General features: G+C 36.6%; 135 protein-coding genes and 3 tRNA genes (1 of these 138 only partly in view). 84 read left to right on the forward strand and 54 right to left on the reverse strand.

Annotation, left to right across the window (positions count from 1 at the left end; translation table 11 throughout):
• Positions 1-29 precede the first annotated feature (29 nt).
• Entirely contained in the window at positions 30-1118 is a 1089-nt protein-coding gene (locus tag fad_RS00005; RefSeq protein ID WP_081143129.1) for a Cdc6/Cdc18 family protein, read from the forward strand.
• On the opposite strand, the gene fad_RS00010 is transcribed toward fad_RS00005, so the two are convergent.
• From fad_RS00010 to fad_RS00025, 4 genes are all read right to left on the reverse strand, one after another.
• Positions 1083-2996, reverse strand: coding sequence for a type B DNA-directed DNA polymerase (locus fad_RS00010; RefSeq protein ID WP_196795600.1), 1914 nt, complete (start codon positions 2994-2996; stop codon positions 1083-1085). The genes fad_RS00005 and fad_RS00010 overlap by 36 nt on opposite strands.
• Positions 2965-3201 carry a hypothetical protein gene (locus tag fad_RS09365; protein ID WP_196795601.1) on the reverse strand — a complete coding sequence of 79 codons (237 nt, stop codon included), beginning with the start codon at positions 3199-3201 and terminating at the stop codon, positions 2965-2967. The genes fad_RS00010 and fad_RS09365 overlap by 32 nt, the downstream gene beginning before the upstream one ends.
• 1 nt (position 3202) lies before the next feature.
• Entirely contained in the window at positions 3203-3553 is a 351-nt protein-coding gene (locus fad_RS00020; RefSeq protein ID WP_081141230.1) for a hypothetical protein, read from the reverse strand.
• A gap of 73 nt (positions 3554-3626) precedes the next feature.
• Entirely contained in the window at positions 3627-4082 is a 456-nt protein-coding gene (locus fad_RS00025; RefSeq protein WP_009887017.1) for a peptidylprolyl isomerase, read from the reverse strand.
• Between the two features lie 241 nt (positions 4083-4323).
• On the opposite strand from fad_RS00025, the gene fad_RS00030 reads away from it, so the two are divergent.
• The 4 genes from fad_RS00030 to fad_RS00045 all read left to right on the forward strand — a co-directional run bounded on the left by fad_RS00030 (position 4324) and on the right by fad_RS00045 (position 8301).
• Positions 4324-5736, forward strand: a complete 1413-nt coding sequence (locus fad_RS00030; RefSeq protein WP_081141232.1) for an MFS transporter — start codon at positions 4324-4326, stop codon at positions 5734-5736.
• A 45-nt stretch (positions 5737-5781) separates the two neighbouring features.
• A complete protein-coding gene (locus fad_RS00035; RefSeq protein ID WP_081141233.1) occupies positions 5782-6792 on the forward strand; it encodes a zinc-binding dehydrogenase in 1011 nt (336 codons plus the stop codon).
• Positions 6793-6868: 76 nt separating this feature from the next.
• Positions 6869-7732 (forward strand): ribose-phosphate diphosphokinase, encoded by an 864-nt coding sequence (locus fad_RS00040; RefSeq protein ID WP_081141235.1) that lies wholly within the window; start codon positions 6869-6871, stop codon positions 7730-7732.
• The gene (locus tag fad_RS00045) at positions 7729-8301 is read left to right on the forward strand and encodes an endonuclease dU (RefSeq protein WP_081141236.1); all 573 of its coding nucleotides are present in this window, start codon (positions 7729-7731) and stop codon (positions 8299-8301) included. The genes fad_RS00040 and fad_RS00045 overlap by 4 nt, the downstream gene beginning before the upstream one ends.
• Before the next feature lie 146 nt (positions 8302-8447).
• Here fad_RS00045 and fad_RS00050 read toward each other — a convergent pair whose 3' ends face one another.
• The gene (locus fad_RS00050; RefSeq protein ID WP_081141238.1) at positions 8448-9275 is read right to left on the reverse strand and encodes an SMP-30/gluconolactonase/LRE family protein; all 828 of its coding nucleotides are present in this window, start codon (positions 9273-9275) and stop codon (positions 8448-8450) included.
• Between the two features lie 164 nt (positions 9276-9439).
• Between fad_RS00050 and fad_RS00055 the strand changes: the two genes are divergently transcribed.
• From fad_RS00055 to fad_RS00065, 3 genes are all read left to right on the forward strand, one after another.
• Positions 9440-9757 (forward strand): Rieske (2Fe-2S) protein, encoded by a 318-nt coding sequence (locus tag fad_RS00055; protein ID WP_009887023.1) that lies wholly within the window; start codon positions 9440-9442, stop codon positions 9755-9757.
• Positions 9757-11430: an FAD-binding protein gene (locus fad_RS00060; RefSeq protein ID WP_009887024.1), complete on the forward strand. Its 1674-nt coding sequence runs from the start codon at positions 9757-9759 to the stop codon at positions 11428-11430. The genes fad_RS00055 and fad_RS00060 overlap by 1 nt, the downstream gene beginning before the upstream one ends.
• Before the next feature lie 347 nt (positions 11431-11777).
• On the forward strand, positions 11778-12359 hold the full coding sequence (locus tag fad_RS00065; RefSeq protein ID WP_009887025.1) for a hypothetical protein: 582 nt from the start codon (positions 11778-11780) through the stop codon (positions 12357-12359).
• A 2-nt stretch (positions 12360-12361) separates the two neighbouring features.
• On the opposite strand, the gene fad_RS00070 is transcribed toward fad_RS00065, so the two are convergent.
• Entirely contained in the window at positions 12362-12835 is a 474-nt protein-coding gene (locus tag fad_RS00070) for an NOB1 family endonuclease (protein ID WP_009887026.1), read from the reverse strand.
• A gap of 122 nt (positions 12836-12957) precedes the next feature.
• On the opposite strand from fad_RS00070, the gene fad_RS00075 reads away from it, so the two are divergent.
• Positions 12958-13707 (forward strand): sulfite exporter TauE/SafE family protein, encoded by a 750-nt coding sequence (locus tag fad_RS00075; protein ID WP_009887027.1) that lies wholly within the window; start codon positions 12958-12960, stop codon positions 13705-13707.
• On the opposite strand, the gene fad_RS00080 is transcribed toward fad_RS00075, so the two are convergent.
• Positions 13702-14475, reverse strand: a complete 774-nt coding sequence (locus fad_RS00080) for a HesA/MoeB/ThiF family protein (RefSeq protein WP_009887028.1) — start codon at positions 14473-14475, stop codon at positions 13702-13704. The two genes, fad_RS00075 and fad_RS00080, sit on opposite strands and share 6 nt — an antisense overlap.
• A 144-nt stretch (positions 14476-14619) precedes the next feature.
• Here fad_RS00080 and fad_RS00085 point away from each other — a divergent pair, with 144 nt between their 5' ends.
• Positions 14620-15150, forward strand: coding sequence for a DUF6789 family protein (locus fad_RS00085; protein WP_009887029.1), 531 nt, complete (start codon positions 14620-14622; stop codon positions 15148-15150).
• 52 nt (positions 15151-15202) lie between these two features.
• A complete protein-coding gene (gene map / locus fad_RS00090; RefSeq protein WP_009887030.1) occupies positions 15203-16078 on the forward strand; it encodes a type II methionyl aminopeptidase in 876 nt (291 codons plus the stop codon).
• On the opposite strand, the gene tmk is transcribed toward map, so the two are convergent.
• Positions 16079-16699, reverse strand: coding sequence for a dTMP kinase (tmk, locus tag fad_RS00095; RefSeq protein WP_081141240.1), 621 nt, complete (start codon positions 16697-16699; stop codon positions 16079-16081).
• 96 nt (positions 16700-16795) lie between these two features.
• Between tmk and fad_RS00100 the strand changes: the two genes are divergently transcribed.
• The 9 genes from fad_RS00100 (at position 16796) to fad_RS00140 (ending at position 26116) form a co-directional block, all read left to right on the forward strand.
• A complete protein-coding gene (locus tag fad_RS00100) occupies positions 16796-17374 on the forward strand; it encodes a CBS domain-containing protein (protein WP_009887032.1) in 579 nt (192 codons plus the stop codon).
• Entirely contained in the window at positions 17367-17924 is a 558-nt protein-coding gene (locus fad_RS00105) for a CDP-2,3-bis-(O-geranylgeranyl)-sn-glycerol synthase (protein ID WP_081141241.1), read from the forward strand. Before fad_RS00100 ends, fad_RS00105 begins: the two co-directional genes overlap by 8 nt.
• Positions 17918-18268, forward strand: coding sequence for a peptidyl-tRNA hydrolase Pth2 (gene pth2, locus fad_RS00110; protein WP_009887034.1), 351 nt, complete (start codon positions 17918-17920; stop codon positions 18266-18268). Before fad_RS00105 ends, pth2 begins: the two co-directional genes overlap by 7 nt.
• Before the next feature lie 108 nt (positions 18269-18376).
• Complete coding sequence (locus tag fad_RS00115) at positions 18377-19435, forward strand: DUF763 domain-containing protein (protein ID WP_081141243.1); 1059 nt, start codon at positions 18377-18379, stop codon at positions 19433-19435.
• 402 nt (positions 19436-19837) lie between these two features.
• On the forward strand, positions 19838-20311 hold the full coding sequence (locus fad_RS00120) for a hypothetical protein (RefSeq protein WP_081141244.1): 474 nt from the start codon (positions 19838-19840) through the stop codon (positions 20309-20311).
• A gap of 111 nt (positions 20312-20422) precedes the next feature.
• Entirely contained in the window at positions 20423-21331 is a 909-nt protein-coding gene (locus fad_RS00125; protein ID WP_196795602.1) for a M48 family metallopeptidase, read from the forward strand.
• The gene (locus tag fad_RS00130; RefSeq protein WP_171481848.1) at positions 21306-22328 is read left to right on the forward strand and encodes an RDD family protein; all 1023 of its coding nucleotides are present in this window, start codon (positions 21306-21308) and stop codon (positions 22326-22328) included. The genes fad_RS00125 and fad_RS00130 overlap by 26 nt, the downstream gene beginning before the upstream one ends.
• A gap of 303 nt (positions 22329-22631) precedes the next feature.
• Complete coding sequence (locus fad_RS00135) at positions 22632-24587, forward strand: hydantoinase/oxoprolinase family protein (RefSeq protein ID WP_081141249.1); 1956 nt, start codon at positions 22632-22634, stop codon at positions 24585-24587.
• Complete coding sequence (locus fad_RS00140; protein ID WP_081141250.1) at positions 24584-26116, forward strand: hydantoinase B/oxoprolinase family protein; 1533 nt, start codon at positions 24584-24586, stop codon at positions 26114-26116. Before fad_RS00135 ends, fad_RS00140 begins: the two co-directional genes overlap by 4 nt.
• 113 nt (positions 26117-26229) lie before the next feature.
• Here the strand turns inward: fad_RS00140 and fad_RS00145 are convergent, their stop codons facing one another.
• Together fad_RS00145 and fad_RS00150 are read right to left on the reverse strand one after the other, a co-directional pair.
• Positions 26230-26814 (reverse strand): hypothetical protein, encoded by a 585-nt coding sequence (locus fad_RS00145; RefSeq protein ID WP_148285729.1) that lies wholly within the window; start codon positions 26812-26814, stop codon positions 26230-26232.
• A 66-nt stretch (positions 26815-26880) separates the two neighbouring features.
• Positions 26881-27408: a winged helix-turn-helix domain-containing protein gene (locus tag fad_RS00150; protein ID WP_009887042.1), complete on the reverse strand. Its 528-nt coding sequence runs from the start codon at positions 27406-27408 to the stop codon at positions 26881-26883.
• Between the two features lie 174 nt (positions 27409-27582).
• Between fad_RS00150 and fad_RS00155 the strand changes: the two genes are divergently transcribed.
• Entirely contained in the window at positions 27583-28509 is a 927-nt protein-coding gene (locus fad_RS00155; protein ID WP_081141252.1) for an IS5 family transposase, read from the forward strand.
• A 195-nt stretch (positions 28510-28704) separates the two neighbouring features.
• Positions 28705-29463, forward strand: a complete 759-nt coding sequence (locus tag fad_RS00160; protein WP_009887044.1) for an exodeoxyribonuclease III — start codon at positions 28705-28707, stop codon at positions 29461-29463.
• Positions 29464-29545: 82 nt separating this feature from the next.
• Here fad_RS00160 and fad_RS00165 read toward each other — a convergent pair whose 3' ends face one another.
• On the reverse strand, positions 29546-30154 hold the full coding sequence (locus tag fad_RS00165; protein ID WP_009887045.1) for a sulfite oxidase-like oxidoreductase: 609 nt from the start codon (positions 30152-30154) through the stop codon (positions 29546-29548).
• A 115-nt stretch (positions 30155-30269) separates the two neighbouring features.
• Here fad_RS00165 and fad_RS00170 point away from each other — a divergent pair, with 115 nt between their 5' ends.
• From fad_RS00170 to rsmA, 14 genes are all read left to right on the forward strand, one after another.
• On the forward strand, positions 30270-30872 hold the full coding sequence (locus tag fad_RS00170) for a hypothetical protein (protein ID WP_236940576.1): 603 nt from the start codon (positions 30270-30272) through the stop codon (positions 30870-30872).
• Positions 30873-30909: 37 nt separating this feature from the next.
• Positions 30910-31152, forward strand: coding sequence for a hypothetical protein (locus fad_RS00175; RefSeq protein ID WP_081141255.1), 243 nt, complete (start codon positions 30910-30912; stop codon positions 31150-31152).
• Positions 31153-31185: 33 nt separating this feature from the next.
• The gene (locus fad_RS00180) at positions 31186-32298 is read left to right on the forward strand and encodes an OFA family MFS transporter (RefSeq protein WP_081141256.1); all 1113 of its coding nucleotides are present in this window, start codon (positions 31186-31188) and stop codon (positions 32296-32298) included.
• Between the two features lie 29 nt (positions 32299-32327).
• On the forward strand, positions 32328-33020 hold the full coding sequence (locus fad_RS00185; RefSeq protein ID WP_081141258.1) for a ribosome assembly factor SBDS: 693 nt from the start codon (positions 32328-32330) through the stop codon (positions 33018-33020).
• 107 nt (positions 33021-33127) lie between these two features.
• Positions 33128-33796, forward strand: coding sequence for an exosome complex RNA-binding protein Rrp4 (gene rrp4, locus fad_RS00190; protein ID WP_081141259.1), 669 nt, complete (start codon positions 33128-33130; stop codon positions 33794-33796).
• Positions 33797-34519, forward strand: a complete 723-nt coding sequence (rrp41, locus tag fad_RS00195) for an exosome complex exonuclease Rrp41 (RefSeq protein WP_081141261.1) — start codon at positions 33797-33799, stop codon at positions 34517-34519.
• A gap of 2 nt (positions 34520-34521) precedes the next feature.
• A complete protein-coding gene (rrp42, locus tag fad_RS00200; RefSeq protein ID WP_009887052.1) occupies positions 34522-35304 on the forward strand; it encodes an exosome complex protein Rrp42 in 783 nt (260 codons plus the stop codon).
• 4 nt (positions 35305-35308) lie between these two features.
• Complete coding sequence (locus fad_RS00205; RefSeq protein WP_009887053.1) at positions 35309-35566, forward strand: 50S ribosomal protein L37ae; 258 nt, start codon at positions 35309-35311, stop codon at positions 35564-35566.
• Positions 35559-35690, forward strand: coding sequence for a DNA-directed RNA polymerase subunit P (locus fad_RS00210; RefSeq protein WP_009887054.1), 132 nt, complete (start codon positions 35559-35561; stop codon positions 35688-35690). Before fad_RS00205 ends, fad_RS00210 begins: the two co-directional genes overlap by 8 nt.
• 7 nt (positions 35691-35697) lie before the next feature.
• Complete coding sequence (locus tag fad_RS00215; protein ID WP_081141262.1) at positions 35698-36840, forward strand: tRNA pseudouridine(54/55) synthase Pus10; 1143 nt, start codon at positions 35698-35700, stop codon at positions 36838-36840.
• Positions 36841-36846: 6 nt separating this feature from the next.
• Positions 36847-37143: a 50S ribosomal protein L21e gene (locus fad_RS00220; RefSeq protein ID WP_019841567.1), complete on the forward strand. Its 297-nt coding sequence runs from the start codon at positions 36847-36849 to the stop codon at positions 37141-37143.
• Between the two features lie 35 nt (positions 37144-37178).
• Complete coding sequence (locus tag fad_RS00225) at positions 37179-37448, forward strand: Rpb4 family DNA-directed RNA polymerase subunit (protein WP_335589199.1); 270 nt, start codon at positions 37179-37181, stop codon at positions 37446-37448.
• The gene (locus tag fad_RS00230; protein WP_009887058.1) at positions 37449-37997 is read left to right on the forward strand and encodes a DUF655 domain-containing protein; all 549 of its coding nucleotides are present in this window, start codon (positions 37449-37451) and stop codon (positions 37995-37997) included. It begins immediately after the preceding gene.
• Positions 37994-38713: a 16S rRNA (adenine(1518)-N(6)/adenine(1519)-N(6))-dimethyltransferase RsmA gene (gene rsmA, locus fad_RS00235; protein WP_081141265.1), complete on the forward strand. Its 720-nt coding sequence runs from the start codon at positions 37994-37996 to the stop codon at positions 38711-38713. The genes fad_RS00230 and rsmA overlap by 4 nt, the downstream gene beginning before the upstream one ends.
• On the opposite strand, the gene fad_RS00240 is transcribed toward rsmA, so the two are convergent.
• On the reverse strand, positions 38691-39536 hold the full coding sequence (locus tag fad_RS00240) for an SPFH domain-containing protein (protein ID WP_009887060.1): 846 nt from the start codon (positions 39534-39536) through the stop codon (positions 38691-38693). The two genes, rsmA and fad_RS00240, sit on opposite strands and share 23 nt — an antisense overlap.
• A gap of 286 nt (positions 39537-39822) precedes the next feature.
• Between fad_RS00240 and fad_RS00245 the strand changes: the two genes are divergently transcribed.
• From fad_RS00245 to fad_RS00275, 7 genes are all read left to right on the forward strand, one after another.
• Positions 39823-40878, forward strand: coding sequence for a hydroxymethylglutaryl-CoA synthase (locus tag fad_RS00245; RefSeq protein ID WP_009887061.1), 1056 nt, complete (start codon positions 39823-39825; stop codon positions 40876-40878).
• Complete coding sequence (locus fad_RS00250) at positions 40862-42034, forward strand: thiolase domain-containing protein (RefSeq protein WP_236940577.1); 1173 nt, start codon at positions 40862-40864, stop codon at positions 42032-42034. Before fad_RS00245 ends, fad_RS00250 begins: the two co-directional genes overlap by 17 nt.
• Before the next feature lies 1 nt (position 42035).
• The gene (locus tag fad_RS00255; RefSeq protein WP_081141268.1) at positions 42036-42440 is read left to right on the forward strand and encodes a Zn-ribbon domain-containing OB-fold protein; all 405 of its coding nucleotides are present in this window, start codon (positions 42036-42038) and stop codon (positions 42438-42440) included.
• A gap of 184 nt (positions 42441-42624) precedes the next feature.
• The gene (locus tag fad_RS00260; protein WP_048074177.1) at positions 42625-43440 is read left to right on the forward strand and encodes a menaquinone biosynthesis family protein; all 816 of its coding nucleotides are present in this window, start codon (positions 42625-42627) and stop codon (positions 43438-43440) included.
• Positions 43441-43584: 144 nt separating this feature from the next.
• A complete protein-coding gene (locus tag fad_RS00265) occupies positions 43585-45090 on the forward strand; it encodes a cytochrome ubiquinol oxidase subunit I (RefSeq protein ID WP_236940578.1) in 1506 nt (501 codons plus the stop codon).
• Positions 45091-45095: 5 nt separating this feature from the next.
• A complete protein-coding gene (locus fad_RS00270) occupies positions 45096-46169 on the forward strand; it encodes a hypothetical protein (protein ID WP_081141271.1) in 1074 nt (357 codons plus the stop codon).
• 38 nt (positions 46170-46207) lie between these two features.
• A tRNA-Pro gene (locus fad_RS00275) sits at positions 46208-46280 on the forward strand.
• Between the two features lie 127 nt (positions 46281-46407).
• Here fad_RS00275 and fad_RS00280 read toward each other — a convergent pair.
• Together fad_RS00280 and fad_RS00285 are read right to left on the reverse strand one after the other, a co-directional pair.
• Complete coding sequence (locus fad_RS00280; protein ID WP_081141273.1) at positions 46408-46818, reverse strand: hypothetical protein; 411 nt, start codon at positions 46816-46818, stop codon at positions 46408-46410.
• 316 nt (positions 46819-47134) lie between these two features.
• Positions 47135-47344 carry a CDGSH iron-sulfur domain-containing protein gene (locus tag fad_RS00285; RefSeq protein ID WP_009887068.1) on the reverse strand — a complete coding sequence of 70 codons (210 nt, stop codon included), beginning with the start codon at positions 47342-47344 and terminating at the stop codon, positions 47135-47137.
• 84 nt (positions 47345-47428) lie between these two features.
• On the opposite strand from fad_RS00285, the gene fad_RS00290 reads away from it, so the two are divergent.
• Together fad_RS00290 and fad_RS00295 are read left to right on the forward strand one after the other, a co-directional pair.
• The gene (locus fad_RS00290) at positions 47429-48802 is read left to right on the forward strand and encodes an NAD(P)H-hydrate dehydratase (RefSeq protein ID WP_081141274.1); all 1374 of its coding nucleotides are present in this window, start codon (positions 47429-47431) and stop codon (positions 48800-48802) included.
• Between the two features lie 25 nt (positions 48803-48827).
• On the forward strand, positions 48828-50000 hold the full coding sequence (locus fad_RS00295; RefSeq protein WP_081141276.1) for an AMP-binding protein: 1173 nt from the start codon (positions 48828-48830) through the stop codon (positions 49998-50000).
• Here the strand turns inward: fad_RS00295 and fad_RS00300 are convergent.
• The 4 genes from fad_RS00300 to fad_RS00315 all read right to left on the reverse strand — a co-directional run bounded on the left by fad_RS00300 (position 49988) and on the right by fad_RS00315 (position 51539).
• Positions 49988-50464 carry a hypothetical protein gene (locus fad_RS00300; RefSeq protein ID WP_081141277.1) on the reverse strand — a complete coding sequence of 159 codons (477 nt, stop codon included), beginning with the start codon at positions 50462-50464 and terminating at the stop codon, positions 49988-49990. The two genes, fad_RS00295 and fad_RS00300, sit on opposite strands and share 13 nt — an antisense overlap.
• 52 nt (positions 50465-50516) lie before the next feature.
• Positions 50517-50873, reverse strand: coding sequence for an ArsR family transcriptional regulator (locus fad_RS00305; RefSeq protein ID WP_009887072.1), 357 nt, complete (start codon positions 50871-50873; stop codon positions 50517-50519).
• 104 nt (positions 50874-50977) lie between these two features.
• Positions 50978-51235, reverse strand: a complete 258-nt coding sequence (locus fad_RS00310) for a UPF0147 family protein (protein WP_081141279.1) — start codon at positions 51233-51235, stop codon at positions 50978-50980.
• Between the two features lie 4 nt (positions 51236-51239).
• Complete coding sequence (locus fad_RS00315) at positions 51240-51539, reverse strand: Lrp/AsnC family transcriptional regulator (RefSeq protein WP_148285731.1); 300 nt, start codon at positions 51537-51539, stop codon at positions 51240-51242.
• 141 nt (positions 51540-51680) lie between these two features.
• Between fad_RS00315 and fad_RS00320 the strand changes: the two genes are divergently transcribed.
• Positions 51681-52289: a thymidine kinase gene (locus fad_RS00320; RefSeq protein ID WP_048074056.1), complete on the forward strand. Its 609-nt coding sequence runs from the start codon at positions 51681-51683 to the stop codon at positions 52287-52289.
• A gap of 45 nt (positions 52290-52334) precedes the next feature.
• Here the strand turns inward: fad_RS00320 and fad_RS00325 are convergent, their stop codons facing one another.
• Positions 52335-53096 carry an amino acid kinase family protein gene (locus tag fad_RS00325; protein WP_081141280.1) on the reverse strand — a complete coding sequence of 254 codons (762 nt, stop codon included), beginning with the start codon at positions 53094-53096 and terminating at the stop codon, positions 52335-52337.
• Between the two features lie 62 nt (positions 53097-53158).
• On the opposite strand from fad_RS00325, the gene fad_RS00330 reads away from it, so the two are divergent.
• On the forward strand, positions 53159-53641 hold the full coding sequence (locus tag fad_RS00330; RefSeq protein ID WP_081141287.1) for an acyl-CoA thioesterase: 483 nt from the start codon (positions 53159-53161) through the stop codon (positions 53639-53641).
• Positions 53642-53650: 9 nt separating this feature from the next.
• Positions 53651-54166, forward strand: a complete 516-nt coding sequence (locus fad_RS00335) for a PDDEXK family nuclease (RefSeq protein WP_148285732.1) — start codon at positions 53651-53653, stop codon at positions 54164-54166.
• On the opposite strand, the gene fad_RS00340 is transcribed toward fad_RS00335, so the two are convergent.
• Positions 54161-55513, reverse strand: coding sequence for an acetyl ornithine aminotransferase family protein (locus tag fad_RS00340; RefSeq protein ID WP_081141289.1), 1353 nt, complete (start codon positions 55511-55513; stop codon positions 54161-54163). The two genes, fad_RS00335 and fad_RS00340, sit on opposite strands and share 6 nt — an antisense overlap.
• A 204-nt stretch (positions 55514-55717) precedes the next feature.
• Between fad_RS00340 and fad_RS00345 the strand changes: the two genes are divergently transcribed.
• The 8 genes from fad_RS00345 to fad_RS00380 all read left to right on the forward strand — a co-directional run bounded on the left by fad_RS00345 (position 55718) and on the right by fad_RS00380 (position 61118).
• Positions 55718-56707 carry a VIT1/CCC1 transporter family protein gene (locus fad_RS00345; protein WP_081141290.1) on the forward strand — a complete coding sequence of 330 codons (990 nt, stop codon included), beginning with the start codon at positions 55718-55720 and terminating at the stop codon, positions 56705-56707.
• 83 nt (positions 56708-56790) lie between these two features.
• The gene (locus fad_RS00350; protein ID WP_081141292.1) at positions 56791-57564 is read left to right on the forward strand and encodes an ABC transporter ATP-binding protein; all 774 of its coding nucleotides are present in this window, start codon (positions 56791-56793) and stop codon (positions 57562-57564) included.
• Positions 57561-59153, forward strand: coding sequence for a hypothetical protein (locus fad_RS00355; protein ID WP_081141293.1), 1593 nt, complete (start codon positions 57561-57563; stop codon positions 59151-59153). The genes fad_RS00350 and fad_RS00355 overlap by 4 nt, the downstream gene beginning before the upstream one ends.
• A 21-nt stretch (positions 59154-59174) precedes the next feature.
• Positions 59175-59627: a 30S ribosomal protein S19e gene (locus fad_RS00360; RefSeq protein WP_009887083.1), complete on the forward strand. Its 453-nt coding sequence runs from the start codon at positions 59175-59177 to the stop codon at positions 59625-59627.
• Between the two features lie 48 nt (positions 59628-59675).
• Positions 59676-60017, forward strand: coding sequence for a DNA-binding protein (locus fad_RS00365; protein WP_009887084.1), 342 nt, complete (start codon positions 59676-59678; stop codon positions 60015-60017).
• Positions 60018-60019: 2 nt separating this feature from the next.
• A complete protein-coding gene (locus fad_RS00370; RefSeq protein ID WP_009887085.1) occupies positions 60020-60175 on the forward strand; it encodes a 50S ribosomal protein L39e in 156 nt (51 codons plus the stop codon).
• 9 nt (positions 60176-60184) lie between these two features.
• Positions 60185-60457 (forward strand): 50S ribosomal protein L31e, encoded by a 273-nt coding sequence (locus tag fad_RS00375; RefSeq protein ID WP_081141295.1) that lies wholly within the window; start codon positions 60185-60187, stop codon positions 60455-60457.
• Between the two features lie 4 nt (positions 60458-60461).
• Positions 60462-61118 carry a translation initiation factor IF-6 gene (locus fad_RS00380; protein ID WP_081141296.1) on the forward strand — a complete coding sequence of 219 codons (657 nt, stop codon included), beginning with the start codon at positions 60462-60464 and terminating at the stop codon, positions 61116-61118.
• On the opposite strand, the gene pyrE is transcribed toward fad_RS00380, so the two are convergent.
• Positions 61113-61613, reverse strand: a complete 501-nt coding sequence (pyrE, locus tag fad_RS00385) for an orotate phosphoribosyltransferase (RefSeq protein ID WP_081141298.1) — start codon at positions 61611-61613, stop codon at positions 61113-61115. The two genes, fad_RS00380 and pyrE, sit on opposite strands and share 6 nt — an antisense overlap.
• 79 nt (positions 61614-61692) lie before the next feature.
• On the opposite strand from pyrE, the gene pyrF reads away from it, so the two are divergent.
• On the forward strand, positions 61693-62328 hold the full coding sequence (pyrF, locus tag fad_RS00390) for an orotidine-5'-phosphate decarboxylase (RefSeq protein ID WP_236940579.1): 636 nt from the start codon (positions 61693-61695) through the stop codon (positions 62326-62328).
• 16 nt (positions 62329-62344) lie between these two features.
• The gene (gene sppA / locus fad_RS00395) at positions 62345-63064 is read left to right on the forward strand and encodes a signal peptide peptidase SppA (RefSeq protein ID WP_081141301.1); all 720 of its coding nucleotides are present in this window, start codon (positions 62345-62347) and stop codon (positions 63062-63064) included.
• A 41-nt stretch (positions 63065-63105) separates the two neighbouring features.
• Here the strand turns inward: sppA and fad_RS00400 are convergent, their stop codons facing one another.
• From fad_RS00400 to fad_RS00415, 4 genes are all read right to left on the reverse strand, one after another.
• Positions 63106-64116 carry a nicotinate-nucleotide--dimethylbenzimidazole phosphoribosyltransferase gene (locus fad_RS00400; protein ID WP_081141302.1) on the reverse strand — a complete coding sequence of 337 codons (1011 nt, stop codon included), beginning with the start codon at positions 64114-64116 and terminating at the stop codon, positions 63106-63108.
• A gap of 71 nt (positions 64117-64187) precedes the next feature.
• Positions 64188-65144, reverse strand: coding sequence for a cobalamin biosynthesis protein (locus tag fad_RS00405; protein ID WP_081141304.1), 957 nt, complete (start codon positions 65142-65144; stop codon positions 64188-64190).
• On the reverse strand, positions 65141-66562 hold the full coding sequence (locus fad_RS00410; RefSeq protein ID WP_081141305.1) for a cobyric acid synthase: 1422 nt from the start codon (positions 66560-66562) through the stop codon (positions 65141-65143). Before fad_RS00410 ends, fad_RS00405 begins: the two co-directional genes overlap by 4 nt.
• Positions 66555-67583, reverse strand: coding sequence for an aminotransferase class I/II-fold pyridoxal phosphate-dependent enzyme (locus fad_RS00415; RefSeq protein WP_081141307.1), 1029 nt, complete (start codon positions 67581-67583; stop codon positions 66555-66557). The genes fad_RS00410 and fad_RS00415 overlap by 8 nt, the downstream gene beginning before the upstream one ends.
• A gap of 189 nt (positions 67584-67772) precedes the next feature.
• Here fad_RS00415 and fad_RS00420 point away from each other — a divergent pair, with 189 nt between their 5' ends.
• Positions 67773-68657, forward strand: coding sequence for a coiled-coil protein (locus tag fad_RS00420; protein ID WP_081141309.1), 885 nt, complete (start codon positions 67773-67775; stop codon positions 68655-68657).
• Positions 68658-68836: 179 nt separating this feature from the next.
• Here fad_RS00420 and fad_RS00425 read toward each other — a convergent pair whose 3' ends face one another.
• Positions 68837-69082, reverse strand: a complete 246-nt coding sequence (locus tag fad_RS00425) for a hypothetical protein (protein WP_081141310.1) — start codon at positions 69080-69082, stop codon at positions 68837-68839.
• 181 nt (positions 69083-69263) lie between these two features.
• On the opposite strand from fad_RS00425, the gene fad_RS00430 reads away from it, so the two are divergent.
• Positions 69264-70187: an IS5-like element ISFac2 family transposase gene (locus tag fad_RS00430; protein WP_009887387.1), complete on the forward strand. Its 924-nt coding sequence runs from the start codon at positions 69264-69266 to the stop codon at positions 70185-70187.
• Between the two features lie 2 nt (positions 70188-70189).
• Positions 70190-70366 (forward strand): TIGR00304 family membrane protein, encoded by a 177-nt coding sequence (locus tag fad_RS00435; protein ID WP_081141312.1) that lies wholly within the window; start codon positions 70190-70192, stop codon positions 70364-70366.
• Here the strand turns inward: fad_RS00435 and fad_RS00440 are convergent.
• Positions 70347-71429, reverse strand: coding sequence for a sugar phosphate nucleotidyltransferase (locus fad_RS00440; protein WP_081143130.1), 1083 nt, complete (start codon positions 71427-71429; stop codon positions 70347-70349). The genes fad_RS00435 and fad_RS00440 overlap by 20 nt on opposite strands.
• A gap of 384 nt (positions 71430-71813) precedes the next feature.
• On the opposite strand from fad_RS00440, the gene fad_RS00445 reads away from it, so the two are divergent.
• The gene (locus fad_RS00445; RefSeq protein ID WP_196795603.1) at positions 71814-74165 is read left to right on the forward strand and encodes an ABC transporter substrate-binding protein; all 2352 of its coding nucleotides are present in this window, start codon (positions 71814-71816) and stop codon (positions 74163-74165) included.
• A gap of 2 nt (positions 74166-74167) precedes the next feature.
• On the opposite strand, the gene fad_RS00450 is transcribed toward fad_RS00445, so the two are convergent.
• Genes fad_RS00450 through fad_RS00475 form a run of 6 tightly spaced genes read right to left on the reverse strand, consistent with a single transcriptional unit; the run spans position 74168 to position 78336 of the window.
• Positions 74168-75325, reverse strand: a complete 1158-nt coding sequence (locus tag fad_RS00450; protein ID WP_081141315.1) for a hypothetical protein — start codon at positions 75323-75325, stop codon at positions 74168-74170.
• A complete protein-coding gene (locus fad_RS00455; protein WP_081141316.1) occupies positions 75312-76133 on the reverse strand; it encodes a hypothetical protein in 822 nt (273 codons plus the stop codon). The genes fad_RS00450 and fad_RS00455 overlap by 14 nt, the downstream gene beginning before the upstream one ends.
• A complete protein-coding gene (locus fad_RS00460) occupies positions 76123-77139 on the reverse strand; it encodes an ABC transporter permease family protein (protein ID WP_081141318.1) in 1017 nt (338 codons plus the stop codon). The genes fad_RS00455 and fad_RS00460 overlap by 11 nt, the downstream gene beginning before the upstream one ends.
• A gap of 55 nt (positions 77140-77194) precedes the next feature.
• Positions 77195-77725 (reverse strand): GNAT family N-acetyltransferase, encoded by a 531-nt coding sequence (locus tag fad_RS00465; protein WP_081141326.1) that lies wholly within the window; start codon positions 77723-77725, stop codon positions 77195-77197.
• A complete protein-coding gene (locus fad_RS00470) occupies positions 77722-78045 on the reverse strand; it encodes a transcriptional regulator (RefSeq protein WP_081141327.1) in 324 nt (107 codons plus the stop codon). The genes fad_RS00465 and fad_RS00470 overlap by 4 nt, the downstream gene beginning before the upstream one ends.
• Positions 78046-78093: 48 nt before the next feature.
• Positions 78094-78336 (reverse strand): hypothetical protein, encoded by a 243-nt coding sequence (locus fad_RS00475; RefSeq protein WP_081141329.1) that lies wholly within the window; start codon positions 78334-78336, stop codon positions 78094-78096.
• Positions 78337-78431: 95 nt separating this feature from the next.
• Between fad_RS00475 and fad_RS00480 the strand changes: the two genes are divergently transcribed.
• The gene (locus tag fad_RS00480) at positions 78432-79859 is read left to right on the forward strand and encodes an RtcB family protein (RefSeq protein ID WP_081141330.1); all 1428 of its coding nucleotides are present in this window, start codon (positions 78432-78434) and stop codon (positions 79857-79859) included.
• A 28-nt stretch (positions 79860-79887) separates the two neighbouring features.
• Here the strand turns inward: fad_RS00480 and aroF are convergent, their stop codons facing one another.
• The 8 genes from aroF to fad_RS00520 are packed head-to-tail and all read right to left on the reverse strand — an operon-like array spanning position 79888 to position 86596.
• On the reverse strand, positions 79888-80670 hold the full coding sequence (aroF, locus tag fad_RS00485; RefSeq protein ID WP_009887107.1) for a 3-deoxy-7-phosphoheptulonate synthase: 783 nt from the start codon (positions 80668-80670) through the stop codon (positions 79888-79890).
• Between the two features lies 1 nt (position 80671).
• Positions 80672-81385 carry an indole-3-glycerol-phosphate synthase gene (locus tag fad_RS00490; RefSeq protein WP_081141332.1) on the reverse strand — a complete coding sequence of 238 codons (714 nt, stop codon included), beginning with the start codon at positions 81383-81385 and terminating at the stop codon, positions 80672-80674.
• Positions 81382-81942, reverse strand: a complete 561-nt coding sequence (locus fad_RS00495; RefSeq protein WP_081141333.1) for an anthranilate synthase component II — start codon at positions 81940-81942, stop codon at positions 81382-81384. Before fad_RS00495 ends, fad_RS00490 begins: the two co-directional genes overlap by 4 nt.
• Positions 81920-83071: a chorismate-binding protein gene (locus fad_RS00500; RefSeq protein WP_196795604.1), complete on the reverse strand. Its 1152-nt coding sequence runs from the start codon at positions 83069-83071 to the stop codon at positions 81920-81922. Before fad_RS00500 ends, fad_RS00495 begins: the two co-directional genes overlap by 23 nt.
• Positions 83049-83648, reverse strand: a complete 600-nt coding sequence (locus fad_RS00505) for a phosphoribosylanthranilate isomerase (RefSeq protein ID WP_196795605.1) — start codon at positions 83646-83648, stop codon at positions 83049-83051. The genes fad_RS00500 and fad_RS00505 overlap by 23 nt, the downstream gene beginning before the upstream one ends.
• Positions 83645-84619 carry an anthranilate phosphoribosyltransferase gene (gene trpD / locus fad_RS00510; RefSeq protein WP_081141338.1) on the reverse strand — a complete coding sequence of 325 codons (975 nt, stop codon included), beginning with the start codon at positions 84617-84619 and terminating at the stop codon, positions 83645-83647. The genes fad_RS00505 and trpD overlap by 4 nt, the downstream gene beginning before the upstream one ends.
• Positions 84612-85346: a tryptophan synthase subunit alpha gene (locus fad_RS00515; RefSeq protein WP_081141340.1), complete on the reverse strand. Its 735-nt coding sequence runs from the start codon at positions 85344-85346 to the stop codon at positions 84612-84614. Before fad_RS00515 ends, trpD begins: the two co-directional genes overlap by 8 nt.
• Positions 85343-86596, reverse strand: a complete 1254-nt coding sequence (locus tag fad_RS00520) for a TrpB-like pyridoxal phosphate-dependent enzyme (protein WP_081141341.1) — start codon at positions 86594-86596, stop codon at positions 85343-85345. Before fad_RS00520 ends, fad_RS00515 begins: the two co-directional genes overlap by 4 nt.
• 194 nt (positions 86597-86790) lie before the next feature.
• On the opposite strand from fad_RS00520, the gene tpiA reads away from it, so the two are divergent.
• The 3 genes from tpiA (at position 86791) to fad_RS00535 (ending at position 88258) form a co-directional block, all read left to right on the forward strand.
• Entirely contained in the window at positions 86791-87441 is a 651-nt protein-coding gene (tpiA, locus tag fad_RS00525; RefSeq protein WP_081141343.1) for a triose-phosphate isomerase, read from the forward strand.
• A gap of 4 nt (positions 87442-87445) precedes the next feature.
• Entirely contained in the window at positions 87446-88126 is a 681-nt protein-coding gene (locus fad_RS00530; protein ID WP_081141344.1) for a hypothetical protein, read from the forward strand.
• Positions 88127-88185: 59 nt separating this feature from the next.
• Positions 88186-88258: transfer RNA gene (locus fad_RS00535), tRNA-Gly, on the forward strand.
• Positions 88259-88310: 52 nt separating this feature from the next.
• Here fad_RS00535 and fad_RS00540 read toward each other — a convergent pair.
• Positions 88311-88646, reverse strand: coding sequence for a DsrE family protein (locus fad_RS00540; RefSeq protein WP_081141346.1), 336 nt, complete (start codon positions 88644-88646; stop codon positions 88311-88313).
• Between the two features lie 92 nt (positions 88647-88738).
• Between fad_RS00540 and fad_RS00545 the strand changes: the two genes are divergently transcribed.
• The 3 genes from fad_RS00545 to fad_RS00555 are packed head-to-tail and all read left to right on the forward strand — an operon-like array spanning position 88739 to position 91761.
• Positions 88739-90745: a threonine--tRNA ligase gene (locus fad_RS00545; protein WP_081141347.1), complete on the forward strand. Its 2007-nt coding sequence runs from the start codon at positions 88739-88741 to the stop codon at positions 90743-90745.
• A 48-nt stretch (positions 90746-90793) separates the two neighbouring features.
• Complete coding sequence (gene gcvH / locus fad_RS00550) at positions 90794-91168, forward strand: glycine cleavage system protein GcvH (protein ID WP_081141349.1); 375 nt, start codon at positions 90794-90796, stop codon at positions 91166-91168.
• An 8-nt stretch (positions 91169-91176) separates the two neighbouring features.
• Complete coding sequence (locus tag fad_RS00555; RefSeq protein ID WP_081141350.1) at positions 91177-91761, forward strand: SAM-dependent methyltransferase; 585 nt, start codon at positions 91177-91179, stop codon at positions 91759-91761.
• Here the strand turns inward: fad_RS00555 and fad_RS00560 are convergent.
• Genes fad_RS00560 through fad_RS00570 form a run of 3 tightly spaced genes read right to left on the reverse strand, consistent with a single transcriptional unit; the run spans position 91758 to position 93948 of the window.
• On the reverse strand, positions 91758-92375 hold the full coding sequence (locus tag fad_RS00560; protein WP_081141352.1) for a hypothetical protein: 618 nt from the start codon (positions 92373-92375) through the stop codon (positions 91758-91760). The two genes, fad_RS00555 and fad_RS00560, sit on opposite strands and share 4 nt — an antisense overlap.
• Before the next feature lie 2 nt (positions 92376-92377).
• Positions 92378-93298 (reverse strand): transcriptional regulator, encoded by a 921-nt coding sequence (locus tag fad_RS00565; protein ID WP_081141353.1) that lies wholly within the window; start codon positions 93296-93298, stop codon positions 92378-92380.
• Between the two features lie 56 nt (positions 93299-93354).
• Positions 93355-93948 carry a hypothetical protein gene (locus tag fad_RS00570; RefSeq protein ID WP_081141355.1) on the reverse strand — a complete coding sequence of 198 codons (594 nt, stop codon included), beginning with the start codon at positions 93946-93948 and terminating at the stop codon, positions 93355-93357.
• 248 nt (positions 93949-94196) lie between these two features.
• Here fad_RS00570 and fad_RS00575 point away from each other — a divergent pair, with 248 nt between their 5' ends.
• Entirely contained in the window at positions 94197-95099 is a 903-nt protein-coding gene (locus fad_RS00575) for an NAD(P)-dependent oxidoreductase (RefSeq protein ID WP_081143131.1), read from the forward strand.
• Positions 95100-95101: 2 nt separating this feature from the next.
• The gene (locus fad_RS00580) at positions 95102-96217 is read left to right on the forward strand and encodes a pyridoxal-phosphate-dependent aminotransferase family protein (protein WP_081143132.1); all 1116 of its coding nucleotides are present in this window, start codon (positions 95102-95104) and stop codon (positions 96215-96217) included.
• Here the strand turns inward: fad_RS00580 and alaXM are convergent.
• Positions 96204-96920 (reverse strand): alanyl-tRNA editing protein AlaXM, encoded by a 717-nt coding sequence (gene alaXM, locus fad_RS00585; protein ID WP_081141356.1) that lies wholly within the window; start codon positions 96918-96920, stop codon positions 96204-96206. The two genes, fad_RS00580 and alaXM, sit on opposite strands and share 14 nt — an antisense overlap.
• A gap of 341 nt (positions 96921-97261) precedes the next feature.
• Between alaXM and pdo the strand changes: the two genes are divergently transcribed.
• Positions 97262-97924 (forward strand): protein disulfide oxidoreductase, encoded by a 663-nt coding sequence (gene pdo, locus fad_RS00590; RefSeq protein WP_081141358.1) that lies wholly within the window; start codon positions 97262-97264, stop codon positions 97922-97924.
• Between the two features lie 64 nt (positions 97925-97988).
• Positions 97989-98062: transfer RNA gene (locus tag fad_RS00595), tRNA-Thr, on the forward strand.
• Between the two features lie 41 nt (positions 98063-98103).
• On the opposite strand, the gene fad_RS00600 is transcribed toward fad_RS00595, so the two are convergent.
• Entirely contained in the window at positions 98104-99312 is a 1209-nt protein-coding gene (locus tag fad_RS00600) for an NAD(P)/FAD-dependent oxidoreductase (RefSeq protein WP_081141359.1), read from the reverse strand.
• Between the two features lie 195 nt (positions 99313-99507).
• On the reverse strand, positions 99508-99774 hold the full coding sequence (locus fad_RS00605; protein WP_009887130.1) for a hypothetical protein: 267 nt from the start codon (positions 99772-99774) through the stop codon (positions 99508-99510).
• A 135-nt stretch (positions 99775-99909) separates the two neighbouring features.
• Here fad_RS00605 and fad_RS00610 point away from each other — a divergent pair, with 135 nt between their 5' ends.
• Positions 99910-101070, forward strand: coding sequence for an IS256 family transposase (locus fad_RS00610; protein WP_081141361.1), 1161 nt, complete (start codon positions 99910-99912; stop codon positions 101068-101070).
• 86 nt (positions 101071-101156) lie between these two features.
• Positions 101157-101825 (forward strand): type I 3-dehydroquinate dehydratase, encoded by a 669-nt coding sequence (locus tag fad_RS00615; protein WP_196795607.1) that lies wholly within the window; start codon positions 101157-101159, stop codon positions 101823-101825.
• Positions 101826-101985: 160 nt separating this feature from the next.
• Here fad_RS00615 and fad_RS00620 read toward each other — a convergent pair whose 3' ends face one another.
• The 3 genes from fad_RS00620 to dnaG form a co-directional block, all read right to left on the reverse strand.
• Positions 101986-102615 (reverse strand): MarC family protein, encoded by a 630-nt coding sequence (locus tag fad_RS00620; RefSeq protein WP_081141364.1) that lies wholly within the window; start codon positions 102613-102615, stop codon positions 101986-101988.
• 438 nt (positions 102616-103053) lie between these two features.
• Entirely contained in the window at positions 103054-104535 is a 1482-nt protein-coding gene (locus fad_RS00625; protein ID WP_081141365.1) for an ATP-binding protein, read from the reverse strand.
• On the reverse strand, positions 104520-105806 hold the full coding sequence (gene dnaG, locus fad_RS00630) for a DNA primase DnaG (protein WP_009887134.1): 1287 nt from the start codon (positions 105804-105806) through the stop codon (positions 104520-104522). The genes fad_RS00625 and dnaG overlap by 16 nt, the downstream gene beginning before the upstream one ends.
• Before the next feature lie 324 nt (positions 105807-106130).
• Between dnaG and fad_RS00635 the strand changes: the two genes are divergently transcribed.
• From fad_RS00635 to fad_RS00645, 3 genes are read left to right on the forward strand one after another with little or no spacing between them, the layout of a single operon-like run.
• Entirely contained in the window at positions 106131-107144 is a 1014-nt protein-coding gene (locus fad_RS00635) for a TIM barrel protein (protein WP_009887135.1), read from the forward strand.
• An 8-nt stretch (positions 107145-107152) separates the two neighbouring features.
• Entirely contained in the window at positions 107153-107440 is a 288-nt protein-coding gene (locus fad_RS00640) for a DUF5611 family protein (protein ID WP_081141367.1), read from the forward strand.
• Between the two features lie 22 nt (positions 107441-107462).
• Positions 107463-107828: a DUF3198 domain-containing protein gene (locus fad_RS00645; protein WP_081141368.1), complete on the forward strand. Its 366-nt coding sequence runs from the start codon at positions 107463-107465 to the stop codon at positions 107826-107828.
• Here fad_RS00645 and speE read toward each other — a convergent pair whose 3' ends face one another.
• Entirely contained in the window at positions 107829-108650 is an 822-nt protein-coding gene (gene speE, locus fad_RS00650; RefSeq protein WP_009887138.1) for a polyamine aminopropyltransferase, read from the reverse strand.
• A gap of 283 nt (positions 108651-108933) precedes the next feature.
• Here speE and fad_RS00655 point away from each other — a divergent pair, with 283 nt between their 5' ends.
• From fad_RS00655 to fad_RS00680, 6 genes are all read left to right on the forward strand, one after another.
• A complete protein-coding gene (locus tag fad_RS00655; RefSeq protein WP_009887139.1) occupies positions 108934-109206 on the forward strand; it encodes an HU family DNA-binding protein in 273 nt (90 codons plus the stop codon).
• Between the two features lie 90 nt (positions 109207-109296).
• Entirely contained in the window at positions 109297-110892 is a 1596-nt protein-coding gene (locus fad_RS00660; protein ID WP_009887140.1) for a bifunctional N(6)-L-threonylcarbamoyladenine synthase/serine/threonine protein kinase, read from the forward strand.
• A 154-nt stretch (positions 110893-111046) separates the two neighbouring features.
• Positions 111047-111595, forward strand: coding sequence for an XTP/dITP diphosphatase (locus tag fad_RS00665; protein WP_009887141.1), 549 nt, complete (start codon positions 111047-111049; stop codon positions 111593-111595).
• An 80-nt stretch (positions 111596-111675) separates the two neighbouring features.
• Positions 111676-112065, forward strand: a complete 390-nt coding sequence (locus fad_RS00670; RefSeq protein ID WP_009887142.1) for a 30S ribosomal protein S6e — start codon at positions 111676-111678, stop codon at positions 112063-112065.
• Positions 112065-113285: a translation initiation factor IF-2 subunit gamma gene (gene eif2g, locus fad_RS00675; protein ID WP_009887143.1), complete on the forward strand. Its 1221-nt coding sequence runs from the start codon at positions 112065-112067 to the stop codon at positions 113283-113285. Before fad_RS00670 ends, eif2g begins: the two co-directional genes overlap by 1 nt.
• A 51-nt stretch (positions 113286-113336) precedes the next feature.
• Positions 113337-113621, forward strand: a complete 285-nt coding sequence (locus tag fad_RS00680) for a DUF357 domain-containing protein (RefSeq protein WP_009887144.1) — start codon at positions 113337-113339, stop codon at positions 113619-113621.
• Here the strand turns inward: fad_RS00680 and fad_RS00685 are convergent.
• Entirely contained in the window at positions 113609-114763 is a 1155-nt protein-coding gene (locus fad_RS00685) for a DNA recombination protein RmuC (protein ID WP_009887145.1), read from the reverse strand. The two genes, fad_RS00680 and fad_RS00685, sit on opposite strands and share 13 nt — an antisense overlap.
• 49 nt (positions 114764-114812) lie before the next feature.
• A protein-coding gene (locus fad_RS00690; RefSeq protein ID WP_009887146.1) for a hypothetical protein crosses the window boundary here: on the reverse strand, positions 114813-114981 show its 3' end. It continues 227 nt past the right edge of the window; only the last 169 of its 396 coding nucleotides appear in the window; the start codon falls outside the window, past its right edge; the stop codon is at positions 114813-114815.

Consider the following 114981-nt stretch of genomic DNA (forward strand, 5'->3'; position numbering starts at 1 on the left):
TTTATTACCGGAATGGGACTTCATATAAAATGATAGTCGCAAATCCAGCACCGCTTGACACTTCTTATGTTCCGGAAAAATTATTTTTTAGAGATGATAAGATAGCAGCTATCAGATCTGCAGTCCTGGCGCCAGCAGGAAATGGCATATCAAATAATATAATAATTCACGGGGACTCAGGCACAGGCAAAACTTCAACAGTAAAATTCCTTATGAGGGAGAATAAATCTATAATTTATGAAAATGCATTATCATTCAGGAATGTAAAAAATCTGCTTGAACATGTTATTTCGAGGCTTGGAAAGCCAGTCTCCTATCACGGTCTTTCATATTCTGAAATCTTTTCTATGCTCAATTCTATAATATCATTCCGTGGCGACATAGTTCTTGTAATAGATGAAGCTACCGGCTTTTTAAAGGGCGATACCGCAGGATTGTACAATCTGTTCAGGGCATCTGAAATCTACGGGGCCGGATTAAGTACTATACTTATTTCCATAGAAAGCCCATTCATGTATATGGAAAGAAAATACGGGACAATTGTGGAACTCAAATTCAATAAATATAGCAGCGATGAGATCCAACGGATTATAACAGATCGGGCATCTATGGCACTGGAGCCCGGAACATGCACAGATTCTATACTTGGATACATATCAGAAATTTCAGGGAAGTTCGGGAGTGCACGGTTTGCCATAGAACTCCTGCAAAAAGCTGCATATATGGCAGAATACCGCCTTTCAAAAACAATTGAGAACGATGATGTCCGGTCAGCTGTTTCACTCATAAATCCATATATAACGGAAAGCAAACTTTCACTGCTAGATAGAAGGGAACTTGTAATACTCCTTGCAATATGCATTCTGCTTCCCGATACACTTTATGTGGACGTACCATCAATAGAAAAAGAGGTTCAATTGCAGGGAGAAGAATATGGCATTCAATACAAAAAAACCGAAATATACCGGGTAATACGCAAACTTGAAAGCCTTGACATTATTTCATCATCCCTGAAGAGCAGCGGAAACCGGTCAAGTGTATCAAAGCTGGTATCTATAAACGATGTACCTGTTTCTATACTTTCAATAAAGATCAGGGATCTTATTAGCAGACTCTGAAATAATAAAATCAAATGGCTTAAACGATCTCTTCAAAAGATTTTCATAATATTTCCTGTCGAAAAATTCGGAGTGGCTTTTTATAATGTTATGTTTTTTATCAACTACGATTCCGGAAATAACCATACCAGGATATATCATTTTTTCCCTGCCAAGGCTTTTCATCAGATAATACGTACTATTTCTGGTTTTATAATCATCAATGTGCCTGTTTATACCGAATTCTATCCTGAAATCTTCAATAGGGAAGTTTTCAAGTTTCATATACCTGTTTTTCAGGTCATCCAGCTTTTCTTTTTTTAATGGTAATTCATCAAAACTGCAGTTTAACGCATCAAGTGCCTGCTCCTGGAACTTCCTGACCAGTGGTGGTGAATCCCTTCTCCTGAGTTCTATGCCTCTTACCTTAAACGTTCCATCTTTCCTTAATCCTATATATCTGTTTGCGGAACCTATGCCATTGGCCTGGGGCATAAAAGCAATCCATCTATAATTTGAATCCAGAACTATAGGTATGCCTGTTTTATCATATATCTCTTTAAGTGTTTTATCTATATCACCGTTTCCTGATAGCCAGAGTGAATCAACAACACCATGTAAAACGGTGAAACCATTTTCTTCTGAAATTCTCATGGAATCTGCTATTATTTTTCTCCCTATGCCTGTTATTTTTTCATGCACATCTATCCTTCCAAATTTTGCATTTTTATAACCGGTATACCCGAAGGAATTGAGAAGGAGGATTTTCAATGCCTTATTTCTGCTTGCATAGATATCCGACCTGCCGTTGACATATTTATACAGTAGCCTCCTGTCCAGCAATCCTCTGAGGAACTGTGATAAATAGGCAGTATTTCCTCCAGAAATGCTCTCCGGTGATATGCCATATTCAACTATTATTCCAGGATACATGGATGAAAAATCAATTTCATATACATCCGAATAAATTCCCGGCTCCGGATTAAAAACTATTCCACCTGCGTCTGCACTGAATAATTCAGCAGGATTTTTTGCAATCTCATAATCATCTTTTCTAAATGGCACAAGTATTTTTCTTTTTAATGCTTCTTTTTCCTCAATAGAAGAAACAACGGTGCCAGGAGTTATACTGGAAACTATTTCAACAGGAAGGGATGAAACCCTTGATAGCTCAAACAGCCCTGAGATTCCAGATTCCCTGTATACAAAGGAATCATAATCTATGCATATTCTATCCCTTATTTTTACAGCCCCGGGCATATACGAATGCCTGCCATAGGATTCAAAGGTTCTTTCCCTGTAAAATCTGGCATTAATATAATATCCATGTTTTTTCATCTGGTCAAGCAAAATGCTGAATTCATTTTGATAGTTTCTATATATTATAATGATGTTTTCCTCTATAGCCCTTTTTGTTTCTTCATAGATATTGCTGGAATATATATTGCCATTTATGGCAACATATTTTATCCTGCCACGTGTGGATACAGGTTCTATTACTGCTGCAGGCAAACTTATATCCTCCTCATATGGGTTTTCCAGGCTATAGAATTCCATTCCCCTGCTTACCATAAACCGTAAAATATTATTTATGTCAGCATTATAAATTTTCAACCGGGAACCAAATGATTCCTCTATCCTGGATCCCATATCACTTGATTTAGATGGGCTAAGATATATCTGTATTCCATTTTGCAATCCATAAATATCGTTCATTGTAGTATAACGGTAGATATAATTTGTCGCGTCCAGGCTCTTCTCAAGCATGGTTAAATAGTATGGTTCGCCTGAAACAAATATCCATGTCCTGTTATTGAAGTATTTTTTAATGATCTTTCCGTTCCGGTATATCCACAGTTCTATTACATCAGAACCAGTGGCGTTTATTATCTTCTCCATATCCATCCAGCTTTTTATATAATTCCAGAATAATAGCAGCAAAAAACTGGTTAAAATTTGAAATCTCATTTGAATGTTTCTCTGCCATGGATATAATAACTTTCAGAATTTCAATATCTTCTTTTTTCATATATGTGCGCATGGATAAAATTTCTTCTTCCATAGATTTCACATATTCCCTTGACGACTGTGTGTTCCTTCCCATTTTACCATCCCATAAATTCTTCATTCACTGTTTTTGAACCCACAATATCAAATATTACCGCACTGCCATTATATACTGATTGTTCCATCACATAATTTATCTCACCAATAACAGAAAGGCCCCATGAATCAAGCACAAACGATGAGATCAATATAAGGTATTTTTCAATGCCGCTCTCTATAACTATTCTATTCAGCTGATATGGAGTCATAATTCTCTGGATTTTTACATTAAAATTTAAAATATTCTTTTCAAGCATAATTCCATCAGATATCAATAGTTTTGTGGGCATGTAATGTGTTATTTCCCGTAAAATATCAAAACTTCCGCTTCTAATGCTGAACTCTCCCATAAAAATTAAAATAGCAATTTTAAGAAATAGTTTCTGCAATGGTTAAAAAAATGAGAAAATGAGATGTATAATTTTATTTTATAAATGCTTTTTTTATTACAATTTTTTCAAGGGGCTTATCGTTCCTGTCTCTCTTTGCCTTGCTTATTTTATCTGCAACATCGAGACCCTTTACAACTTTGCCGAATACGGGGTGCATTTTATCAAGATAGTTGTTATTCACCACATTTATAAAGAACTGGGATCCGCCAGTATTAGGCCCGGCATTTGCCATTGCTATGGTTCCCCTATCATTTCTATTGTTTTTTGTAAATTCATCTTTTATTTTGTATCCAGGGCCACCCATTCCTGTTCCTGTCGGGTCTCCACCCTGTATCATGAAATCGGGTATAACCCTGTGAAATATTGTGTTATTGTAGAATCCCTGCTCAACAAGCTTTCTGAAATTGCCCGCTGTAACAGGCATATCTTTCTCAAACAATTCTATTTCTATATCTCCCATGCTGGTTTCAAGTACTGCTGTTGCCATATCATCGGATAATATCTACAATTATATACTTTTCCAGATAACACAGTCTGTAAATATTAATTTCCAATAGCTAAATATTATAATAGATTAAATATAACACAGAGAAAAAATTAAAAAATTACCATACTTATTATTATATTACAGAATTATTTTTTAATAATATGCTTAATTATTCTTCATTATATTAAAGAATATGTAAAAAAATAAGTTATCTTTAAATATAATGACGTAATATAATTTTATGGTCGAAAATGATGCTTATTCTGTACTTGATAATGCAAAAGTAGGAAAGTTCCAGAGAAGGCTGGCTGTAACGGCCGCACTTGGCCCATTTACAGACGCTTTCAATGAATTTGGTGCATCAATATCGCTTATAGCTGTTGGGATACTTTTCCACCTGCCTCCAGTACTGGTTGCAGCAGCAACAGCAGCTTACTGGGTAGGTGTGGCGGCGGGTGCAATATTAGGCGGTATAGCATCAGATGCAATAGGAAGAAAGCAGATATTTTTATACGATACAATAGGCATGGCTGTGTTTGCAGTTATCAGTGCCATCGCCACTGGATATATCTCATATTTCCTGGCACGGCTTGCACTGGGTATATTCATAGGGATGGATTATGCAGCCGCAGTCCCACTGCTTTCAGAATATTCTCCATCAAAGAAAAGAGGCGGGCTCCTTTCCACTGAAAAACTGTTTTTTATGTTCGGCACAATTGCCACAGTTGTCATAGGCATGGCTTTCACATATTATGTGGGCGTGCTTCTGGCATGGAGATATGATTTCCTGATAGCAGCAATACCGGCAATAATACTATTCGGATTAAGGTTTGATATGCCCGCATCGCTCAGATGGGCAAAAGCTTCCGGAAGAAAAGATCTGATACCAAAAATATTAAAGAAACTCCACAAGGAAGGGATAGATATAGATCCTGAAACAGTAAAAGTGGATAAACCCCAGTCTATAAAGGAAAACATACACGAATTCTTTAACTCAAAGAATAAAAAAACAGTTGCATACATATTCTGGATTGGCGCAGCATATGCATTGACAGTAAACCTTGTAAGTGTGTATGCCAGCACTGTTCTGGAAAACCTTGGAGCAACATCATTTTTTGCAGAGGAAGGAACATTGATAATTGATATAGTGGGGACATTTGGCGTTATACTGACACTGATTGTTGTTGACAGGATAGGAAGGAGGCTTATGGGGCTCTTCGGCTTTGTCCTTGGTGCCATACCACTTACCGTCCTTATAGTGGCAGATGTATACCACGCAATGACAATACCGCTTGTAATATCCATGTTCGGGCTATTCTTCTTCATAAACGTTGGCCTGGTCGGCACACTTCAATACCTCCCGGCCGCAGAAGTTTCAACTACAAAATCCAGGGGACTTGCTGTAGGTTGGGAGAAACTTTTTGAGTTCGGACTCGCATTACCGGCGCTCACATTGTACGCATATATAGGGCTGTTCTACTCCTTCATATACGATGCTATAATGGTAATAATTGGCGGTATAGTTCTTTATTTCCTGTCATTTGAAACAAAAAACCGGTCTCTGGAGAGAAATGCAATGGAAGCAGAGAAAAAGCATACAAAATCCAGGGAGGGCAAATCAAAGACAGTACAGGAAACAAAACGTATTGATTGAATGGAACATTAACAATTTTTAAATATTTATTTAATATTTTAATTGATGCAAGCTGGATTTCTTAATAAATTAAATTCTGAAATAATTTTAGAAGATTATGAGCCACCGGAACCGAGGGATAATGAGGTAACAATAGAACAGAAATATACCGGGGTATGTTTCAGGGATATACTCACACAGCAGGGATTCTTTCCCAGGGTTTCACTTCCAGTAATACCCGGCCATGAAATAGGGGGCATTATAATAAAAAAAGGCAAAAATATCACAAATTTCAATATAGGAGATAGGGTTTCAAGCCTTATCTACGTGCCATGTGGAAAATGTGAATTCTGTTTATCAGGAAATGAAAATCTATGCCCTAATAAAGTTGCGTATGGCGAGGGAAGAAATGGCGGTTATTCCAGATATGTAAACGCAGATGAGAGGTCTCTGGTTAAAGTTCCCCCTGAAGTTCCGGAGGAAACAGTCCCTATTGCAGCATGTGTCATAGCAATGCTTTATCATGCGATAGGGAGGGTAGGAAAAATAAAAAAGGGTGATTATGTTTTAATCACCGGTGCAGGCGGTGGCGTTGGTGTACATGCAGTGCAGATGGTAAAGGCACTTGGAGGCCATCCCATAGCCGAAACCGGATCTAAATGGAAAGAAGAGGAATTGTATAAACTCGGTGCGGAATATGTTGTATCCCCGGAAAGGGAATATAATAAGGACGTTAAGGAAATTACAGGCCAGGGGGCAGATATTGTACTTGAAGATGTGGGAATTGCAACATTTTCGAAAAGCCTGAGAAGCCTTAAAACAGGGGGCAGGCTGGTAGTTATAGGGAATTTGAAGCCAGAGCCTGTTGAACTACCTCTCGGGCTTATTATCCTCAAGGGCAATAGCATAAAAGGGAGCATAAGTTCCACAAGAGAGGATTTGAAAAAAGCCCTGGAACTGTCAAAATCGCAGATATCTCCTGTAATAGGCAATAAAATAGAACTTCAGGATATAAATAATGGTTATGCAAACATGCTTGATAGGAAAGTACTGGGCAGGCTGCTGATAAAATTTTAGCATCATTTGTTCCATGTTAAAATTTAATTTAACAAAAACCTTTTTTAAAAGTTAATAATGGAGTATAGATAATAAAATGTATATTGTGCCCTCATCTACCGCTTATAATGTATCCAGGAAACTGGCAAGTATTTTTTCATGCAACGTTTCCGGGGTTGTCAGGAAAAGATTTCCGGACAATGAAATGTATTTGAAGATTATTGACGATGTTAAAGGAGAGGATGTACTTCTTGTGGGAAACACAAGGAGTGATCAGGATATAATTGAATACCTCCTGCTTCTGGATGCTATAAAGGAGGAAGAGCCGAAAAGTATAACTGCAGTGGTGCCGTTTTTCGGGTATGCAAGGCAGCATATGAGATATAATAACGGTGAACCGGTGTCTTCAAAGGTTTTTACACAGGCAATAAATCAGTATGCTGACAGGATTATAACTGTTGAACTTCACGATGAGCAGACACTGAATTATTCTAAAGTTCCATTTACCGATATTAAAATTATAAATCCAATATATAAATATTTTATGGATAAAAACATAGATTTTGTTATATCCCCTGACGATGGCGGATATGAACGCGTTAAACTGATGGGTTCAAAACTGGGCATTCCTGCATATTATATTGATAAAAAAAGGATTGATTCAACCACGGTAAAAATGACCCTTCCGGAAGAAGACTATAAAGATAAGAACATTCTTATTCTGGATGATATAATTTCAACAGGGGGCACAATAATCAAAGCCTCCAGGATGTTAAAGGACAAAGGTGTCAGAAACATATACGCCTGCGCAATACATGGTGTATTTGCAAATAACAGCAATGAGAAAATAGAGAGATATGTAAATGAACTCACTGTAACAGATACCATAGAAACAAAATATAGCAATATAACAATTTCAGGGGAAATCGCAGAATCCCTGAAAGACAAGATAAGCATATGAAAAGTGGTCTCAGGGTTCTCGGGCTAGATGATGGCCCGTTTAACCGGAATTCCGATACAAAAACTGTTATGGTAGGAGTTTTAATGAGGTTAAACTCCTATGTTGAGGGAATCTCAACAGGAACTATAAAGGTTGATGGCATGGATTCCACGGAAACTATAATGTCTATGCTAAATGGGAGATTCAGCAAAGATATAGATTTTATAATGTCAAATGGGATAACATTTGGCGGTTTCAATATTATGGATATCAGGATGATAAACCGGTTAACAGGAATCCCCATAATCTCAATAACAAGAAAAAAACCGGATATGGATTCTATGTTTTCCGCACTTAAATTGCATTTTTCAGATTATATGCAAAGAATAGAACTTTTAAAAAACAGTTCAATAAATAAAATTGAGTACTCTGGAAAGGCACTGTATGTAAACTGTTGCGGGATATCTGTGAATGATGCCCTTTATCTTATAAAGAAAACCACTATAATGGGTAATATACCTGAACCTGTGAGAATGGCGCATCTCATAGCAACAGCTATTGTAAGTGGAGAAAGCTATGGAAAAACATAAAACATCTGAAAAATAAAAAATTTAATTTATTTGCTGCTAGAAATACAACCAGTATGCACTTTACGTTATCCACAGTTTCCCACATTAATCATTAATATCCTAATTCATAGCATAACATTTAAGATCAAAATAAATGGCAATATGAATCAGGTGAATTTATATTTCTCTGACGGAATCCCGGAAATTTCATTTTTAATTTTATAAAGATTTCCACCATCTCCATTTTCATCTATAGCTGTTGTAATATAGAGCGTTTTTAAATCATCCCCTCCAAACACGCAGGAATCAACATTTTTTGCACTCACATAAATTTTTTTTATAACCTTTCCATTGCTGTCAAAAGCTATTACGGACGAACCACCATGGAAGGCTACGTATAAATTGCCCATTGAATCTATTGTCATTCCATCCGGTACACCAGGAAATACTGAAACATCTATACTTTCCATTTCATCAAGAATAGCCGAATTTCTATTATCATAATTGAAAACTCTTATTTTTCTTGTTGGGGAGTCTATATAATACATAATTTTTTTATCGTAATTCCATATTGTTCCATTTGATATGGTGATCCTGTCAAGTACTTTACTCTCTTTACTGTCAAATCTATATAGTGCACCAAGTGGGTCTTTTTCATTCATATCCATAGTCCCGGCGAAAAGAACTCCATTCATATCGCATTTGCCATCATTTAATCTAATATTCTCATCTAATTTCATCTTGAAAATAGTTTCAACTTTTCCACTCTTTAAAATTAAATGTTTTATAGATTCCTTTGTGGCAAAAATCAGCCCATCATCGCATGGGACTATGAAAGGTATAATACTGTCAGTATGCAGCTGAGTTATATTCTCACCGTAAGAGTATATTTTTCCGTTTAATATATCAACATAATATAGCAACCCATCTCTCCATATTGGGGATTCCCCCAGTTTTAACTGTGGCGACTCATGTATTAATTTAGCTTTTAACATGTAAACATTATTACATTAATGCTATATATTCTTAGCAGATAATTTTTATCCCGGTAATTATTATTCACGATCAGGTGGCAAGGAAGCCCACGTGCTCTAGCCACGGGTAGTTGACCTGCAATATCCCAGAAAAGTTATAATACCTATAATCATTCATAAATATTATGTGGGAAACTCTGTTTAAAATGGATAAAATTGAGGACAATGCCTTGAAGGATATTACAGTAAAAGGGGTTCCTTTGCTTGTATCAAGGATAGATGGGAAAATATATGTCACAGATCTGTACTGCACACACGAGCAAACCTCCCTTTCTGAAGGATTCATAGAAGGTTGCAGTGTTGTATGTTCCGCCCATTTTGCTTCGTTTAACCTGAAAGATGGGAAGGTTATTTCAGGGCCTGAAGGTGAGACCGGAACAATTAAAGATTTGAAGTCATACAATACAAAGATAGAGAATGGGATGATAATGGCGGATATATAATGAAAATCATAGTTCTGGTTAAACAGGTACCTGATGTCAATGCAATACGATTTGACGAAAAGACTAAAAGGATAATAAGGGCAGGGGTAAAATTATCATTTAACTCCTATGATAAAAAGGCAGTTGAAGCAGCAGTAAGGCTGTCAGAAAAATATAAATGTGAAACATACGTTGTTTCTATGGGCCCCGGGGATGCCAGAGATGTACTGAACGATTCAATGAAAATGGGAATTAACCATGCTATACTGTTAAACGATCCAAATTTTGCAGGTTCAGATACCTATGTAACATCCAGGATTCTATCCTCATTAATAATGCACATTAGCCCGGACATAGTTTTATCCGGCAAATCTTCACTGGATGGCGAAACATCCCAGGTTCCTCCGGAAACAGCAGAGATGGCAGGATACAACTTTGTTTCAAACGTATCATCAATAGAAATAGCCGAAAATAGGGTAATAGTGGCCAGGGATGAAGATAATGGCATAAGGAAACTGGAAGTTTCATTTCCGGTATTCCTCTCAGTCAGCGAGAAAATTAACAGGGCAAGGCAAATAGACCCATCTGCAAAGGTTGAAAATATTGATATATATGACTCCAGATTTACCGCATGGAAGGGAAGTGATTCGCCCACAAGTGTGGTTGATACATTTTCAATGGCCAATACAAGGAATAATAAATTTATTACTTTTCAGGAATTTCTGGGAATACTTAACTCCTCGGGAGAAGTAAAACAGGATCCAGACTATAAGATTCTGGATGACCCGGCAACAGAGGAAATTTTTCTGGGGTTAGCAGTGGACGATCCAGGGACATCCCTTGAAATTTCTTCTAAAATAGCAGAGATTGGAGGCCATAGAATAGTTGTAATAGGGAATATAAACCCATCCAGGCTGAATGGCATGGCATGCCACAAATACATATATCTTGATAACTCAGACTATGTTTCATTTTCTGAATATGTTGCGGAATTTATAAGGAAAAATAAAGTGCGCCACGTTCTCGCACCCTCAAATCTTAACGGAAGGGACATATCATCACACATAGCTGCATCTATTGGCCTTGGCCTCACTGCAGATTGTGTGGATATAAAATTTGAATCAGGAAAAATGGTCCAGTATAAACCCTCTTTTGGAGGTGGCATAATAGCAGTCATTAAATCAAAAACTGAACCTGATATGGCAACTGTGAGAAAAGGCATGTTTCCTATTAAATTCAGGAGCAAATCATATGATGTGCAGACCGTAAATCTGGAAAAAAATGAAAATTTCCACGAAATTGATAACACACCCATTGACAGCAATCTACATCCCCTTGATACCCCTGTGATATTTGGAATCGGCACAGGCGTGCATGCTGAAGATATCCCGCACATTCTGGAAATAGCGGAAAAAATAAACGCTTCTGTTGGTGCAACAAGAAGGGTGGTAGATATGGGAAGAATTCCCAGGCAATTCCAGATTGGCCTTACCGGAATGTCAATATCACCTTCCTTATATGTTGCTCTGGGCATATCGGGATCTGATAACCATATAGTTGGCATCCGATACGCAGGCAAGGTAATGGCTGTTAACAACAATCCTGATGCAGATATATTTAAACATTCAGATTTTGGCATGATTATGGATACGCATGAATTTATTGAAAACCTCTATACGTTTGTTAATAAATAATAGGGGAACTTTTAGATTCTTACAGATAATTTATTTTTCAATACGTCTGTCATTTTGATCAGAAATACTTACCGATGATATAACGGTAAAGAAGCAATAAAAAACTCTTATGTAATCATCATTTCGCAAATTTGTCCGGTTGTTTTCGAGCTCGGTCCTCATATAATCAAATGGCTATGCACCTTTCTGATTGTACATTAAATAAATATTTTCTGGATTGCCAGCAATATTTAGCATCATTGTAACTATGGAAACATGGGAATAATAAAGAGTAGAATGTATGTTCCCTGTAAATTTGTGGAGTTGAGGTTTAGAAATAATAATTTACTACCCCGGTATTAACTATAATGGATATGCATAATGTCACCATAAATTTTCCAAAAAATATAGTTCTTGAAAATGGGGAAAGTATACATATTGAAAGGGATAAAATTACTGACGAGTCATTGTTTTCAATGCTATTTCCGGAGAAATCTACCGATCGTATTGCAATAAATCTCATAAAAAATGGATTCCACGACGCAACTCCGAGTTTTTTCAAAGGCGAGAAATACAGTATGGCTAAAGAAATAGCGTTTCCATGGGAACTGCACATCAGGCTCTTTAATTATGGTAAGCAATATGGAAAAATGTTTGCGCACGTTGAAATATCAAGAAAATACTTTGAACATCTTTTTATAATACAACCCTCCGTGTTTGAGCCCTTTGAATTTTATAAGAGTATATACCGTGAATTCAACGTTATGTATGAACCATCCGGAAAAAAAGTTAAAGAATTCAAGAATTATTATAAAGTTAAGCTCATACCACCGGAAAATCTTATAGAGTGGATGCCACTTGTTTTAAATTTATATAGCAATTTCTCCCAGTACAAGGAAAAAATCAGGGAAATTATTGATGTAATAGATTTTGAATTGCACCGTAAATAAATCTATTTTTTTGAATAGCGCTTCACATCATGCCCGCATATGGGGCATGTTTTAATATATTCATCATATATTTTATGGCAGCCGGTACACCTGTATTTCCATATTATGCCCTTTTTTATGCCAGATATCCCGCCTCCTGAATAGGCAATCCCACAATATTTTGCAACATTCTGTATGGCATAATCGTCTGTGATTATTATCCCATTTAATTCAATTGCAAGTGCGAGCACATCAATATCAGTGGCACTTAGCGCATTGTAATCCCCGGTACTTAAAGCTGCTTCACGGGCTTTTGCAATATACTCCTTTCCAGGGCTGCGTGTCGTTATATTCGCTACTTCAAGGATCTTTTCAAGTGACCCTTTTTTTATTTCATTGATAACAGACTCAGGGTAAACATAACCATCCTCTGAAATATTGAGATTCCCAGATAACATTGCTGAGGTATCTATAATATATTTTTTCTTCCCTTCCACATGGCAAAATATTATTATTAGTAATAAATCTACCTTAAACAATACATAAATGATTTTCCATTTTTAATAGCATATTTTAACTTCTGTGTAATTTCGATCCCATGTTACTGGTATACATTATTATGCTCATTATAGGAATAGCCGTTGGCGCCCTGACAGGAATTACCGGTAGCAGTGGCGTGCTTGTTGTTGTTCCTGTCCTTTCATATATGGGAATCAATTTTAAAACATCTGTAGGTACAAGCCTGCTGGTAGACGTGGTAACTACAACAATTGTGATATATGTATATCTCAGGAAAAAAACCCTTAATCCCGGAATAGGTATAGTACTTGGAATCGGTGCAATAATTGGTGCACAGCTTGGCTCCCTTATTGCAGGAATATTGCCTGTGCTTCCACTGGAAATCATTTTTACTGCCATGGCAGCATATATGAGCTATTATGTGATTAAAAAATCGTACAACATCGATAGCCATGGGGTCAGAAAGATGGAATTAAGCCGTAATTTAGCGTTGATAATCGGTTTTGCCCTGAGCATCCCGGTTGGCATTCTCACAGGGGTTATAGGAACCAGTGGTGGAATTATGTTTGTTTTAATTATCATGGTATTTTTCTCAATGAAGGCACAGAATATGGTAGGTACCGCAACACTTGCAATGTTTCTGTCCGCAGCAAGTGGTTCTATAGGTTATTATGACATAGGGCATATTGACTTCCTGGCAGCAATACTTATAGGTGTTGTGGCACTGGTTTCCGGCTATTATTTCTCAATATTTGCACATAAAATTAAGCAGAAATATATATACCGGTTTATAGGCGTTGTCTTCATAATTGTGGTCATAAGTGAAATTGTGAAGATTGTTGTCCTATAGAAGAATTGATTTTCCTATGCCCGAATATTCTTTACCGAGGTACTTATAATCCTTATCATGGCAACACCTGCATTTACTGTTTCTCTCAACATTTATTTTATTAATTTCAAAATTGAAGGCATCTATAAAATAAATGCTGCCATCTATTCCATAATCCAGTAAAATTTTCACGGCAAGGTTGACACCATATGATGCGATTAGGGCCGGCACAGTATTCAATACACCGGTTACTTCACATGATGGCAATTCAGCAGGTTCACTGTTAAAGCAGGCATAGCATGACGTTTTTCCCGGTATTATAGCTTTAAATTCACCATACATTTCTATAGCGGATGTAAACACCCATGGTATTCCGTATTTGTCACAGGCATCATTTATTATAAATCTGGTGGTCATATTGTCTGTTCCATCAAAAACCAGGTCTGCTGAATTTACCATATAAGCCAGAGAGGAATCAAAAGCACTATTATGGAACTCAACCTCCACATCAGGATTAATTTTCTGCAATTTTTTTGCTGCTGTTTCCGCTTTGTACTCTTTCAAATCATCCATATCATAAAGTATCTGCCTGTGAAGGTTTGTAATCTCTATCCTGTCCCTGTCCACAAGTATTAACTTCTTAACTCCTAATCGTGAAAACATCTCTGCCGCAGCACTCCCGGTGCCACCAAGGCCAATTATGAGAATAGTTTTTTCGAGAAGCTTTTTCTGGTTAGCTTCTCCAATTTGCTTTAAAACAATTTGCCGCGAATACCTTTTCATGTCCATTGGTACTTATTATAACAATAACTTAAATATTTTCAGGTTCAATAAATCGATGCCACTCATAGTTTATAATATTAATCTATAATTAATATATGTGTTCTATAATATATAGAGCAAAATTTAAATATGTAACTATTATAGTCTAATATGGGAAAGGCAGGTTTGGGGGCAAAGGCCGGCGTTGTTGCAGGCCTTGTATATGGTATTTTAGATGGCATATTTGCATATGTAGTGCTGGTAATATTTAAAACGGACGTAATGAAAGTTATGTCTACCTTAGCAGCAAAGGAAACTTCACTGGGCATAAAAGTCACAGGTGCACAACTATATTCTACAGACCTTACACTTGCACCTGTAGAGGGTATAGTAGGAGGCCTTATTATCGGTATCATCCTTGGCATAATATTTGCTTATACACATAATAAAATACCGGGCAAGAATATGATTATAAAAGGTGAGATTTTTGGTCTTATTTTATGGATTATATTTGATGTGCTTATCGGCGCAGTAGATATCAGTACATACGGACTTACATATTATATTGCATCCATTGCATTTGATATTATTCCTCTGGTGGTATTTGGATTTATCCTGGGCACACTATATAATAAATGGGAAGTTAAAGATACACCGGTGACAGATGAGGAATTTAATAAAATGAATTCAGGAAATCTTTAATATTTTCCTAAGATAACTTAATGCCGGATAAAGAAATAAATGTAAGATATTTATGGATGCCGATGTAAAAAATAAATATATTCTCGCCGGCAAAATAGGCAGAGATGCACTGGAATACGCTCAAACACTCATAGAGCCAGGCGCATTATTCTATGATGTTGCAGAAAAAGCAGAGCAATTTATCCGGGATAAGGGTGCTGTACCATCATTTCCGGTCAATTTATCCATTAACAATGAAGCCGCACATTATACACCATATGAGGGGGACAAAAAGAAATTCAAGACCGGTGACCTTGTTAAAGTCGACCTCGGAGCTATGGTAGATGGCTATATGTCGGATAACGCCGCTACTATTGAAGTTGGAAACACCGGGAATTACAGCGATCTGATAGATGCAACAAGGGATGCCTTAAACTCCGCCATAAAAATACTGCGCCCACTTATTAATATATATAGAATCGGAGAAGAAATAGGGAATGTCATAACATCCCGTGGATTCAACCCCATAAAAAACCTCGGTGGACATGGAATTAACCGCTATGATCTGCACTCTGAAATTTTTATACCAAATTATGATGATGGGAACGATGAAACAATAAAAACGGACAAGGTTATTGCAATTGAACCATTTGCCAGCACAGGCATAGGAATGATACATAGCGGGCAGATGGGGAATATTTACATTATTGACAAGCCGGGAGTAAGGGACAGGGATGAGATTTTATATAAAAATTTCAATACGGCTCCATTCGCCGAAAGATGGGTTTCCAGGCTGATGAAAAATGATCAGGAGTACATAAGGAAGAAAATGTCAACAAAATATGTTTCAGGATTCCCTGTATTGAAAGAACACAGCAAGTCGATGATAGCCCAGTCAGAACATACTATAATGGTACTGGGAGACGAAATAATTGTTACAACAAAATAATTATTTTTCAATAGTTTTATTTATTATATTTTCGGCCTTATAAAGGACATCTTCCATTGAACTGTTTGCATCTATTTTTTCAATTTTTATCTGTTTTTGAGTAAACATTTTCATGTTACCCAGGAAGTATTCATAGTAATCCTGTATCGCTTTCAACCCTTCCCTCTCCTCCAGAATTGATAATTGCTTTCCCCTGAAATTCAAATTTTTCCTGCTATTCCTTATTCTTTCCAGGGCAACATCCAGATTGGCATCAAGATAAATTATCATATCTGGCAATTTTAGCATTTTTGATACTTCCATCATCCAGAGTACCGTTTCCTTCCTATCCCCAAAAAGTCCCTCAATCATGGGCCCTTCATAGGCAATGGACGATGCAAGATACCTGTCGCATATAACATTTTTATATCCATTTATTTCTTCCTGGTGCTCCAGCCTGTCATATGTGAACAGGAAAAAATTATAAAATGAATTGGAAGGGGTACTGAGGGTTTTCAGGTTTGCCAGCTGGAATTTATCAGTCGGCTCCCTGGTGAAGTGAATGTTATTAAATATTTTCCTGAGTGAATTTACAAGTGTTGTTTTTCCTGACCCGTCAATGCCTTCTATAGTGATAAACATTAAATGGTTATAATTAACGGTTATAAATTATTATTTATGTACCATGTCCATGGAAATTTAAAATAATTATTAATAGTAATTAATTATAACATATAAATGCTTCCTAGTATTGAAGAATTAAGAAAAATGCGAAAATCACTGGGTATAAGCCAGAAAGAACTGGCCCGTATCAGTGGGGTCAGCCAATCTTATATCGCAAGGCTGGAGAAGGGTGAAATCAATCCTGCATACGATAAGGTAAGAAAAATTTTTGAGTATCTCAACAATTCTGGAAACCGTGCCAAGGATATAGACATAAAGGCTGAACTTATAATGACAAAAGACGTTGACACATGCGAGATGAACGATTCCATAATATCAGCACTTAACAGGATGAGAGAAAAAGGATATTCACAGCTTCCTGTCGTAACATCGGATAAGAGGATTATAGGAACTATTACAGAATCCAATATTAATGACATGTTAATAAAAGGGACAAGCATAGAATCGCTGAAACATCTCATAATAAAGAAAGTTATGGGCAGTGTTCTACCGCAACTTGACAAGAATAGCCCTATATCCATGATATACCCCCTTTTAAAATACTCCAATGCAGTTTTAATAGTTGATGGGACAGAACTTAAAGGAATAATAACCAAAGCAGATGTGCTTAAAGCGGTTGAAACATATGGGTAATATAGTACTTTTTACATTATATGCAATAATTCTATTTGCTCCTGCGTTCATAGCCAATCCCGGTGCTGTAATAACCGGCGGGCACTGGGTAATAGACCGGGGAAAAACATACAAAGGCAAACGTATACTCGGAGATGGGAAATCATGGTCCGGATTTATAGGAGGATCTCTTATAGGAATATTATCAGGAATAATAATTTACTATATTGTTATAGTGCTGAGAATTCCATATCCTGATTACGGAAAAAACATTATAGACGCTATACTTGTCCTCATACCAATGAGTTTTGGCTCACTTCTGGGGGATATGTCCGGGTCCTTCATAAAGAGAAGAATAGGGATGAAGCGTGGAGCCCGCGGCTCAATACTGGACCAGTGGCCATTTGTTATAGTATCTTTCCTGCTGGTATTCATATTTGCAAGGGGATTCTTTATGCAGCTCTATGGAGACCTTATACCTGTTGCTGTAATATTGATTATAACGCCGCCAATACACAGGGGCGTAAATATACTGGCATACAAATTTAAAATGAAGGATGTTCCATGGTAAAAATGGTGATTGCTGTAAGAAAAGACCTCGCAATGGGGAAAGGGAAGATAGCTGCCCAGGTGGCACACGCAGCGGTAGCATGCACACTTATATCTATGAAAAAGAATAAAAAAACTTTTAATGAGTGGTATGAAACCGGACAGAAGAAAGTAGTTGTAAAGGTAGATAACCTGCAGGAAATTTATAAAATCAAGGAAGAGTGCAAAATTCTTGGAGTTATAAGTGAAACAATAACCGATGCAGGATTTACGCAGATTATCCCCGGCACAGTAACATGCATAGGCTTAGGCCCTGATGAAGACGACCTTCTCGATCAGATTACAGGGAGTTATGGATTGCTTTAGCCATGCATTCTGTTCATGCAATTTCAAATACCATGCTAAATTTCTCAGTTATATAAAATAATCTCAGGAAATAAAAAACTAAATACATTTTATGCTTGATGCTATATTATGCAAAATCATGGTTCTTCAATAATGCCATTGCATTACGGGCATCCCCCGGAATACCTCTATAAAAGAATGGTAAAACTTGGTGGGATTATTTCAGATCTTATGATTCAGAATTACAGTGAAAACTTCTTCCTGGAAAAAATTGCAGATCCGTTCTGGTTCCATTCATTATCATTAGCTATTGGATTTGACTGGAATTCCAGCGGAACAACAACTGCCACACTGAGTGCATTAAAAGACCATATCAATAGGGGTGACAGCTTAAGAATTATCGGAGGAAAAGGGAAGCACATGGGAAATATAGGGCAGGAGATCGCCATGATAGAATCTGAAGGAAATATTGAGGATAAATATCTCTACCGGATAAAGAAGGATGCGAAATCAATAGCAAAGGTGGATGAAAAGCTGCTCCAGGACGGATTTAACCTTTATATGCAATTTATTCTGATGGATTATAAAGGAAATTATACAATAGTCAACCAGGGCATGAATACTGTTTCAAGCCTTGCCAGGCGGTACCACTGGAAAAATAATGATATTTCTTTATATGATGATAAAAGGAATGGCATTTCCGGCTACGAAGAAAATATTGCACTTGACCTTTCAACCAGAAAAAGTGAAAAAAATAGGGAAGGAATAATAAATATAATACAGGACAACCCTATAAAATACAGCAAACAACGTTCACTGGACAATTTTATGGAATCGGCCCCTGTTCTTGACCTGAATTATAAGATCAACTGGCAGAAAATGAAAGAACTTTATGAGTATAATCCCGGCAAGTTCGATGAATTGATGGACATGCCTGGAATTTCAAAATCAACAATAAGGGCACTTTCATATCTTGCTGAAATTGTTTATGGGGATAAGCCATCATTTGCAGACCCGGTTAAATATTCTTTTTGCCTTGGTGGGAAGGACGGCGTTCCAAAGCCGGTAAATGTAAACGATTATGATGAAGCTATAAAATTTTATAAGGAAATACTGAATGGAAACAGCAACTATGCAGAAATATCAAAACGCCTGGCCAGAATGAGTTATAGAATTTCCAGCAGATAGAAAATCAATTTTCTTTCTGGGTGTTATTTATATAATATATTATAAATATTATTATAAACATTGTTGAAACTAAATGATCCTGTCCATAATTTGGGGTAAATATAGGCCAACACTCTCAATGAAGTTAATAATTAAATGGAAGGGAATATTTTCCCTTTTGAAATTTATTTAAATAGTAAATAATATATCGCCCCGTAAATATTCCCTATATATACCATCTAAAAATACAATAAAAGAATATAAGCCCAGAATGAAGTTAAATAAGAATAAGTTTATTCACGAATTAATTTCTATATATTACTACTATATAGTATAACGAAGAAAGTAAATTATATAGTAAGGCAATCTTGATGTATGTATTTATAGAAATATTTAAATAAATGTTATGTATCTATATATATTATGTTTGAAATAAACATAGTTGAGAGCAGTGTTCTCTACCGTAAAAGAAAGGGGTTATCTTCGAACATGGCAATTGGCTCCATGCAAAAAGATAACAGGGAGCACTACAAGAGAGTTGCAAAAGCTATTGTGATGGTATCACTCTTCTGTATGATATCGGGAGCAGGATACTTAAGTATTGCAGGAGTTCCTATTATTGAAGACGCAAGTCATATGCTTCCCGGGGCGCTAATTAATACTGGCACATCACATGGAAATTTTCTATACTACTACTTCACACATGGCCATTTCCCGACAGCGTCTACTTGGTTTAATTGGCTAACTGTCACTATGGGACTGGAACCCAGCGTAGCCATTCTTGTCGCTGACGCATTAGGGGCTGCTGGATGGATTACAGAAGCGACCGCAGATGCAATTTTAGCAGCAAGTGGATATGTTGGAGCGGCCATTGGCGCTGCAATAGCTGCATATTGATTCCATAGGTGCGATATGGATAATTTTCAAAAACGCATAATAATCGGTACTTTGTATCCGATATCTATATTTTTATTTATACCTTCAATTATTATTTATCACTTTACACTGTTGATATGGTTAATAACTCTTACGGGTTCAGAATTTGTAGCATTTATTCTTGTTTTTTTAGGATACCTTATTGACAGGAAAGATAAAGGTATAACAGCAACATTTGCTGAATATCTAAAATTCAATAGTTATGGTCCACTAATAGTGCTTATATTATTTTTTATGTTTGTTTCTGGATATTATATTATGACTCACACATATATTGATACTTTAATATACATAAATATAGTATTAATTATATTCATACTCCTGGTTCTATTACAGCCAATCTCTAATATAAAATATAATAGAATTCCATCAATAGAAAACAATGAAGACACAAAAATACAGTCAATACTTAAGGTTTTTCGGGATTATAACATAACACCTCACATAAAAATAATAGATACAAACAGCGTTAAAATAGCTAATGGATACCAATCAGATAAATATTATATTTATATTACAAGCTATCTGCTTTCAAACTTATCAGAGTCAGAATTAGAAGCTGTTGTTGCACACGAAATAGGGCATTTAGTTATGAAACATAATTTAAAACATTTTTTGATTAGCTGGTTGGCACTGGTATTTGGCATTAACGCTTTCCTGCTTTCATTCATTGAAAAAAAATTTTATATACTGATTCCTATAGCAATTATTTTCCTTTATATTTTCGCCACATTAATACTTCCACTACTACAGCGCAGCGATGAGGTAAAAGCCGATCTATTTGCCTGTAAAGCTGTAGGGGCAGATACTGTAAAATCAGCTCTCGTAAGTATAGATAACCTTAATAAAACCCCGTTAAAGTTTAGCCCGAAGTATATGTATACCTTTTCTTTAACTCTCAGTCATCCATCTACCACTGTCAGAATAAAGAAAATTAATGAATGGAGTCAAAAGCATGGCGAAGACAAATTCCCAAGTTGAAGTAGCAACTTTCTACCAAAGGATATTTGCATATCTTATAGATTTAACTCTTTTAATTTGCATAACATCATTTATTCTTTATCCTTTACATAAGCAGTTTGAGCTTTTTGATTTAGTGGAAGTTTATTCCTATGGCACTAAAGGAATTACCACATCATATGCTGATAAATTACTGATTTCATCTATGATATTTGTTATTGTTTCGTTTGTATATTTCTTTTTTGAAATATATGGAAATCTCTCATTGGGGAATAGACTTGTCCATGGCAAAATAGTTTTATTGAAAACGGATAATAGCTATATAAGCAAAACACTAATTAGAACGGCTATCAAAGCGTTTCCTATAACAAATATAGTAGACTCCCTGAGTTTGCTAAGAAAAAGAGAAAGACCACAAAAATTTACTGAACAGGCATTACATATATTTTATATTGATAATGCTAAAAAGAAGCATCTATATGATTATATACTTATATCGGCAATATTGTATTACCTTCCATTATTCACCATATCTATCATAACTTTAATGATTGGTAAAACGTATTTTTCAGGTGGTTCTGGCTCCATAGCACCCTATCACAACCCCACATTTAATCAATTAAATAATATATTAATTGGGAATAACACGTCGTATGATCTCCAATTAGAACTTGGCGGGCTTTTCTTATTAATACCTACGATTTTTGTATTATACACCTCCTCACTACTGGAAGGGTCTGTAATGGGTATGGCACTTCTTGGAAATAAATACACTTTTGTGGATAAAGTTCTTCCACAATTTTTTCCGGAGACCTTTGCATATGTTTTAGGAATAGCATTTGCAATGTGTGTGGTTACAATTGTAACAAGTTTTATAGAGAATTATACCAAAGGAATTAGTTATAAAGAGTTTCAAAATATTTTAAAAGCAGAGACATCAATGTTTGTATTTTACTTTGCCACTTCTATGTTTCTCATATTTATTGCTGCTAATATAGAATCTTACGTGTTAGGTTAACGCAAACGCATTAACTATATTCTCTTCAATGAATCCCATTGTGCATATATATGGTAAATCGGGGTCTTCTAATTTTTAAGTTACTATTGGAGTTATATATTCTCTGTATACTACAATTGTTGTACATAAGAAAATGAGATAAAAATTATGGAATTCTGGCAGTGTATATGAATTGCTGTAATTTCAAAAGTCATGCACAACTCTAACCTATATCTACGTAATAAACGATAAAAACCACAAAATATTGCATAAATTTAAAGTTTCCGTGAAAATATTAATAATGTAAAAGCTAATCCCAAGTATATGGTTACAGTATCAATTGATATAGGTGGGACCTTCACTGATATTATTGTAATAGATGAGGAAATACACTATTATAAAGTTCCAACAACGCCTGCCAACCCTGAACAGGCCGTCATGGACGGATTAAGCAAATATCTTAATAAAAATATTGATGAGTTTGTACATGCAACAACAATCGCAACAAACTCATTGCTGGGGCAGTATGGCCTTGAATTGCCAAAAACTGCACTTCTTACCACAAAGGGTTTTAAGGATGTAATAGAGATAGGAAGGCAGAACAGGCCTGAGCTTTATAATCTTGATTTTCACAGGCCCAGATCACTTATACCATCAAAATTGCGCTATGAGTTAGATGAACGTACCGATGTTAATGGGCATATAATTAAAAAGGCTGAAACATCTGATCTTGAATCCATAAAAACATCTATGGCTAAGAATAACGTAAAATCCCTTGCAATATGCTTTTTGCATTCCTATTTAAGGCCTGAAAATGAAATGAATATTAAGAATTATTTATCAAAATACTTTGATAATATTTCCATATCATACGATGTTTCACCCGAACCCAGGGAATATGAAAGGACATCAACTACAGTTGTTAATGCCGTCCTTATGCCTGTGGTTTCGGGCTATCTAAAAAGATTGAAGTCTGTACTGGATAAATTCGGTTCGCCGGAAATCAATATGATGTCCAATGCAGGAGGCCTGGTTTCTGTTGATGAAGTTATTAAAAAGCCAGTCAACATAATAGAATCAGGACCAGCAGCGGGGGTAATTGCCGCCAGTGAATTTGCAAGCATTCTGGGCATTGACCATGTAATAAGTTTTGATATGGGTGGAACGACATCCAAGGCAGGTACAGTTATTAACTATAATGTGGACATCACCGCAGAATACGAGGTTGGCGGTTCTTCACACCACGGGCGTATAGTGAAAGGATCTGGCTATCCTGTGAGATTTCCATTTATAGACCTTTCAGAAGTATCGTCAGGTGGTGGCACAGTTATATGGAAAGATAAAACAGGCGCACTTAATATAGGGCCTATGAGCGCAGGATCGGAACCTGGGCCTGTTGCATATAACAGGGGTGGAAAAGAGCCTACACTTACAGATTCAAACCTTGTTATGGGCATTATAAATGATAAAATGTCAGGTTCTGACAAAATATTAAGGAAAGACTTGGCTTTAAAAGCACTCCAGAAGCTGGGTGATCCATATGAGGTGGCTGAATCAGCCATTAAGCTGGCAAACCTTGAAATGGCAAGGGCAATAAGGCTCGTTACCGTTGAAAGGGGGTTGGACCCAACTGAATTTACATTATTTGGCTTTGGCGGTGCGGGGCCGCAGGTTACCATGCCTGTTGCTGATGAGCTGGGAATCAAAAATGTTATAATACCTCCAGAGCCCGGTGTATTCAGTGCTCTCGGTCTGATGCTTGCAAATATAAAATATGAAGCCAGAATGTCATATCCTGAGGATCTGAAAGCCGGATTCAATGAACTGGAACAGAGGCTCATGTACCAGGTAAAAAACCCGGAATTTATAAAATATGCCGATTGCAGGTACGTTGGCCAGGGATCAGAGCTTACAATACCTGTTGAAATAGTAGACAGGGATGAGATCATCAAATCCTTTACCGATACCCATAACAGGACTTTTGGCTTTACACTGGATCGCCCGGTTGAAATACTTACTATCCGGGTTTTTGCAATAAAGAAAAGGGTAAAACCTGATATACACAGTGTAACAAATAAGGAACTGGCTCCGCAGAAGAGAAATGTATACATAAATGGCAAATGGGAAAACGTTGAGGTTTACCAGCGGAATGCATTGCCAGTAAAGAAGGAGATAAAGGGGCCATCTGTAATTGAAGAAGATGGGTCAAGCACCTTTGTTCCACCGGGATGGACAATATTCCGCGGAGAAAACGATGAATTAAGGGCGGTGAGATTATGACTGATTGGGAAATAGTTGGAAAGGCTACACAGTTTATAGCAGAGGAAATGGGAGTTGCGTTAAAGAGATCGGCCATATCGCCTAACATAAGGGAAAGAATGGACCACAGCTGTGCGGTGCTTGATTCAGAAGGGCGCATAATAGCACAGGCTGAACACATACCTGTACATCTAGGGTCATTTAAAATCGGTTCAAGAAACATTATAAATTATATGAGAGAAAAGAGCATCACATTGAAAGAAAATGAAATGCTCATAACAAATGATCCATATATTTCTGGCACACACCTGAACGATGTTACAATTATAGCTCCAGTATACGATAATGATAAATTATTCTGTTATGTGATTAATAAAGCACATAATGTAGATGTGGGCGGCCCTGTTTTTGGCAGCCTTAACCCGGAGGCACGCAATCTATACCAGGAAGGGCTTATAATACCGCCGGTGGTTATAACACCTGACATTATCAGAATGATACTTGCTAATTTTAAGGATCCGGAAACAGCCAATGGAGACCTTAATGCCCAGATATCCGCCAACAGGATGGGGATAAATAGAATAAAGGAGTTAATGGCCAAATACGGGCCAGATGAGATAAAATCATCATGGAACTCACTTATAGACCATTCCAGGGAACTCTCATTAATGGCACTCAAGGAATGGGAAGCAGGTGAATATAAGGCAATAGATTATCTTGAAAAGGGAATTGAGAAAATAAATATAAATATAAATCTAAAAATAAGTGCAGGTGGCGTGGTAGCTGATTTTGAAGGCACGCATGGGGAAATTGAGTATCCACTGAATGCAGTAGAAGGTGTAACTTTCTCTGCTGTAGCATATGCAATAAGAAGTGCAATGCAATATTCTATACCCACAAATGATGGCTTTTATTCCGTGATTACTATTAAGGCGCCGGAACGTTCCCTGGTAAATCCTGAAAGAAATTACCCTGTCTCAGGAGGAAATGTTGAAACAACCCAGAGAATAGCCGATGTTACGTTAAGGGCATTAAGCGAGTTTCTATATTATATCCCGGCTGCTTCATCAGGGACAATGATGAATCTTATGCTGGGCGGGAAATATGGAAACAAATACTGGTCTTACTATGAAACAATAGGCGGTGGCAATGGTGGGAGGTACGATTCCAATGGAGAATCCGGGATACATAGCAATATGACAAATACTTTGAACACTCCAGTTGAAATAGCTGAAAAGGAATATCCATTCTTTTTTACAAAAAATAACCTGAGAAAGAATAGTTATGGCAAAGGAAAGTATCACGGCGGAGAAGGTATTGTAAGGTCATTCAAGGTACGCAGCAGAACCTATATATCGGTTATTGCAGACAGGTTTATAATACCACCATGGGGGCTTCATGGAGGTTTCCCTGGAAAAACCGGAAAAATTTATATACTCAGCAATGGTCGCAAGAAGTCCATGCCGAGTAAATTTTCCACCGTACTTGAGGAAAACGATGAAGTAGTAATTGAAACCCCGGGTGGAGCAGCATACGGGGAGAAACAATAACTTCCTTATATTCCACGTTCTGCTAAAATTTATCTATATTTCCACTATTTAATATTATTATAAGTATATCTGTTGTAGATACACCTGATGATAGGCAAAACAAATCAGTATATCTATTTAAAATTCATATTTATATTTTTTATTATGGTATTTATATTATGAACCCTGATGGACGAAATGGTGGTGAATACTATTACTGATAAAATAAAAACAGCCAGGAAGGAATATAGCATGCCAAAAATAAACTGGCCATGTATTTCCATATATCTGCTAAATCTGTAAAAATAGTATATCTGGTATAAACTGATTATTACAATACCATACCAGACAAAAAAATATTTGACCCACTGGAAATTTTCTATGACAGCAACAAATTTTTTTGTTAGATCATCCTTTTTGCCAAGGAATTTGTAGATGCTTGTTATTGCATTTTCGGCGTCCGGAATAATATTTTCAAATAAAGAATCCACCGAGTCCAATTTTCCATCATTAAGATTTTCTATTATCAAGTCCATGTTATTGAGTAATTTATCATTGTAAATGAAAACTATAAATGACTTTATAAATTCCATATCTAAAATATTTTCAACATTCTTAATTCTGTTATCCATGGCATTTAATAGATGCTTTATGTACATGGTTAGTAAAATATACGAAACTCCAAAAACCAGGATCAATGTAATATCTAATACATACACAATAAATTAGATATGCCGATTACTTATGCACTATGTAAAATTAATATGTACCACTGATATTTTTAATTACATGTTTCTTATGCTCTCCAGTTTGTGCATATATTCTATGCCATAACTGGTTATTTTATACCTAATTGTTTTGTCCTGTTCAGTCGCCTCAATAATTTTTTTCTCAATCATTGAGTCTATCAAATCAATGCAATATTTGTAGTTCAAATTACATCTGTATACAATATTTGTAATATTTAGGTCTGTCTCCCTAATTGTTTCAAGTATGTTTAATATAATTTCATCTTTATTCCTTCTCCTATTTTTGTCTACACTGTTCTCCATCAGCCAATTCTTATGGACCTTAATGCTTATTTCTAAATCTCCGTTTAAGAGTTTAATAGTTTTCATGAGGCTAATAGAATATGTGTTGCAATAATATTTTATCTTTTGATCAATAATTCCAGAATAAAGTGCTATTTTCTTAACAGTATTATTTTTATAAAAATTATTCACTTCCGATAAAATTTTCAGTTTATTATTTGTGTTGCCTGATAGATTAATCAGGACCAATTTTATATCTCCATCAAATACAAATACAGACATACCCTCTGAAATCTTCTCCAGCGTAAAAATGAAATTCCCACTATTGTTATTTATAAAAATATCTCCCAGTGTTAGTGTGTTGCATAATTCATTTCAATTTAATAATTATTCCATAATAAATTTAAAACTTAAAAGGAAAACCCCCTATATAGTGAAATATAGGGGTGATTTGCTTTGACTCCACAAATCAATAATAAAATAAATAGAAGTATAAAAAGGTACTGGATTGGATCAAACAGGAGATGGGAAAAGTATAATGAATCACTTGCAGATAGAATAGAATACCTTGCAGATCTATCATTCATAAGGGATTATGATTCTCTATTGGAGGAAAATAATAATGGTAAAATAGGACATCCATACAAAGTACCCGATGCATTGATAATGTATTTAGCTAGATTAAGATCTATATTCAATGTTCCATTCAGGTCACTTGAAGGCATGTTAAGGTCCTTAGCAATTATAGCTAATATAAAATCAATATCATATAGTGAAATATTCAGGAGGATAAGGAGAATTAAGCCAGATCTGAATAGCAATATTAACAGTAAGCTGGATTGCATTATAGATTCTACTGGCTCTAAGATAACAATAAGGGGAGACTATTTAAGGCATAAATGGCATAGGAAAAGGAATGGATGGCTCAAATTACATGTAATAATATCATTAAAAGATGTTACTGTATTATCATTCACAATTACAGATGAGCATACACATGATTCTAAAGCTGCTAGAAAACTATTGAGTAAAATGAAAAATAATATTCTAAGAATATTTGGAGATAGGGGATATGATTCAAAGTATATTTACAATATGTTCGGATATAATGCAATAATACCTCCCAGGAAAAATGCTTCTACCAAATCCAGAGGTTCATCCACAAGGGCCAGGATTGTAAGATATATTAAAAAGAATTCTATGGAACAGTTGAAAGAGAACAATAGCTATGGCAAAAGGTGGATTGTAGAAATATATTTTTCAGGATTAAAAAGAGTAATGACAGAGATAATTAAAGCTAAGAAAATAGAGTATATTATACAGGAATTAGCTCTTAAGGTAGTCAATTACAATATTATGAGGGGGATGACACATGCCTATTAATTATGCAACACACTACATTTTATGAATAACATTTATGTTTCATTTATTTCTCGAACTTACTGTGTAACCAGTAGCTTTATTTATCCATATTTCCATAGCATATTACAGATCTTGCAATTTATCCGGATAGGAAAGTTTTGTAATTTTGATAAATTCCACACCCTGCTTTATATATAACATAATTATTACAATAATATGAAAATACTGTCGTGGAATGTAAACGGAATCAGGGCTGCGGTTAAGAATGGAATAATAAAAACTCTTGAAAATGAAAATCCTGATATAATACTTCTGCAGGAAGCGAAAGCCGATAAAATGGACATACCTGAAGAATTGCACCATACTGGATATAAAATATATGTAAATCCGGCAGATAAAAAAGGATACAGTGGCACAATGGCCATGGCAAAACAGGAACCATTAAGTTACACCACAGGAACAGGTGAAAATAATAAAGATGTGGAAGGAAGAATACAAACACTGGAATACGATAATTTTTATTTAATCAATTCATATTTCCCGAACTCACAGCACGGGCTCACCAGGCTTGACTACAAAATTCAGTTTAACAGGGAGATACTGGAATATATGGATAAGCTGAAAGCTAAAAAACCTGTAATCATTACAGGCGATTTCAACGTTGCACATGAAGAAATAGATATAGCAAGGCCAAAGGGGAACGAAAAAAATGCTGGATTTACTATTGAGGAACGGGATTCTATGACTGAAATTTTATCACACGGCTATGTAGACACATACCGTTATTTCCACAAGGAACCCGGGCACTATTCATGGTGGTCATACAGGTTCAATGCCCGTGAAAAGAATATTGGCTGGCGCATAGATTATTTTCTTGTAAGTGATAATTTTATTGGGAAAGTTGAGGATTCATTGATTCTGGAGAATGTTACAGGTTCAGACCACGCACCACTTGAACTTATATTAAAACAGTGATTGGACAATTCTCTTTTTCCATTATATATTAAAGTATTATTTTGAAAATTTTTGGAAGTGGCCTGGTTTTTACTAAATCTTTCTATTTATCTATTTCAGAATGCCTTTTTATTTTCTTCCATCCGAAACCTTTGAACCGTTCCTCATCTTCCACTTTGCCTCTTTCGTGGTATCCATATGCTTCCCAGTACCCATCCTCATATTTCTCCATTAATTTAATTTCGGTGACCCATTTTGCACTTTTCCACCCATAAAGGGATGGCATAAATGGCCTTGCAGGAAATCCATGCTTAACTCCAAGGGGCTTGTCATCTATTCTAAGTGCCAGTATGCTCTTTTCATCCACTGCATCATCAAATGGAATAGGTGTATCATAACCATCTGCACAGACAAACATTACCCATTCGGCCTCAGGTAAAGGTTCAGATTTCATTATAAGATCCTTCAATGACGGCCCGCTAAATTTTGCATCTTTAATTGACCATTTTGTGACACAGTTGAAGTCTGAAATATATTCAATTCCATCCATTTTATTTAATTCCTGATATGTATATTCTGCAGGTTTTTTTACAAGCCCGGTAACCTTTAAAGACCATTTATTTTCATCTATTGCAGGACCTCCCAGTGCATCATATATAATCCAGCTGTTAACATAATACTGGCCGGGGTTTTTAATCTCAATTTTTTCCATTGGTCAATCATATTTATTTACTATTTAACAATTTTTTAAGCTATTTTTAAAATATATTGTATTATCCAATCTGATCATGGCTATAAATTATTATATTATGGAATTATCACATTTCATGCTCATGATTTATATTTTGCTTCCAGTGGCTATTGTTGGCCTAACTATCCTTATTGCCGGGCTACACATGGTAGCACCAGACCACTGGACACCCATACTATCATATTCCCTCCAGAAGAAATTCAGAACAGGAAAGATTGGCACAATGTCATTCAGCTTAGGCCTTATTCATGGAATCTTTTCATCTATTTTATCATTTGGAATAGCCATACTTGGGATGTACTTTTTGCCAGAGTTCTACTTAAAAATATTTGCTGTGGCGCTGCTTGTCTTTGTTGCTCTGTATATAATCCTGAACGCAATGCATGAGAAGAAGTCAGAGGATTCCAGGGGCGGTGAAATAGAGAAATCCATATTGCTGGTAAGCATAATACCTGACCCTGCTATAGTCCCGATCATATTGATTGCTGTAGTTTATGGCATCCACTTTGTATATATAACGCTGATAATATTTGTTCTGGCTTCTGCCCTGGCACTTCTTCTGGTGACATTGCTTCTGAGCAAAATACTGATGAAAAAACTTGCTACCTTCACACCACAGAAAATAGATTATCTTGTTGCAATTATACTGTTATTAACAACTCTATTTGTATTATTTTAATTCATAAATAACATTTACTATTATAATATCAGGTATTATGTTGTTAAGCCTTTTGACAATTTATGGTTCAGTAGTACTGACCATGATGATGATTTTTTATCTGCTGGAATCACGTTCTCCCCTGTATTCGCTTTTCTTCGGCATTACCTGTTTTGGCTCAGCTATTTATGGAATTCTAGCAGGCGTGTATCCATTTGGTGCTATAGAATCGGTATGGGGGATATTTTCCATTAACAGATATGTAAAAAGAGTAGGCAAAGCTAAAAACAGTGAACAATAATAATATTTATATTATTCCGATAAATTTTAAAAAATGAAAAAGGGCTACATTATAATAGGCATTGTGATAATGTCCTTTAATTCCCTGTATCAATATTCATGGGATGTTTTCGAACCCCTGCTTAAAACCGGCCTGAACGTTACCCTGGTCCAGGTTGAAGTTGCCTTTACACTCTTTGCCATATTCTCTACAGGTTTCCAGGGTATTGGCGGCTATTTTGCCGATAAAAATGGACCTAGAAACATTGGCATATTATCTGCCATTCTGTCATCCATTGGCTTTTTAGGAACATCATTTATACATAACCTGTATTTATTCTATATACTGTGGTCCCTCGGAAGCATAGGGGAAGGCATACTCTATGGCATATCCACCAATTTAGCGGTTAAGTGGTTCAAAGGCAGGAGGGGCTTTGCAGTAGGGCTTGTCTCCCTTGGTTTTGGCCTCGGTGCAGCAGTTGCAAATATATTCATAGCAAAGGCCGTTTCATTCAGGACACCAATGCTGATAATTGGTGTTGCTGAAATAATCATCCTGCCAGCCCTGCTTATGAAGGCCAGATACCCGGAAACCGCCACGCTGACAGGTGAAAAGACATCAAAAAACCTTAAAAATACAAGATTCTGGATACTTTATATCTCATTTATCCTTGGTGCTGTCCCATTAATAGTGATTTCAGCTTCATTTGGATATCTGGGCGAAGCATTGCCCCTTGTAGAATTCACCATTCTTGTATCACTGTTCCCGTTGCTCAGCGGTGTAAGCAGGCCCATACTGGGTTATGTATCTGACATCATAGGGAGGGTAAAGGTTGTGATGCTGATAGATTCATTCCTGATACTGGGTTCAATATTCCTGATTCTCAGGTTATATGTTTTCGCCATAATCTTTATCGGATTCTTTGGAGGAGCCATGATTTCAATGTACTTTTCACTTGTTGGTGATATTTTTGGCACCAGGTTTTCAACTGCAAACAATGGTGTATTCTATACGGGAAAAGCAATATCCGGGTTCATGGGAAGTACAATTTTTGCAGCACTATTCCTATTCGACCATGAAATATCCTTCATATTTGTCCTCATATCCAGCATAGCTGCAATAATGTTCCTTCTTGCATCGGTACCGAAGAAAAAGCCAAATGTATAATTTTTTATTTAAATAAATGATTATCAACAATGGTAAATACAGACGAGGCGGTTATAGCAAGATTCGAATATGACAGTTATAAATTTGAAATCCTTGTTGACCCTGATGCAGCTTCCCGTATACGGGCGGGAAAAATAGATATTGAAAACGATCTGGCACTTCCTGAAATATTTAAGGATGCCAAAAAAGGGGAAAGGACAAACGAGGAAATACTTAAACGGGTTTTTAAAACTACAGATATAGGGCAGATAGCTATAGAGATAGTAAAAAGAGGGCAGATACAGCTTACCACAGAACAGAGAAAAGAAATGCTGGAACTCAAAAGGAAACAGGTTATTAACGAAATAGTTCGGGAAGCTATAAATCCCCAGACAAATACGCCTATTCCCGTGACCAGGATTGAGGCGGCCATGGAAGAAGCAAAGGTAAGGATCGATCCTTTTAAAAGCGTGGACGAACAGGTACAGGCAGTGCTCAAGGCAATAAGGCCATTGATACCCATAAGGATGGAAAAGGCAAGGATGGCTATCAGGCTGACCGGAGATGCCTACGGGCGCCTTTACGGTGATATTTCGAGAATGGGTACAATACTTAAGGAAGAGTGGTCCAATGCCGGTGATTATATATGTGTCATAGAAATTCCAGCTGGCATGCAGGGGGACCTCATAGACCTTATCAATAGAAAAACCAGCGGGGATGCAGATGTTAAATTATTGAAATGATTTTTAAAAGTTGGCATTATTAAAATTATTTATATAATATTTTAAAATTAATCACAAAGATAAATATATTACGAAGGTATATTTCATAAAGTAAAAGGTGTATTCAATTGGAAACAAAAAAAATAGTTTATCCGGGGGACAAAATAGAAATAGCTGAATTGAAACCCCGAAATGGCATGTATGAATATAATTCGGAATTCTTCTCTGAATACTTTGGAGTAATTCAGGAAAGCGAGAAATTTATTGACGTTGCTCCATTTAACAGTCCATATTTGCCAAGGGCAAACGACAAGATAATAGGGAAAATAATGGATATAGGGCCCACTATGTGGACAGTTGATATTAACTCGCCATATTATTCCCTACTGCATATGAATGATACCCCATGGCATGTTTCATCCGGGGACCTCGAGCGTTATCTGAACGTGGGCGATTATATATATGCCAGAATATCGGTATCCAATGAAATTAAGGAAAGCTGGATTTCGTTAAGGGATAATGGAATGAGAAAACTTGAGTCTGGCAGGATAATATCGGTAAAACCTCCGAAGGTTCCACGTGTTATCGGGAGAGGAGGAAATATGATAAATATCATTAAAAACTATACCGATACAAAAATAATTGTAGGCCAGAACGGATTTATATGGCTGGATGGCAATGTAGAAAATGTGAAAAAGGCCATAGATGCAATAAGGCTTGTGGAAAAAGAAGCACATACAATAGGATTAACAGACCGGATGGAAGAATACCTCAAGAATATGAAAGGTGAAAATTGAATGGAAGGAAATATAAAATTGATGAGAGAAGATGGGCTCAGGCTTGATGGGAGATCATTGAATGAAATGCGTCCCATAAAGATCCAGACAGGAGTTGTGGACCGTGCAGATGGTTCAGCGTTTATAGAATGGGGTGCCAATAAAATCATTGTTGCCGTATATGTAAGGGAAGCCTATCCAAAACATGCCCAGAATATTGACAGGGCTATAGTCAAGGCAAGGTATAATATGTCAGGATATTCCGTAGAGGAAAGAAAACGCCCTGGCCCGGACAGAAGGACAATGGAAATATCAAAGGTTGTTTCGGAAGCATTATCTTCTGCAATTGTCCTTGAAAAACTCCCAAGGGCTGAAATTGATGTGTTTATCCAGGTTCTGGAAGCGGATGCAGGCACAAGAATAGCCAGCCTTACAGCTTCATCAGTGGCTGTTGCAGATGCCGGGGTTCCCATGAGAGACCTCGTTGTAGGCTGTACAGCAGGAAAGGCAGATGGGAAGATTGTACTTGACCTCTCAAAGGATGAGGACAATTTCGGCCAGGCAGATATACCGATGGCTATTTTGCCCAGAACTGGAAAAGTAGTATTATTACAGCTTGACGGGGATGTTACAGAGGAAGAGTTTAATGAAGCTACATCGATGATGATGGATGCAATGCCAAGAATTTCGGAATTGCAGAGAAACGCTTTGATGAGCAAATACAGTATAGAGGATGGTGAATAAAAATGCCTATGGATTCAAGTGCAGTATTATCTGAAATTAGAAAAGGATTTATCCTGGAAAGCATAAAAACAGGGAAACGCCTGGATGGAAGGGGGCTTCAGGATTACCGTGAAATCAAAATCACGGAAAATTTTGTCCCCAAGGCAGCAGGTTCTGCCATGGTTGAAATTGGAAAAACAAAGGTTGTAGCCGGCATAAAAGTAGAAGAAGGAGACCCGTTTGAGGATTCTCCTGATAGCGGTGTGATGGCACTGAACATAGAATTGCTGCCAATGGCATTTCCAACCTTTGAATCAGGCCCACCCAGTGAGCAGGCTATAGAGTACTCCCGTGTGGTTGACCGTGGAATAAGGGAAAGCAAAATGGTTGATACATCAAAGCTTGTAATAGAATCCGGAAAAAGAGTCTGGATGATATTTGTGGATATCGATGTCCTGAACTATGATGGGAATATAATAGATGCTGCAACACTCGCTGCTGTGACAGCTTTGAAAAACACTGTTGTCCCGGCATCGAAAATCGGGCAGAAAGATTATAGCCTTCCTATCAACGCAACTCCTGTATCAATTACAATGGTTAAGATAGGAGATGAAATAGTATGTGATCCAGACCTCGAGGAGGAGCAGGTTTCCAATGGAAGGATAACGGTAACAATAGCCGAAGACCATAATATCCATGCTATGCAGAAAGGTGATATAGGAGAATTTTCGCTTGATGAAATAAGAAAAGCTATAAAAACATCAAGTGATATAGGTAATAGATTAAGAGAATCATATTTGAGGTAATTATATGACAAAACACACAGTAAAAGTAGGGGCTTCAGGACGTTTTGGGCCAAGGTATGGTGTTACCGTAAGGAAAGCATGGAATAAAATATATAAACAGAAAATCAGTTTCTACACATGCCCTTCCTGCAAACAGAAAAAGGTAAAGAGAGTGGCAAATGGAATATGGGAGTGCAGGCACTGCAGCTATAAGTTCGCAGGCGGTTCATATACTCCGGAATACAGCAGTGAAATTGTTAAGGAGATAAACAACCATGTATAAATGTATCAGATGTGGAAGGCAGCTTGAAAAAACTTTCGGAACCACAGATATAGAATGTGAATGTGGTTCCAGGGTATTTATAAAAGAAAGGCCTAGCGTCGAAAAAATAGTGAAAGCAAGATAATTTTTTTATGGACGATTTTATAAATTTATTTTCACACAACCTGTGCATCAGATGTACAGGGCGTATTTTTGCAAATATTGATACCGGAATGACGGATTATCAGAGAGGCACTATGCTTGCATTTGCCTATAAATCATTTTATGGAACATATAATGCCCCGGATACCTGCTGGCTCTGCAATGGAATTTTTAATGAATTTGATAAATACTTTAACATGGTAAAAGATGCTATAGGAACAAAGGAATACACAACTTTCTTAATCGGGTCAAAATTTGATCCCGCAACGTTGCTGGAAGAAGAAAAAATACAGAATAAATACGGCAATAATGGAGAGAGCATTAAAAAAGAATTTAACAGGGAATTTGGAAAATATTTTTCCAGCATTTCCGGAAAAGAATTCTCAAAGGATGCCGATATAGTTATTGAGATAAATACAATTTATGATAATGTAAATTTAATCATAAGGCCACTTTATATTTACGGTACATATAAAAAGGAACGCAGGGATATACCGCAGACAAGATGGATTAATGGCAGCGGTGATTCCATTGAATCGCTTATAGGCGAAAAGCTATTGAAATTCACCGGTGGAAAGAATTACAAATTGCACGGCTCCGGAAGGGAAGATGTTGATGTGATGATGCTTGGCAATGGAAGGGAGTTTATCATGGAGGTAGACGAACCTGAAGTCAGAAACTTTCCTGTAAAAGAATTCATGGAAGAAGTCAATAACTCCGGAAACGGCATATCAATTTCAAATCTCGAATTTACGGGCAAGAAAAGGGTAAAGGAGATAAAGGAAGCCACATACGATAAAATATACCGGGCAGTGGTTGAATGCAATACGCCCATAAACGAAAATACATTGCTTATGGCTGTTAATACGTTCAGGAATTTTACAATATCACAGAGGACACCTACGAGAGTTATAGGAAATAGATCTGACCTTATTAGAAAAAAAGAAATAAAATATATAAATATAGAAGATATACATGATAAGGAAGCAGTAGTTAAAATTAGGTCTCAATCCGGCACATATATAAAGGAGCTGATTAATGGGGACGGAGGAAGAACCACACCCAGTCTCTCTTCTGTCTATGGATATGAATTAAAGGTAAAATGCCTGGATGTATTGAAAATAGAGAGGTGAATAAACATGACACGAATGTCTAATGGAACCAGATCAGGTTCAAGAAGTAAGTTAACGAAGAAGATAAAGCAAAGAGGAATGCCAAAGGTTAATAGCCTTTTAAAGAAATTTGAAATAGGCGAGACGGTTGCTGTTGTAATAGAACCGGCTATACAGAAAGGGATGCCATTTCACAACTTTCAGGGAAGAACAGGAAAAATAACAGGGATGCAGGGTAGTTGCTATATCCTGAAAATAAAAATTGGAAATACAGAAAGAAAAATAATATCAGCACCTGTTCATCTCAAGAGGTTGCCCCAATGAAAATAACCTATAAAACAAATAACGAAGTTTTTAATATGCTCAGTAACGTTGAAGAACGTACTCCGAGCGAAAACGATACACTGGCATACGTTGAAAAATTTTTAAAATACGACAAAGATGCTGATTTAAAGCAGCTTTATAATGATATAAGCAAGGTACACAAGCTTCCACGGGAAGCAATAGTAAAAATTATAGACATTAAACCTTCTTCCACTGAAGAGCTAATGGCAATATTAAACTCATATAATGTTGCTGCTGATAACAAAGTTTTAGATAGTATATTGGATATACTTCGGGTTTTATAAATGGAAGAGTACGCTTATATCATAGATTTTCTACCCCAGGGCAGGGCAGACGATAAAAATTTCCGCAAATCGCCCCTTATACTTGCAATAGGTGAAAGTGAATTCAAATTACTGGAGATTATTCCGAAGGTGGACGCCGTAGTTACTGTAGGCGATAAGATTTATATTGGAAAATCACCTGAAAAGAGAGATAAAATAATTTCAATCAAGAGGCGGATAACCTATAAAGATCTAACCAGTGCAGCTATAAGTGAGCTTCCATACACAATAGAGAATATAATAGACGACAATCCACAGAGATTCGTTGATTTTTTCAATAACGCAGAAGCAATTAACACCAGGATGCATACACTTGAACTTTTGCCGGGACTTGGAAATAAGAGTATGTGGTCTGTTCTTGACGAAAGAAAAAAGGGGCCTTTCAAATCATTTGAAGATATAAGTGAAAGGGTAAAAAGCGTACATAATCCAAAGAAAATGGTTGTGAACAGAATAATGGATGAACTGCAGAACAGATATGAAAAATATAAGCTGTTTGTTGCAAAATGACTGTTAACTTTTCAAAAAAATACGGGCAGGTATTTTTAAATGATAAAAATATTGCCGCAAAAGAGGTCCGGCTCCTTGGAATTGAACCCGGAGACCATGTTCTTGAAATAGGCCCGGGTCATGGAATACTTACCGGAATACTGCTCTCTGAACCGGTAAAGCTAACTGCCATAGAACCAGACCATAGATTTTATGAGAGTTTAAAAATAAGTTATCACGATCATATAGCATCAGGAAAATTTAATATTATTAAAGAAAGTTTTCTGGATACGGAACCATCCTATTTTGACCATATTATAGGCAATATCCCGTACAATATTTCTTCACCCATCCTGTTTAAAATTCTGGATTTTAACTTTAAATCTTCCATACTCATGGTCCAGAAGGAATTTGCCCGGAGGCTGGTAGCAAAGCCGGGCACAAAGGAATACTCCAGAATAACCATCAATACCTCCGTGAGATCAACAATTAAAATTCTTTTTAATGTCACAAGGAAGGTATTTTCTCCAGTTCCAGATGTAGATTCTGCAGTAATTTCTATCATAAAAAAAGATGTTGACATAGATCTGGCAAATTTTGATAAATTCATAGCAAAAATATTTTCCATGAGAAGAAAAAAATTATCAACAATATTAAATTATAATGGGCCATTAAGTGAAAAAAGGCCGGAAGAACTGGACTTAAGCCAGTTGCTTACTCTTTACTCCCGGAATTAGTGCTGTTACCAACATTGCCGGTACTTTTGCTCAATATATTGTTTAACGCAGTTGCTGTGAAGAACTGTGAAGTATCGCCTACTGTTGGTACATTCTGTGGTATCATTATAAGTGAACCTTTTCCTTCAAGCCCTATCTGATAAACTATATCCATCCATCTTAACTGGAAAGCAGTAGGGTTGTTTGCATACTGTTTTGCAGCATCCACCATCTTTCCTGCCGCTTCAACTTCTGCGAGGGCAAGTGTAACCCTGGACCTTCTCTCCCTCTCTGCAGCTGCCTGCCTTGACATTGCATCCTGCAATGTTTGTGGAACAAGCACATCCCTGATTTCAACGGATGATACCTTTACTCCCCAGTGTTCTGTTTTCTCATCAATTATCTGCCTTGCTGATTCACCTATCTTTTCCCTTTCTGACAGTATTTCATCAAATGATGATTTTCCAAGAACTTCCCTTAAGGTTGTCTGTGCTGCGAGCTGTGTTGCAGCCGCATAATTTTCAACATTTAACACTGCTTTGTCCGGGTCAATGATCTGAAAATACATAACTGCATCGACATTTACTGGAACATTATCCTGTGTAAATGTAGATTCTGTTTTAAAAGCCACGGCCTGTATCCTCGTGGAAAGCACTACAGTAATTTTACTTATAATAGGCGTCACATAAACAAGCCCCGGCCCTTTCAATCCTGTATATCTTCCCAGTGTTAAAACCGGGGCCCTCTGCCATTCTTTCAATATATGAATTCCCGATAGTATAATTGCTACAATTATAATCAGTACAAGAATTAAAATAACTTCTCCAACATCAATAGCTACCATGATATAACAATGATATATTATATATAAACATTTTTAAATGTCATGATCGCCAATTTCCCTTAAATATATTGGGATATTACAGAAATTCGGTTTAAATGATTTTATATAAAATTAGCAAACTTCAAATTTTTGCCGTTAAATTTACCTTTTCCAGTAGAGAGAAATCAGCAAACCAACAGAACTTTTAAAATATGAAGAATTACACAGGTAATAATTTATGTGGTATTACACCGATTGCCGAAATATTAAACGTGAATTTTTATATATAGTATAATACTATACAACTATGTCTGGAATTGTAAGTTACGGGTCATATGTTCCAATATACAGGATAAAACCAGAGGAAATTGCCAGGATATGGGGCGACGATCCGGAAAAAATGAAGAATAATCTATTTATATTAAGCAAATCGGTACCTTCACCGGATGAAGATGTTGCTTCTATTTCTGTGGAAGCGGCAAGAAATGCCCTTAAAAGAATAAATATAAATCCGGGAGATATTGGCGCTATTTATGTTGGTTCAGAGTCACATCCATATGCCGTTAAACCGACAGCCACCATAGTGGCAGCTGCAATAGGGATGCCGCTTGAATACTTTGCCGCAGATTATGAATTTGCATGCAAAGCAGGTACTGCCGGAATGCAGAATGTTAAGGCAATGGTTGATTCCGGTTATATCAAATATGGCATTGCTATTGGGTCAGATACATCACAGGGTGCTCCAGGGGATGCTCTGGAATACAGTGCATCTGCGGGCGGAACAGCAATGATTATCGGAAAGGATAATGTAATTGCAGAAATAAACGATACATTGTCAGTATCAACAGATACCCCTGATTTCTGGAGGAGGGAAGGAGAACCATATCCCCGTCATGGAGAAAGGTTTACAGGCGATCCCGGATACTTCAAGCACGTTTTAGCTGCCTCAAAGGCAATGATGGAAAGAATGGGAACAAAAAGCAGCGATTATGATTATGTTGTATTTCACCAGCCAAATGGAAAATTCCCCACAAGGGCGGCAAAGATGCTTAATTTTACAGAAGAACAGTATAAAACTGGCCTTTTGACACCCTATATAGGGAATACATATTCAGGTTCTACAATGACCGGCCTATCAGCCATACTGGATGAAGCAAAACCGGGTGACAGGATTCTTGCAGTATCATTTGGTTCCGGTGCAGGCTCCGATGCCTTTGATATAACAATAACAGAAAATATGAAAAATTACCATCGTGAAAACGCTCCAGGTGTAAGAAAAATGATTGAAAATGTGAAATTCATAGATTATGCCATATATACAAAGTTTAGGAAAATACTGGTTATGGGTGATAGCCTTGAGTAATGAAGTTTATATTATCGGCGCAGGTGAAACAAAGTTCGGTGAATTATGGGACAAATCGTTGAGAAATCTGGCAGTTGAAGCTGGATTGAAGGCAGTTGAGGATGCAGGGATTTATTCAAAAGATATCGATGCAATTTATGGTGCAAATTCACTTGCCGGAATCATAAACATGCAGGAAAATATAGGTGCCCTGATCGCTGACTTTTCAGGTTTATCCACTGAAGGAATACCTTCCTTAAGGGTAGAGTCATCTACAGCTTCCGGAGGCGCAGCGTTGAGGGACGCATACCTCTCCATAAAATCTGGAGAATATGACGTAGTTGTAGTTGGTGGCGTAGAAAAAATGACAGATATACACGGAAGTGACATACTTGAAAAATCGTCATCCATTCTGGATCGGGAATGGGAAGCCTTTTTTGGGGCTACGCCTGCAGCAATGGCAGCGCTTATAGCCAGGAAATATATGCACGATTTTGGAGTTGAGAAAGAAGCACTATCAATGTTTTCCGTAAACGACCATCTTAATGGTTCAAAAAACCCGGACGCACAGTTCAGGAATAAATTAACCATACAGCAGGCTATGAATTCAACTGCAGTTGCTGACCCACTGAATATGATGGATTGCTCTCCAATGAGCGATGGTGCAGCTGCAGTGGTTCTGGCTTCCGAGAGCTTCATTAAGAAGAACAAACGCGAGGGAGTACGCATTTTGAGCTCAGCCGTAGCAGAAGATTATCTCTCTGTCGGATCAAGAAAATCTATATACACATTGAACTCCACAAAGCTTGCAGTTGAAAAGGCATTGCGGAAATCTGGGATAAAAAGGAACGATATATCATTTATGGAGGTTCATGATTCATTTTCAATATTTGGCTTGCTGGAACTTGAAGACCTTGGATTCGCAGAAAAGGGCAAAGCAAAAGATCTTGTATACGATGAAATAAAGCTTAATGGCAGCATTCCTGTAAATCCCTCAGGCGGATTGAAAGCAAAGGGTGACCCATATGGTGCCGTTGGTGTTGGCCAGGCTGTAGATGCATACAGGCAGTTAAAGGGCAAGGCAGGCGATAACCAGATTAAGGATGCAAAATATGCACTTCTGCATAATATGGCTGGAACCGGGACATCGTCAATAATACATATACTGGGTGAATAAAATGACAGAGTTATCGAGAATCTGGAGAGAAACAGAGTATAGATACAATCTTATCGGATTTAAATGCAAAAATTGCGGGAATTCATATTTCCCACCGAGGGATGTATGCCCTGTATGCCATAGGGAATCTATAGGAAAAATGGAAAAAGTAAAATTCAGTGGCAATGGAGAAGTAATATCTTACACAGTTGTGCATGATGCACCTCCAAGCTTTAAAAGGCAGGTACCCTATGTACTTGCGCTCATAAAGTTGTCAGAAGGCCCTGTAATTACTGCCCAGATAGTGGACTGTGATCCCGCAGATGTTGATATAGGGAAGAAGGTACATTCCGTTTTCAGGAAAATCAGGCAGGACGGGGACAGCGGTATAATAGAATATGGATATAAATTTGTATTAAATCTTTAATACACTATTTTACTATTTTGATTAAGTACATAGAGGCATTCTGTTCATTTTAAACTATATGGCTTCATAGATTCATATTTATATAGCAACCTTCTACGAGGTAATTTTTCATTCCTGAATTTTAAATTCCCCAAAGATTTTGTGTTATAAAAAATACTTTTAACCTTATTGTAATATGACAGGTATGAAAATGTTGATAGCACACACACCGGATCCGGATGACGCCTTTATGTTTTACGCCATGTTTGAGCATAAAATCAAGACATCATTTGAATATGACCAGGTAGTAAAAGATATAGAAACACTGAACAAGGAATCTGTAGATTTAAAGTACGACGTCACTGCAATATCTGCGAATGGATATATGCATGTTTCTGATAAATATGACCTGACAACTTCTGGAGCAAGTTTTGGTATAAGTTATGGGCCACAGGTAATAGCCAAAAAAAATATTGACCTGAAAGGAAAGACTATAGCAAGCCCAGGAAAATACACTTCCGCAGAATTGCTGTACAGGATGTTTGCACCGGAAGCAGGCACATTAAAAGAGATACGCTTTGATAAAATCGTAAACGCAATTATGGAAAATGAAGTAGATGCTGGAATACTTATACATGATGAACAGTTGACTTATCAGGATAAGGGGCTTGTACCTGTTCTGAACCTTTACGATGAATGGAAAAAATATGCAGGGGACCTCCCCATACCTTTAGGATTTAATGCAATACGCAAGGATATGCCCATAGAGGATAAACTGAAATACAAAGCGGACTTTGAAAATTCAATAAAATATGCATTTGAACACGAAACTGACGCGGTAAAATACGCAATGAAATATTCAAGATACGATGACTTTGAGCTTGAAAGAAAGTTTATTTTAATGTATGTAAATGAACTCTCGGTAGATTTCGGTGAAAAGGGCCGGAAGGCACTGGACCTCTATTATAAAAGGGCTGCAGAAAAAAATATAATTAAGCCATTTAAACCTACCATAGTTTAAATATATAAAATATATTTTTTATAAGAATCAAAAACTACAATATTTGTGATAAAAATATCACAACAAGGATTTTTTAATAACAATTAGTTAATTTGTGAATTAAATTAACTTTAAATATTATTTTGTAATCGCAAAATGATAAACATGTTCAACATATCATACCCGGTTTGGGATAGTGCAATGTTTGCTTACACTATATCCGCTCATATCTTGCTGGTATCGCTGAGTATGGGTCTGGCAATAACAGTAACTATAGCAGAATTCCTTGCACTGAAAAAGAAGGATAAATATTATGATACACTTGCATACAAACTTTCAAAGGCTCTTGTGATATTCTTTGCAGTAGGAACTGCTTCAGGAACTGTAATGGCTATGGAATTATTCCTCTTCTGGCCATCCTTTATGAAGCTGGTTGGAGAAGTGGCCATGGGGCCATTCTATGTCGAAGTTTTCTCTTTCCTGCTTGAGGCTATAGCCCTTCCAATGTATGTATATTTCTGGAAAGATTTCAAAAACAGGTGGGAACACTGGGGATTAAGCCTCGCAGTTACAATAGGCACATACCTATCCGCATTCACAGTTACTGAAATAAATGCATGGATGAATACGCCTAATGGATTTGACGTGGCTAAATTTGTTTCCTCAAATGGAACTGTAATAACAAATGTTAATCCATTTGCCCCATTTATCACAGCTTCGACGGCAGCGGAGGAACTACACATGTCAGGTGCTGTATACTACGCCGGTATAGCTATGATTCTTGGGTATCTTATATACAAATATTTGAAGACAACTAATATGTCTGAAAAAATGATCTACCGGAGAGGAATAAATATAACAGCAGTTTTCATGATTCTAGATATTATATATTTAGGAGCAACCGGTTCAAATGAACTTTCAACTTTAATGGTTATAGAACCTATAAAATACACAGCACTGGAACTTGACCTACATGCCACAATAGGGACATCATTCGCTACCATGGCACCGGAGCATATATTCGGAGTATTAATAAATCATAAGCTTGCATATGCTCCTTCATTTCCATATGCCCAGTCATTGCTGGCATTTCCTTTAACATTCGGCAAAGGGTCTATACCCGGGCTTATACCTCTAACAACATACAAGGGTGTTACAGATTACGGAGTATGGCCACCTTATGTAGTGCACGATACCCTTGACCTTATGGTAGGATTCGGTGTTTTAATGGGATTATACTGGCTCTATGTAGTGGTACAGTATTTCAGGAAGAAAGACCCGTTAAGCCACAGGTTTACACTCCTTGGTGGAATAGTTGTTGCAATAATGGGCGTATTTACCATGGAAGATGGGTGGTACACAGCCGAAGTTGGCAGAGTTCCATTCATAATAAAGTCACCTGTTCCTGGTGGTTTTGTTGTCGATGGTACCAAATATTACGGTACAATGACAATTGCTCATGCCGCCTCAACATCACCTCTTGTGTTCCCACTTGGAATTGCAATTATAATATTTTATCTTGCATTATTCCCATTAACGTTCTATTTCGCGGGAAAAGTAATGAAATTATCAAACGTGGACGAAGATCTTAAATTGGGTGAAGATGACATAAAAATGGAAGACGAAAGAAAGGCAAGGAAATCTGTTTCAGCAAAGGCAGGGATGAGGTGAAATAAATGGCAAACTTAATTTATGGCATAAATTTCGATGTACTATTTTTAATTGTGGTCATAGCATCCATGGTTACAATGTTTGCGACGGAATTAATGGCTGTAGTTCCAATAGCAACACGTTTCAAGGATAATAAAACAAGGGTAAATGTTCTATCCTATATTGTTCCTGTGTGGGAAGTTGTGGGTACATTTTTTGTTCTCTGGCTGGTAGATATGGAGAATGTTATACCTGTGCTGATGCCTTCAATTGCATACGCCCTATTCCCATTATTTGCAGTATTCATATTTTTCCTGGTGGTAAGAAACTCCTTTATTATATATGCAGAATTCGTATGGCATGAAAACAAATATTTTGATGAGAGAAAATTATATGCTGTATATTCGATAGCAACATTTATCATGGGAATAATGGCCTTGTCAGTACTTGCTGCCATAACCAGCGGGTATGGTGTGCATATTTACGGATTCGTTAAAGGTTCATCTACGAGCTATGCAAGTAGTTACACAAATTTTGGAGTTTTCTATTCACATCTTGGAGTTATAGGATTTATTATCGGTGCACTTATACTTGCAAATGGGATCGGAATGGTATTTTACAGGTTAACAGATATAAAAACAGCAATGGGGAAATACCTTCCATTAATACTGGTTATAATAGGCCTGGCAATATTCATGCCCTCTTATTATTCTATCAGTGCCAAGGATTATTCAGTCAATAATGCCTTTATAGTAATACCCATAGTGCTCGCCCTGGTAATACCTATACTGTATGCATTTAAGGGAACAACCCACCTTGCATCATATAAGCCGTTTATTGTTATTCTTACTATAATATCTATAACTTTCCTTGAACTGAAGGCTTACCCCTATGTATTCGGGAACGCCAATATGGTAGCAAATATACCCGCAGTTACTACAGATTCCGCTATGGAATACCTTGCTTTTATAATTTCTGTAGTAGGTGGAATATGGCTTGTACTTATGATGATATACTATGCATATGTATCCAATCATAGAATAGCCAGGCTAATACCTGAACACAAGCCAACTGCAAAAGCTCCAGAACCAAAACATTAGATAAAAATTTTATATACCTTTTTAAACTGTAGTTGTGAGGGGCTGTGGGGTAGCTTGGCATCCTACGGGCTTTGGGAGCCTGAGACTCCGATTCAAATTCGGGCAGCCCCATTTTTATTTAACAAAAGTGTATAGTTTTGCCGACATGATTTTAAAATACAATATCTGGAAGGCCTAGAACTTCCGCCGCATGAGTAAGTCAGAATGTTCTCAGTTTTGTATCGCAGTTTGTGATTACTCAATGCATTGAACTTCTGTGTTCTTTCTTTCCAATAATTATACGCCTTATAGAATTTGCAATAGCAATTAAAACGATCAGTGCGATCTGAACATAAACAAGGATAGTTATCAGAGCATGAAAGCCGGCAAAGTAAAGCCACAACTCAATTTCTATCAGTAAGGCCAACAAAACTGTAACTATAGCCATAAAATCTATGTTTCTGGTAAAGCCATAATGTTGCTTTTTTCCTCCCATGAAACCAAGACTATAAAGAAAACTGAGGAAAAAACAAAGAAATAGTATCAGAAATAGCCCAGATATTTCCCACTTCAATTGCCCTAATGAACTTAAAAACTGATATAGTATTGATATGCTCGCAGCACCTGCTGTAATGGTATAAAATTTATTAAATCTTTTACCGGTATTCATTTCAATTCTCTTTGTCCTCCGGTATTTGGTCAATTGTTTTTTCTATTATTACTTACATTGCCAATATTTCCTATTGGAAAAAGTCATTATCGACTATTATTCCCTCTTGCTTATGATAATATTAACATATCAGTATATATACTTAACTTCATAGCTATCTGAATCCACATTATTATTTAACCTCAAAAAAATAGTGATATACACATCTTATAAATTTAATATACAATAAAATCATAAAGATATACCGCTATGATGATATTTACAAATAAATGATTTGATGATTAATGACGGGCAAGCTGAGCGGTATAAAATTTATTTATTCTTTTTTATAGAATGAACTTACTTCTAATCTGTCCCCATTGTGGTCATAAACATACAATTTACCATCTTCGTCCACGGTCTTCATATGGTGTCCATCACAATATGGTTTATTTTCCGACAGGCCACATGCACATATATGAACCTCTTTATCGCCTACCTTTACCATATATGGTTTGTCTCTTTCATGCAAAACAATTCTAGACATGATTAAACATAATGAATTAATATATATGTTTAACGTTTCAACTCTAATCAGTCATATTTAAGTAGAACTGTATAATGTTTTTGCATGGATTATCTCGATGAAAAATCTATGGATATTAATTATGCCAGTACCTATGGTAATACATATAAACTGATGAAACAGGCAGGCAAATCCATATCAGATTTTGTGGAACGTACAATCCAACCGGGCAAATCCATAGCAATAATATGTGGCACGGGCAATAATGCCGGGGATGGCATATGTTGCGGCGAATATCTTCTTGAAAAGTATAATGTTTCTGTTCTGCTAATTAAAGATGTGAAAGGATTAAAAACACAGGAAACCAGGAGAGCTATAAATGATTACAATGGAGCATACTACCCATTATCTTCCCTTGATGAGGTTATATCCAGATCCGATATAATAATAGATGCAATTTTTGGAGTTGGGATCAATGGTGATCCTCGAAAGCCATACAGTGAAGTAATACAAAATATCAATAATAGTGGAAAAACTATAATCTCTGTGGATGTACCATCTGGATTCCCGACAAATATACAGGTAAAACCGGATTATACGGTTACATTTACAGATATTAAATCTGGCATGAACAGTGAAAATAGTGGCAAAATTATAGTTTCAGACATAGGAATACCGGAACAGATAAAATCTACTGTAGGGCCAGGTGACATGGTTTACATGCCCATTTCACCCTCTGAATCCCATAAAGGCATGAACGGAATAGTTGGAATACTTGCTGGCTGGGAATTTCCAGGTGCAGCTGTGATGTCATCGCTTTCTGCGTATAATGTGGGCCCTGACCTTGTTAAAGTATTTACAAATGAGGTTAACAGGCCCATAATAATGTCGTATAATCCAGGTATAATGTTTTATCCTGTGAATGGAAAGAATTTTCCTGATATAACGGGCTTGAATTCTATGCTTATAGGCCCGGGAATGGGGAGAAGTAAGGAAGCAGAGGATTTAATAAAGTACGCAATAAAAAATTATAATGGGCAGTTAATACTGGATGCTGACGCATTAAAACTTATAACCCCGCCGGAAGTTAAGGGCAGAAATGCAATAATTACCCCGCATTCAATGGAATTCAAAGCATTTACTGGCCTGGAACCCACAGAAGAAAACGCAGTTGAAACGGCTAAAAAATATGGCCTTATAATTTTATTGAAGGGAAGTAAGGATATAATCACCGATGGTGTTAACATCCGTTATTCATATGGTGGCAATAGCCGCATGACAATGGGCGGGACCGGCGATGTACTGGCTGGAATAGTTGCTGGCATTGCATCAAGAAAGGTAAGCCCATTGAGGTCAGCAAGCCTCGGGTCTTTTATAAACAAAAAATGTGGTGACATAGCTTTTGAAAAATTTGGCTCTTATTACGGCATAATGGATATGATAGATAATATTAAAATCATCATGCATAATAAATTTTAAATCTGTTTAATGATTATATATAACAATGATCGAGGCAATAAATAGCCATGTTAACATCCCGGACATTTCAATGTATTCACTTTTGCTGAGAAATGCCGAAGTAAATGGAAGCAGGCCAATAATAATATTTTATGACAAGTATATTACATATTCAAAATTACTTAAATATGTGGATTCTATGGCATATCAGCTTGAACATAGGCTGAACGTCAGAACGGGAGAAACAATAGCTATCATAATGGACTTTTCACCACCATATATTATCTCCATAATTTCATCTATAAAAATAGGTGCACGCATTTTGATAATTGATGGGAAAACAGATGATAGTACTATTAATGGATATATTGATAAATATGGCATAAAGGTAATGATCATATGCAAGAAGTTTGCAGAAAAAGCAAAAAATGAGCGGATAAAATATATTGTATCGGACCCGAACGATTTCCTCACGCTTGGGAAAGCCTTGATTAACAATATCCGCAACCGTTCATATGTTAAATACGGAAATAATGTCTTAAAATTTTATGAGTTTATTTATAGTGATAACGTTCCGGATCTGCCTGAGGCACATGAACCTTCATGTATTATGTTCCATATTGAAAATGAGCTGTTAGTATTTAATATGAAGAGCATCATAGGAGAAACATTCATAATCAATTACTGGTTGCCAAAATTTGACGGAAAACCTGTATTTTATTCGGGTATAGACCATTCAACACCTCTTGGTTTAATCTACTCAATAACACTTCCTATATCATTTTCAGGGACCATTGTCATAAACAGCCCAGCTTCCATCTCCCGGAATGCCTGTGATTTTGTAGTGGGGCCCCCTTCATTTTACTCACAAATAATTGAGAAAAAAATAAATATTTCCGGCGTAAAATACTGTATAATGCCATTTTACGATAGAGAAATAGAAAATGCTTTCCATCAATATACAGATATTCCCCTGATTACGGGTAGATCTGACCAGTTCACACTTACAACACATATGAACCCATTTGATGATATACGTGCGGGGTCATTTGGTATGCCAGTCAATTATGTGGAATGCATGATAAACCCTGAAAATGAGTTATTAATTAAAACACCTTATCTTCCAGTAATCTATGAAAATAATAAGAAAAAGGAATATGAATGGTACAACTTACACACAAAAGTAAAAGTTGTGGATAATTATTATTATTCACTTTGAGTTAAATATCTCGAGTTATATTTTTTAAGCAATGACCCGAATAATAATGAGAGGAAGAAATTTGCTACTATGTATGTTATGAAGTAAAATATTAAATCGTATATACCTAACAGGCCAAGGCTATAAACCGTTATTATCACAAAAAAGACGAGCCAGTAGGCTATTACCATAAACTTTATTTTGCCATCCAGTGTATTTCTCGGGATAATATCAAAGTATTTTGCCAGCAGAATGGAGTAAAACACACCAAAAACCAGCCCAAGTATCAATAAATCACGTACCTGCGAAACCAATAGCACAGTGAATAAAAGTGACAGATTTTTGGATGTAATGGTATATCCATAGGCAAATGCAAATTCTGCAGAAAATATGTAGAGTATAATAACATTCACTATTGAGGCAATAATAAAATAAATAAACCCGGATTTCAGGCCTGCAATAATTCCATCCTTGAACGAAGACATATTTCTACATGCCTATATACAATTAATATTTTTATATATTAAAAAAATAGTTTTAGTTTTTAAAATTTTTTAACTGGTTTATGGTACTGTTTATCTCATCTATTTTCTTTTCACGTTCATTTATTATTTCCTCAAGTATTTCATTGAAATCCTTGGATAATTTATATCCGTGCACGGGCCGTCCCTTTCCCTCTTTTTTCATATTCCTTTTTGCAATCCAGTTTTTTCTACGCAACCATTGCATGGCAATAGATACTTCAGGCTGCCTTAATCCTGTTTCCCTCTCAACCTCAACAGAGGTAATTTCACCCTTGTCTTTTATATATACCAGTGTGTATGCCACACTTCTGGGGATGTCCGACACCATTAGGTATTTCGCCAGCTTGTTAACTTCTTCTGAAAGCGCCATTTTTAATCGGATAATAATATTATAATGTTATATATATTTAACTATACAAAAAAAAATTAATATATTATAAAATGCTTATTTTCTATGTTTAATTTATAATAAACTCATGATTTTGAGAGTGCTTCCAGTTTGCTGATTATAGTATATATGGCTGCCCTCCCATGTGACGGCACATTCGGGTCATTGGAGATATCATCCAGTTCAGATATGACAGTGGCACACCTTAAATCAAGGCTTTCCTTGCCATCTTTCATTTTTTCTTTTGCTTCGGAAGACGTTTTTCTTACATTCCTCGGTATGGATGAATCATCTTCCAGATCATCCATCAAGGCTAGAACCTCGTTAAACAAATTCTCATCCATTCTATCACCTCATATACATATCCTTAATGATGGATAATACCATCATTGTTTTGGATTTTCTTATACCCTGTATCGAATTAAGGTTATTAACTATAAACTTTTCAAGGGCTATGTAATCGGGAAATCTGACCTTTATTATAAGATCATATTCTCCGGTAACAACAAAGACCTCTTCGACATTTTTATGTTCTCCTATTATCCTTCCAATTGCATCAACGTTGTTAATCTCGGCTTCTATTCCGATCAACGCTGTGATAATTTTATTATCATAATATTCCCTAAAATTTGTAATTTCTGCTTCCATTAATTCACCCAGGTTATTCATAATCATCTCTATATTCATAATATTTTCTAATACATCATAACTTAATTGTATGCATGACAGTCATTATTATAAAGTGCCATGCTGGTTAAAAACTTATATGAGTTAATAATACTAACAATAATGAAAAATATCATTATAGGAAAACTAACAGTTATCACCGGTCCTATGTTTTCAGGCAAAACTTCAAGATTAATTGAACTGTTAGAACGGGAAATTCTGGCAGGGCGAAATACTTTATTATTTAAGCCAGAAATGGACAAAAGATATGATACGACATTTGTGACCACCCATAAGGGCATGAGGCTTCCAGCAATAGTGTTAAATACAGATAATGAGGGCGTGGAGAAAATGTACAACCTGTCTAAAAATGTGGATGTGATAGGCATAGACGAAGCCCAGTTCTGGAATCACGGATCCATATTGCCCGAGATAGCAGATAAAATTGCCAGTGAAAATAAAATTGTTTATGCAGCTGCCCTGAACAAAAACCATCTTGGAAACCCTTTTAAAACTTCTATGGATATTATATCAAGGGCGGACCAGGTTTATTCATTGACCGCAGTATGTGCAAAATGCGGTGAAGATGCGACATTTTCTCAGAGAATTTTGAATGGCAAAGAAATATTCGGCGAGCAGATAAAAATAGGCGGCATGGAGAGTTATGAACCGCGATGCAGAAAATGTTTTGTTTACCCTGATGTATCTGAAGTTCAAAGGCTTGAAGAGTAATACTGCAATTTCCTGCAATAAACTTTGAAATAACTACAACCGGAATCATGGAATAAGTGTAATTACATTATCCATACCAGTTGACATTAATATTGCTTTTTTCCCGCCCTTGGAGATGAAATCCAGCATGGCCTTTACCTTTTTGCCAGCGATGTTATCCTTAAATTTCCCTCTTTTATAGATATCCATCAGGGCATCAAATGTTATATTATTCAATAATTCCTGGCTATTTACGATGCCTTTAAATTCATCCCTATGCCCGGATATAATTATTAACTCATCCGCCTCAATAAGCGTTCCGAGAAGTGACGAGGAAGAATAATTATTAACCATTCCATGGCAATTATTATAATACTGCAACTCTCTCACCACAGGAAAACCTGCACCAATAATTATGGGTAAATATCCATCGGACATAAGCGTCATAATTGCCGATTTTTCTGGTATATCTATCGGCTCAAGGAATTCTTCCGTTTTCCCATTCTCAGGAATTCCACTTTCTGTATAATTATCTCCTGTTTGTACTGAAGGATTAGAAATTTTCCTGATTTCCACCCTGGTAAAAACTGCAATAATCTCCTTTGAATATCCATATTTGTATTTAACACGATCATAGGCATTGATGATATTCACCGGATAAAAAGTATCTGCATTTTCAGGATAACTATCTCCGCATGTCATTACAATTTCATTTTCTGATATCAGTTTACCTGATTTAGCGAATATATCATCAATTAATCCAGGGCTTCCGCATTTCTCGTTATAGTCCGGATAATTGTTGCCAATTGCCATTACAATTCTTTTCATCAAATCCCATCAATAATTATGGATATATGATAAGATTATTAAATTATTTACAATCAACCTATATGGGAAAAAGAGTTAGCGAATCGGATGTAACATCCGAAATCATTGTACTTCCCGGAGACACCAATATGTTCGGTGACCTGTATGGCGGGAGGCTTGTTGAATGGATGGATAACATAGGGAGCATAACGGCTTTTAAGCATAGCCGGAAGAAAGTGGTCACGGGCAGCATAGATAACCTGTTCTTTCTTTCACCAATAAAACTTGGATATATAGTGCATCTGCATTCATTTGTTACCTATACAACAAAATCAACAATGGAAATTGAGATAGATGTATCTTCTGAAAATGTCACTACCAGCAAGAGCAATGTTACAACAAGGGCGTTTTTTACATATGTTGCACTGGACGAAAACGGCCATGCAACAGAGATACCTGAGATAATACCGGAGAATGATATTGAACGTAAAAGATTCGTGGATGGCGAAAAGAGATTAGAACTCCGGCTTCAAGCCTTAAAATCTGTTAAAGCAGATTTGAAATAAGTGGTATAAGTGAATGGCAGCATCTACGAAAGGGAGTTAATGAATATACTCATAGGTACGAAAAACACACTGGATAGGATAACGAAAAATCTTGACCCCGTTTCAAAGGATGTGGTATATACAATGATGGATAAGCCATTTTACGTTGCCCGGGCAGCAGGTTCATTTGGTGCAGATCTTGTGGCACTGCGCGATGATTATTCTCTCGTAATTGAAGTAAAATCGTCTTCCAGATCACAATTAACATTCAGTGAAGCCTCCGGGACAAAACAGGACCAGGCCTTAAAACTCCATAACAGGTGTATTCTATCCGGGCTTTTCATAACATATGCCTACAGGTTAAAAAATTATAAAGGGGATTTCTGGAGATTTTTTTCAATAGAGAGCGATTACCAGTACAGGGGAAAAATGCGCGGACTTTATGAACTTCTCCCAAAGCAGGAAATAACTAGAACAGGAAATTATATACTGAGATGGGAGGGCGGATTGCCGCTCACCACCCTTGTCAATTATTTAAATTCATAAGGCTTTTTTTATTGAGTTATCAAGTATATCTATAGCCTCGTCAATCTGTTTCTCACTCACGATCAATGGAGGTATAAACCTTATGGCGCTCTCACCGGCACCCAGCAATATGAGCCCGTTTTTATAGGCATTCTCTATAGTTTTATCCCTGAGCCCACGGAAATGGGCTTTTGTCTTTCTATTTTTCACAAAGTCTATTGCCTGCATTAACCCGAGCCCCCGGACGTCCCCTATGCTATCATATTTTTCCTGCAATTCATGCAGCCTCTTATTAAGGTAATCTCCAACCTTTCTCGCGTTTTCAACCATATTTTTATTTTTTATTTCTTCTATGGTCGCACGGCTCGAAACAGAGGCAAGAAGGTTTCCGCCAAATGTGTTGGAATGCAACCCTGATTTCTCAAAATCATATTTGCTCTTTACAACAGATGCACCCATAGGTATTCCTGAGGCTATAGATTTGGCCACAGACATAATGTCAGGGTCAACACCAAAGTGTTCAGAAGCAAAGAAACGCCCGGTTCTGCCGAATCCAGTCTGTACCTCATCCATTATGTACAGTATTTCATTTTCATGGGCTAGCTCCATGAGTTTTTTGTGGAAATCCATGGGCGGCACAATATATCCGCCTTCACCCTGTATTGGCTCTACAAGTATAGCTGCAACAGAATTGGATGGTAAAAACTTTCCAAACACATAATCTTCCAGATAATCGATGGCTGCATTTGTCAGGTCTTCAGGCTCTTCATAGCCATCTATGTTGAATGGATTTCTATATGGGTCTGGAAATGGTATATGTGTAACACCACCCATTTCAGGGAAGAAACCCTCATGGTGCACGGGTTGTGATGCCGTAAATGACAGTGCCCCCATTGTTCTTCCATGGAATCCGCCTATGAATCCGATAAACTGTGGCCTTTTTGTATAGCTCCTTGCCAGTTTCAGTGATGCTTCATTGCTCTCGGCACCGCTGTTTGCATAAAAAACCTTTTTGTCATGGCTGCCAGGGGATACTCCTATCAGTGCCTTTGCTGCTTCTACCTGTTCTTCATAGTAAAAATCTGTTCCTGCAAAGTGCCACAATTTATGCAGCTGTTCCTGGACTTTTGAAATAACATATTCGTTGCCATAGCCTATATTTGTTGTACTTATTCCGCTGGAAAAGTCAAGAAAAACATTATCATCAACATCTTCAATATAACACCCCTGACCCCTGTATGCAACTACAGGCAATGACTTTGTGGACGTTGTCAGATATTTTTCATCCTCTGCCATAATTTTTTTTGCATTAGGCCCTGGTAGTTCAGTTGTTATTCTAACACCATTTAACAATACATCCTTTTCCATAAAATTATAATATTTAGACAGTTATATACTTTATCATGTGTACATTTTGTGCTATTTCTAATTAACAGAATAAAAAAATATAAAACTCCTTCGATTTAGGCTGTCATAATTTATATGTAGAAGATTCAAAAGTAAATACTAAAAATTTCATAGGTTAACCAAAATTATCAAAAGAAGTTTTATATAATTGATCTATAAAGATATATGGTTGGTACTTCAAATTCCCGGTATCAAATAAAATTTCTCCGCGATGAACTTACGGACATGATTTTCTATACTTATATGTATAGAAATACAGAAGATCCGGAACTTAAGGAGAACTTTAAGCAACTGGCTACTATAGAAAATGAACATGCAAATTTCTGGGGACAGTCATTGAAATCATCAAATGTAGACATAAATAAAATAACATACAGAAAAACCAAATATTTTTTTATGAAAATTATCCGGGCTATAGTGGGAAAAAATCTCATAATCAATCTCCTTGAACACGGTGAATATCAGTCTATCAGGAAATATAAAACCTATCTTGAAAGTTATAAGCAGGAAGATGATTATAAAAAAAAGGTAAATGACCTCATATCCTCTGAAATGCAGCATGAGGAGATATTTGCAAATAAAATATCAAAAAGTGTTAAAAACATTCAAAAAAGCAGGGATTTTTTATATGGCATGAGTGATGGCCTTGTTGAGGTCCTTGCAACCCTGGTCGGTTTGTCCGCAATAATCACAAGCCATATAGACATTGCATTGAGCGGGGTAGTTGTGGGTATAAGTGGAACATTCAGCATGACCCTGGGGGCATATCTTGCACAGAAATCTGAATCAGAATATAAAATTGCCATGCTTAACAGGAAACACATATTTTCCAGAAGCAAGGGTGTGGAAAACATGATCAATCAATACTCTTCAGAAGCCACAATTTCTGCACTCAATACAGCAATTTCCTATATAACAGGGGCGGTGATTCCCATATTGCCTTTTGTTTTTTTTCAAAAGTACATGGCGGTAGCACTTTCAGTAATACTTGTTTTCATAGCACAGATGATTTCCAATTCTATTGTGGCACTTTCACTCAACACACCTATTCTTAAATCCGGGCTCAGGGCCTCATTGTTAGCTCTCGGTGCTGCTGCAGCAACCTTTGCCGCTGGAGAAATATTCCATATAATATTCCACATTTCACTGCTGTGATAATGGATACTGGCAGGGGCCTGTTGCAAATAATATATGCATTGCAACAAAAATATTTATAATAGATATGACTATTAAAATCGTTGAACACAATAGAAGTAACGAATCTGTACAAACGTTATGGAACCACCACAGCACTTAATGGTATCAATTTATCTATTGCCGGCGGTCAGATATATGGCATTCTTGGACCCAATGGCTCCGGCAAAACAACATTATTGAAAATACTTGCAGGAATATTGCCACCTTCTTCAGGGGAAGTTGTGATTGATGGCATGAATCTTACCGGCAACTCAGACAATATAAAATCCATAACAGGGTATATACCGGAAACACCTGCATTATACGAATCACTCACCCCAATAGAATATTTCAACTTTCTTGCATCTGTGTTTAAAATCGATGATTCCGTTTTGAAAGAGCGGATAAATGCATTTTCCAATGCCCTTGAAATAGGGAAATACCTTAATGAATTCATAGGCTCATTATCGTTCGGGACAAAGCAAAAAGTGGCTATTATCGGATCTTTAATACACGATCCGAAAATAATTGTCATGGATGAAGGCATGAATGGTCTTGACCCGAAATCATCAAAAATTATTAAGGAACTATTAAAAGATATGACAGCAAAGGGCAAAACAGTAATTTTTTCCACTCATATAATGGAAATAGCGGAAACCGTCTGCGATACCATTTCTATATTATATAACGGGAACATAGCCGGAACAGGCAATCTTGATCAATTAAAAAGTGAAGCAGGGTCAAACAACAGTGATCTTGAGGGGGTATTCCTTAAACTGACCGGAGACGAGGACCTTGACAATCTGCTTGACTCTCTGAGGGAATCTATAAAATGAAAAACCAGACATTATTCTTAAGCAAATTAATAATGGTTGAGCAACGGTATCTTGCTTTAAAAGATACCCCAAAATTTCAGCGGAGCGTAAATACCATAAATAAACAATCATACTTCACAAGAAATATATTGATGACATATATCGCAAATGCAATACTTTTTACAATGATTTTTGTGCTTCTTGATTCTGTTTATTTTGAAGAGAAGGATACAGCAGCGCTAGCTTCCTTCGGACTTATAGTATTTCTATATCTCTTCATAATAGGCATTTATAATTCCATCGTTTTTTTTAACTCTGTATATAGCAACAATATAATGGCCCCCCTGAAGTCAATTCCGATCAATGTCAATGTCAACGTCCCGTTTATATCATGGTTTATTTACAATTCATCATCATATATTTTTGTTGTTTTCCCATCTGCCATATTTTTTTATCTTCTCACAGATGACTATGAAACTATATTCCTGGCCATAATTTACGCTTTCCTTGTGCTCATGGTCAGTTTTATTATCTCATCCCTACTGTTTATATATTCCGGGAAAAAGGCAAAAACACACACATCAATTAAAAATGTAATTAAAATTCTGGTACTTTTCCTTTTCCTGGGGGCATTTTACCTTCTGATCGAAGACCCATCTTATTTTGGCTATGTTAGCAGTGCAATTGCCTCTCTTCCATATTATGTCAGAATATTTGCATTTCCAATAAATTTAGAATATATTGTATATTTAAATTATACCCTTCCTCTAATCTACAGGATAATAGAGATACTTTTATCACTTTTATTTCTTGTAATAGTGGTTTTCATATATTTTGCTTTAAGGGAGAAAATATACAATATTCTCATGACATCCGAGGAAAACGAATCAAGTGAAAAGGTATACTCAAACATAAAAGGGAATAAAATGCTTGCAGCTTTCCTTAAAAAGGATGCAAAAAGTACCTTCAGAAAACCCCAGAACCTATCATACATATTTCTGCCTGTACTATTTGTAATTCCATTTTTCCTTGGAGTTGGCATAGGAGATGGCTTCAGTTCTTCATTTTTTACCCTGCTTTACCTGGTAGAGTTTGTATCCTCATTTTACGCAATTTTTCTGCTTGTTGTTGAGGGAAAGGGTATTGAAGTTCTAAATTCATTGCCTATTAAGAAGCAGTCTATTGCCTTTTATAAGAGTATCTTTGGTTTAATTATATTCTCGGTTATTGCAATAGCATTCACGGTTGTGACCATAGTGATCAGCCACAAAATCGGGTTAATAGATCTTTTCGAACTCATTGATGCTATAACCCTGTTCTATATTATACTCACGGTAAACATAAATCGCCTCCTGAAAAAACTTCCGCCGGGAACATCAAACCTTAATTACTATTCCTTTGGAACCTATCCGATGCTATTTATATTTATTTTATCTATAATTTTACTTGGAATATCTGTCGGCCTGGCTCTGGGCCTATCATTTTTATTATTCCAAAGCATTCTTTATTATGCTTATACAGACCTGATTATAAATATCATTATGTTATTATTTTTTATTGCAAAGCCAAAAATTTTTAAAAATAACGAAAATGTTATAAATAGTTTATAAATAAACCTGCATCGTGATAATATGGTAGATGTTAAAGAAGTTCCTGCAGATTTATTGTTAAATAAGCTTGCATCAGAATTTAAAGAGAAAAATGTTGAGATACCGGACTGGGTAAATTACCTTAAGGATGGTATAGGGAAGGAACGTGCGTGGGTACAGGATGACTGGTACTATACAAGGCTAGCTTCCATTATGAGGAAGGTATATCTTAATACAAATATAGGAATATCAAGGCTTAGTCAGGAATATGGCAGCCGCCAGGATAGGGGCACCAAGAGATACCATCCCGTGCAGGGAAGCAGATTTATAATCAGGAATATACTTCAGTCCCTTGAGGCGCTAGGATATCTCAAGAAAGACACAAGGACAGGCAGGTCACTTACACCTGCAGGCCAGTCAATGCTTGATAAGGCAGCGAAGGAAGTAATGAAAAGCCTTGCCGAAAAGGATAAGGTTTTTGAAAAATACCTTTAATAAAAAATCTTATGAATATTGTATTAATATCTGGTAATGGTGTTGTAAATGGATAATGATGACGAGTTAAACAGGATAAGGCAAAGAAAACTCGAAGAAATGCAGAGAAATCAGCAGCAAGGCCAGTATGACGAGGAAAATAGGAAGCAGATCCAGGAGGAAGAAGCCAGAAGGCAACAGATATTACGCCAGATATTATCAACAGAAGCACGTGAAAGATTGAGCACACTTAAGCTTGTAAGGCCTGATCTGGTAAGCAATGTTGAAAATCAACTAATCCAGCTTGCCGGTATGGGCAGAATCAACAGGGTTATAGGCGATGAAGAATTAAAGGGAATACTTTCAAGATTGATAGGCAACACAAGGGAAACAAAGATCGAGAGGAGATGAATATGAGTAAAAACAAGCCACTTGGCAAGAAAATTAGATTAATGAAGCATGTAAATTCAAACAGGAGGGTTCCTGGATGGGTTATGATGAAAACCGACAGGAAAATGACACAGAACCCTAAAAGGAAGAACTGGAGAAGGTCCAACTTAAAACTATAGGTGTAAAAGATGGCAGAGAATAATGAATTATCAACAGAAGAGCTCATAACAGTATCACTCAGGGGCGCAAGGTCATCCTCAAGGCGCAGGAGAGCTGACACTGCTATAGGCATAATAAAAGAAGCAGTTTCAAGATATACAAAGTCAGAAGCAGAGAAGATATGGATAGATAATAAGGTAAATGAACTCATATGGGACAGAGGGAGAGAGCATATACCCACAAAGATAAGCCTGAAAATCATTAAACTGGAAGATGGCACAACAGAAATAATTCTCCCGTAATATTATGATTAAAAAATTATCCATATTCGAAAGTGATTTTATTGGCGTATACGCAAAGGTATTCAATGATTTTGCCTTTTTACCCAGAAATATACCGGAAGAAACGCGCCTCTCAATAGAGGAAACACTAAAGGTAAAAACCGCCGGCGTAATAGTTGATAACTTCAGCCTTATAGGCACAATGCTTGTCTTCAATTCAAATGGAATTGTAGTTTCAGGTCTCTCCAGCAAAGAGGATTTTTCAGGACTCGACCTTGGGGGGCGGAGACTGTTTTTTCTAAAAGACCGGTTAAACGCAATTGGAAATAATATTATAACCAGCGACAGGGCCGCAGTAATACACCCATCATTTACTGAATCTTCCGAGAAGGCAATAGCCGATACACTTGGCGTTGAGGTAATAAAAACAACAATTGCTGGAGTCAGTACAGTTGGAAGCGTCGCTGTTCTCAATAATAAAGGAATGCTTGTTTCTCCAGAAGCAAGCGAAGAAGAAATAAAAAATTTAAGCGATATATTTCATCTGCCTGTAAAAACAGGAACTGCTAATTATGGGAGTTATTACATCGGTGCATCAATTCTGGCAAATTCCAGCGGCATACTGGTTGGAAATGCTACTACATCAATAGAACTTGGAAGAATAGACGATATATTTTCATAATAGTTCAGATATTTTCGCCACAGATTCCAGTTTTATTCCATTTTCTTTTAAAAGCTCTTCTCCACCGGATTCCCTATCAACAACACATACAGCGTGGTCTACTATGGCCCCATTCTCTCTGAGTATCTTTGCAGTCTTTAATAATGAGTTTCCGGTAGTAACAACGTCTTCTATAAGGTCTACTCTGCTTCCAGAAATTATATTCCCCACTATCTGCTTTTTTGTACCATGCTCCCTTTCTCCCTTTCTTATTATTATATACGGTTTTCCGGTTTTTAATGATATTCCTACTATTAATGGGACAGCTCCAAGCTCCATTCCTGCAACAGTCCCGTATATGGTTTTCCCTGCCAGATCATCACAAATTTCAGACAATGTTGCAGGGTCTGTGCATGCTTCCTTGATATCCACATAATATGTTGATTTCTTTCCTGATGTCAGGGTAAAATCACCGAATTTTATCATCCCTGACTGTATAAATTTTTCCCTATCCATAGCTTCTGATTAAAACTGTTTATTTAATTATATGCCTGCCCTCGCATATCTATTATATATGCATAATAAATATACAACAATGGAGAGTAAGATTATATTTGCGCTGGATGTTTATGATTACAATACAGCTGTGGATCTGGCAAGAACTGTTGGAGAAAAGGTATTTGCAATAAAAATTAACTGGCCTGTAATTCTGGAAAATGGCATAAAAATTGTCCGGGACCTTTCTAAATATGCAAATATAATATGTGATTTTAAACTCGCAGATATAGATAATACTGTGAGCATGATCACAACAAAGGTAAAGGAATATGGCGGGTATGGTATAATCAGCCATTCATTTACCGGGTTAAATTCCTTGAAAGCTGTGGTTAAAAGCGCCGGAAATATGAAAGTATTTTCCGTTGTTTCAATGTCACAGGAGTCATATCTCGACAATATTACAGAGGAACTCATAAAAATATCAATGGAGGCTGGCGTGTACGGGCTGGTTGCACCCGGAAACCGCCCCTATTACCTTAAAAAAGTCAAAGAACTTTCAGAAGGATTAAAAATAATTTCCCCGGGTGTAGGTGCCCAGGGCGGTGATATAGTAAATGCAATGCTTTTGGGGTCTGACTATGTAATAATAGGAAGATCTATTTACAACTCCCCTGACCCGTTGGAAACCCTTGAAGGTTTTTCCAGCAGTATTAACAATAAATTAAATAAATAGAGTCACATATTATTATATGTATATTGGCGTTTTAAATTTCAAAGGCACAATAACAGGGAGTTCGCCGGGCACCTATATGCCTGCCCTGCGTTATATAGAAAGGAAAAACAAGGTAAAAGCATTGCTTATTGTTATAAACTCCGGAGGCGGGGATGCCAACGCCACAGAAATACTCTATAATCAATTAATGAAAATATCCAGTAAAAAACCGGTTTATGCCCTGATAGAGGGAATAGGCGCATCCGGAGCCTACTGGCTTGCATGTTCAGCAGAAAAAATATTTGCTATGCGGACATCGCTTGTGGGTTCAATCGGCGTTATAAGCATGTCACCTGACTTTTCAGAATTCCTTGATACCCTGGGCATAAAAATGAGGATAAATAAGGTTGGAAAATATAAGGATATAAATTCTCCATTCAGGCCAATGACGGAGGAGGAAAATACCATTTATAACAATATTATGAAGGACGTTTACTCAGTATTCAGGGAAGAGGTCAAGAAGAGAAGAAACCTTGGTGAAGATATCATGGAAGATATTGCAACCGGGCTTGTATTTTCTGCAGAACAGGCAAAGAAAAATGGGCTAATAGATGGAATAGCCAATCTGGAAACTGTGGTTGATGAATTAAAAGCAAAAACAGGAACAAATTCTATAAAAAATCTCACACCAAAAAGGCCATTTATTTCCCGTTTAATGTCCATGTCTTTCGAGGCTATATATAACGTTATAAAATAAATTTCCTGGAATTAGCTAGTGAATTCCATATTGCAATAATATCATTTCAGGAAGGACCTGTACACTTTTTTTATATTGCTGTATACTGGTGCAGTATTGCCGCCAAGGAGGTATGATATTCCGAAAGCCGCACCGAATCCAGTGCCTTCTTTTACATATCCTTCATCGTAATATTTCAATCCAGTTATCCCGGAAAAATTCATGTTTGCATATAATACGCTTTGCCCGGCAAGCTTTCTCATAAGTTTTTCCTTATCTTTCATAATATAGCCTGTTGTGAAGACATACCGGTTATTATTGCCATTTATCAACCTGTCAAGGTAAAAAACTGTTGCCATCTGGGTACCTCCTGCATAAAATAATGTTGATTTATTAATAACACTGCCAATACCCAGGGAAATTGCCATCATATAATCGCCGAATTCAGCCACGCTATCATTATAACCTGGCAACTTTCCAGTCCTCTCCAGTGCACGGGCTGTAAATGATTCTTTTATTGCATCTGGAGAATTTTTCATTGAACTGCTTGTCATTTCACCAATGCCAATAGAGGAAAGTACAGTGTGGGCAGTTGTGGTACCTCCAGGAACACTTTCTGCAAGAAATATAAATTTATACTTTCCATCAAGCAAATTCCCGAGATAACTCCCATAAGCCTTTGCCCTTTCATAAAATTGCAATGCCTTTTCCTTTGAGCCGTCACCCGCACTTCCCAGTGATGTTTTTATGAATGGAACTGCAGGATCCTGGATAAATCCAGCATCCATAATTAAGGTATTTATGCCCGATATTTCATTGGCCCCCCTTGTTATTATTGATGGTGTAGGAATGCCCTCTTCTGTCATTGGAACAACATCATAGCTTATGCATTTCCCTGCTGATATTATTTCAGAATCCAGTACCGGTGTCAGTTTGGTAAGCTCCGGAGACGCACCTGCCGCAGAAATACCGGGAATTGTTGATACCTGAGTTGTACCTCCAAGAAGAATATAAAGTATATCATGCCTATCTGTAATTTTGTTATAAACATTATTGCCTTCAACTATTTCCATAAATTGCCATTGCCGCGATATTATAATACTTCTGCTGAAATCATGTTTAAATTCATTAAAGGAAATTTTATTTAGAATAAGAGAAAGATATGCAACACAAACAGGACAAGCATTACTGGAATAACAAATATCAGCAGGGTTAAAACTGAGGAAAGGTAGTATATACGCATTGCTTTCTTTATATCATTAACACCGGGGGATTTTGCATCAGGATTTATTATGTATTCACCGGATTTCTCAAGCCTGATGCCAAGCACTTTAGCCATTGCCCCCATGCTGTATCCTGCATTCAGGCTGTCTGTTGTATTTACTATCCTGGTTTTTGCGTATTTAATGCCCAGAAGGAAAGCACTGATGCCGAATATAAATGGTGCCATTCTTGAAGTGATAAAGTTTGTAATAGAATCTCCAATTGCAGTGCACCTCCCGAATTCATAGTGGATATTGTCACGATATGCTATATTGGAATCCATAGTATTGATAACCCGGGCCACCATTGCACCAGCGATGCCAAAAAACGCATAGAAGAACATTGGAGTGAGATATCCATCTACAAAGCCTTCTGCAATAGTTTCTACTGCCGCAGATGCGATTTTGCCAGAATCCATACTGGAGGTGTCCCTCCGGACAACCAAGGATGTGTATTTTTTAGCAGAATCCAGATCACCTTTTTCCAGTGCATTTATAATTCTGTTTACATGTGTTCCCATACCCCTTATAGAAAATGTACTTTTAAGGAAATATATATAGATAAAAGCGAAAAGAATAAGCAATATAGTATTTTTGGCTATGTATAATAAATACAGTACGGCAAGCAATGGAACCGTATTTATAAGTATAATAGAAATAAGAAAAAAACATCCGGCTGCTATTTTATTATTCTTTGAAATAAACCGTGTTTTTAGATTTGATATTGTAATGCCTATAAAAACTACGGGGTGTATCCTGTTTTGAGGCTCCCCTATAACAACATCAAATAAAATAGAAAAGAATAAAATTAATAATGCCAGGACAAGCAATTCAATCATAATATCAAATCTTCTAGCAGTTCCATATTCATATTCCCGGTAAATAGCTTTGAGGTTGCAGCTATATTTTTAATCATGGTTTTTCTGTAATCTCCACTCTCAATATTCAGCAGGCGATTCAGTAATGCCCTATTCTCAAATATTCCGTGTATGTTTGTCCCATATATATTTCCACGCACAGACCCCTCAGGCTTTCCATCAATGTATGCCAGGGGCGGCTCCATATTCCTCACTATTGACCCATAATGTATTTCGTAACCTTCTCCATGAATTCCACCTGGAAAAATCTTATCATTCAGGGTGTAGTTCACAGCACCTGTAATCTTTTTATTTTTAAATTCTGTATCTATATCCAGTATTTCCAGGCATTTTATTTCCCTTTCCCCGGATTCCACATTATCATTATCTATGACCCGCTTGCCCAGCATCTGATACCCGCCACATATGCCAATTATTGTTTTCGTTGCCTGAAGTGATATCAATTTGCTGGCTATCCCATATTTTTCCATATAATGAAGATCCTCACCCACAAGTTTTGATCCTGGCAATATTATAACATCGCATCTGTCCAGTGCATCAATGTTGTCCTTATCCACGAATGTGAATCCAATATTGAGCAGGTAAAATGGGTCAAAATCGCTGTAAACTTCCATATGTGGATATTTTATTATGCAGATTCTATGGTTCTGTATAGCCGGCTTATTATAATTCAATGAATCTTCACCTGGAAGGGAAATACCAGAATATGGGATAACCCCAATAACCTTCTTTCCTGTCAGTTCCTCCAGCTTTAATATTCCTGGAGAAAGCATATCAGAATTTCCCCTCATCCTGTTTATTACCAGGTATTTTACAAGATTACTATCAGGCATGAGTTTTACAGTGCCATAAAGGGATGCAAAGACGCCTCCCTTCTCAATATCTGAAATTAGAATTGCAGGGGTACCGTACATACTGGAAACATATGAATTTGCAAAATCACGATCCTGCATATTTATCTCTGCAGCTGAACCTGCACCTTCAGATATTATAATGTCATATTCACCGGAAAGCCTATCTATTGCACCCTTTATTATTGCTTCAGCATTATTTTTCAGGTAACTGTAATACTCTTCTATTTTCATGCTTCCTATAGATTTCCCTTCTACTACAATCTGTGATTTTCCCATTCCTTCCGGTTTTATAAGAAACGGATTCATATATTTAGAAGGCTCTGCACCCGCAGCAATAGCCTGAAGCCACTGGGCCCTTGATATTTCAGAAGAATCCTTTAAAGATATGGAGTTCAGGGACATATTTACTGCCTTAAACGGTGCAACTCTATAGCCTTTTCTGGAGAAATAATAACACAGGGACATAGCCAGTGTGCTTTTCCCTGAATCAGAGGAGGTTCCGAGAACCTGTATCATTTTAACCATGTATGTCACCGGTATAATAACTTAAGGCGTTAATTAAAACTTTATTTTTAACCCTTTTTTTTACACTTATTCTCATATAGTTGCTTCCGAACTCATTGTAATCATCCAGTAGCCTTATCATTATATTTTTACCTGCTAGATAGGCTTTAAGCTGGGGGCCATCAATATTGCCTGGCAATTGAAATGTTATGTAGTTTGCCCTTGGCTTCCCTACAGTACGGAAACCCATATTTTTAAGAGATTTTATAAGATAATTTCTTTCTGTTTCTGTGCTCCTGGCCACATTGCTTAAATCCTGTATGTTCCCATCTATATATGCAAGGGCTGCCTGATTGATTCTCCAGGGTTCAAGCTTCTCTTCAATATTGTGTATTGTTGTACTGTTAGATGCAATATACCCTAGCCTTAATCCCGGAATGGAAAGTATTTTTGTCATGGACCTGCCGATTATAACATTGTTATATTTTTCAATTAATTCTCTTTCTATTATTTCCCTATCATTTACAAACCATATGAATGACTCATCCAGAAATACTGTTGAATTTTTCTTCATTGCAATTTCTATTATAGTATAAATGCTGCTGGAACTCATCAACTGACCGGTAGGGCTATCAGGATATACAAGAAATAACGCTTCAAAATTGAAATTACTTAAAATCTCAGGATGGCCATTTAGAACATTAAAGGGAATAATTATTCTCTTTCCCTCAATTTGAGGTTTCAGATATTCTGTAAAGGAAGGAGAAATAATAATTACATTGCCTTTAATTGATGCCAGGAAAGTATGAATGAATGCTGTAAGCCCTGAAACCAGAGAAATATTAGCCGGATTAAACTCATTGCTCGCCAGGATCTTTTTATACGCAGCCAGGTTTGTCTCCGGATAGTTTTCTATATATTCTTTTTTTATAATAAAATTTTTAATCCTGTTAAAATCACTTATACTGGCTGAGAAATCCAGTATACTGGACAAACTTGCCTGATTTTCCCGGGCAAAGTCGTATATGTTGCCACCATGCATTTTTGTTTATCATTATTTGTTATATAATTTTATATAATTTTAAAGCAAATTTATAATATTGTTGTATTTGTTAGTTAACAGTAATACTTATATAGTCTTTTTAAATACAAATTTTAATTGCAGATATATGTGAAATGGATTTTTACTAATCCTTCCGTATTATCTGAAATAAGATATCGAAGTGTTAGCATGACAGACCTTTTGGAAGATTTTGAGACAAAAAAAGAGGCAATCAGAGATGAAGTAGAACTCCATATTAAAAAGCGAGATGAAGCCAATGCAGAAGCCCAGAAGTACGCGAAGATCCGTGATGAGTTAAATCAGAAAACCCACGAAATGCGTGAACACGCAAAGGAAAAAATCGCTGAAAAAAATGAGTTAATTGAGAAAATTAAAACTTTGAGGGACGAAAAGGAAGTTCATTACAAAAATCTTTCTGAATTGAAAAAGCAGCTACGTGAGTACAGGTCAAGCCTTGGTACCAATATTGATATTAAGGACATTAAAGCTAAAGAGAAAGAGTTGCAGTACCTTGAGAGAAGGCAGCAGACAACCGAGTTGAAAAAGGACGAAGAAAATAAAATCATTGTTGAAATAAGAAGGTTAAACAATGAAATAAAAAAGTCAAAAACACTCAGGGAGCAGGAACTTTTAAAGAATGGCGATGTAAAGGAACTTACTGACAAGATCAATGAAGAAAGGACTGTAGGAGAAGAATATAAAAAGGAAATAGAAGATCTGTCAAACAGGATCTCACAGCTCAGTGATGAAATTAACGATGAACTCCAAAAGCTTGATGAGGTTCGCAAGGTCGCTGACGAGAATCACGAAACATTTATTAAATATAGCCAGGAGTCCGAAGCAGAACACGCAGCTTTCCTGAAGGCAAAAATAGAGCTCAAGGACATGGAGAAGGCTATATATTCCATAAGGAATAAATCCAAGGTCACAAAGAGAAAGGAAAAGGAATCTGAACTCCAGGAAAAGGCTTCTGAACTTTATGAGAAATTCAAGGCCGGAGAGCAGCTAACTACCGAGGACCTTTTAATATTGCAGAAGGCAGGTTTCCTTTAATCCTGTTTTTAGTTTGTATATTACATTTACCAGCAATTTTCCATATTTTATAACTTATTTTAAGTGGAACAAGGATTTAGATTTATTAGCAATATGGGTTGCATACTCCTGGCTCCAGATTTCAAATTAAATTATAGAAATGTTGTTGATTGAACTATCTTAAACATAATATGGCAAAATTAAAATGATAGACTAAATAATGTACCGGCTATAAACTCAGGTGGCGGTATTAAAATGCAAGGGAAAAACGGCAGTTCAAATAGTTTATATGCAGGAATTCTCCTGATATTATCGGGATTTGCCATTCTTTTTACCCTAGCAGTAGAAGGACTCGCCAGGGCAGGTTTTTTGCTTTTCTTTCCCTTTATAGTTAGCAGCAGCCCTCTGGCATTTATCCCGTTTATCCTCATTTTCTCCGGAATCATTTTACTGTTTATCTCTTTTCCTTTAAATTTGAATAAAGAATACGATAGGGAATATGGTATATACACAGAACCAGAACATGTAGTGTGTTGCATAATTCATTCTAATTTAATAATTATTCCATAATAAATTTAAAACTTAAAAGGTAAACCCCTATATAGTGAAATATAGGGGCGATTTGCTTTGACACCACAAATCAATAATAAAATAAATAGAAGTATAAAAAGATACTGGATTGGTTCCAACAGAAGATGGGAAAAGTATAATGAATCACTTGTAGACAGGGTGGAATACCTTACAGATCTGTCATTTATAAAGGATTATGATACTCTATTAGAGGAAAAGAATAGTGGAAAAATAGGCCATCCATACAAAGTACCCGATGCATTGATAATGTATTTAGCGAGATTAAGATCTATATTTAATGTACCGTTCAGGTCACTTGAAGGGATATTGAGATCCTTAGCGATTATAACAGGAATAAAATCAATATCATACAGTGAAATATTCAGGAGGATAAGGAGAATTAAGCCTGAATTGAATAATATTAACAATAAACTGGATTGCATTATAGATTCTACTGGATATAAAATAACAATAAGGGGAGATTACTTAGGCCATAAATGGCATAAGAAAAGGAAGGGGTGGCTCAAATTACATGTAATAATATCATTGAAGGATGTTAATGTATTATCATTCACTATAACAGATGAGCATACACATGATTCTAAAGCTGCTAGAAAACTATTGAGTAAAATGAAAAATAATATTCTAAGAATATTTGGGGATAGGGGATATGATTCAAAATATATCTACAATATGTTCGGATATAATGCAGTAATACCCCCCAGGAAAAATGCCTCTACTAAATCCAGAGGTTCATCCACAAGGGCCAAGATTGTAAGATTTATAAAAAAGAATTCCATGGAACAGTGGAAGGAGAATAATAGCTATGGTAAAAGGTGGATTGTAGAAATATATTTTTCAGGATTAAAAAGAGTAATGACAGAGGTTATTAAAGCTAAGAAAATAGAGTATATTATACAGGAATTAGCTCTTAAGGTTGTTAATTACAATATTATGAGGGGGATGACACATGCCTATTAATTATGCAACACACTACAGAACATGAAAAAGAGGAAAAGGAATCACATTTTGGCGGTTTCCTGATGATAGGCCCGATTCCTGTAATATTCGGAAATGATAAAAAGATGGTTTATATATCAATTGCCGTGGCAATATTCATCATAGCATTATACCTATCATTTACATTTCATCTTCTATAACTTTGGATGCAAGTGAAACATTATATATTCTCGATTTTCCACGTAAATCCATATCCGGAGCAATTATGCTGTCCACGATTTCCGAGTTTTCACCTATTACACAATTTCTCATTATCACAGAATTCCTGATTTTGGTATTTTCCCTGACAGTAACATTATCCATCAACAGAGAATTTGTTATTTCAACATTATTTCCAATATTTTCGTTATCATAAAGGGCTGAATCTTTGATGTGAACATTATCACCTGCCTTTATGTTTCTTCCTATATAACATTTCTCTATCCCGGTATTATGGATTCCTGCCATATCAAGTATTATATTCTTCCCTTTTATCAAATCCCCATCGCTTAATTTGCCATATTTCTCCACCATAATCTGGTTTGCAGTTATAAGGTCATTAGGCCTTCCAGTATCAAGCCACACACCCTTTCCCATATAACCATATATATCTATGTTTCTCTTCATAAGTTCCGGAAACAGGTCCTTGGCAAAATCATAGGGCATTGTTGTTATATAATCCAGAATTTCCGGTTCTATAACGTAAATTCCCGTACTGGCAATATGGGAAAATGTCTGGTCCCTGTCCGGTTTTTCCAAAAATCTAACAATCCTGTTATTTTCCATTTCCACTATTCCAAATTGCCTCGGATCTTCTACTTCAGTTAAGACTATTGTTACCATTGCCTTATTTTTTTTATGAAAATTTATTATATCTGAAATATTAAAATCAGAAAGTATGTCTCCGCTTCCAACAATTAAAGTATCATCTATAAAATTTGAGACCATTTTTACGCTTCCAGCTGTTCCTGCGGGTTCTTTCTCTACTGAGAAGAGTATAGCCTGGTCATTATGCCTGTTTTCTATAATGCTTGTTATCAGCGAACTGAATTTATATCCTGTTGTGATTATAACATCTTTTATTCCGGCATTGTAATAAGAGTCCAGCAAATACAGCATGCATGGTTTGCCAGCAATTGGAACTACAGGCTTTGGAATTGAATATGTTATAGGCCTTAAGCGGGTACCCTTCCCGCCTGCCATAACAACAGCTTTAATACTCATAAAATTGGATAATATAATCATTTATATTATTTTGTATTATATATACTGGAATGCAGGTTTATGCAGCAATATGCGAATAAGAATTTATTGTAAGGCGTATATAACCGGCATAAATAACATTAATTTCTTATATAACATAGTTGAACATATTATGGTCAGCTGGTTTATAAAATAAATAATCATGATTATTATATTTTCCAGGTATCTGTAAAGCCACGCAACCTGATGTTAACGATATTATAGCATACAGCCGGTTTCTCCTCCTGCCTCTGTTAATTTATCCTGTGTACCCGGAGCCTTTGCCGGCCTTTTGGCCATGTATATATGCCACTATTAGAAAACCTTAATTATCCAATTTTAAATAACGTCTGCATGAAATCCAGCATGCCAGATCCCGAGACTTATCCAAAAAAACCAAGGTCTACAAGAAAAAAATGGTATGCTGTAATTATAGTTCTCGTACTTATAATATCATCATTAGGGGTCCTTTCTCTATTACACCCTGAATCTAAATCTCCTGATATTTCTGTGGATACCGCTCCAAATTATCTGAAAACCGGGAGTAACTATACCATATCACTGAAAGCAAATGAGCCCTATAAAACGCTGACAATTTTCTGGGGAGACGGCAACAGTACAGCATTAAATTATACACAGGAAACAGTATCAGTATCGCACATGTATGATAGTCCTGGCATATACTATATATACTACATAGCAAATTTTACATCAGGGCCGGAGGAATTCAACACATACATCCCTGTTTATGTTGAAAGTGCAGGCACCGGCAATAGAACGGCGGAAGGGACACTCACAATCCTGAAAAGCTCTATTTCTCCTGTAGTCGCAAACTCTAATATATATAGCAATAACACAACTATAGGAATGAATATCAGCAATGCAGGAAACCCCTCAAATTCAACATTTACAATAGTAAACCAGACATTGTATGTTTATAAAAATGGGGGTTTAAATAAAACACTTTCTCCTGGAAATAATGACACACTTACAGTTAATACCGGATATTATATGCTAAAACTTTCAACTATTACAGGCAATAAGGCCGGAACAAATTATACAACTTATTATTACATGGATATTCCGGTAAATCCAGCCGCGAAACTATATATTAATACCGTTAACAATTCAATAGTGATGGATAGCCTTACGCCATACGCAAATCTTAATCCCCAGGAAGCTTATACAACATCTGAACTTGAAATACTTGGCAATATAGAGGAAACCCTTGTGGGAAATGGCAGTTCCGGGTACTTCCCTGAAATTGCTGCTTCCCTCCCATCCCCACATGGGAAGAGCTATACTTTCAATATAAGCAGCAAGGCTAAATTTTCTACAGGGCAACCGGTAACTGCTTACGATGTTTATTATTCACTTGTTATGGACCTCCTTCTGGAAAATAAAGAGCCACAGACCCCTGGATGGCTACTTGCCCAGTATCTCTTGCCTGGGAATTACCATAGCACAGATAATTATACAAATATAAAGAATGCAATAGCATATAATAATTCCACACAGACTGTCACCCTGAATTTTACAGCAAAACTTCAACCAGATACAGTATTCAGCATACTTTCTTCTCCCGGGACATTTATATCTTCATATTCTTATTTAGTGCAGAACGGTGAAAATTTAACATTGTCGCCAGCAGGGGTTAGGGCGTTTGAGAACAGCAATAAAACATATGCAATGTCGGGTGCCATTTCAGATGGTCCCTATATGATATTATCTTCAGTTCCGGGTGAATACATCACAATGGTAAGAAACCCGTTTTTCATTGGAAATGCCAATAACAGCGTTCCTACAATAAATTCAGTTACAATTGATTACATAAGCCAGTATTCATCTATTTATCAGGATTTAAGATTTAATACTTCCCAGCTGGCTATTTTCCCTGATACATATCCATATACTTCATATTTAACAACTGTTAAACCATATAATAATTCCTATAACGTTTCAACCATATACGACTTTAATGCCAATGTAAATAAAACTATTCTGGGAAAATATACAGACCAGGTAAATTTCCCCGCAAACTTATTTTCTAACATAACTGTCAGAGAGGCTTTCATGGAAGCCTATCCTGGAAATAATTTAACATCCGCGGAGGCTTTGTGGAAGTCATTTATTAGCAATACAACTACCTCGAGCAGGTTCCATATTGATCCCTCCGGGAAGTATAATAACAAACCGCTGGAGATCCCTATATTTGCCATGCCGCTGGTTTCCGGTCCAAATCTGTCCCAATTTGCCGCGAACCTTAAGGAAATGACAAATAATAGCTCCAGTTTTTCCATTGTTACAGAGCCAGTGTCGTTCTTCAATGAATACACATATTCAGGATTGAACCCTATGCCTATATATGAAACTATAACTGCAGAAAACATGAATTTATCCGCATATTATAGTTACCTGGGCAGCACTATGAACTATACCCACGCCTACAATAATGGATTCAGCAATTATTCATTTGCTGCAAGCCATATGAACCAGTCAATTATTATGAGCCAGTTAAATTCCAATATATCCAGCTTAGTTATGAATTATAACCAGACCAATCTCAATAAAACAAAATCACTTATGAACAGCCTTTATCTGTACATAAATACCTCCAGGAGCATAAATACGAAGCTTTACCTGCAAAATTATATAACTGCCGGGAACGGCACATTCGATAGCCAGGGAATTGTTATTTTCAACAGGCTTTCGATGTAGCCCTATGCCCTTATAACCCTGTCAAATATTCTATTTTTGTTTTCAGCAACTTCATCATCTGTACAGATATACAGGCATGCCATATTCTGTATCGATTTAAGCCGTTTTATGAATTCAACAATTTCTGTTGCATGACCTGGATTAAGGGTAATATCGGCAATTATAACACTTTTTCCTGTTAGAAACGCAAGGCAGGTCAAAAGCTTGTAGAGGTCTGAAATATTTGCATCTGTGGGAAATATGTCATAGATGCCTTCTTCATATTGAATGCCTGTAATGTTCATATAACTTTTAACCAGATTAATAATTTCAATTTTTAAAATATTTTCACTGTATGATTTTGCAACCTTAAAATTCATAAAATTGAAATCCTTCCTTCCCTTTTTCATAACGGACTCCCTCTTCTTATGGATTTTATGGCATGATTCTCCATTTACGTTGCATTCACAAATTTCTCCATTAAGCCCGTCAAGAGTTAACCTGTATCTGTAATAATTCCTCAACATAACCATATCAGCCAGATTAACACCGGTTTTTTCACCTATCATCAGAGCTGCTAGCAAATTTTCCCTATCTTTCGATTCTGATTTAAGGATATTATACATTTCTGTATACTTTGGGAGAACGCCAAAATCCTGTGATTTTATAATTGCATAGGTAAGCTTATCTTCTGCAGCATCAAAATTTTTTATAATTTCCCTTATTTCAACAAGCTTAATCATTTCCCTCCTTATTATGGCATTAAGTGCCTCAATCCTCGTCTGATATGGGACAAAATCAAGTATCTGGCTGGAAATCTTTATTCCGGGATCGAAAGCATCCAAGGGATCAGGCGGTATGGGAAATATATCGCCCAGTAAGCGCCCCAGGATCCCTATCCTGTTCCCGTTGACCCTGAACTTTTTTATTTTAGTTATAAGTTCAACCATGTCCCTTCCACCGTGCATCAATTTGCCACCCGGTTCCATATTGTTAAATATATCAAAAACAAAAAGCCCTGTTATTCTAGAAATATTCCTATTTCTGGAATATAAGAGCACATCGCAATCCCATCCCAGATCAATATTCAGGTTTTCTATCTCAGTGATTCCGTTTAATTTTATGCTAAATTCCCTGAAAGAAATAGAATTTTCATTTTCCTGATTATCATATTGTGGCATCGTCCGTACCCCCGTTCAGTTCATAGCTTAAAAGCGCAGCAAATCCAATAAACACTGTAATAAACGCAAGTGGAAAAATTATTACCCACCAGACACCGGATTGGATAAAAGTGCTTATGTTTCCATTGAGGTACATTATATTGCCTATATCCACTATGAAAGGATTATGAAAATAGAACCCGAAATAGGTAATTATTGTAACCACACCTGTAATGGCACCTAAATCAGTAATAAAATACGGCGCAAAGCCAGCCAGAATTTTTTTATAACTGTATTGTTGCCTGTTTCCAGTATTATCATCAAAAAATTTTATGGACCTTAAAATGTAGAATGGAGACCATCCGGTAGAAATTGCAATAATTATTCCGATCTCCATGGGCCTGGCGACATAGAGCACCAGAAGCATAACCAGTATATATGGGGCACTGGAGAAAATCTTCGTTATATAAATTATGGCTTTTCTGTAACCCCCCCCAATTTTTGCTGCTGTAAAGCCAATTGCGATTCCTGCTACGGATGAAATCAATAATGACGCAAGCATCACCGTGAAATCAAATTTTAATGAACCAAGAAGGGCGGGCAATAGCATTATGCTGTCATATGTTGTTCCAAGGTATAATTCCCATCCAGAGGATAATGAAGGCGAGTGTGGTGCAATACCATTGCCGTATCTGAATGAAAGGAGTGTGCTGAGATTATGGACACCAAGATACTCTGGATATACAATATCCAGAACAAAGACCAGCAAATAAAGAAAGATCACCAGAGAACTTATAAATATCAAGGCCCGCCTTAAATTAATCCGCATGTTTGACCTCCCTGTTCAGCAAATCTATAATGGCATCAAATATAATTACTATTATAGCAAGCATAAATACACTGTATAGCCCCCCCATAAACCCGAAATTATAATTCATAAACGAATAAACTGCAAACTCCCCGAGGTTCATATATGAGAAAACGAAACTTATAAGAACCAGCCCGCCAATAAATATGAGGAATACCGGTTTTAATTCCTCAAGAAGCCTGGAACGAATGCCCCTTTTTACATATAATATGTAATTATCCCTGAACGCATCCCTTGTTGTTCCGGCCCTCATGAAACTGCTGTTGTACACTATAGATGCTTCATGGCTTATATATACACTAAGGTATATGGTGGTTGGCACTAACAGGGCTATAAATGGCATTACCATATGTTTCAGATAATCAAATAACACAACAGGTGAATGGTGTATAAGGCTATCCAGAATAATTATGTTTGTCGGGGATGTAATAAATAGCCCCTGCCCGGAATATGAAATCCAGCTATGCCCTATAATTGAATGTATTGAGAGTATGCTACCTGAGGGAAACCACCCCATGATTCCTGCAAAGACAGTAACGAGCGTAAGCCCTGATACCATGTAAAGAAATAGCAGCGGAAATATGCTCATGCTTAACCTTCTTACCGTTCTGAATGCTGTTCCTGAGTAGAAACCAATCAGATAGGCAAGTGCATATGATATAAGGAATGTGATAACCAGGAAAAATATTGTTTCAGGAAGAATAATTGAGACTGCACTTTTTACTGTGCCTGAATAAATCAAAGTATTCACGTTTCCCATTTTTCCGGTGATAAGGGCATAAAGAAAATAAAAATACTGGAAAAAATCATTTTCATGCAATCCAAGGGCGTTGATGGAAGTTCCGGGATAATCTTTTTTTAATATGATGACCGGAACAAATTTATAAATAATAAACAGGAGTATAGTAAAACCTATAAATATGAAAAAGTATTTTGCAAGAATATTTACAGGTTTCTGATTTTCCATTATAAATTGCTGATAAGATTGATAAATTTAAATGTTTATGTCAGACAGCATAAGCCTAATCTCCATTCCACCCAGATGTAAAATATGTCATCAGCACATCATCAACATACCTGTCGCCAATCAGAAATTGCCGCTTCCTTACACCTTCATACTGGAACCCGAGATTCCTGTAAGCCTGAATTGCGTGGACGTTACTGGAAAATACCTCAAGGTTTATTTTCTCTATACCCTGCTGCTTTGACCATGAAATTGCATCCCGTATCATCCCTGTACCCATGCCCATATGCCGGTATTCTTTTCTTATTGCAATTCCCAGGGATGCAACGTGCCTGTTTTTCCTGTACATGCCCCTCTGGATTGTTGTCACCCCGGCAATTTTGCCATTCAACTCGCAGACAAGTGTCAGGTCATCCTTATTCTTTAGTCTTTCCCGTTCTCCCCGCTCTGTCAATAAATAATATTCACTCACAAGGTAAATTTTTTCATCCATGACGCTTTGCATGCATTCTATAATTCCCTTGGCATCCTCAGGGACTCCTCTCCTTATGGCATAATTTTCAACTGCCCCGTCTCTTTTTAATATCATGATGATTCTAAAATGTTTTTCAATTCCCTGTAAATCTTCTCTATGTCCTCGGAACTTTCCCTTGCAGCTTTCAGTATCTGATCCTTATTACCCAGGAAATCAGAGGTCAGAATAGCGCCCTCCCTTGATGCCTCAATAATTCCCTCGTGTTCCAGAATTCTGAGGGAATACCTGATTTTATGTTCCGGTATCCCCGTCTGCTGGGACATTTTAATTATACCCAATGGCTGTTCCATAAGCAATGTTTTAATTATAGTCATATGCCGTTCCAGGGTTTCTATATTTTCCCGGATTTCCTTAAAAATCGAATAGTCATTCATGGTAACAAATAACAAGGCATTATTTATTACTTTTTAAAATAACCAAATTTAGGAATTTTTGATGGTTTCAGAGCTATAAATAACCTTATCCTTGTCTGTTATTGTAAACTTTGCTGTGGTATCAACAAGGGCACGTATCTTCTCAATCCTTTCCTCAATATACTCATCATATTTGTCAGGGTTTTTTGAATTTGCCTTAATTTTCAGCGTGTTATGCAGCAACGCAATCTGCAGTCGTATTTCGAATTGCTTCCGTTCATTAAAATTATTTATGTCAAAAGCCTTAACCATTTAGCCCTTATTACTTTATTATTTTATTAATTTTTCCTATTTACGATTATCTGATGCTGGAAAACAGTTATGTTTGATAATGTAATTTAGCATAAATGGTACAGGTAAAAAAAATTGATGATTACCGGTATGAAATACCAAGAACCGGCAATATGCGTGTTCCAGGAACTATTTATATCAGTCAGGATCTTCTTGGAAATTTTACCGACGATGAACCCATAAAACAGGTAATGCATGTGGCATCCCTTCCCGGTATAGTAAAAAGCTCAATGGCAATGCCGGATATACATTTAGGTTATGGTTTCCCAATAGGTGGCGTGGCTGCCTTCGATTACGATGATGGGATAATATCCCCCGGTGGCGTTGGCTATGATATAAATTGTGGTGTTTCGCTTATAACTACTAACATAGATTATGATGAAGCCCGCGATAAAATAAATATCCTTCTGGATGAAATAAATAAAACTGTACCGGCAGGAATTGATTATAAATCCAGTTTCCGTATAAGTATTGATGATGAAAATGAAATTCTGTCATCCGGAATTGAATGGGCATACAATAATGGGTATGCAACCAGGGAAGATATAGAAAGAACGGAAGAAAATGGAAAAATGCTTTCAGACATATCGGGCGTAAGTGAAAAGGCAATAAAAAGGGGCAAAAATGAACTGGGAACACTGGGGGCAGGAAACCACTTTCTTGAAATGGACCGCATAGAGAGTATAATGGATGAAGCAAAGGCAAAGAAATTCGGGATTAATAATAAAAATAACCTTGCCATAATGGTACATACCGGATCCCGCGGGCTTGGGCATCAGGTGGCTACTGACTATTTAATGCGCCTGAATGAGGAGGACAGCAGCATTAAAAGCGAAGATGACCGGCAGCTCATATCTGCATACATACATAGCAGGACCGGGCAGGATTATATAAATGCAATGAATGCAGCTGCAAATTTCGGGTTTGTAAACAGGCAGATTATTACATATAAAATCAGAAAAGCCTTCGAAAAAATATTCGGTGAAGATTTCGAACATCTTGGAATAGAAACACTATATAGCCTGGCACATAACATGGCTAAGGCAGAAATGCATAATGTAGATGGCAATAAGAGAAAGTTAATGGTGCACAGGAAAGGCGCAACACGTGCTCTGCCAGCCTATGCCTCTTCAGGATATTTTAACGAAACAGGCCATCCGGTTATAATTCCAGGCAACATGGGTGGCCCATCCTATGTGATGGTAGGCATGCCAGGAAATGAGGAAATAACATTTTCCAGTTCATGCCACGGAGCCGGAAGAGTTTTGAGCAGAAAAAGGGCTAATGAGCAGTTCAATGCAGAAGATGTTGAAATGGAATTAAAATCACGTGGAATATACCTGCGCGCTACAACAAAAAAAGCTATAATTGAGGAATCCCCTGGAAGCTATAAAAACATTGATGAGGTGGTGAGGGTAATTAACGGTGCAAAAATAGCTGCGCCCGTAGCAAGGCTAATGCCTGTAGCGGTCATGAAAGGATAGGATTATCGTTGTAACAATTATATATTTCTCATATTACTGTTTTCCCTAGAACTGCATTTATATTCTTTACCTTTGTATATAAATTCTGGAATTGCGGGACGGTAAGTTGCTGGGCTGAATCACTGAGTGCCTTTGGTGGGTCAGGATGGACTTCTATCATCAGGCCATCAGCGCCTGCGGCTGTACCACCCAGTGCCAGTGGTTCTACATATCTGTTAACCCCTGCCGGGTGGCTCGGATCTATTATCACCGGGTATTCAGTTTTTTCATGCAGGACAGGAATGGCTGAGATATCAAGTGTAAACCTTGTCGATTGTTCAAATGTCCTTATTCCACGTTCTGAAAACATAATCCTCTTATTGCCATTCATGGAAAGATACTTTGAAGATGATATCAGTTCATCAACAGTATTCCCGAACCCTCTCTTCAACAGTACCGGTTTATCGTACCTGCTAATCTTTTTAAGGAGTGAAAAATTCTGTGAATTTCTTGATCCTACCTGGAGAATATCTGCATATTCTGCAACAAGTGGCAATTCATCCATGTCCATAACCTCGGTTATAATTGCCATTCCTGTGGCATCCCTTGCCTTAGCCAGCAATTTTAGCCCTTCTTCTCCAAGGCCCTGGAAGGAATCAGGGCATGTTCTTGGTTTGAATGCGCCTCCTCTCAGCACATTGACCCCAATTTTCCTTAATTGCGTGGCAACCCTGATAATCTGTTCCTCACTTTCAACGGAGCATGGCCCTGCTATCATGAGAAATTTATCATCTGTAAGCCTGATTTCGTCATTTATTTTTATGTCAACCATATTACCACCTTATCGTATCGCCGGAAAGTAATGATGACCCTATGAGCAGCCCCTGGTATTTTTCTATATGGAGCTTATTTATGTTTTCATGGTTTATGCCGCTTTCCAGTACTACTGGAAGCCCGTATGATTTAAGGTTATCATACATTTCCTCTGAGTTATCCTCCATTTTCAATGTTTTCAGGTTTCTTCTATTATATCCCAGTATTACATTCTCATCCGGGAATATGTTTTTTGCACTGGCAGGATCATGTACTTCCACCAGGGCATCCATCCCTATTTTTTTTCCATACTGCACCAGCTTTTTTATTCTGTTGTAATCAAGGAAATCGCATATAAGCAGGAAGGCATCTCCACCTGACATATATGAGGATTTTATCATGGATTCACTGGAGATAAAATCCTTAATGAGGATTGGTTTGTTATAGCATTGCACGGCTTCCGCATCTAACGGTGTTCCACCAAAGTATTGAGCTTCCGTTAAAATACTGATTCCAGCGATGATTCTCTGTATACCATCAAAGTATTTAAGTATGTCAGTATTTGATTTATTGCTGAAACCTGATGGTGATTTCCTCTTGTACTCAGCTATGATCCCGGGACCGTTTTGATTTTTCTCCAGGGCGTCTTTAAGGCTTATAATGCCCCTCTCCCTCATATTAAATTCCTGTAGTTTTCTTTCACTATTCTTGCTGTATATTTCATCAACTATCATATGGCATCAACAAAATTTTTGAATATCTGCTTTCCATATTCAGAATAATAGCTCTCTGGATGGTACTGGACCCCAAAAAATCTCCCATCCTTAGAATGAAATCCCATAATCTCCCCATCTGTTTCAGAAACCGCATCCACTATGATATTGCTTCCCGGCTCCAGTACAAGTGAGTGGTAACGTATTGCAGTAAACTTTTCCGGTACGTCCCTGTATAATGGTGAATCTCCGTGGGATATAGTGTCCGGCTGGCCATGCATCAACCTTTTTGACAGTGTAATATCAGAACCCAGATAGTATCCCAGTATCTGGTTGCCGAAGCATACTCCAAGGAATTTAGCTTCTTTATTCCTATCTATGAATTCATAAAGCCCTCCACGATCTTCACTATTCTTTGGATTTCCTGGTCCCGGAGAAATTATATATCCATCATAGGGTTCAAGGTCTGCTAAGTTATCGTTTGTCTTAATATCCACATGTATTTCAGGGGAACTTATATACTGGTATATATTATAAACAAAGGAATCGTAATTATCAATAATTAATATTTTTTTCATATAAACCACCTGTTACAGTTAAAATCTTTGAGTACATCTCTGCAATCTCACTGGAGGGGACAGAATCCTTAACTATTCCAGCACCTGCCTGTGTATAGTTTTCATTTTTTGATTTGAAAAGGCTTCTGATTAAAAGGGCAAGGTCCATCCCATTATTTCCTATTATTCCGAGTGCCCCTGCATATGCACCCCTCGGCATATCTTCATATCCATTGATCAGGGTTATAGCTTTTTTTTTCGGTGCCCCGCTTACTGTTCCAGCAGGGAATACCGACCGTAAAATATTTCCCGGTGCATACTCTTCAAGTTTTCCTGATACCGTGCTTACTATATGCATTACACTGGCAAATTTCCTTATTTCCATTGAACTTAATACATCAACCGATCCGGGATAGCATATTCTTCCAAGGTCATTTCTTGCAAGGTCAACAAGCATCCTGTGTTCTAAAAGCTCCTTCTGGTCATTTTTCAGGTCATTTTCAAGGTCTTTATCTTCAGATTCTGATTTGCCCCTTTTCCTCGTGCCAGCCACCGGATATATGGTTATTGTCCCGTTTTGAACTGAAAGTAGGTTTTCCGGTGAGCTTCCTATTACCTCAAGGTCACCGAATTTATAATAATAAACATAGAGTGATTTATCATTTTTCAGGAATTTTTTTGCCACATATAATGGGTCATAATTATCAAGGTCAAATCTCCTGGACAATACAATCTGGAGAAGATCGCCATTTTTTATCCTTTTTATTGCATCTCCTATTTTTCCCTCCAGCTCATTATCATCGAGGACACCATTTGCTATGGTTGTCTGTTCTTTTTCCCTGATATATGTACCGCTAAATTCCTCTTCCGGTATTATGTAGGAAACCTCTGGCCATGAAGATCTCTTCAATTTAATATCTGGATATATATCATCAATGAAGTCGTATGATACAATCACCGGAATATTTTTTCCAGATTTTATTATCCCAGCAAACTCATTGTTCATATGGTTGATGGCATCATTGTATACATTTACCGGTTCCTCGCCAGAAACAAAAAGCGTTTCGGTTCCAGTACGCCTTTCATCATCAAATTTGCAGAAATATGCAAAGTTTTTTCCTTTGAATTCATTGATTCTGTCTAACAGCATAATACTCACCAATTTTATTGAAAAACTCATCTATTTTTTTAAATGATTTTTTGCCTGTGTACTCTTCCAGAGAACTGCTTACATCAACAAGATACGGATCTGTTGCAAGAAGCTTCTGCACATTGTTTGAATCAATTTTTCCTGCTATTCCCAACCTGTCTCCGGGCAATTCCTTTACCTGGTCTATCCTGTTTATAATCCCGGACCTGTCCTCAAGAAGTATGATTTCAGCGCCGGACTTCATGTGTGAATCCACCTTATCAGCTATTCCATCCACATGGAAATCTATAACAGAGATAATTTTCTTATTAAATGCCTTTTTAGCTGCAATAATATCTTCTTCCGAATGGTTGAAATGGAGCTGAATGTAATCCTCATAACCTGAATGTTCAGGCATAGATGTGTATACACCGGCAACAGGGGTAGAAGGGTATTTTGTTTTTATCTCCCTTATCAACGCCTGGCTTCCATGCCGCCCGACTTCAGGGTCCAGTATAACACCGATTAAATCTGCACCCATTTTGATTGCATATTCAGCATCTTCAATTCTGGTTATGCCGCAAACTTTTACTTTCATCTGCATACCTCCTTTAATTTTTCAATGGCCTTCCCCCTCTGTATAAAATCAACGGAAAGATCGTATGCTTCTTCAAAACTGTCTGCTTTCTGGTTTAAAAGTACAGCCGGCAAAGCGTTAATGGCAATAAATTCCATGACATTCTTATTTCTCCCTGAAAGCCCATCCAGCAGCATTTCAAAACTTTTTATGGAATCAGTGGTGGAAACATCCTCAGGGTTTATGCTATGCCCTATCAGTTTTTCAGGGTCTATTGTAATTTTATCCAAATGGCCATCCACCCTGTACAGTGTACTTTTGCTGGAGGGAGATATCTCATCCATGCCATCTGAGCCATGCACGATAAAACCTTTCTTTTTCTCTTCTTTTATTACCTTTGCATATAATTCTGCCAGATCTTCACTGTATGTTCCAAGAACAACACGGGCTGGATTAAGCGGGTTTGTCAGGGGCCCGAGTATATTGAACACAGTTCTGAAACTGATCTGTTTCCTGGCTGCTGAAAATTTTGCAAAACTTTTGTTATACTCTGGAGCTAGAATATATACATAATTTTTCCTTGATATATTTTCAATAATTGTGTTTTTATCCATTTTAAAATTATAATTCATATATTTCATGAAGTCAGCACTGCCATGGTGCCCGGTGACCCCAAAATTTCCATGTTTGGCTGTTTTAATTCCCATGGATGCAAGCAATATGCTCACTCCTGTGCTTACATTGACAGTATTTTTTCCATCACCGCCTGTCCCTACCACATCTGTTAATTCAGGATAATTTAAGTTTAACGATGAAAGTTCCCTCAATGCCATGGCAAATCCAGCAATCTCTGCAGGTGTTTCACCTCTATTGTGGATATCTGTAAGAAATGAAATTTTTGCAGAATCAGGGCTGTCTACAAGTTCCATCATGGTATCCCTTGCTTTTATTATCTCATTTCCTGTTGCGGCATAGTTGATATCATTATTCATCAAGCACACCCCTCATTTTATTGATATAGTCTATAAATCCATTCTCGTCGCCTGCTTCTGTCATCTTAATAAGGTAAGTTCCTATGGCTACTCCTGACCCTCCATTTTTCATAAGGTTTCTAATATCATCATCCGTTTTAATTCCGAATCCGTATGTAATTTCCCTGCCTGGAAGCAATTCATTAATTCTCTCTGTTGTATAGTCAAGTTCGTAGGGTATATCAATGCCAGTGGAAGGCTGGAGGCCGTAGTAAATCCATGATTTTGTCATGGAAGACACATTCTTTATTATGGAGTCCGGAGTAGATGGTGAAAAAAATGGTATATATTCGAAACCACGATCGTTCAATTTATTAATTATTTCCTTGCCTTCACTGTAATAATCAATAATCAGGTCAGGTATTATTATTCCTGAAAAATTTCTTTTCTGGAGGTAATCAATGAAATCATCAAATCGAGCCTTTATGTCAGAATAATAGGATAAGGAATACATTTTTACATGGTTTTTATGGAAGTAGTCAAAATATTTCTTATAAAAATCATCTGAGAAATTTATGTTGCCAACATTATGTGTTTTTCTTATAACAGGCCCATCATATCTCGGGTCATTCGAGGGAAAACCGAATTCAATATAATTTATTTTATCAACCGGGATGAGGTCAAGAAAATGTGAAAGTGTTTCATTATCCGGATATCCAAGTGTAAAATATGGTATAAGGTTCTTCATTTTTTCTCACCGAATATTGAAAGGTCCAGATACCCATGTCCGCTGACATTGACAACGATAGTTTTTTTCTCATTTATATGGGCTTTTACATACTTTATCGCGCTTGCAATTGCGTGCCCAGATTCAGGTGCAGCAATTATCCCCTGTGTATTTGCAAACGTTCTTAAAGCTTCTTTTACCTCTTCCTCAGTGACCTCATCGCTTTTAATTCTGCCTTTATTGATCAGAAGTGATAGTGATGGTGATGCACCATGGTATCTCAGTCCTCCAGCATAAATTGTAGGTGGCACAAAATCCGCACCCAGTGAATACATTCTTACCTGTGGCAGAATGCCTGCAGAATCCATAAGGTCATATTTATAATCACCTTTGGAAAACTTCGGTACTTCATTTGCGGTAGTTGCTATTATCTCTGTATCATCCCCATCAGGTATAAATGGGAATGTAAAACCACCGAAATTGCTTCCTCCCCCTACACATCCTATCAATACATCTGCATGCTCTCCAATGAGTTCAAGCTGTTTCTTCGTTTCCTGGCCTATAACACTCTGGTGTGTAAGTGATACATTCATTACACTGGCAACCATATATCTGTAATCATTATCAAGTGCATATTCCACTGCTTCGCTAATTCCAATTCCTAGAGTTCCCGGCGTGTCCGGATGTTCTTTTAATATTTTCCTTCCGTATGCAGTTAAAGTAGAAGGGCTAGCCACAACATTTCCATTATAAAGGTTCATAACGGTTTTTCTCAATGGTTTCTGCTCAAAACTAATTTTTACCATAAAAATCTGTGAAGGAAGCCCGTAGAGTGATGCTGCAAGTGCAGTTGCTGATCCCCATTGCCCGGCACCTGTTTCTGTGGTAACTCCTTTTACTCCTTCCTTCATAGCATAATATGCCTGTGGTATGGCTGTATTTATTTTATGGGAACCTGTAGCAGTAGCCCCTTCGTATTTATAGTATATTTTTCCGGAATAGCCAAGTTTTTTTTCAAGATTCTTGGCTCTTATGAGAGGTGTAGGTCTACCTATCTGTTCATATGCTTCCATTACCTCATCGGGAATTTTTTCATATCTTTTGAATGTAAATTCCTGTTTCAAAACTTCCTTTGGCAAAATTTTATTGAGCAAATTGATTGATGATATATCACTCTTTGAATCCCTTGGTGGTGCCAGGGGTTCTGGAAGGTCAGGAACTACATTGTACCAGTTATCAGGTATTATTTCTTTATTCATTGCTGTTATCATAATCTGTATATTAATACACATTATTTAAACATTATTGATTATTATTATTGTGTAAATATAAATTATATATACAATTCTATAGAAATGCAGGAAACATGACATACAGGCAATTTATTCAAAAAAGATATGTAGCATAGTTTTTCCGTTAAATAACCAATGTTATAATATTATATTTTAGTGCGTGATATGGCATTATGGAACCTGAGATATTTATAAATTTTAAACATTATAACAATGCTGTTGGAACCAATTCGGAAAAACTTTTAGCTGATTTTAAGTCAATAAAAAATCAAGACAGTCTCTACTATTGCGTGGCAGAGACAGACCTATACCTTCAAAAATCATTCCCTGAATTGCACATTTATGGCCAGCATGTAGATTCAAATGGATATGGTGCATTTACAGGTTCAGTTTCTATGGAATCCTTGCTTGACCTGGGTGTTAAAGGATCGCTTCTGAACCATTCTGAAAAAAGGGTTGATAGTTCAATAATCGAGTCTATAGTTAAAAAATCAAAAGAATTGGGTTTTAAAATCATACTCTGCGTGGAGAACCTCGATGAAGCTGAAAAATATTCCAAACTGGAACCAGCATATATAGCATACGAACCCCCTGAACTTATTGGCGGAGACATATCTGTTTCAACGGCCAGGCCGGAAATAATAGGACAGGCAGCAGAGATATGCAAAGGTAGAACAAAACTGCTTGTGGGTGCAGGCGTGAAAACAAAGGAGGATGTAGATACATCTATGGCTCTGGGAGCTGCTGGAGTTCTAATTGCTTCAGGAATTATTAAAAATGCGAAACCAATAAATAGGTTAGTTTCATTAATGGGTAATAGGTAAATTTATGGCAAATCCCGGTCAAAATCCACGGCAAAATCCCAAAAAAAATGAAGAACCATTGTTTGAGGAACCGAAATTCGATAAAAGGCAGTACCTCACATATGAGAGGGAAAGGGCAAAAGCTATAATATCCGTCTTTATAACAGGAGCGTTAATAGGGCTTCTTTCCGGGGAACTTGAAATTTATGGATACTGGTATATTTCAATAATACTAATTATAGTAGTTATATACTTCCTGAGGAGTATTATAACATTATTCAAAATAGCGATACCGAAACAGACAACACATAAATTATTAATGTACCTTGAGTTGATTATTACATGGCTGGTATTCTGGATAATCGCCCTGAACCCACCATTACATGTTGTTTCGGGCCCTGAGGTAATAGACCTCGAATATATGCATAATGGGAACTGGACTAAATTAAGTGAAACTGATAAACAATACGAACTTTTAGGAGGACACAGTTTCCAGTTAAGATACTTCACCAACTATAAGTACAATATAACCGGCATAACAATACAGGAACATGGGAAACTTATAAACAATACATATGATCGTAGTACGGGATATGTGTCCTTTAACTTAACGGCGCCTACAGCCAAGTCAACCGAATCTATTAACATCACTGAAAATTCACGTGTAACAACCCATGAAACTATAACGTTCTTAGGTATATCTTAATAATATTAATTGTGGTTAAAATAGAAAAATAAATAAATACATTTGCCCTTATGGATTAAGCAGGTGTGGTGTAGCCTGGTAGCACGGAAGCCTTCCAAGCTTTCGACTCGGGTTCAAATCCCGGCACCTGCATTTTTATAGATATCCAGTCTTTTTTCATTGTAAATAAAAAAATAAAACTTTCTTATAATTGGAGATAAAAATATCCCTCAGCCTGTTTCCTTACAATTTCCTCTACCGCAGCTGTAACTATGCCAATTCCAGATCCTTTATCCACATCATCTTCGCTCAACTTCATTTCTTTCAGCGTGTTTTTGCATGCATTTATCTTAACGCCTGAATCTATAATTTCTTTGATTTTCGGCATAAATTCATCCCCTTTAAGCAAAGCTTTAACTGCAGACCTGTTAAATACAACTTCTATGTTGGCATCAGGCATAGAATTCTTCAAGTTTCCAATTTGCTTTAAAATTGTCTTCATAATGGAATAATCATTCCCGCAAACTATAACATTGTACATATATAAAAATTACATTACCGTATTTACCTTTTATTATTGAAAATAGCAGGAGAGTAAAAATAAATTAATATACGTATGAAATATTGCATATAATGGATTCAAAGCAACTTTTTAATATACATAAGGGTAAACAGTTTCAGGATGCAGTTCCTGAAAAATCGGGGCACAGCATTGTGGCTGCAAGATTTCTAAACAAATTATATGATCTCAGCGACGTGGCTCCGGATAATGGCGAGGTAGAATTTATTCAAATTAATTCGCCTGAGGGGGAAAAAATACTGCTTCATAGCACCGCCCATTTACTTGCCAATGCTATCGTTAAATTATATCCCAACGCACTACCAAATACCAGCAACGAAAGTGAAGATACATTTTATTACGATTTCAATATGAAGCCCGTATCCATAGAAGATTTTCCTTTAATAGAGGAGAAAATGCAGGAACTGGTGCAGGCAAATATACCTATTACGAGAAAAATACTGCCGAAGAACGAAATTATTAAAGAATTTAGCCATAATAAATATAAACTTGACAAGATAAATGAAAATGTTCCGGATGGAGAAAACTCAAGCATATATATCCAAGGAAATTATAAAGAGTTCTGCAGGGGGCCACACGTACCATCAACAGGATATATTGGTGCTTTTAAATTGCTGTCAATATCAAGTACCAACTACGAAGGTGACGTAAACAAGGATAAAATGATCCGGATATACGGAACCGCTTTCCCGGATAAAAAACAGTTAAAAGCATTTTTGCTGCGCAGGGAGGAAGCTATTAAGAGGGACCACAGGAAAATAGGCCAGGAAATGGATCTATTTACATTTGATAATGAACGTGCACCCGGAATGCCTTTTTACGCCCCTAACGGTGCAATAATCAGGAATGAATTGATAAATTATATGAAAGAACTGAACGAAAAAAGTGGGTGGGAAGAGGTATGGACCGCACATGCGTTCAAAGACATTATATGGAAACAATCTGGCCATTATTATAAGTATAAGGATGATATGTTTCTTTTTACCCTCCCGAATGGTGACAATTACGGGTTAAAGCCTATGAACTGCCCAGGGCATATAGCAATATTCCAGAGAAGTGTTTACAGCTACCGTGATATGCCTGTTAAATATTCAGAAGCAGGCACAGTTTACAGATATGAAAAATCGGGAGAAATGGGGGGATTGACAAGACCCAGGGGCTTTACCATAGATGATGGGCATGGCTTTGTAAGGGAAGACCAGATATTTGATGAAACCATATCTTTGCTTAAAATTATCCCATCAATATTCAAAACTATACTTGGCACAGAGGAAATTACATACGATCTCAGTGTAATGGACAAACAGCATCCTGAGAACTATCTAATGTCATATGAATGTTCCAGTTGTGGAGAAAAATTCATGCTAAGGGCAGCGGCACAGGAATATAAATGCCCGGCATGCGGGTCTGAACAATTAAATTCCGATTTTTCAATGTGGGATAATGCCACTGAAAACCTCAGGAAAGCACTTGAAGAATTGAAATTAAAATATACCGAATATCCAGGCGAAGCTGCGTTTTATGGCCCGAAAATAGATGTACATATAAAGGATGCCCTTGGCCGCCTGTGGCAGCTATCTACCATACAGATAGACTTCTTTATGCCAGCCAATTTTGACCTCTATTATATAGACAAAAATGACACTAAGGTAAGGCCGGTAATAATACACCGTGCTATATACGGAAGCTACGAAAGATTCATAGCCATACTTCTGGAGCATTTCAATGGGAAACTTCCATTATGGCTAACCCCGTTACAGGCATACATAATACCAGTGTCAGAGGCATATAACGAATATGCAACGGAAATAAATAAGAAAATGAGAGAAAAAGGCATCAGATCAAAGGTTGACATATCCGACGGGACAATATCAAAGAAGATAAAGCTTATCAGAACTATGAGGCCATCATATATTCTGGTAGTGGGAGAAAAAGAACTTGCAAATAATACACTTTCAGTGAGAAACAGAAAGGATAAGACCAGGGAATATGGCATGGATGAATTTATGGGCATAATGGCAGAAGAAATAAGGGAAAAGAAAATAGACCAGGCATTTTAATCCGCAATACTGCCTATGCATTTTTATATTTAATATTTATACAGTATTATGTCTAAAATACCGGAAAATTTAAAATATACCAAATCACACGAATGGTTTAAAATTGATGGAGATGTGGCTACCGTTGGCATCACAGATTTTGCACAGCATCAACTTACAGATATAGTTTATGTTGATATGCCTAAGAAAGGCACTGTAAAAAAGGCAGGAGAGACCCTTTTAACAATAGAATCAGTAAAATCCGCAGAGGATGTATTTTTCCCCGTCACTGGAGAGGTAATAGAAACAAATGAAGAACTGGATAAAAAGCCCGAACTGGTAAATTCTGATTGCTATACAAACTGGCTTGTTAAAATAAAGTTAACCGATAATAAATACGATTCCATGACTGCGGCAGAATATAAATCATACATAGGAGAATAAAATTAAGCATGAATAGAAAAGACAGATATTATACCAGGGCAAAAAAGGATAATTTCAGGAGCCGCGCCTCATATAAGCTTCTGGAAATACAATCCAAGTTTAATGTAATATGGAAAACCGATTATGTGATTGAATTCGGTTCATCTCCAGGTGGATGGACCCAGGTAGTCCAGAAATTAACGGAAAAGCCTGTAATAGCAATTGACATTAGCCCCATGGATCCTATTGAAAATGTGACATTTGTGCAGGGCAATATAAATGATCCAGAATTATCAGAAAAAATTAAAATTGCTATGGATTCCCTTGGTATAAGCTCAGTATCAACAGTTCTATCCGATGCTATGATCAAAACCAGCGGCAATTATGACCGGGACCATATGGGATCTTATCTTCTGTGCGATAATGTCATGAACCTTTCAATAGATCTGTTGTCACCGGGTGGAAATGTTGTTTTAAAGCAGTTTCAGGGGGACTCAACTATGGCATTTGTAAATAAGTGGAAGGTTTATTTTAACTATTACAAGGTTACAAAGCCGAATGCATCAAGGCAGCATAGCAGGGAAGTTTACATAATATTCAAGGATAAAATTTAATATCTATTTTCAAAATGGTTTAAAACATCCTTATAATAATCATAATCGACTATACAGAATATATTTCTGTCACTGTATTCCTTTTGCAGGCTGTCTATTCTTTCTATTATGTATTTTTTCCTTTCAGCATTTACTTTTTTAAAGGATTTTAAATCTACCACATTATTCCAGGATTCCACAAATTCCTCTGGAGTTTCAGCGTCGAATTTATACTTGCTTACCTTTTTCTTTCGCATAGAATGCCTGAGAAGGTCTGTTGTTTTTACATATTTGCTGTAAATTATCTGGTATTCTCCTTCATCCATGTCAAGCCCGATCATTTCTATATCGTTCTCCTTGCAATATCTTGTAGCCTCTATATAGACAGGTGATGGGGTCATTACCTCACCGTATCTGGAAAGATTGATTCCATACAAAATCTCGTAATCTGAGAGATTCATTTCAAATGGGTCTTCCAGGAACTCTTTCATACCATCTACCTGTTCAGGTGCTATTGTAATAAAAACTATATCCGGACGCTTTTCTAAAAGTTCTTTCCTTAGCTCATCGCCATCCCTCACCAATCCTTTTACTCCACCGAATATGTAAAATCTATCATTAATTTTATGCATCATTTTTATTTTTCTAGGAATTCATTAAAGCTATCAACATCATAAATTTTTCTAAGCTCATTGAAACTTATTATTGTGCATCCATGTATATTGCGTTTGTTAGAGTTCTCCTTATTAATCAATACAGGTATATCTCCAAGGACCTCGCTGATTTTCTTTATGGATACTATTCTATTTGTATTTTCATTTACACTATTGAATGCCCCTATGATTAGATGCGAATCTGAATTGTATGAAAGCCCATCAAAGGGATTCCTGCTTATATATTCGGAAATATAGCCTATATTATTCATTACTGTAAGCACTTCGTTTATAAAGCCACTTGCTGCATTAACCGGCATTGGCTCCTCGTTTGAAATAGACACATCCACGTTTCTGCTTATATCTCCTCTCAATATAGACTCGAGCTTCAAATAAATATCAATTGTTGCTGAACTGCCAGATTCATAAAGTGATACAGACCTTCTTGATACACCAAGCTTCTGTGCTATATATCCTATGGAATAATTGTTCTGTTCACGCAATATTCTCATTTTCTGCCCATTAATCCCGACATAAAATCCTCCCGGTGCAGAATATATAAATGGGGGCTCACCTGCGATATAATCCTTAAAGCTTTCAAATGAAAGTATTGGTACTCCGTGCCTGAAATACAGTACGCCCCTTTCAAGCATATTGTTCCCTGCCTTTTCTCCTATTATGAGTGTTTTCGACCCTGTCATTGCACTCATTTTGATAAGTGGAACAACTCCGATTCTGCTGAATGTATTCACATTATACAGGATTTTAAGAATATACCGTTCATCTCCTATCCTGCAAATTAAATCAAATGTGACAAGGCCATATAGATCTGGCTCTGACACTACAAAATCATTTCTTTTAAGGAAATCGTATATGTCCCTGATTAACTGCTGTCTCTGGTCCACGATATAACAAAATACGTCTGTATATATAATTTTCTATTATACAGCCATTTATATAATTATTTATATATACTATGCTCTTTAAAACTTGTTGATATCTTATGCGGGCATATTTTTATTTCACATTTATCACAGATAACATCTATTTCCCGGGGGGAGTCAATTAGAATTTTATTAATGCCAGTTACATTGTTAAACTTCTTGAATACCTCCTCTTCAACCTCATTGTAAAAAATTAGCCTGATAAAACTTGTTTCATAATCTGAATTTATCGAATATATCTCTTTGATATTTGACATTTGCTTTTCCAGTATTCTCATTATTTCAGGTACCACTTTGAAATACATTCCCTTATCAATGAAAATGGTAACCACTTCATTTTTCATTAGAAGGGAGATTTTTTTTGTGTCCGGCAACACTGAAACGTTTTCCATAATTTCTTTAACTACAGGATTCTTATTTACGAATTTTATTGTCTCATATAATGTACGCCTGTTAACCTTTAATGTAGTGGCAATGCTACTAAGGGGAATTTCAATATTATTTAAGTAAAATTTTTCGTTTACTATGGAAATTCCACTGGCATACAGCCCCTCAACTATTCTTTTTTTAACCGGATAGATTTTAAAATATTCGTCGAATACAAGCTGCATAGATGTTCAATCCTGCATAATATAAATACTTTATATAGAATTTTATAATTTCCAGGAACTGAACATATTTTTATTTTGCTGGAAGTCTAGCAGGTTGTTGTAGAATATAGAACTTCTTCCCACTGTTAACATATAGCTGCATTTCCAAAGATTTAACTTATATGTCAATTAACTGGCAAAAATTAACGCTGTATGAAAATTTTATAACGAGAAAGAAATTGTTATAAATAATAATGGCATTCTCTTCTATGTACGGAAAGGTACTGATATGTGACCCTGTCGACAATGTTATGACAGACAAGTTAAAGGATAAATTTGAAATAGATTATAAACCAAAAATATCTCCACAGGAGCTCCTTGAAGTTATAAAGGATTATGATGTCGTTGTTGTCAGGAGCCGGACAAAAATCACAAAGGATGTAATATCCAATGGAAAAAAACTAAAAATAATTGCCAGGGCAGGAATTGGCGTCGATAACATAGATACAGATTATGCAGAGGAAAAACATATAAAAGTTGTATATGCACCCGGTTCTTCCACTGAAAGTGTGGTTGAAATTACACTTGCTATGATGGTAATAGGTGCCAGATCACTTTACAAAGGAATGGAAAACACAAGGAAGAATGATTTTACAAAGTTAAAGGGCATGGAACTGGAGGGAAAAACCCTAGGAATTTTAGGATTTGGAAGAATAGGAAAAGCAATAGTTGATGCTTCCAGGACATTCAAAATGAAATTTATTGCATACGATCCTATGCCGGTAGAATACCCTGAATATGTCAAGAAAGTCTCACTTGATGAATTACTGGAACAATCCGATGTTATATCTATAAATGTTACAATGAGAAAAGATTCTCCTTACATATTAAATGACAATGAACTATCAAAATTAAAGGAAGGAGTAATCATAGTCAATACATCCAGGGCGAGGGCAATAAATGGCAAGGATATGTTAAAATATCTAAAAAATGGTAAAATTTCAGCTTTCGTAAGCGATGTTTTCTGGAATGAACCTGCAAAGGAAGACTATGAATTGGAAATGCTAAAGCTGGACAATGTCATGATCACACCACATCTTGGTGCACAGACAAAGGAAGCACAGAAGCGGATTGCTATTATGACCGCTGACAATATAATTAACGAGTGGTAAAAGTGCTTCTAATACCTGGCCCGGTAGAAGTCCCATATTCAGTTTCAAATGCTGGGTCCATTGTTTCAAACCATCGTTCTCCAGAATTTAAGAATGTTGTCAAAGAAAATGAATCATTACTCAACAAATTTTCAGGAGCGTATAAAACAGTAATGGTTACCGGATCCGGAACACTGGCCGTAGAGACCATGGTTTTCTCCCTGATAAACAATAATGACCGTGTATTGTCCATAAGCTATGGAAACTTTGGAGAAAGGCTTATAGATTCAATAGCTAAAAAAACCACAAACACTCAGTTTATCAGATATGACCAGCTTAATATTGACACCCTTCTTGAAGAAATACGCAGCAGGGACTTTGATAAATTGTTCCTTGTCCACAATGAAACTTCCAATGGCACCGCAATAAGAGACCTTACAGAAATCATTAAAATAGTTAAAGAAAAAGGTGCTAAACTGCTTGTTGACGATGTATCCGGTTTCGCCGGTTATAATATGGATATGAATGGAATTTATGCTATGGTAACAGGCAGCCAGAAAAACCTGGCTTCTATCCCTGGAATTGGAATAATATTCCTCTCTATTGAAGCGTATAATGATGTGATGTCGCAAGCTTCAACAAATACGCCATTTTATCTTGACCTGAAAACTTCACTAAATTTTCTTGAAAAAAACGAAACGGCCTACACACCATCAACCGGTGCCTTTATCTCACTGAATTATGCCCTGAAAATACTTGAAAAAGAAGGGTTTGCCAGCAGGGTAAAAAGGATAACATCATCTGCCGATTTCATAAGGTCTTCCCTTGCTGATAAGGGTGTTGAAATATTCGGAACTAAAGACACATACTCCAGCACAGTTGTGTGTTTCTACAACAATGATCCGGATATGGTAAAAAAATTGGCTGAACATGGAATAACTGTTTCTAAGGGAATGGGAAAACTTGCAAATACAACATTGAGGATAGGTACAATGGGGATGATAAACAACCACTACATAGAAAAATTCCTGAACAGCTATTTCAAAATCTCAGGAAAAAATATTATTATAAAGGAAAGCGACATACCACCATCTACCAGATTGCCTGATTTTTTAGTTGATGATGTTAGTCTAGCTTAAAGCTAAGCCTCTTGTGCCCCTTTCCTTTATTTTCAATTTTTAGCATTTCTATTTTTCCAACTTCTTCAGTATTTTTTACATGTGTCCCGCCGTCAGCCTGGAAATCGAAATTCTCAATTTCTATAATACGCACAACAGGCAATTTTTCTATTAACTGCCTGCCTGGTTCTGTCCTGGCAAGCCCGGGTATTTTCAGTGCTTCTTCACTGCTGATCTCACGGGCAAAAACTTTGCGCCCTGAATTTATAACATCCTGCGCCTTTGAGATAATCTGCGTTATAAGGTCGCGGTCAATTATATCGAAACTGAAATCTACCCTCGCATGGTCATCATATATCTGCCCCCCGGTTAGAAGCCCATTTTTATAATCATTATTCACCACACCGTCTATTATATGCACTGCTGTGTGGTATCTCATATGTATATACCTATTATCCCAGTCTATCACGCCATGTACATGGGCTCCGGGTGTAACATTCTCTATTCTGTCAGCTATATGCCTTATTTCTCCATCTTCCTGGATAACATCTATTATCTTCATTTCACCATTAGAAGTTTTGAGTATACCCGTATCGTTTGGCTGGCCTCCACTTGTAGGATAAAATAATGTTTTATCCAGTACCACATAGTTATCCTCAACCGAAATCACGGAGGCATCAAATTCCCGTCCGTACATGTCATTATAATACAGTTTTTCAGTCATATGTGTGATAATATTATTTATTATATTAATTTAAAGGAAATGAAGAAGGAAGATCTGCATTTTCAGGTTATGATTTCCGTTTACTTAATCTCAGGATATTATTATTTATTTAATGCTAAAACTTCCGGGCATAACCCACTTTGTCTATCCTTCATGGAGCGCCCACTATAAGACTTCTAAATATGGACAGAATAATGTATAAACTGGAAAGCATAGATAATGTGCATTAACCAGTTAATCCCGCACTTTATGGGAGAATAACTGCCGGTACATTATTATATCACTATACATATTTGTGCAGTAAAGTTTTTATAACTTAATAAAATATCAAAAAGATAATTATGAGTTTAATAAGAGACGAGGATGCAAAATTCCTTAGGGAAGATTTCGATAAAAAATTAAAAAATACTGTTGATCTGGTTGTATTTACATCGGAAAGTAGCGATTGCAAGTATTGCAAGGACACCATTTCCCTTGTTGATGAAGTTGGCGCATTATCTGACAAAATTAACATTGTTAAATATGTCTACGAAAAAGATAAGGAAATGGTAGAGAAATATGGTGTTGAGAAATATCCTGCAACAATAGTAGCCAGGCATGATGATAAGGATGGAAGGATAATATACTATGGAATTCCATCAGGGTATGAATTCGGGTCATTGATTGAGGACCTTGAAAATGTATCTGTTGGAGAAGCCGACGTTTCCAAAAAAGCTGTTGACCTTATATCAAAAATAGACAAACCTATTACAATTAAGGTTTACGTGACTCCCACATGCCAGTATTGCCCGAAGGCTGTTATAACCGCTCATAAATTTGCTCTGATGAACAAAAACATAAAGAGTGAGATGATAGAATCCCTGGAATTTGACAAGGAAGCCTCAGATGCTGGAGTATCTGCTGTCCCACACATAGTAATAAATGATGATGTGACTTTTCCAGGCGCATATCCTGATGACCAGTTCGCTGAATATGTAATGGAAGCATACAACCACCAGGAATAAAATTTTAATTTTATTTTTCGAATAAATAGAAATTTTATATAATAATTTTTAATACACTAATTACGCCATCGTAGCTCAGCATGGTAGAGCGGCTGATTTGTAATCAGCAGGTCGGGGGATCGAATCCCTCCGATGGCTTACCTAATATAATAATAATCATGGTTTTGTTCTCTATAAAGTTAATATATTGTACCTATCCCTGAATACATAGATTTAATGGGTTTTTTACTTTTAAATCTGCTTGCAGAGAAGTTACGCCAGTCAAACAATGCTTTTTCCGGTTCATTCACCGTCAACATATCTGCCACTATCCTCCCATAGGCAGGTGATAATTTAAATCCGTGTCCGCTCAGGCCAGCACATACATATACATTATCCAGCCCTACTCCTGCCAATGAATCTATTATTGCCTGCCCATCTGGTGACATATCATATAACCCGGAAACGGTTGAGATTACAGAAGCATTAGCCATTCCAGGCAGCCTATCAGTTAATTTTCCGAGATACTGTTCTATATACTCATCTGTTATGTGGTTTTCAATATCTCCATCCGGGTCAAATTCTCTTGTGTCTATAGCAGGGTCAAGGCTTCCTATAGCAGTTATGGAAGCCCCCTCCATCTTGTAATATGATGAATTTTGCGGATCCCATAATGTAGGCTTTATTCCTGTATATTCTTCAGGCCTTCTGAGATATATTGTGTCATGTACCGAAGCATATATAGGCAAAAGGTCTGCACTGGAAACACCTGACCTCTGGAGCAAGTCATTTGTCCATGTATTAGTTGCGAGAACTATGGCATCCGCAGAGTATTTCTCCCCCTTATAGGTTTCCACATAAGCCCCACTATTATCAGAAGAAACGGTTTTGACTGATTTACCGGTAACTATCTCTGCACCAAGGTTCTTTGCAGCCGATGCATATGCATTGGAAGTGGCAACCGGGTCAGCATACCCACTATCCGGTTCGTATAAAATATAATCATAACCTTCTGTACTTATATCCGGAAAAAACTCTTTAACTTCTTTCAGAGAAATTTCTTTTTCATTAATTCCAAGGGATTTCAACATTTTAAAATTCTTGCTGGCTTCCAAAGCATTTGAGCCCTTAAACGGGAATACCATGCCTGTCTTTGTAAAACCAGAATATCCAGTATTGCCAAAATTCATAAATTCCCTGATAGAATAAAGTGCAAGTGATGAAATTAATTCATTGCTGTAATGTGTTCTCACAAGGGCACTTGATTTTCCCGTATTGCCGGAAGCTATATTCCCTCTTTCAATTAACCTTACCTTTTTTCCGCGGTTTGCGAGATTATACGCAATACTGGTTCCGGAACTGCCCCCGCCTATAACTATTACAGAATTAATATGTCTATCACTGGCCATATTATTTCATGTTTAATATGTATAAAAATATTGTTTAAGGGCTATAATTCAGTGTTTTGAAATCAAAGCTATTGATTTCAAAGTGTTATAAGGATACATATGATTTTTCTCATTCATTCTGCGTGGGTGTATGATGTTCATCCATTACTCTAAAATAAGGGTTCATGGAAGAATTTATCATGCTATTTTAAAAATTTAATTAAAATATGTTGTTTTCCCTTTGTCATCTTCCTTATTCTTTGACACTATATTCTCTTCATCGAATTCGATATATGATATTGTTCCAACAGGTATAAGCCTTAATTTTGACTTGCCCTCCGAGCTTACTCTTAAAACCAGGGAACCTTCCTCACCAAGTATTGCATATCCCACGTATTCGCCTTCAGTAATCATCGGCTTGTCATCACCGCTTGATGAAACAACTGTGTACACACCGCCTTTTTTAATTTCTATCATATCCATATTCTGGTATAGTATTCTATGTAAAAAGGTTGTGTATGTAATTATGTGTAAATATAAACTCTCCTGTTACTAATGAATTTAATCATTAAATAACAGGAAAGTATACCTCTTTTGAACACAAGGAGGTAATAAAATATGGAAAATACAGATATAAACATATCGGCTCTTGAGAATGTAGATATAGATAGAATATTAAAGGAAGCAATAAAGGAAAGAATAGAGAAATTAATGGAAATAGAATTAAATGCATATTTAGAAGATAATCCAGGAATAAAGAATGGGAAATATAAAAGAGATTTAAAGACAAAGTATGGTGAAATAAAACAGTTAAATATCCCCAGAGACAGGGATAGCAATTTCCATACAAAGGTAATAGAGCCCTATAGCAGGTCGATAGGTATAGAGGATCTTATAGTATCAATGTATTCCAATGGCATATCTACAAGGAGAATAGCAGGTATAATGGAGGATATTTTAGGAAATAAATATTCTAAATCTACTATATCAAGAATAACAGATTTAACTATAGAAGAGGTTTATAAGTTTATTAACAGGCCATTAGATAAACGTTATATAGCAATATTCCTGGATGGATTATTCTTCTATTTAAGAAGAGGGAATGTAGACAAGGAGCCAGTTATATTTGCTTTAGGAATTAAAGAAACAGGAGAATACGAAGTATTAGGATTCTATTTAACAGTTAAAGAATCACATAATACATATAAAGATGTATTAGAAGACCTATATAATAGAGGATTAAAGGAGCCATTACTAATAGTAGCAGATGGAATAAAGAATATGGATGAGGAAGTAATGGAAATATATCCCAGATCAGAGTTCCAGCTATGTACAATACACTATGCAAGGGGATTAAAATCCAATGTAAGGGAGAAAGATATTGATGAAATAACTATAGACGCAAATAAGATGTTTAAATGTGATAATAAAGAAGAAGCTATAATAAAGTTCAATGATTTTAAATATAAATGGGAGAGTAAGTATCCCAAGGTAATATACAATACTGAAAAGAATCTGGGAAAATTATTAAGATTCTATAATTATCCTTCCAGTATATGGAGATCATTGAAATCTACCAATGCTATAGAAAGGCTAAACGGAGAGGTAAGGAGAAGGGTAAAAACAATATCATCATTCCCTGATGAGGATTCAGCAATGAAGGTATTTTACTATAAGTCAATAGAATACAATTCAAAGCATGCATTCAGGAAAATGAACGGATACTATAAATGCAATGATGAAATAAAAGAAATGTTTCAGAAGAGGTATCCTTTATAAATACACAAAATTATGGACACAATCGTAAAAAGGTTTATCGTACTATGCATTATATATAATTTTATATGAGTGTTGTATATTCAATTATGCCTGAAAATTCATGCATTATATATACGTCAATGTTTTTTCCTGACTCCCGCCAGATGAAACTGGAATTTGACAAAAATAAAGATAATTTCAAGGGCCATTATGAAATCAGATACGACCTTTTTAATGATAAGAGCCTGAAAAATCTAGAAGATATGCTTATGTATTTAAATTCACATAAGGTTGATTATATATTCACATTCAGGTCTGCAGATAAAAATGAAATAGAGAAAGTATATGGTACTGCATTAAAATTCAACCCGCCGGTTATTGACATTGATATTAAATCATTTATATTCAATAAAAATATATTTAACAACTCAAAGCTAATGATATCGTTCCACGGAGATAATAATGATGATGTTCCAGCCCTGTTAGAAGATATGTCAGAATTCAACCCTGACATTTACAAGATCGCACTCGCATATACTGACATAGAAAAATTTCTCAAGGACCTCAATTACCTTTATGCTTACAGAAAAAAGAACGGGATAAAATTAGCTTACATACCTATGGGCTCGGAAAATAGTTTTTTAAGAGTAGTATCTGCATATCTAGTTTCCGATTATTCCTACGCATCATATACACAACCTACAGCTCCCGGGCAAATATCGAAGGAACAATTTCAAGCTGTTCTGGAAATGTTCCGTCCAGACACCCCCGTATGAGAAACGCCGTATGTTGCTATGCCATAGCATCTATATATGAGTTTATAGAAATTATTGACTATAGTATATCAAATAGCAGGGGATAATTAAAACCGGTACAACTCAGCCATTAACTAAGGCATCACGGAATTAAGTTATGCCTTCTATTCCAGAAAATTTATCACACATGAAAAATATGGATGATACCTGTTGTAATAAGGTCAATAGCTATAGCAGTAAGCAACAATCCCATTATCCTTGATATTACTATTGATCCGGTCTTCCCGATTTTCTGGAATATGGGAAGGGAATACCTGAGAATAATAAACGCCAGTATCAATACAAGTATTACTGCTAGAACTACCATCAGCCTGGAAAATATGTCTATTCCAGCTCTGTTGAAGTAAATAATTGCTGTGGTTATAGTTCCTGGCCCTGCCAGTAGAGGCGTTCCTATCGGTGCTATAGCTATGCCTTCCCGATCAGCTGAATCCTGCTGTTCTGCATTTGTTATCTTTGTGGTTGATGTTTTCCCCTGAAGCATATCAAAACCAACCTTGAAAAGAAGTATGCCTCCAGCTATTTCAAAATCGTATATGCTAATTCCAAGTATATCAAAAATATAAACTCCCAGAAACATAAATCCGAAAACCATGCCGGAAGCCATGTACACACTTCTACGTATAACTTCCTTCCGTTCTTTCAGACTGTATCCATCTGTAAGCGTTATCAGTATAGGAACCGCACCTATTGGATTCATTATTGCGAATAATGCCACGAATACAGTGATAAACAAAAGTAGAATTGCCATTTAATGTGCATAAGTAAAATGTATTAATGCTTTTGGTTTAAAAAATTACAAATCATTCTACCAGAAAGAAAGCCACTGAGTTTACGATGTGGATGAATTTCTGGAATTGTTCAACATCTCATAATTAATTAATATTTAAACAATTTTAAAATACCACGAATGGAATAATTTTTAAAATAACAATAAATTAAACATTTTTGAGATAATTATGATGTATCGCAAGCCTTATACAATAATATCAAACCCATAGATATAGGTGGAATAACCGGTGCACTTAAACATAAGGCATCAACACCTATATTGTACCTGAGGATGGCAGGGAATTTACGCCTGTGGAGATTATTGCCTCCGGCTTTGAATGGCTTAGTATTAGCTCCTATGTGAAGTTAAAGTATGGTCAATGAAGCAGGAAGTCTCTATGCTTTAGCATGAGGTAGTTCACTGGTATGACCGGTCCTCACTGTTGTTGTAGTAATTATAGTATTCCCCACGCTGGGAACCTGTCGCTTCCTCACCCAGTGCGTTATTCATGCTGCCGTAGTACTTCTTTATTTTTTCCTCAACCGGGACATAAAGCGATAATGCCTCTTTAACATCGGATTTTTCTATGAGTTTGTGCCCATTTTCAATTGACATATCACCGGAGGCGCGAATCAGGCCGCCAAGTTCTCTCAATTTAAGTGTCAAAGCATTGCTTTTATGCTCTTCCAATGCCCTGCGCCTGCCTTCATTTATAATCAAATCAGCAGCATCCATAGTCATATGTGGAATCTTGCCATCTACATTTATTTCCTGTGCTATGAATTGGAGATATTTCATACGGTTTTCCTTGGTATCAGGTATGGAATTTTCCATTAATACCTCATATCCATTACCCACAATTCTGGATCGTAATGGGCTGAGTATATATTGCAAGTCCTGAATATTGCAAGCAGCTACCAGAATAAAATCTGTGGGCACATCATCAACCTTGACGCTGGCTCCAGCACTCTGTGGATTTCTTCCGACTATTGGGAATTTCCTCTCCTGCATTGCTGTCAGGATAAAACGCTGTAGATTGCCCAGGTGTGTGATTTCATCAATGAAAAGAACACCCTCGTGGGCCATATGCACTGAACCGGCAACAATCCTCTCATATGGCATAGTCCCCAGCTGGGGGTGCCCGCCATAGGGATCATGCCTTACATCTCCTAAAAGTTCTGTTTCACTGGCTCCAGTTGCCAGCACAAATGGATTCCTATCAATTGGCACAATAACCTTACTCGGGCTCTTTTTCTCAAGCTTCCGCCTGCGTTCCAGAGTTTTTTCATCCAGGACACGTATTTTGTCACCGTATTTTTCGTATACAACTATCTGCTCTTTATCTCCCACTTTTCTTGTCTGGGTTACCCTGTCATTGTTGTTGTTTACACCAAAAGCAACTCCTATTACATTGAAAACATCATTAAATGGGCCCTGTGTGTTGTTTACAACCTTCGGGTTGTTGCAGTTCGGGCAAACACTTTCCGTAGGAGATGAGTAAAAACCACAGTGCGGGCATTTATAACCCAGCCTCTGTGCAACATTATCAGGTGCATCTTTTGGTTCTATAATCTCTCCCTCTATCGAATTCATTTCGTGTTTTTCATTTTCAATTTCGGCAATTGTCCTGACCTCAATAAACGGCCGTTCAGGATACGAAGGATTGTGGACAACCCTTATTTCTTCCTCAGGCCTGCTAATGTAAAATGACATTGCCTGGGCTATCATTGATTTTCCAACACCGGGTGGACCTACAAGTAAAAGATTCCTTCTCTGTTTTGCGGCAATCAATGCCAGGCGAACAGCCTCTTCCTGCCCTATTACTCTATCAAGGGGGTTAGATGGGATTTTTATGAATGATGTATCGGGGTATTCTGTATAATTTACATATGTTCCCATGTAACCACCCTTATCTCATCCGGTTTTTTTGTCACATGTCCGATTTTCATGCCATAAATAGATTTTACGCCCATGCTGAAAGCAATATCAACAAATCTCTGGGATATTACTCCGCCACTGATAATTGTTGTTCCGTTTTTTACGCTCTGCATCAATTCAGCTGCATCGGATACTGGATATCTTGCTATGGGATTTCCCGCATCATCATAAATTTCAACGGCTTTGCTTTCAAATAACTCGTTCAATTTATTTCTCACAAATCTTGGATCGTTTATATCGTTGATTTCCTCTATTACCGGTGCTTCCACTTCAGCGGTTTCCACGTGTTTAGGCTCTTTCTCTTGTTTCTTCTGTTGGGGCTCCTCCTTAACTGTAGTATTTACGTTCATATCTGCTATGGCTTTATTGTTTTTCTCGGTAAATTCCTTCAGTTCCTCAATCATTCCGTGGGATTCAAGATACTGGTTTACAGGTGCTTTGTATTTAAGTGCTTTTACTATCTGCTTATATGTAAGCTCCTCAACCTCTGTTCCTGGTGGAGCCCTGGCTATAAAGTCAACATCAGCAACCTGGAGCATTTCCTTTATTATTAGTTCGCCCCCATGGTCACCATCAACAAATAATGTTACAGTCCTTGCTTTGGAAAGCTCTTTAACCGTTTTTGGAACACTTGTTCCCTGTACAGCTATGGTATTTTTTATGCCATACCTTAAAAGATTAAGGACATCATTTCTGCCTTCAACAACTATAATAGAATCTGAAGTTCCAACAGCCGGTCCAGCAGGGAGGTGTTCCTCTCCATAGGAAAGAATCTCCTTTTTTTCGACTTCTTCCCTTACAGATTGGATAATACTTTCACTGAGGCTTTTCCCGTTTGTACCCATTTTTTTATACAATTCCTCGGCTCTCTGTATAACCTTATCTCTTTTGTTAATTCTTACGTCTTCCACGTCTTCTATATCAACCTTCGCCTTACAGGGCCCTATTCTGTCTATAGTTTCAAGAGCAGCAGCAAGAATTGAACTCTCAACCTGGTCAAGCCCGGACGGAATAAGGACAAAGCCCTCTGTTCTGCCTTTTTTAGTATCTATCTCAACTTCAATTCTTCCAATTTTCCCACTTTTTTGCAAATCCCTTAAATCTAATTCTTCACCCAATAATCCTTCAGTTTGACCAAATATTGCACCAACAACATCTGGTTTTTCAACAACTCCGTCAGTTACTATCTTTGCTTTGATAACATATTTCGTTATGTTTGGATCGACATTCATTATTATCACCGTTATTTGTGTTAATTAAGTTATTATGATAATTTTTACTTACCATTAAATTGTTATGTATAAAATGTATATAATCTATTCGTTATCATTTCTGGCATAAATTAATAATTAAAGCAATATGCAGTGTCGATTCCTGCAGAAAATTGGCATATAATTCAATTTTCAAAATTTCTATAACTATAATTAGTACCTCAATCTGGAGATAAAATATAAAGAATATTTTCCGTATGGGTAATTTATAATGCTTCCTCAATTCGTAGAGAATATGCAGGAATTTTCAAAAGGTTAAAATAAGTAAGATATATCATTAAAAGAATGATAAAGTTTGGTGTTGCTGGAATACCACTTACCAGTAAGGGAAGAACGTATATGGATTCAATTCAGGAAGTGGCAAATCTCGGCTTAAATTCTCTTGAAGTTCAACTTTTAAGGGTAAATGTGAGTGAAGACCCGGCAATTGAATATGTTGATATGTATCCTAAGGATGTTACAGACTCCATCATTGTTGACGTTTTAAGGCCTGATGACACCGGTAACTATAGAAGCATAGGCACTGAAAAGGAAATAGAAGAAGATGACATAGTGCAGGAAATTTTCTGGAATATGGCACGCAATTATGATGAATTGAAAGAGGGAAGTGAAATAGCCAGGGAACTTGATGTGGATATATCAATGCATGCTCCATATTATATGGATCTATTAAATGGCGGGGAAATGGCAGAGAAGTCACTTAACCATTTGCGATGGTCGCTTTTAATAGGAAAGGCCATGGGGGCTAAAAGAATAATTACCCATACAGGATTTTATACCAGAAAAAAATCTGAAAGCCTCAAAAACGCCCTTGATATTTATGCAGACGTTGCAAAAAAATTTTCACATGAAAATGGATATCCATATATTGGCGTAGAAGCTTCCGGCAAAAAAGACCTGTTCGGGACACAGAAAGAACTGTTTTATCTTGCGGATCGGATACCGGAGGTGGAACCCATACTTAACTTCCCACACATCCACTCCATAAATAATGGTTCACTTATAGACGCGAAGAACTTTGAAGATGTGGTTGCTGCATTTGCGAAATATGCAAAGTATGATCTGTATTCAGAATTTGGTGGAGTAGAATACGATAACGGGAACGAATTAAAGATAACTGCAATAAAACACGGAGACCTCAAATTTGAAACTCTTGCAGAGGTAATATCTACCAGTGACAGGGATATGGATATTATATCCATGTCTCCCCTGCTTGAGCATGATGCCCAGTATATGGAGTTAATGTACTGGAGGGCACTTTCAAAAAAATATCAGAAAAAACTCGCAAAGAAAATATAGGTGAAAAAATGAGAACATATCCTGTTAAAAAAACAATTAAAATTAATGAAACGTATGTAATGGAAACCCTGAAATCTAGAAACCTTGAATTTCAACAGGAAGGAGACCATATAATTTCTTCATATCCCGGACTAAAAAAAATTGAACTATGGACAGACGGGAAGAAATTATATGTTGAAACAGAAACAGATACCCAGTACAGTAATCCAGGGGAAACAATAAAATTCTTTAACAATTTGCTTGAAGCCCTCACCGGATATACAACAAAGGAAAGGAAGAAGCTAATATCTAAATAGTTTATCTTATTACCATTAGTAAATGTACAGGGATAAATTATATATAGTATATATTATAATAAGCATTGTATCACTACTTTTTCTTATAATCTCTCTAAACGGTTTGCTATTCCATAATCAATATTTGATAAACCTGATCCCGTTAAAGTCACTTGGCAACTGGCAGTACTGGATATTGATAGCCTCAACAATTGTATTCATATATTTTGCTTATTTGACATATTCAATACTTAATGATATATACACATTTAAAAAATTATTAAAGAGCAGCAGCAAAAAAACTTTTATTGATAATATGCCCAGCCTGGAAAGAATTTCAAAGAGGCTTGGGAAAAACTATGATGAGCTGCTTAAGCAGGCAAAACATAAATGGGGAATAAAAAAATAATTATTTTAGTATATTTTTAACAAATTCCGGAAGATAAAATGAACCGGTCAATATATCACTATTGAAATATTTGCCAGACTTTGCTTTTTCATCCCTCAGTTTCATTTCTCCGGAAGATGCCATTGTAAATGACCATAGTCCGCTTGGATATGTGGGTATAAATGCACAGTATGTCTTTACGCTTTTAAATACCTCTGACATGCCTTTATGTGCCATAGCCAGGGCAGCTGGCTGATAGTATGGAGAACCCGATTGTGTTACCACTATTCCATCATCTGTTAAATGTGCCTTTATGTCCTCATAGAAATCTCTGGAGAATAATCCCTCGGCCGGGCCAACAGGATCCGTGGAATCTATTATTATCCTGTCAAATTTATTCTCTGTTTCTTTTATGTATTTTATTCCATCCCCTACAATTAATTTTACCCTGCTATCCTTGAAAGATGACGATATATCTGGAAAATATTTTTTTGCAATCTCTACAACATTTCCATCAATTTCAACATTTGTAATCTTATCTGTCCCAAGGTCCAGCAACCTTCTGGCTGCTCCACCGTCCCCGCCGCCTATTATTAATACATTTGATGGCCTGGAGTTGAAATAATGGGGAACCATAGTTATCATTTCATGGTAAACGTATTCATCTTTTTCAGTTAATTGCACGGTTCCATCTATGGATAATAACTTTCCAAAATCATAGGTATCGAAAAGGTCTATTCTCTGGTAGTCCGTTTTAACGGAAAGTAGCTGGTCCTTTACCCTGAAGGATAGTTGCAAATTGTCCGAGTATCTTTCCGAAAACCAATTTTCTATTAATCTCATGTAAGTTTATATTTATTGCGTATATAATTCTTATCGGAACCCGTATAAATTTTATTCCATAGCAGGAAATGCCTGGAAATTATTTGAGTTATAAATCCTTACCATATTTAAAGGCAGAATAGAGTGAACATTCCTTATATTTCAATTGGCACTCCATGAATAAGTGTAATAAATGTATGCATTCCAGTTCAAATCTAAAGCAAATTCAGTAATTTTAAGGTTTTATTGGATTTTTTAGAGAAAAGTTTTTATATTACAAATTATATTATGTATTGGTGAAATAATGGTAGGTATAAGTGAATTATCAAAGAAGGTTGCCAGCACTACAAACACGACCCAGAAGAAGACAGCAGAGATAATAACGGCATTCCTTAAGGAAACAGTAGAATCAGTCAATGCAGGAAACAAAGTCAACCTTGCTGATTTCGGAATCTTTGAAAGAAAGGAACAGAAGGAAAGAGTTGCAAGAAACCCTAAAACCAGAGAAGAAATCAAAGTTCCAGCTAAAGACAAATTTGTATTCAGGGCATCTTCTGCTATAAAATACAAAGATTAATCCAAAATTTTTAGATTTTTATACATAACAATAATTTTTCTATTAATTAAATAACTATAATGGTAAAATAATAAATGGTAATAATGTACTATGAAAGTCCTGGGGCTTGAGGGCACAGCTCATACAATAAGTGCCGGTATCGTAGACGATAATAGAATCATTTCAAATTTCTCATCAACTTACATACCAAAAAATGGTGGCATACATCCAAGGGAAGCAGCAATCCACCACGCCGATAACATATTGCCTGTTATGAAGAAAGCATTTGAAGAAAGTGGCCTATCACCTGGCCAGATAAACCTGGTGGCTTTTTCCATGGGCCCCGGCCTAGGGCCGTGTTTGAGGGTTGTAGCTACAGCTGCCAGGGCATTTTCAATTAAATACGGGATTCCATTAATAGGTGTTAACCACCCGCTCGGGCATGTGGAAATAGGAAGGAAACTTTCCGGGGCAAAGGATCCTATAATGTTATATATTTCCGGGGGGAATACACAGATTATAGCACATGAAGAAAATTCCTATAAAGTTCTTGGGGAGACCATGGATATTGGGCTGGGAAATCTGCTGGACAAACTGGCAAGGGATGTAGGCATACCATTTCCAGGAGGACCAAAAATAGAGGAATTTGCTTTAAAAGGTGATAAATTGCTGGATTTGCCATACTCTGTAAAGGGAATGGATACATCATTTTCAGGAATTTATACAGCAGCCAGGAATTATATAGGAAGGGAATCCATAGAAAATATATGCTATAGCGTCCAGGAAACAACCTTTTCCATGCTGGTAGAGGTTTTAGAACGGGCATTATATTATACAGATAAAAGGGAGATTTTACTTGCAGGAGGGGTAGCCAGAAACGATCGGCTCCGTTCAATGGTTTCACATATGGCAAAGTCATCTGGATATGTTGCCTATCTTACAGATAAAAAATACTGTATGGATAATGGTGCCATGATCGCACAGGCAGGCATGTTAATGTATCTTTCTGGGCAGAGGCAGCATATAATGGATACAAAGGTAAATCAAAGTTTCAGGATCGATGAAGTCAAGGTTCCCTGGATTAACTCAAAAAAGCCTGTTATAAGCAATAACAGGGGGGCAGAAGCATTGATTTCAGAATCGCAGTTTTATGGTAGGAAAACTATTACAAAACAGCGCGTAGAAAAAGAATACAGAAATCAGGAACTGGATCGCAAAATAAGAACAGAAAGAATGAAAAATGAGTTTAACCTTATATTCAGGCTAAAAAGCAATGGAATAAATTCTCCTATTCTGTATGATTTTGATAAGTATAATTTCACATTAGTTATGCAAAAACTTGATGGTATAACACTCAATAAACTAATCAGGTCTGGGGATAACTATATGGCGGTTATAAATAAACTTGGCCAGATAATAGGAGAAATGCATAACCTATTAATCTCACATGGCGATCTGAACCCCAACAATATCATGGTTGTTGGGCCAGATATATATCTAATAGACCCCAGCATGGGAAAATTTAATTGTGAAATAGAAGATATGGCAGATGACATTTTCCTCCTCACAGAATCATTTAAAAATCTGTATTCAAACTATGATGTGCTTGAAAATCATTTTATAAGTTCTTATAAGGAAAAATCCACCAATTATGTAGAAATTATAAAAACGCTGGATGAAATAAAGCAAAGAAGGAGATATGTTTGATATAAAACAATATATACAATTTCTGTAATATGTTATACCTGGAAGTGCCCTGTTTAATCGTGTGTTGTTCCGTGAGTATATTTAACTATGGGTATTAAAATTATTATTAACATCACAGCATAATTAATAAATTATAATATGATTCCTGTATTATATGATAAAATTTGTTACCAGCAATAGCCATAAATACGAAGAGGCAAAGGCATTATTTAAAAGCAAAAATATAGAGCTTTCATGGGTTAAAATGGAATATGAGGAAATCCAGGCAGAGGATAATGAATTAATATGCAGGGATAGCTGCATGAAGTTAACAGAAAAAATTGATTCTCCATTTTTTATTGATGATACTGGGCTCTATATAAAATCTTTAAACGGCTTCCCGGGCCCATACGCCTCATACGTACAGTCTACATTAGGGAATTCAAGAATCATGGAAATTGGGGCAGGTTCAGAGGCACACTTCAAAACTGTGATAGGATTTAGCATGGAAAGTGAAATCTACACATTTACAGGAATATTAAATGGCCATATTGCAAAGAAGGAATCCGGAACTAACAAATTCGGTTATGACCCCATATTTATACCAGAAGGCTATGATAAAACACTGGCAGAGCTTTCGACAGAGGAAAAAAATATTATTTCACATCGTGGCAGAGCACTCGATAAATTCATGGATTTCCTATCTTCCAGAGGTATAAAATAATAGTTTTTCAGAACTATTTTAATCTATAATTTTATTAATGAGCATATAATTAGGAATAAATAAAGTTTAAGGTGTATATTATGGTTGTTGCAGTAATTGCGGATAGGAATAGTGGTAAAACATACAAGAAGGACATCTCAGAGGATGTTCTTGGTTCTCTAGCTGGCAGAAAAATAGGAGAAGAGATAGACGGTATATTTTTTGAAATGCCCGGTTATAAGATGAAGTTAACCGGTGGAAGCGCAAATGACGGGTTTCCTATGAAGAAAGACCTTTCAATTATGGGCAAAAAGAGGATACTTATAACCTATAATAAAGGCAGAAAGGGGAAAAATGGTGTTAGGAAAAGAGTAACATTCAGGGGGAATACAATAGGTTCAGATATATCCCAGCTTAATCTTGTTATTACACAGTACGGTACAAAACCACTTGATGCTAAGGAAGAAACAGAAGAAAAAGGAGAACAATAATGGAGCAGCCATCTGTTAATATAGGTATGGTTGGTCATGTTGACCATGGAAAAAGCACCCTGACTTTTGCTTTAACCGGCAAAAAAACAGATGTGCATTCTGAGGAAGTTAAGCGTGGGATATCAATTAAACTTGGATACGCTGATACACCCATATACAGGTGCACAGATGAAACAGGAAAAGAATTTTACAGCAATAAGAAAAATTCTGATAATTGCCAGCTTTCCCGCGTAATATCGATTGTGGATGCACCTGGCCATGAAACATTAATGGCTACAATGCTCGCAGGTTCTGCCATCATGAACGGTGCTATCCTTGTAATAGCAGCAAATGAAGAATGCCCACAACCACAGACAAGGGAACATTTAACTGCCCTGGAAATAATGGGAATAAAGGAAATCATAGTTGTACAGAATAAAATTGACCTTGTAACCAGAGAAAGGGCTATGGAAAGCTACAAGGAAATAAAGGATTTTCTTAAGGGCAGCATTGCAGAAAATGCACCGGTTATCCCTGTAAGTGCATATCATAACACAAATATTGACGTAGTTTTTGAAGCCATAGAGAAAATAATTAAAACTCCACCATTCAATGATAATGATGCACCTATGATGTATATAGCCCGCTCATTTGATATTAACAAACCGGGAACCAAACCCTCAAAATTGAAAGGGGGCGTACTCGGCGGTGCTTTAATTAGAGGCAAACTTACAGTAGGAGATGAAATTGAAATTGCTCCGGGAGTTCAGATTACTAAAGGAAATAAAACTACATGGGATAATGTCACAACAAAAATTACGTCCTTGATGGCAGGTTCGTCTTCATATGAATCTATTTTGCCAGGTGGATTGGCAGCAGTTGGAACTGAACTTGACCCATTCCTTACAAAAGGAGATTCATTTACAGGCAGAATAATCGGATTAAAGGGCAATGTTCCGAAAACCGTATTTAACATGGAGATGGATATACATCTGCTTAACCGTGTTGTCGGCTTTGACGAAGAAGTTAATGTTGAACCATTAAAATCAAATGAAATGATCATGTTAACTGTAGGGACTGCAAATACAATAGGAACTGTGACTTCAATTAAAGACAAACGTGTCGGTGTCTCATTGAAATATCCCGTAGCTGCCAGTATAAATGACCGAATGGCGATAGGAAGGCGTATATCCAACAGATGGAGACTTATTGGATACGGCTCTATACTGACTATATATTAATTTTTCAAACCATTATAAAATTAAATAAATATCATCATTATATTCTGGAATATGGAATTGAAGGAAAAGGTTGAGAAATATTTTGAAATTGAAAAAGCTGCACTTGACAAGATCCGTATAATAGCTCCTGTAGACTCATACATATACGGAATAGCCAAAGATCATATGGACATGGTTTTAAATTATTATAATGATGCAAAATACTTCTACAGCAAAAATGATTTTATTAACGCCTTTGCGGCTCTTAATTATTCATATGGGTGGATAGATTCGGCAATCCGCATAGGGCTGTTCGATGGAAACTCAGATCACAGGCTCTTCACTCATTTTAAATAACTATCATAGTCATCTGGACTTTTCTCAACTCCATGCAAATCCATATTTGCACCGTTATTTGCCACATCTGTCTTTATTAAATTCTCAATAACCGGTTCAAGCTTATTTTTAATATCCCTTGTCATCCTATTGAATGAATCTATTGATTTTGAAAGGTTTTTTGATGTTTCATTTAAATCTCCCACAAAGGTTTGCATATTGTTGTAAAACTCCTTGATTTTTGCTATCAGGCCATTAAAATTTTCCACAGTATTGATGTCTTTCCATCCCATGTGCACGGTAAGCAATAGAGATATCAATGTTACCGGCGTTGCTATAATTACCTTCTTTGATATTGCATCTTCTATAATTTCCGGTTTATTTGACATAACAAGGCTTAACAATGATTCCATGGGGAGAAACATAACGACAAAATCAACAGACCCATCGAATTTTTCCCAGTATTTTTTTGATGCAAGGTCCCTCACATGGCTATTGAAAGCAAGCATATACTTATCCAGGAAAGTTTTGTCCTCTTCACCATTCATATGTTCAAAATATCCGGATAGGGGGACCTTTGAATCAACAACTATTGTTCTGCGGTTTGGGAGCTTTATAATCATGTCTGGCTTAGTTAACCGGTCTTCAGAAACTGCCTGTTCGATAAAATCACAATATGGCGTCATGCCTGCTATCTCTACGGTTCGCCTTAATGTGATCTCACCCCATTTGCCTCTTATAGACGGATTTTTGAGGGCGCCTGATAATTTTATAGTATCATGTTCAAGGTCTGTTATTTTCCGTGATAGTGTATCCAGATTATCTTTCAATGCACCTGATTCGGATTTGCGTTCACGCTCTATATTCTCTATGTATGTCTGGTAGGTTTTCAAAGAATCTTTTAATGGCTCTATCAGGCCATTCAATTTTAATCCGGTATTTTCACGCTCGCTCCTCTCAATTTCCAGTGCATTTTTAAAAGCAATTGTGCCGGTATTCAGAAGGTTCCTGCTCTCAGATTCAATAAATTCATGCATGGAAGCTTTTAACTTATCCTCAACATTGCCGGACATTTTTCTATTTATCATTGAGTATATTACTATAGCAAGTGCAAATCCAGAAATGAATCCTGCAATAATTCCTATTACAAGCACAAAAAACATATTTACAATATACTAAACAAATAAAATAAATTTGTCATACAAATTGTGTTTATTGTATGCCAAGATCTATCTGGTTTTCTATATATTTCCAGAATTTATCCTCGATTTCAAATCCCCATAATGATTCAGGGACTTCGAAAAATGCCAGTTCAGGAGTTAAAAGAAAACTTTCTATTGCTGCCACCCCCAGATTCTGTAGCCATTTGCCCATTCCAATA

The organism is Ferroplasma acidiphilum, assembly GCF_002078355.1.
In the GTDB taxonomy this organism is placed as follows: Archaea; Thermoplasmatota; Thermoplasmata; order Thermoplasmatales; family Thermoplasmataceae; genus Ferroplasma; species Ferroplasma acidiphilum.

Excerpts from the sequence above, each read along its gene's own strand:
- fad_RS00405 (WP_081141304.1), bottom strand. The coding sequence starts at position 65,144 with ATGATTGAATTGCTTGTCCTGGCATTATTAATTTTATTCTTTTCTATT.
- gcvH (WP_081141349.1), top strand. The coding sequence starts at position 90,794 with ATGTCTAAAATACCGGAAAATTTAAAATATACCAAATCACACGAATGG.
- fad_RS00075 (WP_009887027.1), top strand. The coding sequence starts at position 12,958 with ATGCTCATTATAGGAATAGCCGTTGGCGCCCTGACAGGAATTACCGGT.
- fad_RS00455 (WP_081141316.1), bottom strand. The coding sequence starts at position 76,133 with ATGCGGATTAATTTAAGGCGGGCCTTGATATTTATAAGTTCTCTGGTG.
- fad_RS00530 (WP_081141344.1), top strand. The coding sequence starts at position 87,446 with ATGGCAAATCCCGGTCAAAATCCACGGCAAAATCCCAAAAAAAATGAA.
- fad_RS00570 (WP_081141355.1), bottom strand. The coding sequence starts at position 93,948 with ATGCAGCTTGTATTCGACGAATATTTTAAAATCTATCCGGTTAAAAAA.
- fad_RS00345 (WP_081141290.1), top strand. The coding sequence starts at position 55,718 with ATGGTTGGTACTTCAAATTCCCGGTATCAAATAAAATTTCTCCGCGAT.
- fad_RS00330 (WP_081141287.1), top strand. The coding sequence starts at position 53,159 with ATGGGAAAAAGAGTTAGCGAATCGGATGTAACATCCGAAATCATTGTA.
- tmk (WP_081141240.1), bottom strand. The coding sequence starts at position 16,699 with ATGTTTATCACTATAGAAGGCATTGACGGGTCAGGAAAAACAACACTT.
- fad_RS00060 (WP_009887024.1), top strand. The coding sequence starts at position 9,757 with ATGAAAATCATAGTTCTGGTTAAACAGGTACCTGATGTCAATGCAATA.
- fad_RS00285 (WP_009887068.1), bottom strand. The coding sequence starts at position 47,344 with ATGTCTAGAATTGTTTTGCATGAAAGAGACAAACCATATATGGTAAAG.
- fad_RS00435 (WP_081141312.1), top strand. The coding sequence starts at position 70,190 with ATGCAACACACTACAGAACATGAAAAAGAGGAAAAGGAATCACATTTT.
- fad_RS00305 (WP_009887072.1), bottom strand. The coding sequence starts at position 50,873 with ATGGCGCTTTCAGAAGAAGTTAACAAGCTGGCGAAATACCTAATGGTG.
- fad_RS00665 (WP_009887141.1), top strand. The coding sequence starts at position 111,047 with ATGATAAAATTTGTTACCAGCAATAGCCATAAATACGAAGAGGCAAAG.
- fad_RS00245 (WP_009887061.1), top strand. The coding sequence starts at position 39,823 with ATGTCTGGAATTGTAAGTTACGGGTCATATGTTCCAATATACAGGATA.
- map (WP_009887030.1), top strand. The coding sequence starts at position 15,203 with ATGGATGCCGATGTAAAAAATAAATATATTCTCGCCGGCAAAATAGGC.
- rrp41 (WP_081141261.1), top strand. The coding sequence starts at position 33,797 with ATGGAAGGAAATATAAAATTGATGAGAGAAGATGGGCTCAGGCTTGAT.
- speE (WP_009887138.1), bottom strand. The coding sequence starts at position 108,650 with ATGAGATTAATAGAAAATTGGTTTTCGGAAAGATACTCGGACAATTTG.
- fad_RS00470 (WP_081141327.1), bottom strand. The coding sequence starts at position 78,045 with ATGAATGACTATTCGATTTTTAAGGAAATCCGGGAAAATATAGAAACC.
- pyrF (WP_236940579.1), top strand. The coding sequence starts at position 61,693 with ATGGAGAGTAAGATTATATTTGCGCTGGATGTTTATGATTACAATACA.
- fad_RS00160 (WP_009887044.1), top strand. The coding sequence starts at position 28,705 with ATGAAAATACTGTCGTGGAATGTAAACGGAATCAGGGCTGCGGTTAAG.
- fad_RS00180 (WP_081141256.1), top strand. The coding sequence starts at position 31,186 with ATGAAAAAGGGCTACATTATAATAGGCATTGTGATAATGTCCTTTAAT.
- fad_RS00625 (WP_081141365.1), bottom strand. The coding sequence starts at position 104,535 with ATGGGAACATATGTAAATTATACAGAATACCCCGATACATCATTCATA.
- fad_RS00215 (WP_081141262.1), top strand. The coding sequence starts at position 35,698 with ATGGACGATTTTATAAATTTATTTTCACACAACCTGTGCATCAGATGT.
- fad_RS00320 (WP_048074056.1), top strand. The coding sequence starts at position 51,681 with ATGAAAAATATCATTATAGGAAAACTAACAGTTATCACCGGTCCTATG.
- fad_RS00400 (WP_081141302.1), bottom strand. The coding sequence starts at position 64,116 with ATGGAAATAGTTGAAGGCAATAATGTTTATAACAAAATTACAGATAGG.
- fad_RS00010 (WP_196795600.1), bottom strand. The coding sequence starts at position 2,996 with ATGGAGAAGATAATAAACGCCACTGGTTCTGATGTAATAGAACTGTGG.
- fad_RS00480 (WP_081141330.1), top strand. The coding sequence starts at position 78,432 with ATGGTACAGGTAAAAAAAATTGATGATTACCGGTATGAAATACCAAGA.
- rsmA (WP_081141265.1), top strand. The coding sequence starts at position 37,994 with ATGACTGTTAACTTTTCAAAAAAATACGGGCAGGTATTTTTAAATGAT.
- fad_RS00375 (WP_081141295.1), top strand. The coding sequence starts at position 60,185 with ATGGCAGAGAATAATGAATTATCAACAGAAGAGCTCATAACAGTATCA.
- fad_RS00085 (WP_009887029.1), top strand. The coding sequence starts at position 14,620 with ATGGGAAAGGCAGGTTTGGGGGCAAAGGCCGGCGTTGTTGCAGGCCTT.
- fad_RS00150 (WP_009887042.1), bottom strand. The coding sequence starts at position 27,408 with ATGTCTGTATTTGTATTTGATGGAGATATAAAATTGGTCCTGATTAAT.
- fad_RS00065 (WP_009887025.1), top strand. The coding sequence starts at position 11,778 with ATGGATATGCATAATGTCACCATAAATTTTCCAAAAAATATAGTTCTT.
- fad_RS00410 (WP_081141305.1), bottom strand. The coding sequence starts at position 66,562 with ATGGTTAAAATGATACAGGTTCTCGGAACCTCCTCTGATTCAGGGAAA.
- fad_RS00365 (WP_009887084.1), top strand. The coding sequence starts at position 59,676 with ATGGATAATGATGACGAGTTAAACAGGATAAGGCAAAGAAAACTCGAA.
- fad_RS00115 (WP_081141243.1), top strand. The coding sequence starts at position 18,377 with ATGCAAAATCATGGTTCTTCAATAATGCCATTGCATTACGGGCATCCC.
- fad_RS00170 (WP_236940576.1), top strand. The coding sequence starts at position 30,270 with ATGCTCATGATTTATATTTTGCTTCCAGTGGCTATTGTTGGCCTAACT.
- fad_RS00120 (WP_081141244.1), top strand. The coding sequence starts at position 19,838 with ATGTTTGAAATAAACATAGTTGAGAGCAGTGTTCTCTACCGTAAAAGA.
- dnaG (WP_009887134.1), bottom strand. The coding sequence starts at position 105,806 with ATGAATGTCGATCCAAACATAACGAAATATGTTATCAAAGCAAAGATA.
- fad_RS00605 (WP_009887130.1), bottom strand. The coding sequence starts at position 99,774 with ATGGATATGATAGAAATTAAAAAAGGCGGTGTGTACACAGTTGTTTCA.
- fad_RS00610 (WP_081141361.1), top strand. The coding sequence starts at position 99,910 with ATGGAAAATACAGATATAAACATATCGGCTCTTGAGAATGTAGATATA.
- fad_RS00185 (WP_081141258.1), top strand. The coding sequence starts at position 32,328 with ATGGTAAATACAGACGAGGCGGTTATAGCAAGATTCGAATATGACAGT.
- pth2 (WP_009887034.1), top strand. The coding sequence starts at position 17,918 with ATGGTAAAAATGGTGATTGCTGTAAGAAAAGACCTCGCAATGGGGAAA.
- fad_RS00380 (WP_081141296.1), top strand. The coding sequence starts at position 60,462 with ATGATTAAAAAATTATCCATATTCGAAAGTGATTTTATTGGCGTATAC.
- fad_RS00505 (WP_196795605.1), bottom strand. The coding sequence starts at position 83,648 with ATGAAAGTAAAAGTTTGCGGCATAACCAGAATTGAAGATGCTGAATAT.
- fad_RS00600 (WP_081141359.1), bottom strand. The coding sequence starts at position 99,312 with ATGGCCAGTGATAGACATATTAATTCTGTAATAGTTATAGGCGGGGGC.
- fad_RS00035 (WP_081141233.1), top strand. The coding sequence starts at position 5,782 with ATGCAAGCTGGATTTCTTAATAAATTAAATTCTGAAATAATTTTAGAA.
- fad_RS00555 (WP_081141350.1), top strand. The coding sequence starts at position 91,177 with ATGAATAGAAAAGACAGATATTATACCAGGGCAAAAAAGGATAATTTC.
- fad_RS00030 (WP_081141232.1), top strand. The coding sequence starts at position 4,324 with ATGGTCGAAAATGATGCTTATTCTGTACTTGATAATGCAAAAGTAGGA.
- fad_RS00025 (WP_009887017.1), bottom strand. The coding sequence starts at position 4,082 with ATGGCAACAGCAGTACTTGAAACCAGCATGGGAGATATAGAAATAGAA.
- fad_RS00500 (WP_196795604.1), bottom strand. The coding sequence starts at position 83,071 with ATGCTGTTAGACAGAATCAATGAATTCAAAGGAAAAAACTTTGCATAT.
- fad_RS00225 (WP_335589199.1), top strand. The coding sequence starts at position 37,179 with ATGCTCAGTAACGTTGAAGAACGTACTCCGAGCGAAAACGATACACTG.
- fad_RS00055 (WP_009887023.1), top strand. The coding sequence starts at position 9,440 with ATGTGGGAAACTCTGTTTAAAATGGATAAAATTGAGGACAATGCCTTG.
- sppA (WP_081141301.1), top strand. The coding sequence starts at position 62,345 with ATGTATATTGGCGTTTTAAATTTCAAAGGCACAATAACAGGGAGTTCG.
- fad_RS00465 (WP_081141326.1), bottom strand. The coding sequence starts at position 77,725 with ATGATATTAAAAAGAGACGGGGCAGTTGAAAATTATGCCATAAGGAGA.
- fad_RS00660 (WP_009887140.1), top strand. The coding sequence starts at position 109,297 with ATGAAAGTCCTGGGGCTTGAGGGCACAGCTCATACAATAAGTGCCGGT.
- fad_RS00270 (WP_081141271.1), top strand. The coding sequence starts at position 45,096 with ATGGCAAACTTAATTTATGGCATAAATTTCGATGTACTATTTTTAATT.
- fad_RS00205 (WP_009887053.1), top strand. The coding sequence starts at position 35,309 with ATGACAAAACACACAGTAAAAGTAGGGGCTTCAGGACGTTTTGGGCCA.
- eif2g (WP_009887143.1), top strand. The coding sequence starts at position 112,065 with ATGGAGCAGCCATCTGTTAATATAGGTATGGTTGGTCATGTTGACCAT.
- fad_RS00315 (WP_148285731.1), bottom strand. The coding sequence starts at position 51,539 with ATGGAAGCAGAAATTACAAATTTTAGGGAATATTATGATAATAAAATT.
- fad_RS00635 (WP_009887135.1), top strand. The coding sequence starts at position 106,131 with ATGATAAAGTTTGGTGTTGCTGGAATACCACTTACCAGTAAGGGAAGA.
- fad_RS00240 (WP_009887060.1), bottom strand. The coding sequence starts at position 39,536 with ATGGTAGCTATTGATGTTGGAGAAGTTATTTTAATTCTTGTACTGATT.
- fad_RS00310 (WP_081141279.1), bottom strand. The coding sequence starts at position 51,235 with ATGGATGAGAATTTGTTTAACGAGGTTCTAGCCTTGATGGATGATCTG.
- rrp42 (WP_009887052.1), top strand. The coding sequence starts at position 34,522 with ATGCCTATGGATTCAAGTGCAGTATTATCTGAAATTAGAAAAGGATTT.
- fad_RS00230 (WP_009887058.1), top strand. The coding sequence starts at position 37,449 with ATGGAAGAGTACGCTTATATCATAGATTTTCTACCCCAGGGCAGGGCA.
- trpD (WP_081141338.1), bottom strand. The coding sequence starts at position 84,619 with ATGAATAATGATATCAACTATGCCGCAACAGGAAATGAGATAATAAAA.
- fad_RS09365 (WP_196795601.1), bottom strand. The coding sequence starts at position 3,201 with ATGGGAAGGAACACACAGTCGTCAAGGGAATATGTGAAATCTATGGAA.
- fad_RS00255 (WP_081141268.1), top strand. The coding sequence starts at position 42,036 with ATGACAGAGTTATCGAGAATCTGGAGAGAAACAGAGTATAGATACAAT.
- fad_RS00520 (WP_081141341.1), bottom strand. The coding sequence starts at position 86,596 with ATGATAACAGCAATGAATAAAGAAATAATACCTGATAACTGGTACAAT.
- fad_RS00575 (WP_081143131.1), top strand. The coding sequence starts at position 94,197 with ATGTACGGAAAGGTACTGATATGTGACCCTGTCGACAATGTTATGACA.
- fad_RS00495 (WP_081141333.1), bottom strand. The coding sequence starts at position 81,942 with ATGAAAAAAATATTAATTATTGATAATTACGATTCCTTTGTTTATAAT.
- fad_RS00460 (WP_081141318.1), bottom strand. The coding sequence starts at position 77,139 with ATGGAAAATCAGAAACCTGTAAATATTCTTGCAAAATACTTTTTCATA.
- fad_RS00050 (WP_081141238.1), bottom strand. The coding sequence starts at position 9,275 with ATGTTAAAAGCTAAATTAATACATGAGTCGCCACAGTTAAAACTGGGG.
- pdo (WP_081141358.1), top strand. The coding sequence starts at position 97,262 with ATGAGTTTAATAAGAGACGAGGATGCAAAATTCCTTAGGGAAGATTTC.
- alaXM (WP_081141356.1), bottom strand. The coding sequence starts at position 96,920 with ATGACTGAAAAACTGTATTATAATGACATGTACGGACGGGAATTTGAT.
- fad_RS00175 (WP_081141255.1), top strand. The coding sequence starts at position 30,910 with ATGTTGTTAAGCCTTTTGACAATTTATGGTTCAGTAGTACTGACCATG.
- fad_RS00450 (WP_081141315.1), bottom strand. The coding sequence starts at position 75,325 with ATGCCACAATATGATAATCAGGAAAATGAAAATTCTATTTCTTTCAGG.
- fad_RS00490 (WP_081141332.1), bottom strand. The coding sequence starts at position 81,385 with ATGATAGTTGATGAAATATACAGCAAGAATAGTGAAAGAAAACTACAG.
- fad_RS00545 (WP_081141347.1), top strand. The coding sequence starts at position 88,739 with ATGGATTCAAAGCAACTTTTTAATATACATAAGGGTAAACAGTTTCAG.
- fad_RS00670 (WP_009887142.1), top strand. The coding sequence starts at position 111,676 with ATGGTTGTTGCAGTAATTGCGGATAGGAATAGTGGTAAAACATACAAG.
- fad_RS00615 (WP_196795607.1), top strand. The coding sequence starts at position 101,157 with ATGCCTGAAAATTCATGCATTATATATACGTCAATGTTTTTTCCTGAC.
- fad_RS00640 (WP_081141367.1), top strand. The coding sequence starts at position 107,153 with ATGAGAACATATCCTGTTAAAAAAACAATTAAAATTAATGAAACGTAT.
- fad_RS00100 (WP_009887032.1), top strand. The coding sequence starts at position 16,796 with ATGCTTCCTAGTATTGAAGAATTAAGAAAAATGCGAAAATCACTGGGT.
- fad_RS00655 (WP_009887139.1), top strand. The coding sequence starts at position 108,934 with ATGGTAGGTATAAGTGAATTATCAAAGAAGGTTGCCAGCACTACAAAC.
- fad_RS00325 (WP_081141280.1), bottom strand. The coding sequence starts at position 53,096 with ATGAAAAGAATTGTAATGGCAATTGGCAACAATTATCCGGACTATAAC.
- fad_RS00370 (WP_009887085.1), top strand. The coding sequence starts at position 60,020 with ATGAGTAAAAACAAGCCACTTGGCAAGAAAATTAGATTAATGAAGCAT.
- fad_RS00140 (WP_081141250.1), top strand. The coding sequence starts at position 24,584 with ATGACTGATTGGGAAATAGTTGGAAAGGCTACACAGTTTATAGCAGAG.
- fad_RS00165 (WP_009887045.1), bottom strand. The coding sequence starts at position 30,154 with ATGGAAAAAATTGAGATTAAAAACCCCGGCCAGTATTATGTTAACAGC.
- fad_RS00280 (WP_081141273.1), bottom strand. The coding sequence starts at position 46,818 with ATGAATACCGGTAAAAGATTTAATAAATTTTATACCATTACAGCAGGT.
- fad_RS00210 (WP_009887054.1), top strand. The coding sequence starts at position 35,559 with ATGTATAAATGTATCAGATGTGGAAGGCAGCTTGAAAAAACTTTCGGA.
- fad_RS00020 (WP_081141230.1), bottom strand. The coding sequence starts at position 3,553 with ATGGGAGAGTTCAGCATTAGAAGCGGAAGTTTTGATATTTTACGGGAA.
- fad_RS00560 (WP_081141352.1), bottom strand. The coding sequence starts at position 92,375 with ATGATGCATAAAATTAATGATAGATTTTACATATTCGGTGGAGTAAAA.
- fad_RS00360 (WP_009887083.1), top strand. The coding sequence starts at position 59,175 with ATGGTAGATGTTAAAGAAGTTCCTGCAGATTTATTGTTAAATAAGCTT.
- aroF (WP_009887107.1), bottom strand. The coding sequence starts at position 80,670 with ATGGTTGACATAAAAATAAATGACGAAATCAGGCTTACAGATGATAAA.
- fad_RS00620 (WP_081141364.1), bottom strand. The coding sequence starts at position 102,615 with ATGGCAATTCTACTTTTGTTTATCACTGTATTCGTGGCATTATTCGCA.
- pyrE (WP_081141298.1), bottom strand. The coding sequence starts at position 61,613 with ATGGATAGGGAAAAATTTATACAGTCAGGGATGATAAAATTCGGTGAT.
- fad_RS00475 (WP_081141329.1), bottom strand. The coding sequence starts at position 78,336 with ATGGTTAAGGCTTTTGACATAAATAATTTTAATGAACGGAAGCAATTC.
- fad_RS00445 (WP_196795603.1), top strand. The coding sequence starts at position 71,814 with ATGCCAGATCCCGAGACTTATCCAAAAAAACCAAGGTCTACAAGAAAA.
- fad_RS00420 (WP_081141309.1), top strand. The coding sequence starts at position 67,773 with ATGACAGACCTTTTGGAAGATTTTGAGACAAAAAAAGAGGCAATCAGA.
- fad_RS00540 (WP_081141346.1), bottom strand. The coding sequence starts at position 88,646 with ATGTACAATGTTATAGTTTGCGGGAATGATTATTCCATTATGAAGACA.
- fad_RS00685 (WP_009887145.1), bottom strand. The coding sequence starts at position 114,763 with ATGTTTTTTGTGCTTGTAATAGGAATTATTGCAGGATTCATTTCTGGA.
- fad_RS00340 (WP_081141289.1), bottom strand. The coding sequence starts at position 55,513 with ATGGAAAAGGATGTATTGTTAAATGGTGTTAGAATAACAACTGAACTA.
- fad_RS00440 (WP_081143130.1), bottom strand. The coding sequence starts at position 71,429 with ATGAGTATTAAAGCTGTTGTTATGGCAGGCGGGAAGGGTACCCGCTTA.
- fad_RS00290 (WP_081141274.1), top strand. The coding sequence starts at position 47,429 with ATGGATTATCTCGATGAAAAATCTATGGATATTAATTATGCCAGTACC.
- fad_RS00220 (WP_019841567.1), top strand. The coding sequence starts at position 36,847 with ATGACACGAATGTCTAATGGAACCAGATCAGGTTCAAGAAGTAAGTTA.
- fad_RS00040 (WP_081141235.1), top strand. The coding sequence starts at position 6,869 with ATGTATATTGTGCCCTCATCTACCGCTTATAATGTATCCAGGAAACTG.
- fad_RS00135 (WP_081141249.1), top strand. The coding sequence starts at position 22,632 with ATGGTTACAGTATCAATTGATATAGGTGGGACCTTCACTGATATTATT.
- tpiA (WP_081141343.1), top strand. The coding sequence starts at position 86,791 with ATGGAACCTGAGATATTTATAAATTTTAAACATTATAACAATGCTGTT.
- fad_RS00130 (WP_171481848.1), top strand. The coding sequence starts at position 21,306 with ATGGCGAAGACAAATTCCCAAGTTGAAGTAGCAACTTTCTACCAAAGG.
- fad_RS00005 (WP_081143129.1), top strand. The coding sequence starts at position 30 with ATGATAGTCGCAAATCCAGCACCGCTTGACACTTCTTATGTTCCGGAA.
- fad_RS00295 (WP_081141276.1), top strand. The coding sequence starts at position 48,828 with ATGATCGAGGCAATAAATAGCCATGTTAACATCCCGGACATTTCAATG.
- fad_RS00265 (WP_236940578.1), top strand. The coding sequence starts at position 43,585 with ATGTTCAACATATCATACCCGGTTTGGGATAGTGCAATGTTTGCTTAC.
- fad_RS00680 (WP_009887144.1), top strand. The coding sequence starts at position 113,337 with ATGGAATTGAAGGAAAAGGTTGAGAAATATTTTGAAATTGAAAAAGCT.
- fad_RS00105 (WP_081141241.1), top strand. The coding sequence starts at position 17,367 with ATGGGTAATATAGTACTTTTTACATTATATGCAATAATTCTATTTGCT.
- fad_RS00045 (WP_081141236.1), top strand. The coding sequence starts at position 7,729 with ATGAAAAGTGGTCTCAGGGTTCTCGGGCTAGATGATGGCCCGTTTAAC.
- fad_RS00415 (WP_081141307.1), bottom strand. The coding sequence starts at position 67,583 with ATGCATGGTGGCAACATATACGACTTTGCCCGGGAAAATCAGGCAAGT.
- fad_RS00425 (WP_081141310.1), bottom strand. The coding sequence starts at position 69,082 with ATGATTCCGGAGAAAATGAGGATAAACGGGATAAATGCCAGAGGGCTG.
- fad_RS00355 (WP_081141293.1), top strand. The coding sequence starts at position 57,561 with ATGAAAAACCAGACATTATTCTTAAGCAAATTAATAATGGTTGAGCAA.
- fad_RS00080 (WP_009887028.1), bottom strand. The coding sequence starts at position 14,475 with ATGGACATGAAAAGGTATTCGCGGCAAATTGTTTTAAAGCAAATTGGA.
- fad_RS00260 (WP_048074177.1), top strand. The coding sequence starts at position 42,625 with ATGAAAATGTTGATAGCACACACACCGGATCCGGATGACGCCTTTATG.
- fad_RS00515 (WP_081141340.1), bottom strand. The coding sequence starts at position 85,346 with ATGAAGAACCTTATACCATATTTTACACTTGGATATCCGGATAATGAA.
- fad_RS00300 (WP_081141277.1), bottom strand. The coding sequence starts at position 50,464 with ATGTCTTCGTTCAAGGATGGAATTATTGCAGGCCTGAAATCCGGGTTT.
- fad_RS00645 (WP_081141368.1), top strand. The coding sequence starts at position 107,463 with ATGTACAGGGATAAATTATATATAGTATATATTATAATAAGCATTGTA.